The 111,158-nt window shown below is 28.3% G+C and carries 147 protein-coding genes, 9 tRNA genes and 9 pseudogenes (1 of these 165 only partly in view); 111 read left to right on the plus strand and 54 right to left on the minus strand.

Annotated elements, in window-relative coordinates:
• Positions 1–971: the 5' portion of a hypothetical protein gene (locus DJ007_RS01470; RefSeq protein ID WP_129408010.1), read on the minus strand. It extends 190 nt beyond the left edge of the window; only the first 971 of its 1,161 coding nucleotides appear in the window; it begins with the start codon at positions 969–971; the stop codon falls past the left edge of the window.
• A 49-nt stretch (positions 972–1,020) separates the two neighbouring features.
• Between DJ007_RS01470 and DJ007_RS01475 the strand changes: the two genes are divergently transcribed.
• The gene (locus DJ007_RS01475) at positions 1,021–1,380 is read left to right on the plus strand and encodes a chorismate mutase (protein WP_129408011.1); all 360 of its coding nucleotides are present in this window, start codon (positions 1,021–1,023) and stop codon (positions 1,378–1,380) included.
• A 12-nt stretch (positions 1,381–1,392) separates the two neighbouring features.
• Here DJ007_RS01475 and DJ007_RS01480 read toward each other — a convergent pair whose 3' ends face one another.
• The 6 genes from DJ007_RS01480 to DJ007_RS01505 all read right to left on the minus strand — a co-directional run bounded on the left by DJ007_RS01480 (position 1,393) and on the right by DJ007_RS01505 (position 7,462).
• Complete coding sequence (locus DJ007_RS01480) at positions 1,393–2,376, minus strand: LacI family DNA-binding transcriptional regulator (protein WP_129408012.1); 984 nt, start codon at positions 2,374–2,376, stop codon at positions 1,393–1,395.
• A gap of 45 nt (positions 2,377–2,421) precedes the next feature.
• On the minus strand, positions 2,422–3,291 hold the full coding sequence (locus DJ007_RS01485) for a D-ribose ABC transporter substrate-binding protein (RefSeq protein WP_129408013.1): 870 nt from the start codon (positions 3,289–3,291) through the stop codon (positions 2,422–2,424).
• 14 nt (positions 3,292–3,305) lie between these two features.
• Positions 3,306–4,232 (minus strand): ABC transporter permease, encoded by a 927-nt coding sequence (locus DJ007_RS01490; RefSeq protein ID WP_129408248.1) that lies wholly within the window; start codon positions 4,230–4,232, stop codon positions 3,306–3,308.
• Positions 4,232–5,710 carry a sugar ABC transporter ATP-binding protein gene (locus DJ007_RS01495; RefSeq protein ID WP_129408014.1) on the minus strand — a complete coding sequence of 493 codons (1,479 nt, stop codon included), beginning with the start codon at positions 5,708–5,710 and terminating at the stop codon, positions 4,232–4,234. Before DJ007_RS01495 ends, DJ007_RS01490 begins: the two co-directional genes overlap by 1 nt.
• The gene (gene rbsD / locus DJ007_RS01500; RefSeq protein WP_129408015.1) at positions 5,710–6,090 is read right to left on the minus strand and encodes a D-ribose pyranase; all 381 of its coding nucleotides are present in this window, start codon (positions 6,088–6,090) and stop codon (positions 5,710–5,712) included. The genes DJ007_RS01495 and rbsD overlap by 1 nt, the downstream gene beginning before the upstream one ends.
• Before the next feature lie 433 nt (positions 6,091–6,523).
• Entirely contained in the window at positions 6,524–7,462 is a 939-nt protein-coding gene (locus DJ007_RS01505) for a PD-(D/E)XK nuclease family protein (RefSeq protein WP_129408016.1), read from the minus strand.
• Between the two features lie 121 nt (positions 7,463–7,583).
• Here DJ007_RS01505 and DJ007_RS15205 point away from each other — a divergent pair, with 121 nt between their 5' ends.
• The 16 genes from DJ007_RS15205 (at position 7,584) to DJ007_RS01560 (ending at position 16,408) form a co-directional block, all read left to right on the plus strand.
• The gene (locus DJ007_RS15205) at positions 7,584–7,754 is read left to right on the plus strand and encodes a hypothetical protein (RefSeq protein ID WP_206076006.1); all 171 of its coding nucleotides are present in this window, start codon (positions 7,584–7,586) and stop codon (positions 7,752–7,754) included.
• A 221-nt stretch (positions 7,755–7,975) separates the two neighbouring features.
• On the plus strand, positions 7,976–8,245 hold the full coding sequence (locus DJ007_RS19805; protein WP_206076007.1) for an AAA domain-containing protein: 270 nt from the start codon (positions 7,976–7,978) through the stop codon (positions 8,243–8,245).
• A complete protein-coding gene (locus DJ007_RS19810; RefSeq protein WP_368359323.1) occupies positions 8,212–8,562 on the plus strand; it encodes an AAA domain-containing protein in 351 nt (116 codons plus the stop codon). Before DJ007_RS19805 ends, DJ007_RS19810 begins: the two co-directional genes overlap by 34 nt.
• Before the next feature lie 5 nt (positions 8,563–8,567).
• Positions 8,568–8,846, plus strand: a complete 279-nt coding sequence (locus DJ007_RS18660) for an AAA domain-containing protein (RefSeq protein ID WP_206076008.1) — start codon at positions 8,568–8,570, stop codon at positions 8,844–8,846.
• Entirely contained in the window at positions 8,807–9,529 is a 723-nt protein-coding gene (locus DJ007_RS15225) for an AAA domain-containing protein (protein WP_206076009.1), read from the plus strand. Before DJ007_RS18660 ends, DJ007_RS15225 begins: the two co-directional genes overlap by 40 nt.
• Before the next feature lie 108 nt (positions 9,530–9,637).
• A complete protein-coding gene (queD, locus tag DJ007_RS01515; RefSeq protein WP_129408017.1) occupies positions 9,638–9,994 on the plus strand; it encodes a 6-carboxytetrahydropterin synthase QueD in 357 nt (118 codons plus the stop codon).
• A 1-nt stretch (position 9,995) separates the two neighbouring features.
• Positions 9,996–10,742: a GTP cyclohydrolase FolE2 gene (gene folE2 / locus DJ007_RS01520; protein WP_129408018.1), complete on the plus strand. Its 747-nt coding sequence runs from the start codon at positions 9,996–9,998 to the stop codon at positions 10,740–10,742.
• The gene (locus DJ007_RS01525) at positions 10,736–11,008 is read left to right on the plus strand and encodes a hypothetical protein (protein ID WP_129408019.1); all 273 of its coding nucleotides are present in this window, start codon (positions 10,736–10,738) and stop codon (positions 11,006–11,008) included. Before folE2 ends, DJ007_RS01525 begins: the two co-directional genes overlap by 7 nt.
• Positions 11,008–11,232 carry a hypothetical protein gene (locus tag DJ007_RS15230; RefSeq protein WP_206076010.1) on the plus strand — a complete coding sequence of 75 codons (225 nt, stop codon included), beginning with the start codon at positions 11,008–11,010 and terminating at the stop codon, positions 11,230–11,232. The genes DJ007_RS01525 and DJ007_RS15230 overlap by 1 nt, the downstream gene beginning before the upstream one ends.
• Positions 11,229–11,930: a dihydropteroate synthase gene (gene folP / locus DJ007_RS01530; protein ID WP_206076011.1), complete on the plus strand. Its 702-nt coding sequence runs from the start codon at positions 11,229–11,231 to the stop codon at positions 11,928–11,930. Before DJ007_RS15230 ends, folP begins: the two co-directional genes overlap by 4 nt.
• Positions 11,931–11,935: 5 nt before the next feature.
• On the plus strand, positions 11,936–12,196 hold the full coding sequence (gene folK, locus DJ007_RS01535; RefSeq protein WP_276318627.1) for a 2-amino-4-hydroxy-6-hydroxymethyldihydropteridine diphosphokinase: 261 nt from the start codon (positions 11,936–11,938) through the stop codon (positions 12,194–12,196).
• A gap of 325 nt (positions 12,197–12,521) precedes the next feature.
• Entirely contained in the window at positions 12,522–13,388 is an 867-nt protein-coding gene (locus tag DJ007_RS01540) for a metal ABC transporter substrate-binding protein (RefSeq protein ID WP_165973939.1), read from the plus strand.
• 4 nt (positions 13,389–13,392) lie between these two features.
• Positions 13,393–13,776: a Fur family transcriptional regulator gene (locus tag DJ007_RS01545; protein ID WP_129408022.1), complete on the plus strand. Its 384-nt coding sequence runs from the start codon at positions 13,393–13,395 to the stop codon at positions 13,774–13,776.
• Positions 13,742–14,509: a metal ABC transporter ATP-binding protein gene (locus tag DJ007_RS01550; RefSeq protein ID WP_240739156.1), complete on the plus strand. Its 768-nt coding sequence runs from the start codon at positions 13,742–13,744 to the stop codon at positions 14,507–14,509. The genes DJ007_RS01545 and DJ007_RS01550 overlap by 35 nt, the downstream gene beginning before the upstream one ends.
• Positions 14,502–15,329: a metal ABC transporter permease gene (locus tag DJ007_RS01555; RefSeq protein ID WP_129408023.1), complete on the plus strand. Its 828-nt coding sequence runs from the start codon at positions 14,502–14,504 to the stop codon at positions 15,327–15,329. Before DJ007_RS01550 ends, DJ007_RS01555 begins: the two co-directional genes overlap by 8 nt.
• A 152-nt stretch (positions 15,330–15,481) precedes the next feature.
• Positions 15,482–16,408: a magnesium transporter CorA family protein gene (locus tag DJ007_RS01560; RefSeq protein WP_129408024.1), complete on the plus strand. Its 927-nt coding sequence runs from the start codon at positions 15,482–15,484 to the stop codon at positions 16,406–16,408.
• 25 nt (positions 16,409–16,433) lie between these two features.
• Here the strand turns inward: DJ007_RS01560 and DJ007_RS01565 are convergent, their stop codons facing one another.
• The 4 genes from DJ007_RS01565 to DJ007_RS01580 form a co-directional block, all read right to left on the minus strand.
• The gene (locus DJ007_RS01565; protein ID WP_165973940.1) at positions 16,434–16,916 is read right to left on the minus strand and encodes a GGDEF domain-containing protein; all 483 of its coding nucleotides are present in this window, start codon (positions 16,914–16,916) and stop codon (positions 16,434–16,436) included.
• Complete coding sequence (locus tag DJ007_RS01570; RefSeq protein ID WP_129408026.1) at positions 16,880–17,962, minus strand: sensor histidine kinase; 1,083 nt, start codon at positions 17,960–17,962, stop codon at positions 16,880–16,882. Before DJ007_RS01570 ends, DJ007_RS01565 begins: the two co-directional genes overlap by 37 nt.
• A gap of 31 nt (positions 17,963–17,993) precedes the next feature.
• Positions 17,994–18,371 carry a hypothetical protein gene (locus tag DJ007_RS01575; protein WP_129408027.1) on the minus strand — a complete coding sequence of 126 codons (378 nt, stop codon included), beginning with the start codon at positions 18,369–18,371 and terminating at the stop codon, positions 17,994–17,996.
• Between the two features lie 61 nt (positions 18,372–18,432).
• On the minus strand, positions 18,433–18,900 hold the full coding sequence (locus tag DJ007_RS01580; protein ID WP_129408028.1) for a transglycosylase SLT domain-containing protein: 468 nt from the start codon (positions 18,898–18,900) through the stop codon (positions 18,433–18,435).
• A gap of 300 nt (positions 18,901–19,200) precedes the next feature.
• Between DJ007_RS01580 and DJ007_RS01585 the strand changes: the two genes are divergently transcribed.
• From DJ007_RS01585 to DJ007_RS01620, 8 genes are all read left to right on the plus strand, one after another.
• Entirely contained in the window at positions 19,201–20,196 is a 996-nt protein-coding gene (locus DJ007_RS01585) for a LacI family DNA-binding transcriptional regulator (protein WP_129408029.1), read from the plus strand.
• Positions 20,197–20,224: 28 nt separating this feature from the next.
• Positions 20,225–21,475: an ABC transporter substrate-binding protein gene (locus DJ007_RS01590; protein WP_129408030.1), complete on the plus strand. Its 1,251-nt coding sequence runs from the start codon at positions 20,225–20,227 to the stop codon at positions 21,473–21,475.
• Positions 21,476–21,781: 306 nt separating this feature from the next.
• Positions 21,782–22,711, plus strand: a complete 930-nt coding sequence (locus DJ007_RS01595) for a carbohydrate ABC transporter permease (RefSeq protein ID WP_129408031.1) — start codon at positions 21,782–21,784, stop codon at positions 22,709–22,711.
• Positions 22,708–23,526, plus strand: a complete 819-nt coding sequence (locus DJ007_RS01600) for a carbohydrate ABC transporter permease (protein ID WP_129408032.1) — start codon at positions 22,708–22,710, stop codon at positions 23,524–23,526. The genes DJ007_RS01595 and DJ007_RS01600 overlap by 4 nt, the downstream gene beginning before the upstream one ends.
• Positions 23,527–23,557: 31 nt before the next feature.
• On the plus strand, positions 23,558–25,210 hold the full coding sequence (locus DJ007_RS01605; RefSeq protein WP_240739157.1) for a glycoside hydrolase family 36 protein: 1,653 nt from the start codon (positions 23,558–23,560) through the stop codon (positions 25,208–25,210).
• Positions 25,203–26,159 (plus strand): galactose-1-phosphate uridylyltransferase, encoded by a 957-nt coding sequence (gene galT, locus DJ007_RS01610; RefSeq protein ID WP_129408033.1) that lies wholly within the window; start codon positions 25,203–25,205, stop codon positions 26,157–26,159. The genes DJ007_RS01605 and galT overlap by 8 nt, the downstream gene beginning before the upstream one ends.
• Complete coding sequence (locus DJ007_RS01615; protein ID WP_165973941.1) at positions 26,156–27,208, plus strand: galactokinase; 1,053 nt, start codon at positions 26,156–26,158, stop codon at positions 27,206–27,208. Before galT ends, DJ007_RS01615 begins: the two co-directional genes overlap by 4 nt.
• A gap of 15 nt (positions 27,209–27,223) precedes the next feature.
• Positions 27,224–28,138 (plus strand): aldose epimerase family protein, encoded by a 915-nt coding sequence (locus tag DJ007_RS01620; RefSeq protein ID WP_129408034.1) that lies wholly within the window; start codon positions 27,224–27,226, stop codon positions 28,136–28,138.
• 176 nt (positions 28,139–28,314) lie between these two features.
• Here DJ007_RS01620 and DJ007_RS01625 read toward each other — a convergent pair whose 3' ends face one another.
• Positions 28,315–28,614: a hypothetical protein gene (locus DJ007_RS01625; protein WP_129408035.1), complete on the minus strand. Its 300-nt coding sequence runs from the start codon at positions 28,612–28,614 to the stop codon at positions 28,315–28,317.
• A 282-nt stretch (positions 28,615–28,896) separates the two neighbouring features.
• Here DJ007_RS01625 and DJ007_RS20710 point away from each other — a divergent pair.
• Positions 28,897–30,502, plus strand: a pseudogene (locus DJ007_RS20710) (IS1634 family transposase).
• 141 nt (positions 30,503–30,643) lie between these two features.
• Here DJ007_RS20710 and DJ007_RS01640 read toward each other — a convergent pair.
• From DJ007_RS01640 to DJ007_RS01695, 13 genes and pseudogenes are all read right to left on the minus strand, one after another.
• Complete coding sequence (locus DJ007_RS01640; protein ID WP_129408035.1) at positions 30,644–30,943, minus strand: hypothetical protein; 300 nt, start codon at positions 30,941–30,943, stop codon at positions 30,644–30,646.
• A 133-nt stretch (positions 30,944–31,076) separates the two neighbouring features.
• Positions 31,077–32,587 (minus strand): annotated as a pseudogene (locus DJ007_RS20715) (IS1634 family transposase).
• Positions 32,579–32,710: pseudogene (locus DJ007_RS20990) on the minus strand (IS1634 family transposase N-terminal domain-related protein); the annotation flags it as partial. The pseudogenes DJ007_RS20990 and DJ007_RS20715, both read right to left, overlap by 9 nt.
• A 133-nt stretch (positions 32,711–32,843) precedes the next feature.
• The gene (locus DJ007_RS01655; RefSeq protein WP_129408038.1) at positions 32,844–34,214 is read right to left on the minus strand and encodes a recombinase family protein; all 1,371 of its coding nucleotides are present in this window, start codon (positions 34,212–34,214) and stop codon (positions 32,844–32,846) included.
• Positions 34,211–34,375: a hypothetical protein gene (locus DJ007_RS14465; RefSeq protein ID WP_165973942.1), complete on the minus strand. Its 165-nt coding sequence runs from the start codon at positions 34,373–34,375 to the stop codon at positions 34,211–34,213. The genes DJ007_RS01655 and DJ007_RS14465 overlap by 4 nt, the downstream gene beginning before the upstream one ends.
• 161 nt (positions 34,376–34,536) lie before the next feature.
• Positions 34,537–34,983, minus strand: a complete 447-nt coding sequence (locus DJ007_RS01660) for a protein-export chaperone SecB (RefSeq protein WP_129408039.1) — start codon at positions 34,981–34,983, stop codon at positions 34,537–34,539.
• A gap of 11 nt (positions 34,984–34,994) precedes the next feature.
• Complete coding sequence (locus tag DJ007_RS01665) at positions 34,995–35,507, minus strand: helix-turn-helix domain-containing protein (RefSeq protein WP_129408040.1); 513 nt, start codon at positions 35,505–35,507, stop codon at positions 34,995–34,997.
• A gap of 12 nt (positions 35,508–35,519) precedes the next feature.
• Positions 35,520–35,954 (minus strand): hypothetical protein, encoded by a 435-nt coding sequence (locus DJ007_RS01670; RefSeq protein WP_129408041.1) that lies wholly within the window; start codon positions 35,952–35,954, stop codon positions 35,520–35,522.
• Between the two features lie 140 nt (positions 35,955–36,094).
• A complete protein-coding gene (locus DJ007_RS01675; protein ID WP_129408042.1) occupies positions 36,095–36,283 on the minus strand; it encodes a hypothetical protein in 189 nt (62 codons plus the stop codon).
• Between the two features lie 409 nt (positions 36,284–36,692).
• Positions 36,693–36,935 (minus strand): hypothetical protein, encoded by a 243-nt coding sequence (locus DJ007_RS01680; RefSeq protein ID WP_129408043.1) that lies wholly within the window; start codon positions 36,933–36,935, stop codon positions 36,693–36,695.
• A 10-nt stretch (positions 36,936–36,945) separates the two neighbouring features.
• Complete coding sequence (locus DJ007_RS01685; protein WP_129408044.1) at positions 36,946–37,197, minus strand: hypothetical protein; 252 nt, start codon at positions 37,195–37,197, stop codon at positions 36,946–36,948.
• 129 nt (positions 37,198–37,326) lie between these two features.
• Entirely contained in the window at positions 37,327–37,632 is a 306-nt protein-coding gene (locus tag DJ007_RS01690) for a hypothetical protein (RefSeq protein ID WP_129408045.1), read from the minus strand.
• Positions 37,625–37,861 carry a hypothetical protein gene (locus tag DJ007_RS01695; RefSeq protein WP_129408046.1) on the minus strand — a complete coding sequence of 79 codons (237 nt, stop codon included), beginning with the start codon at positions 37,859–37,861 and terminating at the stop codon, positions 37,625–37,627. The genes DJ007_RS01690 and DJ007_RS01695 overlap by 8 nt, the downstream gene beginning before the upstream one ends.
• 520 nt (positions 37,862–38,381) lie before the next feature.
• On the opposite strand from DJ007_RS01695, the gene DJ007_RS14475 reads away from it, so the two are divergent.
• Positions 38,382–38,525, plus strand: coding sequence for a hypothetical protein (locus DJ007_RS14475; protein ID WP_165973944.1), 144 nt, complete (start codon positions 38,382–38,384; stop codon positions 38,523–38,525).
• Positions 38,526–39,000: 475 nt separating this feature from the next.
• Here DJ007_RS14475 and DJ007_RS01700 read toward each other — a convergent pair whose 3' ends face one another.
• Positions 39,001–39,612, minus strand: a complete 612-nt coding sequence (locus DJ007_RS01700; RefSeq protein WP_129408047.1) for a LexA family protein — start codon at positions 39,610–39,612, stop codon at positions 39,001–39,003.
• Positions 39,613–39,822: 210 nt separating this feature from the next.
• Here DJ007_RS01700 and DJ007_RS01705 point away from each other — a divergent pair, with 210 nt between their 5' ends.
• The 3 genes and pseudogenes from DJ007_RS01705 to DJ007_RS15240 all read left to right on the plus strand — a co-directional run bounded on the left by DJ007_RS01705 (position 39,823) and on the right by DJ007_RS15240 (position 40,740).
• The gene (locus tag DJ007_RS01705) at positions 39,823–40,038 is read left to right on the plus strand and encodes a helix-turn-helix transcriptional regulator (protein ID WP_129408048.1); all 216 of its coding nucleotides are present in this window, start codon (positions 39,823–39,825) and stop codon (positions 40,036–40,038) included.
• A gap of 4 nt (positions 40,039–40,042) precedes the next feature.
• Positions 40,043–40,245: pseudogene (locus DJ007_RS15235) on the plus strand (antA/AntB antirepressor family protein); the annotation flags it as partial.
• Between the two features lie 27 nt (positions 40,246–40,272).
• Positions 40,273–40,740: a phage antirepressor KilAC domain-containing protein gene (locus DJ007_RS15240; RefSeq protein WP_206076014.1), complete on the plus strand. Its 468-nt coding sequence runs from the start codon at positions 40,273–40,275 to the stop codon at positions 40,738–40,740.
• Between the two features lie 265 nt (positions 40,741–41,005).
• On the opposite strand, the gene DJ007_RS01715 is transcribed toward DJ007_RS15240, so the two are convergent.
• Genes DJ007_RS01715 through DJ007_RS01725 form a run of 3 tightly spaced genes read right to left on the minus strand, consistent with a single transcriptional unit; the run spans position 41,006 to position 42,073 of the window.
• Positions 41,006–41,440, minus strand: coding sequence for a hypothetical protein (locus DJ007_RS01715; RefSeq protein WP_129408049.1), 435 nt, complete (start codon positions 41,438–41,440; stop codon positions 41,006–41,008).
• The gene (locus DJ007_RS01720; RefSeq protein WP_129408050.1) at positions 41,418–41,729 is read right to left on the minus strand and encodes a hypothetical protein; all 312 of its coding nucleotides are present in this window, start codon (positions 41,727–41,729) and stop codon (positions 41,418–41,420) included. The genes DJ007_RS01715 and DJ007_RS01720 overlap by 23 nt, the downstream gene beginning before the upstream one ends.
• 2 nt (positions 41,730–41,731) lie before the next feature.
• Entirely contained in the window at positions 41,732–42,073 is a 342-nt protein-coding gene (locus DJ007_RS01725) for a helix-turn-helix domain-containing protein (RefSeq protein WP_165973945.1), read from the minus strand.
• Positions 42,074–42,231: 158 nt separating this feature from the next.
• On the opposite strand from DJ007_RS01725, the gene DJ007_RS01730 reads away from it, so the two are divergent.
• Positions 42,232–42,438 carry a helix-turn-helix transcriptional regulator gene (locus tag DJ007_RS01730; protein ID WP_129408052.1) on the plus strand — a complete coding sequence of 69 codons (207 nt, stop codon included), beginning with the start codon at positions 42,232–42,234 and terminating at the stop codon, positions 42,436–42,438.
• Positions 42,439–42,599: 161 nt separating this feature from the next.
• Here the strand turns inward: DJ007_RS01730 and DJ007_RS01735 are convergent, their stop codons facing one another.
• Complete coding sequence (locus DJ007_RS01735; protein WP_129408053.1) at positions 42,600–43,016, minus strand: hypothetical protein; 417 nt, start codon at positions 43,014–43,016, stop codon at positions 42,600–42,602.
• A gap of 23 nt (positions 43,017–43,039) precedes the next feature.
• Here DJ007_RS01735 and DJ007_RS01740 point away from each other — a divergent pair, with 23 nt between their 5' ends.
• Positions 43,040–43,306 (plus strand): hypothetical protein, encoded by a 267-nt coding sequence (locus tag DJ007_RS01740; RefSeq protein ID WP_129408054.1) that lies wholly within the window; start codon positions 43,040–43,042, stop codon positions 43,304–43,306.
• On the opposite strand, the gene DJ007_RS01745 is transcribed toward DJ007_RS01740, so the two are convergent.
• The 3 genes from DJ007_RS01745 to DJ007_RS01755 are packed head-to-tail and all read right to left on the minus strand — an operon-like array spanning position 43,265 to position 44,238.
• On the minus strand, positions 43,265–43,543 hold the full coding sequence (locus DJ007_RS01745) for a zinc ribbon domain-containing protein (RefSeq protein ID WP_129408055.1): 279 nt from the start codon (positions 43,541–43,543) through the stop codon (positions 43,265–43,267). The two genes, DJ007_RS01740 and DJ007_RS01745, sit on opposite strands and share 42 nt — an antisense overlap.
• A gap of 22 nt (positions 43,544–43,565) precedes the next feature.
• A complete protein-coding gene (locus tag DJ007_RS01750) occupies positions 43,566–43,874 on the minus strand; it encodes a helix-turn-helix domain-containing protein (protein ID WP_165973946.1) in 309 nt (102 codons plus the stop codon).
• 22 nt (positions 43,875–43,896) lie between these two features.
• The gene (locus DJ007_RS01755) at positions 43,897–44,238 is read right to left on the minus strand and encodes a helix-turn-helix domain-containing protein (protein ID WP_129408057.1); all 342 of its coding nucleotides are present in this window, start codon (positions 44,236–44,238) and stop codon (positions 43,897–43,899) included.
• A gap of 178 nt (positions 44,239–44,416) precedes the next feature.
• On the opposite strand from DJ007_RS01755, the gene DJ007_RS01760 reads away from it, so the two are divergent.
• Both DJ007_RS01760 and DJ007_RS01765 read left to right on the plus strand, forming a co-directional pair.
• Positions 44,417–44,626: a helix-turn-helix transcriptional regulator gene (locus tag DJ007_RS01760; protein ID WP_129408058.1), complete on the plus strand. Its 210-nt coding sequence runs from the start codon at positions 44,417–44,419 to the stop codon at positions 44,624–44,626.
• 43 nt (positions 44,627–44,669) lie between these two features.
• Positions 44,670–44,864, plus strand: coding sequence for a hypothetical protein (locus DJ007_RS01765; RefSeq protein WP_129408059.1), 195 nt, complete (start codon positions 44,670–44,672; stop codon positions 44,862–44,864).
• On the opposite strand, the gene DJ007_RS01770 is transcribed toward DJ007_RS01765, so the two are convergent.
• Positions 44,861–45,244 carry a hypothetical protein gene (locus DJ007_RS01770; protein ID WP_129408060.1) on the minus strand — a complete coding sequence of 128 codons (384 nt, stop codon included), beginning with the start codon at positions 45,242–45,244 and terminating at the stop codon, positions 44,861–44,863. The genes DJ007_RS01765 and DJ007_RS01770 overlap by 4 nt on opposite strands.
• A 75-nt stretch (positions 45,245–45,319) precedes the next feature.
• On the opposite strand from DJ007_RS01770, the gene DJ007_RS14480 reads away from it, so the two are divergent.
• The 47 genes and pseudogenes from DJ007_RS14480 (at position 45,320) to DJ007_RS01990 (ending at position 77,740) form a co-directional block, all read left to right on the plus strand.
• The gene (locus DJ007_RS14480) at positions 45,320–45,493 is read left to right on the plus strand and encodes a hypothetical protein (protein ID WP_165973947.1); all 174 of its coding nucleotides are present in this window, start codon (positions 45,320–45,322) and stop codon (positions 45,491–45,493) included.
• 129 nt (positions 45,494–45,622) lie between these two features.
• Positions 45,623–46,081: a hypothetical protein gene (locus tag DJ007_RS01775; RefSeq protein WP_129408061.1), complete on the plus strand. Its 459-nt coding sequence runs from the start codon at positions 45,623–45,625 to the stop codon at positions 46,079–46,081.
• Positions 46,082–46,164: 83 nt separating this feature from the next.
• Positions 46,165–46,719, plus strand: coding sequence for a PD-(D/E)XK nuclease family protein (locus DJ007_RS01780; RefSeq protein ID WP_129408062.1), 555 nt, complete (start codon positions 46,165–46,167; stop codon positions 46,717–46,719).
• Positions 46,720–46,821: 102 nt separating this feature from the next.
• Entirely contained in the window at positions 46,822–47,229 is a 408-nt protein-coding gene (locus tag DJ007_RS01785; RefSeq protein WP_129408063.1) for a hypothetical protein, read from the plus strand.
• Complete coding sequence (locus DJ007_RS01790; RefSeq protein ID WP_129408064.1) at positions 47,230–48,045, plus strand: hypothetical protein; 816 nt, start codon at positions 47,230–47,232, stop codon at positions 48,043–48,045.
• 61 nt (positions 48,046–48,106) lie between these two features.
• A complete protein-coding gene (locus tag DJ007_RS01795) occupies positions 48,107–48,943 on the plus strand; it encodes a hypothetical protein (RefSeq protein WP_129408065.1) in 837 nt (278 codons plus the stop codon).
• A gap of 4 nt (positions 48,944–48,947) precedes the next feature.
• Positions 48,948–49,916, plus strand: a complete 969-nt coding sequence (locus DJ007_RS01800; RefSeq protein WP_129408066.1) for a single-stranded DNA-binding protein — start codon at positions 48,948–48,950, stop codon at positions 49,914–49,916.
• Between the two features lie 315 nt (positions 49,917–50,231).
• Positions 50,232–50,480, plus strand: a complete 249-nt coding sequence (locus tag DJ007_RS01805) for a hypothetical protein (RefSeq protein ID WP_129408067.1) — start codon at positions 50,232–50,234, stop codon at positions 50,478–50,480.
• The gene (locus tag DJ007_RS01810) at positions 50,464–50,829 is read left to right on the plus strand and encodes a RusA family crossover junction endodeoxyribonuclease (protein WP_165973948.1); all 366 of its coding nucleotides are present in this window, start codon (positions 50,464–50,466) and stop codon (positions 50,827–50,829) included. Before DJ007_RS01805 ends, DJ007_RS01810 begins: the two co-directional genes overlap by 17 nt.
• A gap of 274 nt (positions 50,830–51,103) precedes the next feature.
• On the plus strand, positions 51,104–51,334 hold the full coding sequence (locus tag DJ007_RS01815; RefSeq protein WP_129408069.1) for a hypothetical protein: 231 nt from the start codon (positions 51,104–51,106) through the stop codon (positions 51,332–51,334).
• Positions 51,335–51,350: 16 nt separating this feature from the next.
• Positions 51,351–51,545 carry a hypothetical protein gene (locus tag DJ007_RS01820; protein WP_129408070.1) on the plus strand — a complete coding sequence of 65 codons (195 nt, stop codon included), beginning with the start codon at positions 51,351–51,353 and terminating at the stop codon, positions 51,543–51,545.
• A gap of 49 nt (positions 51,546–51,594) precedes the next feature.
• The gene (locus tag DJ007_RS01825; protein WP_129408071.1) at positions 51,595–51,825 is read left to right on the plus strand and encodes a sigma factor-like helix-turn-helix DNA-binding protein; all 231 of its coding nucleotides are present in this window, start codon (positions 51,595–51,597) and stop codon (positions 51,823–51,825) included.
• Positions 51,826–51,896: 71 nt separating this feature from the next.
• Positions 51,897–53,050, plus strand: a pseudogene (locus DJ007_RS19815) (Eco57I restriction-modification methylase domain-containing protein).
• 81 nt (positions 53,051–53,131) lie between these two features.
• Positions 53,132–53,791, plus strand: coding sequence for a hypothetical protein (locus DJ007_RS01835; protein WP_129408072.1), 660 nt, complete (start codon positions 53,132–53,134; stop codon positions 53,789–53,791).
• Between the two features lie 112 nt (positions 53,792–53,903).
• A tRNA-Pro gene (locus tag DJ007_RS01840) sits at positions 53,904–53,978 on the plus strand.
• A 349-nt stretch (positions 53,979–54,327) separates the two neighbouring features.
• The gene (locus DJ007_RS01845; RefSeq protein ID WP_129408073.1) at positions 54,328–54,744 is read left to right on the plus strand and encodes a phBC6A51 family helix-turn-helix protein; all 417 of its coding nucleotides are present in this window, start codon (positions 54,328–54,330) and stop codon (positions 54,742–54,744) included.
• Entirely contained in the window at positions 54,722–56,095 is a 1,374-nt protein-coding gene (terL, locus tag DJ007_RS01850) for a phage terminase large subunit (RefSeq protein ID WP_129408074.1), read from the plus strand. The genes DJ007_RS01845 and terL overlap by 23 nt, the downstream gene beginning before the upstream one ends.
• A 2-nt stretch (positions 56,096–56,097) precedes the next feature.
• Complete coding sequence (locus DJ007_RS01855; protein WP_129408075.1) at positions 56,098–56,376, plus strand: hypothetical protein; 279 nt, start codon at positions 56,098–56,100, stop codon at positions 56,374–56,376.
• Positions 56,355–57,002 carry a hypothetical protein gene (locus DJ007_RS01860; RefSeq protein ID WP_129408076.1) on the plus strand — a complete coding sequence of 216 codons (648 nt, stop codon included), beginning with the start codon at positions 56,355–56,357 and terminating at the stop codon, positions 57,000–57,002. The genes DJ007_RS01855 and DJ007_RS01860 overlap by 22 nt, the downstream gene beginning before the upstream one ends.
• A gap of 62 nt (positions 57,003–57,064) precedes the next feature.
• Positions 57,065–57,310 (plus strand): hypothetical protein, encoded by a 246-nt coding sequence (locus DJ007_RS01865; protein ID WP_129408077.1) that lies wholly within the window; start codon positions 57,065–57,067, stop codon positions 57,308–57,310.
• Positions 57,311–57,405: 95 nt separating this feature from the next.
• Complete coding sequence (locus DJ007_RS01870) at positions 57,406–59,010, plus strand: hypothetical protein (RefSeq protein ID WP_129408078.1); 1,605 nt, start codon at positions 57,406–57,408, stop codon at positions 59,008–59,010.
• Positions 59,007–59,174 carry a hypothetical protein gene (locus DJ007_RS14485; RefSeq protein ID WP_165973949.1) on the plus strand — a complete coding sequence of 56 codons (168 nt, stop codon included), beginning with the start codon at positions 59,007–59,009 and terminating at the stop codon, positions 59,172–59,174. The genes DJ007_RS01870 and DJ007_RS14485 overlap by 4 nt, the downstream gene beginning before the upstream one ends.
• Positions 59,175–59,239: 65 nt before the next feature.
• The gene (locus tag DJ007_RS01875; RefSeq protein ID WP_165973950.1) at positions 59,240–59,839 is read left to right on the plus strand and encodes a capsid assembly scaffolding protein Gp46 family protein; all 600 of its coding nucleotides are present in this window, start codon (positions 59,240–59,242) and stop codon (positions 59,837–59,839) included.
• A gap of 18 nt (positions 59,840–59,857) precedes the next feature.
• Positions 59,858–60,211: a head decoration protein gene (locus tag DJ007_RS01880; protein WP_129408080.1), complete on the plus strand. Its 354-nt coding sequence runs from the start codon at positions 59,858–59,860 to the stop codon at positions 60,209–60,211.
• A 15-nt stretch (positions 60,212–60,226) separates the two neighbouring features.
• The gene (locus tag DJ007_RS01885; protein WP_129408081.1) at positions 60,227–61,249 is read left to right on the plus strand and encodes a major capsid protein; all 1,023 of its coding nucleotides are present in this window, start codon (positions 60,227–60,229) and stop codon (positions 61,247–61,249) included.
• Between the two features lie 59 nt (positions 61,250–61,308).
• Positions 61,309–61,782, plus strand: coding sequence for a hypothetical protein (locus tag DJ007_RS01890; protein ID WP_129408082.1), 474 nt, complete (start codon positions 61,309–61,311; stop codon positions 61,780–61,782).
• On the plus strand, positions 61,772–62,245 hold the full coding sequence (locus DJ007_RS01895; protein ID WP_129408083.1) for a hypothetical protein: 474 nt from the start codon (positions 61,772–61,774) through the stop codon (positions 62,243–62,245). The genes DJ007_RS01890 and DJ007_RS01895 overlap by 11 nt, the downstream gene beginning before the upstream one ends.
• Complete coding sequence (locus tag DJ007_RS01900; RefSeq protein WP_129408084.1) at positions 62,238–62,624, plus strand: hypothetical protein; 387 nt, start codon at positions 62,238–62,240, stop codon at positions 62,622–62,624. The genes DJ007_RS01895 and DJ007_RS01900 overlap by 8 nt, the downstream gene beginning before the upstream one ends.
• Positions 62,621–63,586 carry a phage tail tube protein gene (locus DJ007_RS01905; protein ID WP_129408085.1) on the plus strand — a complete coding sequence of 322 codons (966 nt, stop codon included), beginning with the start codon at positions 62,621–62,623 and terminating at the stop codon, positions 63,584–63,586. The genes DJ007_RS01900 and DJ007_RS01905 overlap by 4 nt, the downstream gene beginning before the upstream one ends.
• 23 nt (positions 63,587–63,609) lie before the next feature.
• Positions 63,610–63,987, plus strand: coding sequence for a hypothetical protein (locus DJ007_RS01910; RefSeq protein WP_129408086.1), 378 nt, complete (start codon positions 63,610–63,612; stop codon positions 63,985–63,987).
• Positions 63,971–64,459 (plus strand): hypothetical protein, encoded by a 489-nt coding sequence (locus DJ007_RS01915; protein WP_129408087.1) that lies wholly within the window; start codon positions 63,971–63,973, stop codon positions 64,457–64,459. Before DJ007_RS01910 ends, DJ007_RS01915 begins: the two co-directional genes overlap by 17 nt.
• A 5-nt stretch (positions 64,460–64,464) precedes the next feature.
• Positions 64,465–68,259, plus strand: a complete 3,795-nt coding sequence (locus DJ007_RS01920) for a phage tail tape measure protein (protein WP_129408088.1) — start codon at positions 64,465–64,467, stop codon at positions 68,257–68,259.
• 45 nt (positions 68,260–68,304) lie between these two features.
• The gene (locus DJ007_RS14490; protein WP_165973951.1) at positions 68,305–68,616 is read left to right on the plus strand and encodes a hypothetical protein; all 312 of its coding nucleotides are present in this window, start codon (positions 68,305–68,307) and stop codon (positions 68,614–68,616) included.
• Positions 68,499–69,155, plus strand: coding sequence for a DUF8453 domain-containing protein (locus DJ007_RS01925; RefSeq protein WP_129408089.1), 657 nt, complete (start codon positions 68,499–68,501; stop codon positions 69,153–69,155). The genes DJ007_RS14490 and DJ007_RS01925 overlap by 118 nt, the downstream gene beginning before the upstream one ends.
• A 56-nt stretch (positions 69,156–69,211) precedes the next feature.
• Positions 69,212–69,553 carry a hypothetical protein gene (locus tag DJ007_RS01930; RefSeq protein WP_129408090.1) on the plus strand — a complete coding sequence of 114 codons (342 nt, stop codon included), beginning with the start codon at positions 69,212–69,214 and terminating at the stop codon, positions 69,551–69,553.
• A 3-nt stretch (positions 69,554–69,556) separates the two neighbouring features.
• The gene (locus tag DJ007_RS01935) at positions 69,557–70,195 is read left to right on the plus strand and encodes a hypothetical protein (RefSeq protein ID WP_129408091.1); all 639 of its coding nucleotides are present in this window, start codon (positions 69,557–69,559) and stop codon (positions 70,193–70,195) included.
• Entirely contained in the window at positions 70,171–70,698 is a 528-nt protein-coding gene (locus tag DJ007_RS01940; protein ID WP_206076018.1) for a LamG-like jellyroll fold domain-containing protein, read from the plus strand. Before DJ007_RS01935 ends, DJ007_RS01940 begins: the two co-directional genes overlap by 25 nt.
• Positions 70,699–70,795: 97 nt before the next feature.
• Complete coding sequence (locus tag DJ007_RS01945; protein ID WP_129408093.1) at positions 70,796–70,987, plus strand: hypothetical protein; 192 nt, start codon at positions 70,796–70,798, stop codon at positions 70,985–70,987.
• Positions 70,988–71,001: 14 nt separating this feature from the next.
• Entirely contained in the window at positions 71,002–72,033 is a 1,032-nt protein-coding gene (locus tag DJ007_RS01950) for a hypothetical protein (protein ID WP_129408094.1), read from the plus strand.
• Positions 72,034–72,065: 32 nt separating this feature from the next.
• Positions 72,066–72,293: a hypothetical protein gene (locus DJ007_RS01955; RefSeq protein WP_129408095.1), complete on the plus strand. Its 228-nt coding sequence runs from the start codon at positions 72,066–72,068 to the stop codon at positions 72,291–72,293.
• A 2-nt stretch (positions 72,294–72,295) separates the two neighbouring features.
• Entirely contained in the window at positions 72,296–74,911 is a 2,616-nt protein-coding gene (locus DJ007_RS01960; RefSeq protein WP_129408096.1) for a phage tail protein, read from the plus strand.
• A complete protein-coding gene (locus DJ007_RS01965) occupies positions 74,911–75,456 on the plus strand; it encodes a hypothetical protein (protein WP_129408097.1) in 546 nt (181 codons plus the stop codon). Before DJ007_RS01960 ends, DJ007_RS01965 begins: the two co-directional genes overlap by 1 nt.
• An 11-nt stretch (positions 75,457–75,467) precedes the next feature.
• A complete protein-coding gene (locus tag DJ007_RS01970; RefSeq protein ID WP_129408098.1) occupies positions 75,468–75,845 on the plus strand; it encodes a hypothetical protein in 378 nt (125 codons plus the stop codon).
• Positions 75,846–75,980: 135 nt separating this feature from the next.
• Positions 75,981–76,514, plus strand: coding sequence for a Panacea domain-containing protein (locus tag DJ007_RS01975; RefSeq protein ID WP_129408099.1), 534 nt, complete (start codon positions 75,981–75,983; stop codon positions 76,512–76,514).
• 161 nt (positions 76,515–76,675) lie between these two features.
• The gene (locus DJ007_RS01980) at positions 76,676–76,999 is read left to right on the plus strand and encodes a type II toxin-antitoxin system PemK/MazF family toxin (protein ID WP_129408100.1); all 324 of its coding nucleotides are present in this window, start codon (positions 76,676–76,678) and stop codon (positions 76,997–76,999) included.
• Between the two features lie 56 nt (positions 77,000–77,055).
• Complete coding sequence (locus tag DJ007_RS01985; RefSeq protein ID WP_129408101.1) at positions 77,056–77,343, plus strand: hypothetical protein; 288 nt, start codon at positions 77,056–77,058, stop codon at positions 77,341–77,343.
• A gap of 4 nt (positions 77,344–77,347) precedes the next feature.
• Positions 77,348–77,740: a hypothetical protein gene (locus tag DJ007_RS01990; protein ID WP_129408102.1), complete on the plus strand. Its 393-nt coding sequence runs from the start codon at positions 77,348–77,350 to the stop codon at positions 77,738–77,740.
• Between the two features lie 190 nt (positions 77,741–77,930).
• Here the strand turns inward: DJ007_RS01990 and DJ007_RS01995 are convergent, their stop codons facing one another.
• Positions 77,931–78,152: a helix-turn-helix domain-containing protein gene (locus DJ007_RS01995; RefSeq protein ID WP_129408103.1), complete on the minus strand. Its 222-nt coding sequence runs from the start codon at positions 78,150–78,152 to the stop codon at positions 77,931–77,933.
• A gap of 210 nt (positions 78,153–78,362) precedes the next feature.
• On the opposite strand from DJ007_RS01995, the gene DJ007_RS02000 reads away from it, so the two are divergent.
• The 4 genes from DJ007_RS02000 to DJ007_RS02015 are packed head-to-tail and all read left to right on the plus strand — an operon-like array spanning position 78,363 to position 80,404.
• Positions 78,363–79,226 carry a BRO family protein gene (locus tag DJ007_RS02000; protein ID WP_129408104.1) on the plus strand — a complete coding sequence of 288 codons (864 nt, stop codon included), beginning with the start codon at positions 78,363–78,365 and terminating at the stop codon, positions 79,224–79,226.
• Between the two features lie 43 nt (positions 79,227–79,269).
• Positions 79,270–79,569 (plus strand): phage holin, LLH family, encoded by a 300-nt coding sequence (locus DJ007_RS02005; RefSeq protein ID WP_129408105.1) that lies wholly within the window; start codon positions 79,270–79,272, stop codon positions 79,567–79,569.
• Positions 79,569–79,856: a hypothetical protein gene (locus tag DJ007_RS02010; protein WP_129408106.1), complete on the plus strand. Its 288-nt coding sequence runs from the start codon at positions 79,569–79,571 to the stop codon at positions 79,854–79,856. Before DJ007_RS02005 ends, DJ007_RS02010 begins: the two co-directional genes overlap by 1 nt.
• A complete protein-coding gene (locus tag DJ007_RS02015) occupies positions 79,853–80,404 on the plus strand; it encodes a hypothetical protein (RefSeq protein WP_129408107.1) in 552 nt (183 codons plus the stop codon). The genes DJ007_RS02010 and DJ007_RS02015 overlap by 4 nt, the downstream gene beginning before the upstream one ends.
• A gap of 108 nt (positions 80,405–80,512) precedes the next feature.
• Here the strand turns inward: DJ007_RS02015 and DJ007_RS02020 are convergent.
• From DJ007_RS02020 to fabG, 4 genes are all read right to left on the minus strand, one after another.
• Positions 80,513–80,589 (minus strand) — tRNA-Cys (locus DJ007_RS02020).
• Between the two features lie 68 nt (positions 80,590–80,657).
• Complete coding sequence (gene fliJ, locus DJ007_RS02025) at positions 80,658–81,104, minus strand: flagellar export protein FliJ (RefSeq protein ID WP_129408108.1); 447 nt, start codon at positions 81,102–81,104, stop codon at positions 80,658–80,660.
• Positions 81,105–81,116: 12 nt separating this feature from the next.
• Positions 81,117–83,699 carry a sigma 54-interacting transcriptional regulator gene (locus DJ007_RS16790; RefSeq protein WP_165973953.1) on the minus strand — a complete coding sequence of 861 codons (2,583 nt, stop codon included), beginning with the start codon at positions 83,697–83,699 and terminating at the stop codon, positions 81,117–81,119.
• Positions 83,699–84,448 carry a 3-oxoacyl-[acyl-carrier-protein] reductase gene (gene fabG / locus DJ007_RS02040; RefSeq protein WP_129408109.1) on the minus strand — a complete coding sequence of 250 codons (750 nt, stop codon included), beginning with the start codon at positions 84,446–84,448 and terminating at the stop codon, positions 83,699–83,701. Before fabG ends, DJ007_RS16790 begins: the two co-directional genes overlap by 1 nt.
• A 138-nt stretch (positions 84,449–84,586) precedes the next feature.
• Here fabG and DJ007_RS02045 point away from each other — a divergent pair, with 138 nt between their 5' ends.
• The 11 genes and pseudogenes from DJ007_RS02045 (at position 84,587) to DJ007_RS02065 (ending at position 90,779) form a co-directional block, all read left to right on the plus strand.
• Positions 84,587–86,323, plus strand: coding sequence for a RelA/SpoT family protein (locus DJ007_RS02045; protein ID WP_240739158.1), 1,737 nt, complete (start codon positions 84,587–84,589; stop codon positions 86,321–86,323).
• Between the two features lie 17 nt (positions 86,324–86,340).
• A pseudogene (locus DJ007_RS20995) lies at positions 86,341–86,427 on the plus strand (hypothetical protein); the annotation flags it as partial.
• A 12-nt stretch (positions 86,428–86,439) separates the two neighbouring features.
• Positions 86,440–86,580, plus strand: coding sequence for a hypothetical protein (locus DJ007_RS16795; protein ID WP_240739159.1), 141 nt, complete (start codon positions 86,440–86,442; stop codon positions 86,578–86,580).
• Positions 86,581–86,582: 2 nt separating this feature from the next.
• On the plus strand, positions 86,583–86,738 hold the full coding sequence (locus DJ007_RS16800; protein WP_240739160.1) for an ACT domain-containing protein: 156 nt from the start codon (positions 86,583–86,585) through the stop codon (positions 86,736–86,738).
• Between the two features lies 1 nt (position 86,739).
• Entirely contained in the window at positions 86,740–87,192 is a 453-nt protein-coding gene (gene dtd, locus DJ007_RS02050; protein ID WP_129408110.1) for a D-aminoacyl-tRNA deacylase, read from the plus strand.
• Positions 87,193–87,211: 19 nt separating this feature from the next.
• Positions 87,212–87,418: a hypothetical protein gene (locus tag DJ007_RS02055; RefSeq protein ID WP_129408111.1), complete on the plus strand. Its 207-nt coding sequence runs from the start codon at positions 87,212–87,214 to the stop codon at positions 87,416–87,418.
• A pseudogene (locus tag DJ007_RS16805) lies at positions 87,415–87,872 on the plus strand (PIN domain-containing protein); the annotation flags it as partial. The gene DJ007_RS02055 and the pseudogene DJ007_RS16805, both read left to right, overlap by 4 nt.
• Positions 87,861–88,109 (plus strand): 5'-3' exonuclease H3TH domain-containing protein, encoded by a 249-nt coding sequence (locus DJ007_RS16810; protein WP_240739214.1) that lies wholly within the window; start codon positions 87,861–87,863, stop codon positions 88,107–88,109. The pseudogene DJ007_RS16805 and the gene DJ007_RS16810, both read left to right, overlap by 12 nt.
• Positions 88,110–88,170: 61 nt before the next feature.
• Positions 88,171–88,392: a hypothetical protein gene (locus DJ007_RS15280; RefSeq protein ID WP_206076021.1), complete on the plus strand. Its 222-nt coding sequence runs from the start codon at positions 88,171–88,173 to the stop codon at positions 88,390–88,392.
• A gap of 40 nt (positions 88,393–88,432) precedes the next feature.
• Positions 88,433–90,091 carry a DNA polymerase I gene (gene polA, locus DJ007_RS15285; protein ID WP_240739215.1) on the plus strand — a complete coding sequence of 553 codons (1,659 nt, stop codon included), beginning with the start codon at positions 88,433–88,435 and terminating at the stop codon, positions 90,089–90,091.
• Positions 90,092–90,101: 10 nt separating this feature from the next.
• Entirely contained in the window at positions 90,102–90,779 is a 678-nt protein-coding gene (locus DJ007_RS02065; protein ID WP_129408112.1) for a hypothetical protein, read from the plus strand.
• A 36-nt stretch (positions 90,780–90,815) separates the two neighbouring features.
• On the opposite strand, the gene rbsK is transcribed toward DJ007_RS02065, so the two are convergent.
• Positions 90,816–91,733 (minus strand): ribokinase, encoded by a 918-nt coding sequence (gene rbsK / locus DJ007_RS02070; RefSeq protein WP_129408113.1) that lies wholly within the window; start codon positions 91,731–91,733, stop codon positions 90,816–90,818.
• Positions 91,734–91,744: 11 nt separating this feature from the next.
• Positions 91,745–92,806: a hypothetical protein gene (locus tag DJ007_RS02075; protein ID WP_129408114.1), complete on the minus strand. Its 1,062-nt coding sequence runs from the start codon at positions 92,804–92,806 to the stop codon at positions 91,745–91,747.
• Positions 92,807–93,014: 208 nt separating this feature from the next.
• On the opposite strand from DJ007_RS02075, the gene argF reads away from it, so the two are divergent.
• From argF to DJ007_RS02090, 3 genes are all read left to right on the plus strand, one after another.
• Complete coding sequence (gene argF / locus DJ007_RS02080) at positions 93,015–93,995, plus strand: ornithine carbamoyltransferase (protein WP_129408115.1); 981 nt, start codon at positions 93,015–93,017, stop codon at positions 93,993–93,995.
• Positions 93,996–94,015: 20 nt separating this feature from the next.
• Positions 94,016–94,957, plus strand: coding sequence for a carbamate kinase (gene arcC, locus DJ007_RS02085; RefSeq protein WP_129408116.1), 942 nt, complete (start codon positions 94,016–94,018; stop codon positions 94,955–94,957).
• A gap of 89 nt (positions 94,958–95,046) precedes the next feature.
• Complete coding sequence (locus tag DJ007_RS02090; protein ID WP_276318628.1) at positions 95,047–95,661, plus strand: HAD family hydrolase; 615 nt, start codon at positions 95,047–95,049, stop codon at positions 95,659–95,661.
• A gap of 40 nt (positions 95,662–95,701) precedes the next feature.
• On the opposite strand, the gene DJ007_RS02095 is transcribed toward DJ007_RS02090, so the two are convergent.
• The 3 genes from DJ007_RS02095 to DJ007_RS02105 form a co-directional block, all read right to left on the minus strand.
• Positions 95,702–95,778: transfer RNA gene (locus DJ007_RS02095), tRNA-Met, on the minus strand.
• A gap of 10 nt (positions 95,779–95,788) precedes the next feature.
• Positions 95,789–95,865 (minus strand) — tRNA-Met (locus tag DJ007_RS02100).
• A 23-nt stretch (positions 95,866–95,888) separates the two neighbouring features.
• Positions 95,889–95,977 (minus strand) — tRNA-Leu (locus DJ007_RS02105).
• Positions 95,978–96,185: 208 nt separating this feature from the next.
• Between DJ007_RS02105 and DJ007_RS02110 the strand changes: the two genes are divergently transcribed.
• Together DJ007_RS02110 and DJ007_RS02115 are read left to right on the plus strand one after the other, a co-directional pair.
• Positions 96,186–96,395 (plus strand): hypothetical protein, encoded by a 210-nt coding sequence (locus tag DJ007_RS02110; RefSeq protein ID WP_129408118.1) that lies wholly within the window; start codon positions 96,186–96,188, stop codon positions 96,393–96,395.
• 700 nt (positions 96,396–97,095) lie between these two features.
• Positions 97,096–97,698, plus strand: coding sequence for a GGDEF domain-containing protein (locus tag DJ007_RS02115; RefSeq protein ID WP_165973954.1), 603 nt, complete (start codon positions 97,096–97,098; stop codon positions 97,696–97,698).
• A gap of 30 nt (positions 97,699–97,728) precedes the next feature.
• On the opposite strand, the gene DJ007_RS02120 is transcribed toward DJ007_RS02115, so the two are convergent.
• The 5 genes from DJ007_RS02120 to DJ007_RS14500 all read right to left on the minus strand — a co-directional run bounded on the left by DJ007_RS02120 (position 97,729) and on the right by DJ007_RS14500 (position 99,006).
• Positions 97,729–97,805 (minus strand) — tRNA-Met (locus DJ007_RS02120).
• Between the two features lie 10 nt (positions 97,806–97,815).
• Positions 97,816–97,891, minus strand: a tRNA-Met gene (locus tag DJ007_RS02125).
• Positions 97,892–97,914: 23 nt separating this feature from the next.
• Positions 97,915–98,003 (minus strand) — tRNA-Leu (locus DJ007_RS02130).
• Positions 98,004–98,071: 68 nt separating this feature from the next.
• Positions 98,072–98,827 carry an ATP-binding cassette domain-containing protein gene (locus DJ007_RS02135; protein ID WP_129408120.1) on the minus strand — a complete coding sequence of 252 codons (756 nt, stop codon included), beginning with the start codon at positions 98,825–98,827 and terminating at the stop codon, positions 98,072–98,074.
• Between the two features lie 5 nt (positions 98,828–98,832).
• Positions 98,833–99,006 carry a hypothetical protein gene (locus tag DJ007_RS14500; protein ID WP_165973955.1) on the minus strand — a complete coding sequence of 58 codons (174 nt, stop codon included), beginning with the start codon at positions 99,004–99,006 and terminating at the stop codon, positions 98,833–98,835.
• A 260-nt stretch (positions 99,007–99,266) separates the two neighbouring features.
• On the opposite strand from DJ007_RS14500, the gene DJ007_RS02140 reads away from it, so the two are divergent.
• Positions 99,267–99,354: transfer RNA gene (locus DJ007_RS02140), tRNA-Leu, on the plus strand.
• 43 nt (positions 99,355–99,397) lie between these two features.
• Here the strand turns inward: DJ007_RS02140 and DJ007_RS02145 are convergent.
• From DJ007_RS02145 to surE, 5 genes and pseudogenes are all read right to left on the minus strand, one after another.
• A complete protein-coding gene (locus DJ007_RS02145; protein ID WP_129408121.1) occupies positions 99,398–100,381 on the minus strand; it encodes a lysylphosphatidylglycerol synthase transmembrane domain-containing protein in 984 nt (327 codons plus the stop codon).
• A gap of 1 nt (position 100,382) precedes the next feature.
• The gene (locus DJ007_RS02150; protein WP_129408122.1) at positions 100,383–100,598 is read right to left on the minus strand and encodes a heavy-metal-associated domain-containing protein; all 216 of its coding nucleotides are present in this window, start codon (positions 100,596–100,598) and stop codon (positions 100,383–100,385) included.
• A gap of 1 nt (position 100,599) precedes the next feature.
• A pseudogene (gene fmt, locus DJ007_RS19820) lies at positions 100,600–101,543 on the minus strand (methionyl-tRNA formyltransferase).
• A complete protein-coding gene (gene def / locus DJ007_RS02160; RefSeq protein ID WP_129408123.1) occupies positions 101,540–102,070 on the minus strand; it encodes a peptide deformylase in 531 nt (176 codons plus the stop codon). The pseudogene fmt and the gene def overlap by 4 nt, the downstream one beginning before the upstream one ends.
• Complete coding sequence (gene surE / locus DJ007_RS02165) at positions 102,054–102,830, minus strand: 5'/3'-nucleotidase SurE (RefSeq protein ID WP_129408124.1); 777 nt, start codon at positions 102,828–102,830, stop codon at positions 102,054–102,056. Before surE ends, def begins: the two co-directional genes overlap by 17 nt.
• A gap of 269 nt (positions 102,831–103,099) precedes the next feature.
• Between surE and DJ007_RS02170 the strand changes: the two genes are divergently transcribed.
• The 9 genes and pseudogenes from DJ007_RS02170 (at position 103,100) to DJ007_RS02205 (ending at position 111,108) form a co-directional block, all read left to right on the plus strand.
• Entirely contained in the window at positions 103,100–105,037 is a 1,938-nt protein-coding gene (locus tag DJ007_RS02170; protein WP_129408125.1) for a hypothetical protein, read from the plus strand.
• A gap of 4 nt (positions 105,038–105,041) precedes the next feature.
• The gene (locus DJ007_RS02175; RefSeq protein WP_129408126.1) at positions 105,042–106,133 is read left to right on the plus strand and encodes a BMP family lipoprotein; all 1,092 of its coding nucleotides are present in this window, start codon (positions 105,042–105,044) and stop codon (positions 106,131–106,133) included.
• Positions 106,134–106,300: 167 nt separating this feature from the next.
• Positions 106,301–107,844, plus strand: a pseudogene (locus tag DJ007_RS19825) (ABC transporter ATP-binding protein).
• The gene (locus DJ007_RS02185; protein ID WP_129408127.1) at positions 107,819–108,895 is read left to right on the plus strand and encodes an ABC transporter permease; all 1,077 of its coding nucleotides are present in this window, start codon (positions 107,819–107,821) and stop codon (positions 108,893–108,895) included. Before DJ007_RS19825 ends, DJ007_RS02185 begins: the two are co-directional and overlap by 26 nt.
• Positions 108,892–109,842 (plus strand): ABC transporter permease, encoded by a 951-nt coding sequence (locus DJ007_RS02190; RefSeq protein WP_129408128.1) that lies wholly within the window; start codon positions 108,892–108,894, stop codon positions 109,840–109,842. The genes DJ007_RS02185 and DJ007_RS02190 overlap by 4 nt, the downstream gene beginning before the upstream one ends.
• A gap of 161 nt (positions 109,843–110,003) precedes the next feature.
• Entirely contained in the window at positions 110,004–110,261 is a 258-nt protein-coding gene (locus DJ007_RS02195; RefSeq protein WP_129408129.1) for a hypothetical protein, read from the plus strand.
• Between the two features lie 14 nt (positions 110,262–110,275).
• Complete coding sequence (locus tag DJ007_RS18675; protein WP_276318605.1) at positions 110,276–110,410, plus strand: hypothetical protein; 135 nt, start codon at positions 110,276–110,278, stop codon at positions 110,408–110,410.
• 183 nt (positions 110,411–110,593) lie between these two features.
• Positions 110,594–110,827 carry a hypothetical protein gene (locus DJ007_RS02200; RefSeq protein WP_129408130.1) on the plus strand — a complete coding sequence of 78 codons (234 nt, stop codon included), beginning with the start codon at positions 110,594–110,596 and terminating at the stop codon, positions 110,825–110,827.
• Positions 110,815–111,108, plus strand: a complete 294-nt coding sequence (locus tag DJ007_RS02205; protein ID WP_129408131.1) for a hypothetical protein — start codon at positions 110,815–110,817, stop codon at positions 111,106–111,108. Before DJ007_RS02200 ends, DJ007_RS02205 begins: the two co-directional genes overlap by 13 nt.
• The last annotated feature ends 50 nt before the right edge of the window (positions 111,109–111,158 follow it).

Below are 111,158 nucleotides of genomic sequence, written 5' to 3' on the forward strand. Positions count from 1 at the left end.
TCATACAAATACAATGAGTATTTCTTTAAATCTTTAAAGGTAAATATATTTTGACCTTTTATCATTAACCATTCTAAAATAAATCTTTTTAAATTTTTTTCCACATAAAATAGAAAATCTTCACTTGGTACATATGGGGGTTCATGAATAATGGTAATTTCTTTTTCTGGAGAATAATAGGTTTTAAACATATTGTTTTTCGGCGTAATTCCTGCGTATTCATTACCATTTTCATATATTAATCTCGAAGCTAATAACAATGCAAAATCCTCTCCTCTTGGTATATTAAGAGGATAATACATCTTTTCAGCATATTCTCTTTTAATTATCATATTCCCTCCAAAACCAAAAATACATTCTTTTAATGAGTTATCCTGAGATAATCTTACAATATCATCATCCATGGATTTGGTTTTTCTCCATGAGTTAAGAACATCTTCTCCTAAAATCCTAATTGTTCCATTCTTTTCATAAGGTGCGGTTATTAAATATTTATCAGGATTATTAATTAATATCTCCTTTGCTTTGATTAAATAATTTTCTCTTAATAATTCATCATCATCAATTTGAATTATAATATCTTCTTTATTCATAATAGGAAATAAAAATCCCTGATTTCTTATTTCTGAATAACCTTTTGTTGAAAAAAATTCTGAGTTATATTTTCTTTTATATTTTTGAATATCTGTATTTGTATATATATAATATTTAAACTTTAAATTCTTTAAAATATTTTTTGTCTTTTCTCTAATTTCATCATCTCTTGATGTATCTTCATGTGCTGCAATTGAAAAAACATATATACTTAATTCATCTTCTGAATCAATATTTAAATTATTTATACTTTCAATTGTTTTATATAGCGTATTTTGTTCTTCAAATTTTTCTAATAATGTTGGATGATCAAAATAATCCACCAGTTTTTCATTTATTCTTACATAAGTGTTTATTACAATAGCAAATTTCATCATTCTTTCCTCCTGTGATATAATATAAAAAAACAAATTTTTGAGGTGAGCCATGATAGGAATCAGAGGAGCAACTTCCATAGAAAAAAATGAAAAAGATCATATAATAGAACGCTCTATAGAATTATATAACAAAATCATTGAAAATAACAACATAAAAAACATAATTGCTATATTATGTTCTGTTACTCCTGATATTACAGCATTTAACCCTATTACAGCAATAAGAAAAGAATTTAAATTATCAACTGTTCCTTTAATGACGTTTCAGGAAGCTATGTTTGAAGGTTCAAAAGAAGGAATTATAAGATTTTTAATTTTATGTGAAAGTGACACACAAAACTTTATATTTCTCCATAAAGCAAAGGAATTACGTAAAGATTTATTGGAATCATTTACTGATTCCATATAAATTATTAGTTTCTTATTTTGTCGAATTTCTAATTATCAATTGTGGTTTTAACACTATTCCTTTAATTTGTTTTTGTTTACCATCTATTATTTTTAATATTAATTCTGCTGCTTTATATCCCATCTCATAAATCGGTTGTCTTACTGTTGTTAATGATGGTTTGTAATGTTTACTAAAGAGTATATCATCAAATCCTGTTACGCTAACATTTTCTGGTATTTTTATTCCTCTCTCCTGGAGAGAATCAATTATACCATAAGCTATTAAATCGTTACCTCCTATAATAACGTCTGGTAGTTTTTTTATTTTTTTTCCAAAACTATAACCTGCTTCATATGAAAATTCTTTGTATAGATGATTATAATTTTTTATGTTTTTTTCTTTCATAAATTTTACAAATGCTTCATATCTTATTTTAGCACTAAATGTATTTTTACCTCCATTTACAAAATAATAACTTCTATTTCCTCTATTATATAAATAACTTAACAATTCATAAATTCCTATTTGATTATCACATATTACATAAGAAGCATTAACTCCTTCTAAAATTCGATCGAGAAATACTATCTTTATTCCCTTTTCTATTAATTTCTCCAATGCAGGATTATACAAACCTGTACCTGTAAAAATAATACCATCAATATGTTTGGAGATAAATGTATTTATTATCTTAGTTTCCATATCTAAATCCTGATCCGAATTACTTAATAATAATGTATACCCTTCTTTTTTTAAATAATCTTCAACACCTTTCACAATATTCGGAAAAAAAGGATTTGTGATGTCTGGAATTACAAATCCTATTGTTTTTGTCTTACCTCTTCTTAAACTTTGAGCTATAGTACTTGGATTATAGTTTAATTTCTTTATTGCTTTCTCTACTCTTATCCTTAACTCTTCTTTAACATAAGCACTATTATTAATAACCCTTGAAACTGTCGATATAGAAACACCTGCTTCTTTAGCAACATCTTTAATACTTATTCTATTCATAACTTTTCTCCTCCAATAAAAATGGGGGAATTACCCCATTATTTATTATTTTACCACAAGTTTCAAGTCTACTGGTATATAAATTGTATGCGTTTCTAAATATTCTACTGCTTTCTTAACTGCTAATTCACCCATTAAAGATGGTTGTTGAGCCACTGTTGCTGCCATTTCTCCATTTTTTACTGCATTTAATGCATCAGGGATTGCATCAAATCCAACAACCACTATTTTACCTAATTTTCCTTCAGATTTTATTGCTTCTATTGCGCCTAAAGCCATTTCGTCATTTTGTGCAAACACTGCATCGATATCTGGATATGCTTGTAAAAGATTTTCCATAACCGATAATCCTTCTGCCCTATTAAAATTAGCTGTTTGTTTTGCTATTAATTTAAGACCAGGATACTTTTTTAATTCTGTTTCAAACCCTTTACCTCTGTCTCTTGCGGCTGATGTACCTGGTATTCCAACTAATTCTACTACATTTCCTTTTCCATTTAATAATTGAGCAATATACTTTGCAGCCATTGCTCCACCAGCTACATTGTCAGAAGCAATATGCAAAATTACTTTTCCACCATTTGCAGCTCTATCCACTGTAATAACTGGAATTCCTGCATCATTTGCTTCTTCAACAGCTGTAACAATTGCATCACTGTCTGTAGGATTAATGATAATAAAATCTACCTTTTGTTGAATCAAGTCTTCAATATCATTTAATTGCTTATATGGCTTATCCTGTGCATCAACAACGACAATGTCTACTCCTTCATTAATTGCTTCCTGCAAGGCTCCATTTCTTAATTCAACAAAAAACGGGTTGTTTAACGTCGAAAGAGAGAGTCCAATTTTAATACTAAATGCAGATAATGATAAAATCATAATAAACACAACAAACAATACTACTTTTTTCATAAATACACCCCCTATTAGTCTTCCCTTTCCAGCAATACTGCTATAAGGATAACTGCTCCTTTCACAGCTTGCTGGTAAAAGGGAGATACGTTTAATAAATTCAAACCATTATTAATAACTCCCATAATTAAAGCACCAAAAATAGTTCCTATAACACTTCCTCTTCCACCAGATAAACTTGCTCCACCTAAAACAACAGCTGCTATTGCATCTAATTCATATCCACTACCAAAAGTTGGTTGAGCGCTATTAAGCCTTGCTGTCAAAAGCATAGCACTTAATGCCGATAAAACGCCACTTATTATATAAATAATAATTTTATATTTTATGACTTTAACCCCACTAAGTTTTGCCGCTGTTTCATTTCCACCAATCGCATAAGTATATAATCCTAATTTTGTATTAGATAATATAAACCATATTAAAATAAACGTTCCTAACATTATAATTATTGGATAAGGAATTCCTAGCAAATTTCCTCTCCCAATAACTCTAAATGATGATGGCAATCCAGTAATTGGCATTCCCTGAGTATATACTAATGTTAAACTCCTCCCAATAGCCATTGTAGCTAAAGTAACTATAAATGGTTGAATTCTTCCCTTAGCTATAATAAAACCATTAGCAAAACCCATTAATGCCCCAACTACAAGAGCAACCAAAATACCCAGAAAAACAGAACCACCTTTTAATACAGAAGCCATAATAACAGCTGATAAAGCAAAAGTAGAGCCAACTGATAAATCAATACCACCTGAAATTATAACCATAGTCATACCAAATGCCATTATAGCCTGTATAGAAACCTGTCGAAAAACATTTATGATATTAGACAAGGTAAAAAAACGATCACTCAAAATAGCAAAAAATATTGAAATACCTATAAAACCAACGACTGCCGGATATTCTTTCATCTTTTTTAATATTTTATTTTTATCCATCATATATCAACTCCAGTAGCCAATTTTAGAATATTTTCTTGAGTTATTTTCTCACCTTCTAAAATTCCCATATTCTTACCTCTATGCATAACCAATACTCTATCACATAAACTAACAATTTCTGGTAATTCTGAAGATATAAATACTATGCCATTTCCATCATTTGCTAATCTATTTATAATATTATAAACTTCAACTTTTGCTCCAACATCTATACCCCTTGTGGGTTCAACTAAAAAAACTACTTTAGGATTTTTTTTCAAAACTTTTGAGATTACAACTTTTTGTTGATTTCCACCAGAAAGATTTTCTGCCTTTTGATTAATTGAAGTTGCTTTGATTGAATATTTTTTTATTTCAGCTTTAGCAATTTTTTTTGCTTTAGACCAGAATAATACACCTGCTTTTTCTATTAAATCCGTATTTTGAATAATAATATTTTTCATAATATCTAACTCTAATATTAGCCCCATACTTTTTCTATCTTCTGGAACTAATGCTATCCCATAATTTAATGCTTCATTAGGTCTTCTTATTTTTTTTATTTCTTCATTTTCTATAATCATTCTATCCCATTTTGCAGGCATATAACCATAAATTCCCAAAGGAATTTCAGATTTACCAGACCCAACTAATCCAGCTATTCCAAATATCTCTCCTTTTTTTACTTCAAAAGATACATTTTTCACCATTTTTCCTATTTTTAAATTTTCTATAGAAAATATTGTTTCATTTTCTATAGAATTGTATTTTGGAAACATATCATCTATTTTTCTTCCAACCATCATATTAATCAATTCATTCTGATCAAAATCTTTTACATAACCGCTTCCAATATATTTCCCATCTCTCAAAACAGTTACTTTATCAGCTATATCAAATACTTCTTCCATCCTGTGAGAAATAAATATTATACCTATTCCTTTATTTTTTAGCTCTTTTACAATCTTAAAAAGAGTTTGTGTTTCATGTTCAGTTATCGAAGCTGTCGGTTCATCCATAATAATTATTTTTGACTTTAATGATAATGCTTTCGCAATCGCTACCAGCTGTTTTTCCGAAATATTTAATTCTTTTACTAAACTTTCAGCCTTTATATTAAATTCATTTTTTGATAATAGATTTTGGGCTTCTTTTATCATTTGTTTTTTATTAATAAAAGCTTTTTTTATATTTCCTATATATATATTTTCTGCTACTGTTAATTCTTCAAATAAATTTAATTCCTGATGTATTGTAGCTATTCCGTTATTTATTGCTTCAGACGGATTAGAAAAAGAAACTATTTTTCCTTCATAATATATCTTTCCTTCATCAGCTTTATGAACTCCACCAATAATTTTAATTAAAGTACTTTTTCCTGCTCCATTTTCTCCAAGCAAAGCATGTACTTCTCCATTATTAAGTTCAAAATTCACATGATCTAATGCCAACACTCCAGGAAATTTTTTAGTTATATTTTCCAGTTTTAAAAGCATTAAAATATCACTCCTGAAATAAAAATTGCATTGTAATATGGTTTTATTTCACCTGTTCTGATTATAGCTTTGCTTTCTTTTGAAAGTTTTTTCAACTCTTCATGAGAAACATATTCAATATTTTCACATATTTTTTTTATTAAATCGATGAATTCTTCACTGGATTCTTCCGCAATAATAATTTTCTCTATATATAACTCTTTTAATACTGTTTTTGAAACATCATTAAATGTTGGAATATTTTTATCCACTACTAAATCTATTTTTTTATTATTTTCTGGAATAGGAAACCCCATATCAACAATAGCAATTTTGTCCATATGCCCCATAGATGCAACTATTGCAGAAATTTCAGAATTAAAAATTCCTGTTTTTTTCATAATCTCACTCCTTTTCAGAAAACGTTTTCGAAAACGTTTTCTGAAATAAGAATAACATATTTAACATTTTATCCAAAATTTAATTACATTAATTTAAAACTAATTAAATCTATTTACAACAAAATATTTATCATTATCTCTTTATATTAAAAAACAACCTTTTGATAAAGGTTGTCAGTTTGTAGACAAAGTACAAAATAAAATACTTAAATAATATTCGCTCATTCGGTGAAAATTCTTATTCCTCAAAAATGTTCATTCCCACCGGTCGCTCAAACTCACATCCTTGTTCGGTTTCGCTCAATTTTGCATCCGTGCAAAATTGACCAGCTCCATTCACATTTTTTCGGGAATTTTCAAGGATTCGCTCATATTATTTTTCTTATTTTATTTTGTCGATAGTCTGAAACAACCTTTTGATAAAGGTTGTTTTTTAATTTTTCAATATAAAATTTTCTTTATATTCAGGACAAATTTCCTTGAAATTACACCATTTACAATTATACTTTGATGGTCTTGCAGGAAAAAACATTTCATCCTGTGGAATATTTTTTTCCTTATCCTTTAAATAATGTTCCATTATTTCTATTCTTTCTTTTATATAATTTTCTACCTCAAGTAATTCATCTTTTGAATATTTTCTTTCTTCAAAATCCCCTTCATACAAATATTCATTAATTAAATAAACATTATTTAAGTCGATATTATAATTTTTATATGCATAAAGTGCATAAAGTTTTAACTGAAATTCATCATCTACTGATCTTTTTCCAGTTTTCCAATCCACAATATATATATTTCCATTTTTTTCATACATAAAATCAACTATTGAATAAATTTTATAATTATCAACAAAAAAAGAGGTGAAATTATTTTCCCTATCTATTTCTATTATTCTTATTCCATCTTGTATATCTTTCAACGTTTTAGAATTATAATAATTTTGAAGTAAGGTTTTTGCCTTTCTTTTTATTTCCATTCCAAGATTTCCTTCAAATAAATTTCTGTTTTTATAATACACAGAATAAAACATTATATAATTCTTTGGGTTTCTTTCCCATTCTTCTCTTAACTTATATGATGCTATTACGGCTCTATTAAATTCTTTTCCAACATACTCAAGAGCTGTTTTTATATCCTCCGATTTTAAAGCAGTTATATTATTAGCAATATATCCATGTATTAAAGTTCCTAAATATTGTTCAATTGTTGTTAATTTTGTTAGCCTATAAGCTTTTCTTTTCCGTTCTGGTGCATCTAATTCCCAGCCACCCCACATTAAAAATTTTGAATAGAAATATGCTCTTGGACACCTGTTTAACAATTTATCTTTTGAAAAAGACCAGGATTTTTCTGGATATTGTGAAATCATATAAAATCTCCTTTCTTTTATCCTAATTTTCTATTAACAATTTGATTATATACTAAAATTACTGTAAAATAAAAAAGGAATGAAATTTATCGTATGAAATAATGGATTTGGGGTGATGTATATGAATTTTTTAGAAAGTTTGTATGAAGCTATAGAATTAGAAAAAGAAGCAGAAATAAAAGCTATGATAAGTGAAATAAAGCAATATGGAAAAGATAGAGAAAAAATTGGTCATGCCATAAATAACTTAAATGGTAAATATATTGGCAGGGAAATGGAGGATTATATTTAATAAAATTCGGAAGAAAAGAATCTTTCAAAACCGATATTAGTGTTGGTGATGTTGTTTTAATTAGCAAAGGAAATCCTTTAAGAAGTGATTTAATTGGTTCTGTTACTGAAGTTGGAAATAAATATATCATTGTTGCCTTTTCAAATAAACCACCCATCTGGGTTCAAAGATCTAAAAAGGTAAGAATAGACTTATATTTAAATGAAGTTACCTTTAAACGGATGCAAAAATCAATATTAAAATTACATTATGGCGAAGGAAAACTCAATATATTAAAATCTATTATTTTAGGCAATAAAAAACCCAAGATCCCCAAAAAAGTTACATTATCTTTTTTTGATAAAGATCTTAATGCTTCACAAAAAGAAGCTGTTTCAAAAGCAGTTGGAAGTGATGATGTCTTTTTAATTCATGGTCCTCCTGGTACTGGAAAAACAAGAACATTAACAGAAGTGATATTACAGGAAGTAAAGATTGGAAAAAAGTTTTAGCAACTGCAGATTCAAATACGGCTACAGATAATCTACTCTCAAATCTTATAAAATATGAAAATATAAAGGTATGTCGATTGGGACACCCAACAAGAATAGATGAAAATTTAATACAGCACTCTTTGTATTATATTGTTGAAAATCATCCTGATTATAAAAAAATTGATGAATTACGAGATAAAGCGATTAAACTATCGGAGGAAAGAGATAAATATATAAAACCAACTCCCCAATTCAGGCGTGGTTTAACCGATGAACAAATAGAAAAATACGCTTTAAAAGAGCGTGGCACAAGAGGTATTTTCCCAGAGACATGAGATCCATGTATAACTGGATTAAATTAAATAAAGAAGTTCAAACTTTATTTGATAAAGCCAGAGAAATGGAGAATAATTTAATATTAAAAATAATAAAAGAAAGCGATGTTGTTATTAGCACCAATAGTTCTGCTGGTATTGAAGAATTGGAAAACATAAGATTTGATACTGTAGTTATAGATGAAGGTTCTCAAGCTACTGAACCTTCATGTTATATCCCATTGTTCATGGAGAAAAAATTATTATGGGAGGAGATCATAAGCAATTACCACCAACAATATTAAATCCTAAAGCAGAAAAAATTCTGTCTAAAACATTATTTGAAAAATTAATTAATAAATATCCAGAAAATTCTTCAATGTTAACTATTCAATATAGAATGAATGATAAAATAATGCAATTTTCAAATAAAAAATTTTATAGAGGTATTTTAAAAAGCGATAAAAGCGTTAAAAATAGAACTTTAAAAATAAACACAAAAAATATTGAATATCCATATAACGAAATATTAAATGAAATTCCAATAGTATTTGTCGATACTTCTTTAATTCCTGAAAGATTTGAGGTAATAAAAGAGGGTTCATCATCAAAATATAATCCATTGGAGGCAAAAATTGTAATTGAAATCTCAAAAATTTTATTAGAAGAAAATATCGATTTTGGTATTATTTCACCATATAAAGATCAGGTAAAGTTCCTGAAAGAACAAATTGAAGGCACTATTAGTACTGTAGATGGTTTTCAGGGAAAGGAAAAAGATGTAATTATTTTTTCTTTGACAAGAAGTAATGAAGATGGGTTAATTGGATTTTTAACAGATGAAAGGCGATTAAATGTAGCAATAACAAGAGCAAAAAGAAAGTTAATAGTAATTGGTGATATTAAAACTGTAACTAAATATGCTTTATTTGATGAGTTTGTTGATTATATAAAAACTAATGGAAAAATTATCAGTATCGATATATAGATTTTTAATCTGGATAATTAATGTTCTAATTTTTGAAATATAATTGAAAAAGAGATATTGTGCTATTGTGATATAATAGCTTTGAAAATTATATGAAAGAGGTGCTATATGTTAGTTAAAAGGATCTTTAACTTCGCTGCAGCACATAATCTAGTGAGATATTATGGTAAATGTGAAGCTTTACATGGCCATAATTATAGACTTGAGGTTACTGTTGAAGGAACACCTGATGAAGAAGGGATGGTTATCGATTTTCTTGAATTAAAAAAGATTGTAAAAGAAGAAGTCTTAAATATTTTAGATCATTCATATATTAATAATATTATTGAACAGCCTACTGCAGAAAATATAGCCATTTGGATATGGGAAAAATTAGAAGATAAAGTAAAAAGAGAAAACTGTAAATTATATGAAATTGCATTATATGAAACAGAAAATAATGTAGTGTATTATAGGGGTGAATGAATTGAAAGATGTTCAATCTGAATTGGATAGCAGAGGTATATATATTCACGGTGTTGGGATTTCCGATCTGGAATATCCAATAATATTTGATGGAAATCATACTATAGGCAATTTCACAATGCTTGTGGATTTAGATGAAAATGTGAGAGGCACCCATATGAGCAGATTTGTTGAGGTATTAAATAAATATCACAACAACCTATCAGAAGCAAAATTATTGGAAATGAGTAAAGAGCTTAAAAAAGCTTTAGAAGCAAAAAAATCATATATAAAAGTGTCTTTTCCTTATTTTTCCTTAAGAAAAGCACCTATAACAAAGTTGAAAAGCTATACCAAATGTGATATTACTTATGAAATTATAGATGAAGAAATGAGATTATATTTAGCTATTCCTATTATTACTCTTTGCCCATGTTCAAAGGCTATCTCTAATTATGGTGCTCATAATCAAAGAGCATTAGTTGAAATTGGGCTTAAATTAAATGAAGATGTAAAAATCACAGAAATTGCAAAATATGTAGAAAAATCATCAAGTGGTATGGTTTTTTCACTGTTAAAAAGAGAAGACGAGAAATATGTAACTGAACATATGTATGATAATCCACATTTTGTAGAAGATGTTGTTAGAGATTTGAGTTTGTTTTTAGAAAAAGATAAAAGAATTGATGGTTATAAAATAAAAGTTATTAGTTATGAAAGCATTCATAATCACAATGCTTTTTCTGAAAGAGAGGGAAAGGCATGGTAAGATTGAGAATGTTAGAAGATATTGATTTAAAAAATGAGATAAATGTTGATCCTGCAAGTTTACCTATATTTCAATCAAAAATGAATCATTATTATATTTTAATTGAAGATATAGATGTTACCAGTGCAAATATTATTAAACAGGAAATGCTATCCCGTGGTGGAGATGTTGCCATTCACAAATATGCTATTAATCATAAAGTAGATAAAACAAATATATTATTAATAGGAACCAAAAAACAATATGATTTATTAATAAAAAATTAATGTCTATGAATTATTGGGATATTCCTAAGGTTAGAGAATCTTTAGAAAAAATATTTAAAAATATAAAAATCAGGAAATGGGAATATAAGATTAATAAAAACAGAAAAATCACTTTAGGTGAAGAATCAAAAATAATGGGAATTTTAAACGTAACCCCTGATTCCTTTCATGCACCAAGCAGGATCAAAAGTGTTGATCAGGCTATAGAAAATGCAAAAAAATGATTGAAGAAGGAGCAGAAATCCTTGATATTGGAGCTGAATCCACAAGACCAGGTTCTGAAAGTGTAGAATTAAAAGAAGAGATTGAAAGGGTTATACCTGTTATAAAAGCTTTGAGAGAAGAATTTCCTGATGTTGTTTTAAGTATTGATACTTATAAATCTGAGGTTGCTAAACAGGCAATTGAAAATGGTGTTGATATAATAAACGATATCTCTGGAATGCAATTTGACAAAAATATGGTTTATGTTGTTGCAGAATCAAAATTACCAGTTGTTATTATGCATATAAAAGGAACACCAAAAAATATGCAAAAAAATCCGTATTATGAAAATTGTATAAGTGAATTATTGGAATATTTTGAAGAAAGAATTGAATATGCTCACAAGCATGGAGTTGAACAAATAATTATCGATCCCGGGTTTGGTTTTGGAAAAAGAGTTCAGGATAATTTGAATTTAAGTTATAATATAGAAGAATTTAGAGTATTAGGATATCCTATATTAATGGGCCATTCAAGAAAAAGTACAATAGGTAATGTTTTGAACCTGCCAGATACAAAAGATAGATTAGAAGGAACATTAGCTTTAACATCATATTACGCTTTAAAAGGTGTAGAAATTATAAGAGTTCATGATGTAAAAGAAAACTTCAGAACAGTAAAAATGATAGAAGCATTAAGGGGGTATAAAAAATATTAAGTGCAATAGCCTTAGGATCAAATGTTGGCGATAGATTGAATAATATTAATAATGCAATAAATTTATTATCTAAACATGTTGAAATAATAAAAGTTTCCAATATATACGAAACAGAACCATGGGGATATACTAAACAGGATACTTTTCTAAATGCCTGTGTTTTAATTGATACGAATTTGGAACCAGAAGAACTCTTAAAAGTATGCAAAGATATTGAAAAAGAATTAAAAAGAAAGTATAGGTTTAAATGGGGCCACGCGAAATAGATCTTGATATTTTATATTATGGCGATATTGTTTTAGAAAAAGAAGAATTGCATATACCCATAAATATATGTTTGAAAGAGATTTTGTTATTGTTCCCTTAATGACATCTCACCAGATTGGAAACATCCAATTTTCAAAAAGACTGTACAGGAAAGGTATAATGAAATAAATAAAGGTAACATAAAACAATATGAAAAGGAGTCTTAAGGCTCCTTTTTTATTTTATTCACCCTAAATTAATATAAATATTTTATAATTGCAAATGATTTGCATTTGCAAATCATTTGTATTTATAAATATAATAGTGTTTGGAGGTGGTGGTATTATGAAAAAACTTTTAGTATTATTACTATTAATTATTGGAATTTTAGGATATTCTATAAATATCTCTGTTTCTATTCATCCATATTATTTAATCTTAAAAGATATTGTAGATAAGAATGATACTATAAATGTTATTGTTCCTGCAGGAAAAAGCCCTCATACATATTCTGTTTCTTCAAAAGATTTAATAAAAATCTATAAAAGCGATTTTGTTGTTTTTAACGGATTAAATTCCGAAGTTTTTATAAGCAAAATTATAAATAATCTAAAAAATAAAAATATATCTTTCCTTTATGCATCTGACCTTATACCTGAGGAGGAATTAATAAAATCTTTAAAGGATGATGATAAAGATCATGAACATGGAAATTATAACCCGCATATCTGGTTAAACCCTTATTTAATATATAATTATGTAATTCCGGGAATAGTAAAAGAATTGATTAAAATAAACCCAGAAAAAAAAGATGTATATGAATCAAATGCCGAGATTTTAATTGAAAAGTTAAAATTTTTAGATGCTTACTTATTATTGAAATCACGAGAAATTAAAGGAAGTATAATTACATTTCATAATTCATTCCCTTACTTTGCTAAAAGATATAACATAAATATTGCAGGAGTAATAGAAAGTTCTCCAGGTGTTGAACCTTTAATATCAGAAATGAAAAGATTATCGGATTTAGCAAAAGAAAACAAAGTAAAGGCCTTATTTTCCGAACCACAACTAAATCAAAAATTAGCTGCTAAATTAGCAAAAACATTAAAAATAAATTTAGGTGAATTAGATCCATTAGGTAGCAATTATAAAACAATTGATGAAATGTATTTAATGAATTTCTTTAGTATCTTGAATTCAACAAGGTGATATTATGAAATTAACGAAAACCAGAAGAGATATATTAAAACTATATGATGAAATTGATTATCCTTTAAATGCTGAAGAAATCTATAATCTTTTAAATAGAGAATATGACTTATCAACAATATACAGAAATTTAAACTTTTTTGAAAAGGAAAATATCCTCAAATCCATTGTTTTCTCAGACAAAATTACATACTATTATAAACCCAAAGGTCACTCACATTTTATTTATTGTATTAGATGTAAAAAATTTGAAAGTCTCAATCTTTGTTTTGAAAAACAATACAGAGATTATATAGAAAACAATATGCATTTTAAAATAACAGATCATATACTTTATTTTGAAGGTATTTGTAGTGAATGCCAGAAAGAAGGCGATAAGAATGCGTGAAAAGATGATTTCTGTAAAAGATTTAAATTATAAAGTGGAAGATAATGATATATTAAAATTTATCAATTTTGATATATATAAAAATGATTTTGTGGGAATTATAGGTCCAAATGGAGCCGGCAAATCTACATTGATAAAAATATTAATCGGCGAAATAGAAAATTACAGTGGAGAAATTGAAATAAATGGAAAAATAGGATATGTTCCTCAAAAGGATGAGTTTGATAAATCATTTCCAATAAGAGCTTTTGAAGTTGTTTTAATGGGGATGTATAAAGATGTTGGTTTATTCAAAAAATATAAAAAAAAGCATTATAACAAAGTTAAAAGCACAATGAAAATGTTAGGGATTGATTATTTGTATAATAGAAATGTTGGGAAACTTTCTGGTGGCGAGTACCAAAGATTAAGTCTTGCAAGAGCATTGGTAAGTGATCCAGATATTTTAATTCTTGATGAACCAGAAGCAGGGGTGGATAGCAAAGCGCAGATAAAAATATATAATATATTGGAGGAATTAAGTAAAAAAGGTATGACTATAATCCTGGTAAGTCATGATATATCAATGGTTGTGAAAAAAGCAAATACTGTTATGTGTTTAAATAAAACACTTCATTGCCATAAAAATGCTGTTGATATGACTGCAGAGGACTTGAAAAAAATATATTCAGAAGAATTAGAACTTCTTGTTCATATAAACAAACCATTGAAAGTGGTGAGCAAAAATGATTGAATTGTTTTCATATGATTTTATGATATATGCCATATTAGCATCGATTTTGGCAAGTTTTAGTGCTTCATTACTTTCTAATTATATTGTATTAAAAAAGATGGAATTTATAGGGGAAGGTGCTGCACATACTGCATTTGGCGGTATTGCTTTAGCCATTTTATTTGATTTAAATGTGGATTTTATAAGCATTATTACCGCAATATTGTTTGGAATATCTATTTATTTTATCAGTAAAAAAGAAAAGGTAAATGAAAATAGCGTCATCGGTATGTTATTATCTTTTTCCATGGCATTAGGAGTTATTTTTCTTTATTTAAAACCCGGATATACTCCTGAGCTATCCAGTTATTTATTTGGAGATATATTAATGGTTAATATTGAAGATGTGAAAATTTTGAGTTTAGTAGCATTGATAATATTATCGTTTATAATACTTTTCAATAAAGAGCTTAAATATTACGCATATAATTCAAAAATGGCAAAAAACTTTGGTGTTCCTACTAACTTAATTAATTTTATTTTTTTAATAATAGTATCTATTGTTGTGGTTACATCTGTAAAAATCATCGGAATTATTTTGGTTACTTCATTACTTATCACACCTGGAGTTATTGGGAAATTGTTTGCAAAATCATTAAATCAAATGATTCTCATTTCAAGCATTTCAGGAGTTTTTGCTGGATTTTTTGGTATTATTATAGCTTATTTTATCAACATTCCACCCGGACCTTCAATTGTTGTTACATTATTTTCTATATTTTTAATTTCGTATCTTATTAATTATATAAGAGCAAAAGCATTTGTTAAAAAACATGGTTAAAATAATTATAATTATGAAAAAAGCTTACATATTATGATATAATTACATAGAACCATATTTAAAGAGAGGTGAAATTTATGGATTATTTTAGTTGTAGCGAAGATCCGTTGTCTAGACCGCCATAGCATTTCATATAAAAAGGAGGAGATAATATGGTAAAATTTTATAGCAGAATAGAACACAAATTAGTGGAGGCAAAAAGCTTTTCTCAAGATGCACTTATAAAGGTAGTAAACCCATCAGCAGATGAAATTCATATGCTCTCAAGTTTATTAAATTTTGATCCAGATTTTATAAATGATTCTTTAGATGAAGACGAAAGAGCACGTATAGAAATTGATGAAGATACCACTTTATTAATTTTAAAGGTTCCAATGAGAAATGAAGAAGATGAAAAAATTCCTTATAAAACAGTTTCGTTGGGAATTATTATTGGAAAAAATTATATACTATTATCTATGAAACAGGAAATTGACTTTATAGAAAAAATGATAGAAACAAGTTTATTAAATCCACATAAAAAAAGTAAAATGATATTTCAAATTTTCTTTAAAAATGCTAAGTTATTCCTCGATTATCTAAAAGAAATTAATAAAACTATTGATTTAGTAGAGGAAGAATTGCACAAATCTATGAAAAACAATGAACTTGAAACATTAATGTATCTTGAGAAAAGTTTAGTGTACTTCACTACATCATTAAGATCAAATGAAATCATGATGGAAAAACTTTTAAAAGGAAAAGTATTGGAACTTTATGAAGACGATGAAGAATTATTAGAAGACACTCTGATTGAAAATAGGCAGGCAATTGAAGTTACAAATATATATAGCAATATTTTATCGGGTATGATGGATGCTTATGCTTCTGTTATCTCAAATAATTTAAATATTGTCATGAAAATATTAACAGTTGTTACTATTTTGCTTCAGGTGCCTACAATATTAACAAGTTTTTACGGAATGAATGTAAAACTTCCGTTCCAACAAAATCCTTTAATATATGTTAATATTATTATATCTTCTATAGTTATTATGATAATGACATATTTATGGTTTAAAGGAAAAAAGTGGTTATAAACAATAAAAAGAAACTTCCGAATTTTCAGGAAGTTTCTTTTTTATTTATAACTACTTTATTTCTTCCTGTTTCTTTTGCTTTATATAAGTTATTATCTGCAATTTTTATAAATTTAATATAATCTATATCTTCTGGTATTTTACTTATAGCTCCAATACTTATAGTAAACTTGACTATCTTATTTTCATAGAAAATTTCTGTCTCTTCCACGTCTTTTCTTAACTCCTCTAATTTCTCTTTAAATTTTTCCGTTTTTTTAGAAAGGTAATAAATAACAAATTCTTCACCACCGTATCTGTATATTTTATCGGTTACCCTATGAAAATGCTTTCTAAAAATTTTGCTTAATTCTTCCAAACAATAATCTCCTGCAATATGACCATATTTATCATTTATTCTTTTAAAATGATCTATGTCAATAAGAGCAAAATTTACATATAATTTTTCTCTATATGCAAATTTAAAATCTTCTAAAAATTTCTCATTAAAATATCTTCTATTATACAATCCGTTAAACCATCTGTTATGGATATTTCTTTTAATTTATTATTTAATTTTTCCAGTTCCTTATTTTGCTCGTTAATTTTTTCTGTTCGAGCAGCTACTATTTTTTCCATATCATGAATGTATTTATTTAATTCCTTTACCATATCATTGAATTTTTGAGAGAGAGTTTTTATTTCTTCTTCATAAGAATCTTTAATTTGTATTAATTCAAAATGTCCAGATTTTGAGTTTTCAATAATTTTGGTAATTTCGTTTATAGAAGTTGTTGTTTGAGCAGCTAAATATTTAGAGATTAACCAGGATATTACTACAGCTACTATAATAGCGATAAAATAAATCAATATTATTCTACGTATAGTCGAAAAAATCACATCATATGATTTTAAAATTTGAAGTCTTAATCCTTCAAAATCTATGTGATTATTATAGTCATTACTTATAAAAAAATTTTTTAAATAATCGTCATTTATTTTTTGTATTAAGTTCTCATTTTCTATTAATACTAACTCATTATTGAAGCTTGCTAATAATTTATATGTTGTATTAAAACGCAAACTTTTAGTATATTCTTCATAAATCTTATTCAAATTTACAAGAAAAGTTAAATATCTCTCTTTTTTAGAATCAATCCTTTTGTTAAAAATTATATAAAAATTATTATTTAAAATTTGAAAATCTATTCCATCACTTATAGGAAAAGAATAAGATTTACCACTATATAAAAATTTATTATTATTTTCGTCTGTAATATATATACCATCAATATAACTTTTTCCTTTTATTTTAGTATCAAACTCTCTTTTTAAAGCTTTTTTAGAAAAATTCGAAATTAATGAGTTCTTATCAAATATAAAAATCACATCATTACTGGAAGAAATTTCTAATATATAATTATTTACTTCAGAAAAAACATCATTTAATTTATTTTCAAAATTTTTAGTCAATAAAACTAATTTTTCAGATTCATACTTCATTATCTGATCAATTCGAAAATAAAAAGATAAAACTAAAGAAGTTAAAATAATAATAATGTTAGTTATTATCATGTATTTAAAGATTTTATGCTTCAGCTTCATACTATTTTTCCTTCCCTAACAATTTAAGATATTCTTCGTAGTTTACACCTAAATACTTTCTTATCATATAGTCAAATTTTTCAGTTGTTTTAAACTCTAAAATAAATTCTTTCAAAGATTTATTCAACTCAGGCGTTTCATAAGATGTACAAAAGGATAAATATCCAACCTTTTTACTTAACATAAAAAGAGGCTTTAGAAACTCTCTAAATGTATATGTTTTTAATATTTTGGCAAAAAATGAAAAGGAATCTAACGTACTTATATCAGCATTCCCCAAAATTACTTGATAAAAAAAACTATTTCTAATATATTCCTCATTTTTAGGCAATAATAAAATTTCTATTTCATCACTTTTTGGAGGAACATATTTCTCCAAAAAAATTATTTTTTCACCGACAACTTTTATTTTATTAATGACATACTTTATATTTTTCTCCTTAATTTTTTATTAAAGAATAATAAAAATTAAATGCTTCTCCTGTTATAATTTTCTTACCTTTTAAATCATTAAAATCTTGAGCTTCTATATCTTTTCTTGCATATAAGATTTCCGCATTTTCAATAAATGGAATCATATTTACAATCTTTTTCCTTTCTGGTGTAACTGTAATTATATCCGCTACAACATCCACTTTGCCATAAATATCTGGTGTTTCTGCGTGTTCTTTTTTAAGCACAATTTCCCCATTTTTGGTCCAATAATCAACAAATGAATCAACAATATGAATTTTTAATTCTACATTTAAATAATCAGCATAAATTTTTGCTAATTCATAACAAAAACCTGGTCTCCCAACGCTATCAGGTAAATATATAGTTTCTGATGGAATATTCCTTATTCCAATTATTAAATATCCAGAATCCAAAATTTCTTTTAAATCTCTTCCCGAAATAAATGAAAACATAACCAATACTATTAAAAAATAAGAAAAAATTTTTTCATACCAATCACCTCAATAAAAAATCAATAAATTACAATACAAATAATATTTGATTAATATCATTATATCATAAATATTAAAACAAAAAAACTTTCAAATTACAATTTTTTTATCTAACCAGGCTTAATCATTAATAATTTATATTAATAATATTAAATAATGATTTACTAAATTTTGTATTTATTATCAAATGTGTTTTAATATAATCGGTAACGTTACCGATAACGTTATCGATAAAAATTTTTGTATAAGGTGATGGTAAAGATGCGCAAAAGATATATAACTATAAAAGATATTGCAAAAGCAGCAAATGTTTCCATAAATACTGTTTCAAGAGCTTTAAATGATAAACCTGACATAAATTATAAAACTAAAGAAAAAATATTAAAAATAGCAGAAGAACTTGGTTATGTAAAAAATATTACTGCTAGTTCATTAAGAAATAGAAAAACAAAAACAATAGGTGTTTTGTTTAAAGATATTACTAATCCTTTTTTTGTAGAGGTTTTAAAAGGAATTGAAAAAGCTACGAAAGAAAATAATTATAGTTTAATTTTAATGGATATTGAAAAAGATTATGAGCTTGAAAAAAAAGCGCTAAATATTATGGCAGAAAAAAGAGTGGATGGGATTTTAATTAGTCCTGTTAGGAAAGGAAATAATAAATTTAATAAAATTATGAATTTAAATATTCCATATGTTATTATAGGGGATCATTTTGAAGATATGGATGCTGATGAAATCTATGCGGACGATTTAAAAGGTGGGTATTTAGCAACAAAACATCTTATTGAAAAAGGAAAAAAAGATATTGTTTTTTTAAATGTTAAAAATCATAATTTTGTTTCACAATCCAGATTACTTGGGTATAAAAAGGCATTAAATGAAGCAAAAATTAGAGTTAATAATAAAATGATATTTAATATAAATGAAGATGTTAATGATGCTTATGAAAAAGTTTTAGAAATAATAAAAAGTAAATTAAAATTTGATTCTATCTTTTGTTTTAATGATATTTTAGCTTATGGTGCAATAAAGGCTTTAAGAGAAGAAAAAATGGATATACCTGAAGAAATTATGGTTGTTGGATATGATGATATCATATATTCTTCTATTATAGATTTAACGACTATTAGAATACCAAAATTTGAATTAGGATACAAAGCTTTTTATATTCTGCTCGATAAGATAAATCATAAAGAAAATGAAAGGATTAAGATTATATTGGATGTTAAATTAATAGAGAGAAAAACAACATGAGGATAATTCTAAAACGGGAGGTGTAGGTATGAAAAGGTTTGTTTTTGGGTTAATTGCTATTTTGTTAGTAGTTTCCAGTGTTTTTGCAGCTTCAAATGATCTGGAAATTTTTAGTTGGTGGACCGGCGGAGGAGAAGAAGAAGGATTGCTAGCTTTATTCGCAAAATTTAATCAATACTATCCCAATATTAACATCATCAATGCTGCAGTTGCAGGTGGAGCAGGAACTAATGCAAAAGCAGTATTAAAGACAAGGATGCTTGGAGGAAATCCACCAGATTCATTCCAGGTTCATGCAGGTATGGAATTAACAGATACATATGTTATTCCTGGTTTAATGGAACCATTAACGAATTATTTAAAAGAATGGGGTGTATATGATAAATTCCCTAAAGATGTTATGAAGATTGTTAGTTATCAAGGTGAAGTATATTCAATACCAGTAAATGTTCATAGAGGAAATGTTGTATTTTATAACAAAAAAATATTTAAAAAATTAGGGTTAACAAAAGAACCAACAACATGGGCAGAATTTTTTGCTGCAATGAAAAAAGCTCAAGAAGCAGGATATATTCCTCTTGCTTTAGGTGATAAAAATAAATGGACATTAACCCATTTGTTTGAAAACATTATGCTTTCAATGTTTGGTCCTGAAGATTACAAAGGATTATTTGATGGAAAAGTATCTTTTAATTCACCAGAAATGGAATTATCTTTAGTATTATTAGAAAGATTAATACCATACTTCAATAGAGATCATTCAGCTTTAACATGGCAAGATGCTGGAAGATTGGTATTTGAAGGAAAAGCATTATTCAACGTAATGGGCGACTGGGAAGAAGGATATTTTAAAACCTTAGGTTGGAAACCAGGAGAAGATTTTGGTTGGTTTGCAGTTCCTGGAACATCAGACGCATTTATGTTTATTTCTGACACATTTGGATTACCAAAAAATGCACCACATAGAGAAAATGCTTTGAAATGGCTAAAGTTTATAGCAACAAAAGAAGCTCAAGATATCTTTAACCCAATAAAAGGTTCAATTCCTGCAAGAATTGATGCAGATAAATCAAAATATGATGTATATCTAACATGGTCAATGAATGACTTTGCTACAGTTGCAGTAGTTCCATCTATTATTCATGGCTCAGCAGCTCCAGAAGGATTTGTAACTTCTTTAAATGATACATTAAATAGATTCCTTGTTAAAAAGAATATATCAAATGCTTTAAGAGATATTATGTGGGCAGCAGAAGACCAGGGATATTTAACTGAGTAATATAAACCCCGGTTCATAGAACCGGGCAGTTTGTAGACAAAGTACAAAATAAAATACTCAAATAATATTCGCTCATCCGGTGAAAATTCATATTCCTCAAAAATGTTCATTCCCACCGGTCGCTCAAACTCACATCCTTGTTCGGTTTTGCTCAATTTTGCATCCGTGCAAAATTGACCGGTTCCATTCACATTTTTTTGGGAATTTTCAAGGATTCGCTCATATTATTTTTTCTTATTTTATTCTGTCAACAGTCTGTCCCGGTTCATAGAACCGGGTTTTATAAGATTAGGGTGGTGAAAAAATATGAGTGTTCAAAAAAATAAGTCTAGAATGGGTTTTATTATTATTCTACCATCATTAATATTAATAGGTATATTTGTATATTATTTTATATTTTGGACAATACGAACTTCATTTTCCAATTGGAATAGTTTTAGTAGTTTATTAAGAGGTGTTTATAAATACGTTGGATTCAGAAATTATGAAAGAATATTTATGGATCCAAGATTTCAAACTGATTTGTGGAATACTCTTTTCTTCACATTGTTTTTTATTTTAGGTTCTGTTGGATTAGGATTATTTTTGGCAAATTTAATAGATAAAGGTATTAAAGGGTCAAGGTTCTTCCAAAATTTGTTTCTTTTTCCAATGGCAATATCATTCGTTGTAACAGGTACAGTATGGAGTTGGATATTTGCACCTGGTAATTTCCCAAATGATCCTCAAGGATTAAACTTATTATTTAAAAAACTAGGTTTAGAAAAATTGCAGTGGATGTGGTATACAAGTTCTGAAAGCATAGGTCATTTTAACTTAGCTCTAATAGCGGTAATAATTGCTGCAGTATGGCAAATGTCAGGATATATTATGGCAATGTATTTAGCTGGATTAAAAGCAATACCCGAAGAGATATTAGAGGCTGCAAGAGTAGATGGCGCAAATGAAAGGTATATATTTTGGAAAATAAAAATGCCATTATTAAAGCCCATAACTTTAAGTGCAATGATTGTCTTAGGTCATGTATCTTTAAAAATATTTGATTTAATATATGCAATGACTGGAAGTGGGCCAAATAATGTTACTGATGTTCCAGCAATATATATGTTTGAATTAACATTTAGATCGAATAAATATGCGATGGGATCAGCAATATCTGTTATTATGTTATTAATGGTTGCAGTAATAATTATCCCTTACTTATATTCGTCCCTTAGAAGGGGTGTGAGTTCATGACAAAAACAAAATTGATTATTTCTTATATTATTTTGATAATAATTTCATTATTTTTTATAACTCCTTTTTATGTCACATTAATAACCAGCTTTAAGTCATTAAATGAAGTATCTATAGCTACTATGTGGAACTTTCCTAAACATTTTTCTTTAGAGGGTTTTATAGGAGCATATAAAAAATTAGCTCCAAATATGAAAAATAGTTTTTATTTAACTATACCAGCTACAATAATTTCTGCAGTTTTAGGTTCGATTAATGGTTTTGCATTATCTAAACTTAAATTTAAATATTCTAATCTGATTTTTGCTTTAATATTATTTGGTATGTTTATACCTTATCAAAGTGTTTTATTTCCATTAATTCGATTCTTTCAGAAAATCGGATTATATGGAACAATACATGCATTGATCATTATTCATGTGATTTATGGTATTCCTATAACTACTTTAATGTTTAAAAATTATTATGAAGAAATACCAGATGAATTAATCGAAGCTGCTTCAATTGATGGAGCAAATTTATATGATGTATATACAAAAGTATTATTACCAATATCTATTCCTGGATTTGTTGTTGTTGCAATCTGGCAATTTACGAATATATGGAATGAATTTTTATTTGCTGTAACAGTTACAAATAATCCGGCAAAACAGCCTATAACTGTAGCATTAGTAAATCTTGCAGGTAGTCAGGTAGTAGAATGGAATATCCAAATGGCAGGAGCATTAATAGCTGCATTACCTACTTTAATAGTATATATAGCATTAGGTAAATATTTCATTAGAGGCCTTTTAGCTGGATCTGTAAAAGGTTAATTGGGAGGAATATAAATTGCAAATTTTTTCCATGAAATATGATAAAAATTTCTTTGAGATAAAAGAAAACAATTATATGTTGAAATTCAATATTCAACGGATTCCTGAAGGGTTTATTTTAAGAGGGAAAATAAAAGGGAATCCCAAACGTGTAGAATTATTTAGAGATGATGTTGATAAAGTTATGTTTATTAATAATTGGCAAAGCTGGGGAGTTTCTAAAAGTATTGATATAGAAGATTATACTTTAAAAATATCAGAAGACAAAAAAAGTAGATTAAAATATAGTATTCATATAATGCCTGAATTATTTGAAAAAAATATAATATCAGACTATTTTATAGGTAAAAAGGATAAAATATATGGTTTTTTAACTTCGAAAATAGCTCATCCTTTTTTCGAAATTAAAGATAATGAATTAATAGCTTATCTTGATTTTTTTGATAGAAAGTTTGAAGATTATGTTGATATAGAGCCTTTTATATATTTGGAAGGTAAGAATATTGAAAGCCTTTTAGAAATATATGCCGATTATGTAAAGTTTGAAAATAAGCCTAAATTTTCAAAATGGAATCCTATTGGTTGGTCATCATGGTATCAATATTATGAAAAACTTACATGGGAAGAAATTTTAAAAAATTTAGAATTATCTAAAGGATACAATTACGAGGTTTTTCAAATAGATGATTCATGGCAAAAGGATATTGGTGATTGGGTGCCAAAAGATGGATATCCTTCATTAAAAGAAATTGCAAACAAGATAAGAGAGTACAATTATATTCCAGGAATATGGTTAGCTCCATTTAGTGTATCGGAAACTTCTGATGTTTATAAAAATCATAAAGATTGGTTAGTTAAAGATGATGCCGGAAATCTAAAGGTTGCCTATATAAATTGGAAAAAGAAAATATATGCTTTAGACACTACACATCCTGAAGTACAAAATTATCTAAGAAAGATTTTCTTATATATGAGAAAAAATGGAATTCATTATTTTAAAATTGATTTCTTATTTGCAGGTGCAATTCCAGGAAATAGATATGAAAAAATAACTCCAATAGAAGCATATAATTTGGGTATGCAAATAATTAGGAAAGCTACAAAAGGTGATTTTTTATTGGGTTGTGGAGCTCCGTTATTGCCTTCAATTGGTTATGTTGATGGTATGAGAATAAGTGAAGATACTGCTCCTTATTATAATGCTGATGATATTAATATTCCTTATCAAAATGCTTATTATGCATTAAGAAACGTAATAACAAGATATTTTATGAATGGAAAATGGTGGTGGAATGACCCAGATTGTTTATCATTAAGAATTGAAGATACTAAACCAAATGAAAAGATTATTGAAATGTATGCATATGTATCTGGAATCTTAAATAATATAATATTTCAAAGTGATGATTTATCAAAAAGTATAAGAAAAGATGTCTTTTTTAATACTTTGGAATTAAGAGGCGGAAATTCTCATGTAAAAGGGTTAATGAATTTCAATAACTTTTTTGAAATCGAAGCCTTAAATACAAAAATAGGTAATATAAAAATGAAAGTTGATTTAGAAAAAGTAGAATATTCTATTGAAAAAGATATTGAATATCCTCAAATAAATAAAAGAACTATTGTAAGAGAAGATGATAAAAGATTATTTCATTATTATGAAGAGAGTGATTTAAATGCTTGAAAGAAGATATAATCCAATAACTGGAGAATGGGTAATGATTTCATCATCAAGACAAAAAAGACCTAATTTGCCAAAAGATAGTTGCCCAATTTGCCCAGGTATTTTGGAATTGCCTGAAGAGTATGATTTGGTAAGTTTTGAGAATAGATTTCCTGCTTTAAGAAAGAACGCTCCAGAGGTTGAGAATGATAATGATGTGTTAATAAGAGAACGATCTCAGGGAATTTGTGAGGTGGTAGTATATACAAAAAATCATAATTCTGAATTATCTCAAATGTCAATAAAACAAATAGAAAAATTAATTAATATGTGGTCTGATAGAACTAAAGAATTATCATCATATGACTTTATAAAATATATTTTTATTTTTGAAAATAAAGGTAAAGAGGTGGGTGCAACCTTACCTCACCCACATGGGCAATTGTATGCATTTCCTTTTTTACCTCCAAGGATTAAATTAAAAATGGAATCTTTAGAAAAATGGTATACTGAAAAAAATACATGTGCAATTTGTGATATTATAAAAGAAGAAAATAAAAAGAATAAAAGGATAATATGTGAAACTGAAAATATGATAGCTCTTGTTCCTTTTTATGCTAGATATCCATATGAAGTACATATTTATCCTAAAAGACATGTAGAAAGTATATATGAGTTATCCAATAAAGAAAAAAAAGAATTTGCTTATGTATTAAAGATTGTAACTAATAAATATAATGGATTGTTTAATATGCCATTTCCATATATGATGATGTTTTTTCAAAAACCATTTAATATCGATAAAAGTACACATTTTTTCCATTTTCATGTGGAGTTTATTTCTCCTATGAGAGGACCAAATTTAATAAAATGGATTGCCAGTGTAGAAAGTGGTACATGGGCGTTTATAAATCCCATAGAGCCAGAACAAGCTGCTAAACAATTAAGGGAGGTTGAGGTGGATATTTGATGTATAGGGCCCCTGGAAGAATTAATATAATTGGCGAACACACAGATTATAATGATGGTTTCGTTTTGCCTTTTGCAATTAATAAATACATAGATTTAGAAATAGAAAAGTCAGATAAATATCTATTTCATTCAAAAAACTCCAATCAGGAAATATCCCTAAATACATTAAAAAAAACTGATACATGGGCTGATTATATCATAGGTGTTATACTTGAAATTGAAAAAAAAGTTGGAAAAATCTCTCCTTTTAATTTTAGATTTAGTTCTGATTTACCAATAGGTGCTGGATTATCAAGTTCTGCAGCTTTGGAAGTGGTTACTGCATATGCTATTAATGATATCTTAAAACTTAATTTTTCTTTAGAAAAAATAGCATTAATCGGATGGAATGCTGAAAATAATTTTGTTGGACTAAATTGTGGAATTATGGATCAATTTGCCAGTGCTCTTTCAAAAGAAAATCATGCATTGTTCATTGATGCATATACAAAAAAGCATGAATTAATACCATTAAATTTAAAGGAATATAATTTTTATATAATAAATTCTGGTGTAAAACATGAGTTAGGTAATTCAGAATATAATATCAGAAGGAATCAATGTGAAAAAGCTTTAAAAATAATAGGGAAAGAATCATTTAGAGAAGTTACAAATGACGATTTATCGAAATTAGATGGAATTTATTATAAAAGAACAAAGCATATAATTGAAGAAAATGAGAGGGTATTAAAAACCATAGATGCTTTAAAAAATGATAATATTGAAGCGATAGGTAACTATTTATTTGAATCACATTATAGTTTAAAAAATCTGTATGAAGTCTCGTGTGAAGAAATTGATTTTATAGTAAAAAAATTGGAAAATAAGGTTGCAGGTGCCCGGATTGTTGGTGGTGGTTTTGGAGGTTCTGTATTGGTTTTATCTAAAGAAGATGAATTTAAAAATGTGATAAATAATTTAAAATATGAATATAATAAGAAATATTCAATAGAATTAGAATATTTTGAAGTTAAAAGTTCTAATGGAGTAGAGAAATATGAAATATAACAATAAGGTGAGTCGATGAAGTATTTAAATATGGAAGGAATAACTATAGAAAATGATTATATTAAATTAGTGGTTTTACCGAATTTAGGGGCAAAAATTGCTTCGATATATTATAAGCCTCAGAATTTTGAAGTATTGTTTCAGCCTACATTAAAAAAATATAACTTACCAAAATATGGAGATTCTTTTGCTCAATATGATACTTCTGGTTCTGATGAAATGTTTCCAAATATTGATAAAGGAATATATCCTTTTGAAGAGTATTATGGAGAAATTTTACCAGATCATGGAGAACTTTGGAGTATACCGTGGAACTGTAAAATAATAGGTAATAACATAATTGAATCCATTGTAGATAGTCCTAAATTTAATTATACTTTCAAAAGAATTATTGAATTAAAAAATAATAAGATTATATTGACTTATTCAGTGAAAAATAATGGAATAAAAAAATTTAAAGGTTTTTGGACATTTCATGGATTAGTTGCTATTGATAAAAATAGCAAAATAATTTTAAACGGAATAAATAGAGTATTAAACGTTAAAAAGAATAGCCATTATTTAGGTAATAGCGAAAATGAATGTTCTTATCCTGTATATAATAATTATCAATTAAATAAATTTTTACCTCCAGAAGTAAAAAATACTGAAAAATTTTATTTATTAGACAAAATAGACTATGCAGGAATTACCTTAAATAATAATAATTTACTATATTTAGTGAATTTTAAAGAATTACCTTATTTAGGTATATGGAAAAATGAAGGTGGTTTTAAAAACGAATATAATGCAGCAATTGAACCTACAAATGGTTTTTATGATTCTTTAGAAATCACAAAAAAACATAATAAATATCTTACTTTTGAATCAGGTGAAGAAAAATCATGGCTAATTTCTATTGAATTAAATGAAGAAAATTTTTTAGCTTAACAATGGTCTAAAAGTATGAATATAAAACAAAATCCCCGTTAATTCGGGGATTTTCAAACCGGTCTATACCTTCGACATACAATCTCATGTTGCAGGGTATAAAATGGAGGCAACGGACAGACTCCAATATAACAATAAAAGAGTATTTTGCAGTTCGGCGTTTCATAAATCAAATATCACAAATCATGTAGTTTGCTAATGTAGTTACTTATACCTTTAAGTTTAATTGCTATATAATTTCTTTTTGAGCGCTCCGACTGTTTAACCTCAATTCTATCAATAATTTGCGTTAAAAAATCTGCTATTTTTTCATGATCGTCGCTTTTTAAAATTTCAACTGATGCTTTTATCATATTTTCTACAACCTCTTCATTAATATTAATTACTTCTTCTTCGTGTTTCTTTAAACTATATTGCAAAAGTTTTATATCGTTACTTATATCTTTTATTCTATTCTTTATTTTTTCAGTATTCAAACCCTGAGTTTGACACTATTATTATCAACAAAATTCTAAAAAGTAGAATTATTCAAAAAAATAGCTATTGTTAACTTTTTCCTGAGTTTGACAGCGATTTCATGATTTTTGAAAAATCGAAACGGTAGAATGCGGGTTTGCGACGATGAAAAGGGTGAAAATTGGGGTTGAAAAATTTTTGTAGTGACACAAATATTTTTAACAATAGCGTTATATTCTTGATTTCATAATATTTTTGTGGTATAATAAGTAATGGTATTATGAAATCAAGAGGTGATTTTTGTGTTTTTGAGAGTAGTTAAAAATAACAAAGGTGTTGAATATTTAAGAATTGTTGAAAGTTATAGGGAAAATGGTAAGATAAAGCAAAGAACTGTTGCAAACTTAGGAAGGATTGACTCTTTTAGCGAAAATGAAGCGAAAAATATAGTAAATAAACTCATACAAATATTTGATTTAAAAAATTATATTGATACAGAAGATATAAAAAAGGCACCGGATAAAAAGAATTACGGAGCCAAAGTAATAGTAAATAAGATATTCGAAAGATATGAGATGAAAAGATATTTTGAAAGACTGGATAAAGAAATAAAATACAATGCAGAAGAGATGCTAAAAATAATGGTGATGAATAGAATAGTAGAACCGAAAAGTAAATTGGGAATATTTAATAATTTAGAGTATTTTGGATATAACAAAGTGGAAGTTAAAAAAGAAAAAGACCTGGAAGAAAAAGATGTAATGCTGCACTGGTTATACAGAACATTGGATATATTGGCAGATAATAAAGAGTCGATAGAAAAACATATGTATAATCAAAGGATAAGTTTGTTTAATACAACGGTAGATTTAGTATTTTACGATGTAACGACATTAGCGTTTGAAACACAACAAACAAATGAAATATTACAAATGGGATATTCAAAAGATAAGAAATTTAATGAATCACAAATAGTATTAGGGATGTCAATAGATCAGGATAGAATGCCAGTTAGTTTTGATATATATGCAGGAAATACATTTGAAGGGCATACATTTAAAGATTCAATAGAAAAAATGAAAAAAGAATATCAATTAGGAAAAGTAATAGTAGTAGCAGATAGAGGAATGATGAGTAAAAAAATATAGAAGTAGTAGAAAATTCTAATTATGAATTCATAGTAGGAAAATCAATAAAACAAATAAAAAAAGTAAATATATTTGAAGGAGAATTCATAGAACTAGCAAAAGGAATAAAATATAGAGAAGTAGAATATGAAAATAAAAGATTACTCATAATATATTCAGAAGAAAGAGCCAAAAAAGACAGAGCAGATAGACTACGATTAATAGAAAAAGCGAAAAAATGTTAGAAGAAGGAAATATAGATTCAAAAAGTAAAAGAGGAGCGAAAAAATATTTAAAAGAACAGAATAAACAAAATTATATACTGGACATAGAAAAAATAGAAAATGATGAAAAATACGATGGATACTATGGAATAATAACAAACACAAAACTATCTCCAAAAGAAATATTAGAACAATATCATACATTATGGAAAGTAGAAGAAACATTTAGAACATTAAAAAATTATCTTGAAACAAGACCGGTATTTCATTGGACACCAAAAAGAATAAAAGGACATATTGTAATGAGTTTCATATCTTACATAATTCAAAGAACACTAGAATTAGAACTGGAAAAAAATAATGTTGAATACTCTCATGAAAAAATAAGAGAAGCTATTAAAAATATGGAATACATTGAATTTAAAACACAAAAGCAACATCTTGTAGCGAGAATGAATTTAAATAAATTAGGACAAAGAATATTAAATACATTAAATATTCCTGTACCAAAAATAATTTCACCCTATACAGAATTCAAAGAAAAATATAAAATTTAGGGGGTGTAATGACACTTTTGTATTTAATAAAAAATTAACAATTGTTGTTTTTTAGAATAATTCTGCTTTTTAGAATTTTATTGAAAAAAATACTGTCAAACTCAGGAGTATTTTGCAGTTCGGCGTTTCATAAATCAAATATCACAAATCATGTAGTTTGCTAATGTAGTTACTTATACCTTTAAGTTTAATTGCTATATAATTTCTTTTTGAGCGCTCCGACTGTTTAACCTCAATTCTATCAATAATTTGCGTTAAAAAATCTGCTATTTTTTCATGATCGTCGCTTTTTAAAATTTCAACTGATGCTTTTATCATATTTTCTACAACCTCTTCATTAATATTAATTACTTCTTCTTCGTGTTTCTTTAAACTATATTGCAAAAGTTTTATATCGTTACTTATATCTTTTATTCTATTCTTTATTTTTTCAGTATTCAAACCCTGAGTTTGACACTATTATTATCAACAAAATTCTAAAAAGTAGAATTATTCAAAAAATAGCTATTGTTAACTTTTTATAAAAAGAGAAATTAGCCACACACATCCTCCTTTTTGGCTTTTCATGCGTGTTTTAGGAGATTATTTTTTTAAATTCATCTAATTCCATCATTTTTTTCGGTTTTTCTATTTTTAATGTTTTTAATATGGCTTTTTGAAAATCGTTTAAATTGGCTCTTAATGCAAATAATTTGTCTTTTAATCTTATTTCAGAGTATTCCATTTTTTTTATAGCTTCTCTTATTTTTTCATGAGAGTATTCAATATTATTTTTTTCCAGTTCTAATTCTAATGTTCTTTGAATTATGTAAGATATGAAACTCATTACAATATGTCCTTTTATTCTTTTCGGTGTCCAATGAAATACCGGTCTTGTTTCAAGATAATTTTTTAATGTTCTGAATGTTTCTTCTACTTTCCATAATGTATGATATTGTTCTAATATTTCTTTTGGAGATAGTTTTGTGTTTGTTATTATTCCATAGTATCCATCGTATTTTTCATCATTTTCTATTTTTTCTATGTCCAATATATAATTTTGTTTGTTCTGTTCTTTTAAATATTTTTTCGCTCCTCTTTTACTTTTTGAATCTATATTTCCTTCTTCTAACATTTTTTTCGCTTTTTCTATTAATCGTAGTCTATCTGCTCTGTCTTTTTTGGCTCTTTCTTCTGAATATATTATGAGTAATCTTTTATTTTCATATTCTACTTCTCTATATTTTATTCCTTTTGCTATTTCTATGAATTCTCCTTCAAATATATTTACTTTTTTTAACTGTTTTATTGATTTTCCTACTATGAATTCATAATTAGAATTTTCTACTACTTCTATATTTTTTTACTCATCATTCCTCTATCTGCTACTACTATTACTTTTCCTAATTGATATTCTTTTTTCATTTTTTCTATTGAATCTTTAAATGTATGCCCTTCAAATGTATTTCCTGCATATATATCAAAACTAACTGGCATTCTATCCTGATCTATTGACATCCCTAATACTACTTGCGACTCATTAAATTTCTTATCCTTTGAATATCCCATTTGTAATATTTCATTTGTTTGTTGTGTTTCAAACGCTAATGTTGTTACATCGTAAAATACTAAATCTACCGTTGTATTAAACAAACTTATCCTTTGATTATACATATGTTTTTCTATCGACTCTTTATTATCTGCTAATATATCCAATGTTCTGTATAACCAGTGCAACATTACATCTTTTTCTTCCAGGTCTTTTTCTTTTTTAACTTCCACTTTGTTATATCCAAAATACTCTAAATTATTAAATATTCCCAATTTACTCTTCGGTTCTACTATTCTATTCATCACCATTATTTTTAACATTTCTTCTGCATTGTATTTTATTTCTTTATCCAGTCTTTCAAAATATCTTTTCATCTCATATCTTTCAAATATCTTATTTACTATTACTTTGGCTCCGTAATTTCTTCTTGCTATTTCTTCCATTAAATCATCTTCTATTTTTTCATATTCATCTATTTCAAATATTTTAAAAAGACTATCTACAAGTTTTGTTATATCTTTTTTACTATACTTATCTATATTTCCAAAATTTATTACTGTATGCTGTTTCACTTTTCCATTTTCTCTTTTGCTTTCCATTATCCTTAAATATCTTTTTCCTTTCACTTTTGATATTTTAGGATACATTTTAAAACATCTCCTTTCAGTGGTTGTCATATATATTATACCACCAAAAGGACTAATATATTACTAATTATAGTTAATTCTCTGTAACAAAAGTTAGCCACACAATTTTTCGACTTCCTGAAAAATACACGCCTCAAACCCGCATTCTACCGTTCCATTTCCCTTAAAATCGCCAAATTGCTGTCAAAGGCAGGATATTAATTACTTCTTCTTCGTGTTTCTTTAAACTATATTGCAAAAGTTTTATATCGTTACTTATATCTTTTATTCTATTCTTTATTTTTTCAGTATTCAAACCAGCTTCTATTGCATCCATAAAACTTTCTTCTAATCTTTCTTTTCTCTTTTTCAACTTCGAAATTTCGTTTTTTATTTCATTAATTTTGGTTTTATTATTTTTATACTTAATAGAATTTATAGAATTGATTTTTTTTATTAAATCAGAAATTTCAATTTTTTCAAATACATCATTTAATAAAAAATCAATTACGAAACTTTCCACTTTTTCACGAGAAATAGAAATAAAATGATCATGTTTTTCATGATTTGTTATTTTCTTCTTCCAACTTGAACATACATATCTTGGGTACCTTCCACCAAATGCTATCATCTTTTCTCCACAAACTCCACAATATAATAAATTTTTTAATAAATATTTATGTTTTTTCTTTTTAACCCTGTTCCTCTTTTTCATTTTTTCTTGTACTTTATCCCATAATTCTTTTGATACTATTGCAGGAATAGCATTTTCTACTATTACAGCATCATCTCTTTTTATATGAGAAGTTCTATGATTACCCCTTGCCCAAACATATGTACCTTTATATTTTGGATTGTGTAAAATATCATAGATTGTGCTATAAGACCATTTTCCACCTTTTCTAGTTACAAAACCATGATTATTTAAATATTCTTCTATTTTTAAAGTTGAATAATCTTTTTCCGCTAATTCAAACATTAGTTTAACTACTTCAGCTTCTTTTTCATTTATAACATATTGTTTTCTAGGTATTTTCTTTACTCTTTCACCAAAGGAAATTTCTTCATATGTTTCTTCCACATCATAGCCATATGGTGGAATACCTCCAAGAAAATAAGCTTTCTCTGCAGTAATTCTCACTTTAGTATTTATTTCATTTTTAAGATTCTTCAAATACCAATCAGCCACACTGGCCATAATATTAAAAATAAGATCACCAGATGCACCTGTTAAATCTTCTGATACAGAAAGCAAATCTACACCATATTGATTCAATTCTGCTTTATACCAAGCAGCATCTTTTATATTTCTTGCAAATCTATCAATCTTATGGATAATAACAGCATCAAATTTTTTAGATTTAGCATCTCTAATCATCCTTTGAAATTCCGGTCTATCATCCGATTTTGCTGATCTTGCTCTATCAATATATTTTTCTACAATTTCATATCCGTTTTTTTCAGCATATTCTATTATAGCCCTTAATTGTGCTTCAATAGAATCATCCGTTTGATTTTCACTTGAAAACCTTGCATATGCAGCAGCCTTTTTCATGTTTCTTCCTCCTCTTTTCCTATCTTTTGAATTGCTAGCAAGAACTTATAAAATTCAAATAACTCTCCTTGAGAAAGTTTCCTTTCGTCCCAAAAAATAAATCCAAAGTCTTTTAAAAGATCCAAATCTTCTTCAGATACTAAAACCTTTATAATAATCATTTGCATCACCTCAAACTGATTTTAATATTTTTATATTGAAGTGATGCAAAACATCAATATCTTAATAATTTAACATAAATTGTCTATTTGCTACATATATTATACTACATTTTTGTGATTATACAAAATAAAAAAATCCCGGAAATATCCGGGAATTGCCATTATTTTATGATGTTTTTTAAAGCTTTTTTTCTTTCTGCTTCTATTAAATCTGTTATATTTAACAAAGGTAAATAAATTGGTTGAACAAATCCAAATTGTGATGTAATAGACACCATTTTTGCTCTTGCAATTTGAAAAAGATTAATTATTCCTGAACTAACAACTAAACTTCTAAAATCTTCTTCTTTCATTTTTGAATGACCAGTAAATTCACCCTCAATGAACATTTCAACCTTTAATAAATGTTTTCTTCCTTTTTTATAAATTAGCTTAATATTTAATCCCAAAATACAATTATAAGGATTATCATCAATTTTTTCTTTAAAGTTTTGAAAGGCCTCAATTTTCAATTCTGGAGATAATGGTTCATTAATAACACTATCATCAAATTCAAATGAAAATTTCTTAATTCTTTCAGAGATTAATTGTATATATGATTTTTTCATAATTTCACCTCTTAAGCTGCTGAACCTAGATTTTTTTGCAAATTAAATATTTTATATTCGTCTTCTTCTTTATTTTTTATTTTGATGTTATTTTTTTCAACTGAAAATTTCTTAATTTCTGTTGAAATTAACTCACTTATTTTTTCTTGAAATGTTTTATTTTCATTCTTGACGATTTTCTTTAGAGGATCTCTATATTCTTCAGGAATTATATAGGTATATTCACCATGTGGAGTAATTTTCATTTCTCCACCTAAAGCTTTAGTTACTTTTAATAAAAATTTTAGAGATGGATTTATACTTGCATTTTCTAATCTTGAAATTGCAGTTTGTTTGGTATTTATTTTTTTAGCTAATTCTTTTTGCGAAATTCTTTTTTTCATTCTCATTAAGGTTAATTCGCTTACTAAATCTATAAGTATATTTTCTAATTCTTCTTCTAACGATTCTGCTTTTAATTCAAATTTCTCAAACTTTCCTTCTTTAACCTTTTTTATTATTTCTTTATCAATATTTTTGCTCATAAATATCACTCCTTATTTTAAAGCATCAACTAAAATTTTCAAATTATTAAATGCTGAATCAATTTTTTTTGCTTCCTTGTCAGTTTTGAATTCTGCTTCTAAGATAATTACATTATTATTATTAGGATAATCTTTAACAGGATAAAAAGTAAAATAAATTCTGAACACACCATTTTTGCTTTGCTGAGGGATCCTTAATTCATACAAAACAAAATCGTTATATTTGTCTATACGTGCGATTTTTTTATTATTATGTTTTTTTGAGTTTTCTTCATAAAGCGAAAATAAAATATATTCTCTTCCGCCTTTGTTTATATCTATTAGATTTTGCTTTAATTTTTTATAAGTTTTACTTCCTTTCCTTTTAAAATCCTTTTCTATCAATTCTTTTATTCTGTTTTTATTTCCATTATCTTCAATAGGAAAATAATATAAATATTCAGCCATAATAACCCCCTACTGCATTTTTATTATATAACATATATGTTATATAACATAATTGATTTATAATAAATTATTTTTGATTAAAGCATAAAATTTCTTTTTTTCTTCTTTATTCTCTCTTTTTCGCATCATGTAACAAGTTGCTATAAAAAACATGAAAAAATTATACTTTTTATATTTTTATTTCTCAACGAATTTCTCTTTAATGCCTTTTTTGATAAATATCTATTCAAAATAACAAATATGAACGAAGTAAAGGTGCTTATTAAGGCACCTAAAATAACACCTGATAATGGTGAATAAAAAATAACTTTTATAATTTCTTCATTCATTAACTCACCCCGCCGATTAATTTGATTGTAATAGTTTTTCTAATCTCTTAATTTCCCTTTTTAGATATTCTATTTTAGCTTTTATATTTTCATTATTATTGGCAGGGCTTCGATTGCCACATTCTTCGGAAACTCGAAATTAATTCTTATCGTTGATTCAGCTAATTCTTTTGGAATTAAAAGAAAAATTGATAATTTAATTTTTCAGGAACATTAAGAAAATAATAAGCTCCATTTGATTTAGAAAGCTCTTTATATTTTTCATTAAAACCAAATAATTTGTTTCCTTGTAAACTAAATCCTTCACCAGAAATAGTTGATATTGCAAAAGTATCAGTATATTCACTTTCATATTTTTCCGCATATACAGAAATAATTATAGGAGTAAAACTATTTTCAAATATTTTTTTTAGTTCATCCCTTTTATATACTTTTGTTGTTGCTTTAAAACTTCTTGTTGTTTTATTATAAAATCATATGGTTCATCCCAAAAATCAGAATAACCTTCAAACTGATATTCTTTATTCAAATCTAAAACATCCCAACCTTTAAAAACAGCCATTCTAAAATTGCCATCATCATAAATATTAGAATATGAATATATATTAACAATAAAACTTAACATAAAAAAGAAAAATATTATTTTTTTCATAATAACCCTCCTAATCATATTTTTTAGCTTTTGCTTCCAACTGCTTTGCTTTATCTTCTAATCCTTTTAATCGTAATTTTTCAGCTTTATATCTTAATTTACTAGCTTTTTTCTTTCTCGATATTACAGATAATTTAGAACCTAAAAATATTAATAAGGCTCCAGCAACCATACCTATAATAGGCATTCCTGCAAATATAAAAGGCGTAAATAATAGCATAATAAAGGAACCTATTAAAAGAATCCATCCTAATAGTCTCACAACATCCCTCCTTCACATAAAATTAATATATCAAGCGTTTGATTAATTAAAAAAACGAGACCCGAAAGGTCTCGTTCAATTTTCACTATTATTAAATTTAAAGGTGTTATTTTTATTAAACATAAATAATCAACTCCGTATATCAGAAAATAAAAATAACCAAAATTTACGTTTCTTTTTACCTATTTTCTTTGCTCCGGTTTTTGTTCGTGAATAAAATTCATCTCTTGTAATTCCCAAATTCTTAATTGTATTTTTTATAATAAGCAACGGCACCGGATCTATATGAGTTTGATATACTATACCAACTTCTTTTTCTTTGATTTTTATTGTTAATATATTGTGACCACCACGTGTTCTCTTTTCAACAACTTCAAAAGTATTCAAAATTTCTTCAAATTCTCGAAGAGACAATTGAGGATACTTTTTAGGCATGTAAAACACCCATATGATTTCCAATATTATTTATTTTATTACTACTTTGTTTTGAAATCTTATTAGCCATGTGAGAAACTAACAACCCGTAAATAAACTGAATTCTTTCCAACAAAGTATCTTTTCTTATAAAAGAATTTATTTTATTTCCATCATCTAAATCAAAAATTTCAGTTAAAGTTTTATCTAATTCATCAACTGCTTCATCAAGAGTTTTTCCGTATACCATAATAGTAGTATTTGTAATTCTAATATAATATAGTCCATCTTTTTATATACAATTACACCATCTTTTGAATTTTTGAATTTTAGTGCAAAATATACCATATCATCACCCCTTCGGGTTGTTTGGTAGTAATTTAGACTGGCAATTATAACAAATTGTTTTATATTTTATGTTAAATTATTCCCATCTTTCATATTTCCCTACAATAAAAAATTTTAGTTGCTAATAATAATAGCGCAAACCCATATAATGGCTCATGAACTGGCTCAGTATCTGGTTCAACATCTGGTTCACTATCAGGCTCAATTTTTGAACCAGTTATATTTTTTATCTAACCGGTATCGCGGTTGCTATCGCGGGTGGTGTTGCGGGTGGTGTCGCAATATCAGACAGCGGAATGTAATATTTTGCTACTCTCCGTTTACTGTCCCACCTACTCTCCCGTTTACTGTTTCATTTAGTGTTTGTCTGTGAAACGCTAGAACGGAATACGTAGCTAAATTGTTTTGATTTTCCCTTTGCCATGCTAATTGGTGTGTTAGGTGCTGTGCCAGTTGGTGTGTCAATTATTGACACGGCATTTAAGTTTTTGCCTCGTCTTTTTGATATGGTTAAGAAAGAAAAGAAAAGAACCAAAAGAAAAGAAAGAATATATATAATAATATAATATAATATATAAATATATAATATATATTTTTTTCTTTTTTCTTTTTGCTTCTTTTTCTTTTTTCTTTTTTAAGTATACTGTGTAAAGTTTTTTCGATATTTTGCACTTTGGAATTCTTACGAAAAAAAACAAACGCTTCCAATAAAAAAACATTAAAAATCCGGCTAAAATCAGGCGATTTTAGGGCAGCTAAATGTATTTTTTGTATGATTTTATATCAAGGAAATTTTCAACGGTCTATAGGCTCAAATTTTAAATTTGAAAGTTTTTAATTTTTTTAAAAAAGTGTCTCATATAGATACGGTTTCTGAGACGGTTAGCAAAGTGTCTCAATATGAGACGGTAACTGAGACACTATCCGAGACACTTTCTGAGACGGTTAGCTAAGTATCCAATTACCTGTTCATAATCCTGTTCGTGTTCCTGCTCATTTACCTGCTCATAATCCTGTTCATACATGAACACGTTACCTAGTTTATTCCCATACAACTTTACCAATAACTTTCCCTACGATAATTAATTCTTCCCATTTTTCTTTAGGAATTACAATTGGTTCATATTTTGGATTTAAACTTATCAAATTAATGCTATTTTCGAATTGATAGAATTTTTTTATAATTCCATCATCTCCATTTATTATAAATACTCCAATATCTCCATTTTCCAAGACATTTTGTTTCCTTACCAGAGCATAATCTCCATTATTATATGCAGGTTCCATTGAATCTCCAACCACAATTAAACCAAAATCAACGTCTTTGTTTTGAGGTACAGGTAAATAATTTATTATGTTTTCATCAGCAAATATGCCATTTCCAGCGCTTACACTACCAACAATTGGAATAAATTTTGCAGGTATTACATTAGGCGGTAAATTGTCTTTACTTTTTCCTTCTTTTATTCCTAAAAGGTAATCGGTAGTTACATTAAAAAATTCAGCTATTACTTTAAGCATCTCAGGAGAAGGAGTAGCTCTACCGGTTTCATATGCAGAAATACTTTTTCTAGTTATATTTAATTTTTTTGCTAATTCTTCCTGTGTTAAACCTAATTCCTGCCTTAACCTTTTTAATCTATCTTTAAGCATAATAATACCTCCACTATTGTCTAATGCTATTATAATTAGATTTTTATTTCAAGTCAACTCAAGCCAAAACTAATAGCTATTAATTATTTTTTAATCAAAACTTAATTAGTTTTTAAATAAAAGCTATTGACATTGGCTAAAATATTTGCTATTATTATTAGCGTAAGAGAAAATAAAAGCTATTTTAAATACCTAAAAGGAGGTGGAAAAATGTCTTTAAAGAAAATTCAAGAACTACGATTAAAAAAGGGATTAAAACAAGAACAACTTGCTAATTTAGTTGGTATTTCAAGAAAATCTTTAAGTCATTACGAAACTGGTAGAGTTATACCACCATTACCTGTAGCAATCAAAATAGCAAAAGCATTAGGAACAACGGTTGAAGAACTCTTTGATGACTATCATACACCATTAGCAAGGAGGTGATGCAATGAAAGAGTTAATTTCGATTAGTGAAAGTTTTTTTAGTGGAGAAAGAATTCAAACAGTAAATGCGCGAGAGTTACATGAGAAATTGAAAGTTGGAAGAGATTTTAGCACTTGGATTAAACAAAGAATAGAGAAGTACGGATTTGTTGAAGGAATTGATTATATTTCAACGCTCACCAAAACGGGGAACGTCAAAATGTATTAAAAAAAGAATACTACATTTCATTAGATATGGCAAAAGAATTATGCATGGTTGAAAATAACGAATTAGGTAGAATGTTTAGAAAATATTTTATTGAGGTTGAAAAAAGATATAGAAAAATACAAACTCCAAAATTACCAAGGAATTATCTTGAAGCTCTAAAAGAATTAGTAAGAGTAGAAGAAGAAAGGCAAGCACTTGAAGCAGAAAATAAAAAGATAAGGCCCAAAGCAGAAGCATTTGATGAATTAATATCAACAGAGGGAAATTACACAATGTCTGAAGTAGCAAAAATATTAAAAAAGGGTAGAAATAGAATATTTAAGTTTTTAAGAATACAGGGAATACTCAGAAAAAACAATGAACCATATCAGGAATACGTAGATAGAGGATATTTTAAACTAAGAACATATACAATAAAACATTCAAATTATGAAGAAGTTAAAGTTCAAACATTGGTTACCCGAAAGGTCTTGAGTGGATCAGAAAAATACTGAAAAGAGAGATTGAGTTTATATGAGAATAAAAGCTCTTTGGAAAGTGAATAAAAAAAATCCTGCTTCGCAGGAAGGAAAAAAGAAGAAGTTTTTTGTTTCAATAAAGATTAAGAAAGATATTATTTGCTCATGTGGAAATTCAGAATTTATATATTACGGAAAAATTCTGGATCCTAAAGTTAAACTACCTGTTGAAAAAAATATTATACCTTATTTAAATAAATTTGCGTTAAAAGCTTTAAAGCTCTTCATTAAAGAAAATTCTTTAAACGTTTTGGTTTGCACTAAGTGCGGTAGTGTTCTCACTGTCGATAAGAATTTTTTTGGGTTCATATTGCCAAATACTTTTGCCAAGAGAATCAGATTTAAGTTTTATATGTGAAAGTTTATTTTTGGAAAGTATATGGATTACTATTTTATAAACAATTAAAGCAAGTGCCAAAACAAAATCCCAATTATTTTTAAACAAAGAAAAAGTTTTATTAATATTAAAAGTTAATAAAGAAAAAGCAAATCCTAGTGCTATATCAGAAGTCACAGCTAAAATATTAGGCTTTGAAACCTCTTCAATTAAATTGTGGAGATCATTATAATCATCAACAATTCTTAATAAATCTTTATTTTTGGGTTTCAAATTAGTAGCATCATCCCTATCAATACTAAAAGTAAGATGATTTTTATTTTTTTTCTTTTTGCCCATTTTTATCACTACCTATAACATTTCCAGTTTTTGGATCAACTAATCCTAAAGTTATCGCATTAAAAGGAACCATTGCTCCACACTTTTGACATGTAGCAATAATAGCAGGTATTAAAGAAGCTCCTTTTCCAATAACCAGATTACCTGAATTATATTCTCTTATTTCAAATAAAGTGCTGTTCCAAATTAATGAATTATTATGACATATAGGACATTTAGTTAAATCAATATTATTTTTTTTAGAAATTTCATTAAGTTTATTTAATAAAATTTTCTCATCAATTTTCATAGTTACATCTCCTCAGCAATTTGTTTAAGTTTTTCGGAAATATCAAGTAATTGTTGTTTAAGGTTTTTACTTTCAAGTGTTTCTAATTTTGACAATCGTTCTTTGACAAAGTCTGGTATTTCATTATCAAATGATTTAGGTATATCAGTTAATCCAAGAAGATAGTCAGTTGAGACATTTAACGCTTTTGCTATTTTTACTAAAATATCTGTTCTAATACCAATTCTTTTGCCGGATTCTATTTCAGAAAAAGTTGATTGACCAATACCAGCAAGTTTAGCTAATTCCTTTTGTTCTAAACCTTTAGAAATACGTATTTCCTTTATTCTTTGTCCTAACAACATATTATTTCCCCTTTCACAATAAAAAATTATATCGAATAACCGATAAAAAGTCAACATAAATCGTAATAAAGAATTAACTATTTTTTTAATTGATTTTATATCGTAAGTACGATATAATAATATCGTAAAAACGAAACAAGAAAGGAGGTATCTTATTTATGAATAGAATAAAAGAACTTAGAATTGAAAAGAATTTAACTCAAAAAGAACTTTCAGATTTATTAGGAATTGGACAATCCACATTAAGTGAAATTGAAAATGGAAAATATTTACCAAGAATTGATTTAGCAAAAAAAATAGCAAAAATTCTTAATCACGATTTAGAGAAAGTTTTCCCAGAGGAATATGAACACGAGAAAGTATAGCAGAAAGAAGGTAGTGTGATGCAGGCTCTTTGGAAAGTGAATAAAAAAAGGCTGCACAAGGCAACCGTAGAAATACTATTTTTTTGAATCGGTATTTAATAAAAAATTTTTCCCTATTTCCTTTGCAATGATTTTTTTATAATTTTCAAGGTCTTTTGGAGTTATCCCCTATCGCTAGATAATTCTGCTTGAGCATTTTTAAGATAATATTCCATATCTTTAGCCAATAAATCAATATATCCAAGCATACGTGAGTTTTCGTTTGTAATTTTGTTAACCAAGTTAGGATGTGAATTATAAATGCCTATAAATAAATTAACTAAGAAAAGAGCGATATATACGATCCATATAGAAATCCATTTTGGTTCAGAAGACACATATTGAATTACAATTGTTGGTACTCCACTTAATGCAGAAAATACAATTATTTTTACCCAAGGAACAACAGGTTTATTTAGTAACTTCTTTATTTCATTACTAGATTCTTTAAGTTTTTCAAATTTTGTATTTAAATCATTTAATTTTTCTACAGGCACAGAAAATGCTTTTACTTCAATTTTATGAACATTTGGTTTCATAATATACCTCCGGAGGTGATTATATGGATGGAGATCCAATGGGTTTCATAATTTTTCTAGTGGTAATGTTAGCTATTTTACTTGCAAATTTTATAGATTTAATAATGAGACTCAAAAAAGTAGAATCAGATATTAAAGAAGCAGAATTAAAATCAGGAAAAAGTATTTATAGTAAATATAGTTTCCAAGAATTATATCAAAGTATATTTATAGCCATCGGAGTAATATTTACATTTTTCGTAGTAGCTTTATTTGTTTTTCTTCAACTCACCGGTTACGGGGTCAATTAATCCTAAAACTAAAGCGTCATAAAATTCTGTATAACCACAATTTTGGCATGTTTTTATCAAAAAAACTCTTTGACTACTTAACAAATCTATTGTTTTTCCAGTGTATTCTTGTATTCTAAAAATTTTAGGATCAAATTTTATATCATCACTATTACAGTTTTTACATTTTGGATTAATTTTACCTTCTATAATCAGATTATTTAGAATAGGCAATAATTCATCTTTTGTAAATTCCATATTATTCGCTCCTTTGGATTTATTAAAGCTCATCAGCTAAATCATTTAATTTTTTAGCAATTTCTTTTAATTGAGATTTTATGTCTTTACTTTCAAGTGTTTCTAATTTTGATAATCGTTCTTTGACAAAGTCTGGGAGTTCGTTATCTTTATCAGTTAAACCAATTAAATAATCTAATGAAACATTAAAGTATTTAGCCAGTTTTTCTAAAGCAGTTAAAGTTGGTTCTCTTTGTCCGGATTCATATAAAGAAACAGCGGCAGAAGAGAAATTAAGATCACGTGCTAACTGTCTTTGAGAAATCCCTTTTTCTTCTCTAAGCTGTTTCAAACGTTCAGGAAAATTCATATTTTCACCTATCTAACAACTCAGCTAATTCTATAATTTTCTTAGCAATGTTTTTTAATTGTTTTGAAATATCTTCTTCTTTGATTATATTGAGTTTTTGTAATTCTTTTGAAAGGTATTCAGGAATTTCATTATTTAAAGTTGGTATGTCAGATAGTCCAAGCAAATAATCAGCAGAAACATCTAAAACAATAGCAATTTTCTTTATCATCTCTGCTGTTGGTTGCTTAAGATTTTTTTCATATTCAGAAATTAAAGACTGTGAAGTTTCACATTTTGTAGCTAATTCTTTTTGTGTAATTTTTTTTAATTTTCTTAATTCTTTTAATCTTTCGCCAAAAGTCATATTTAACCCCTTTCTGATTATATTATACACGTTATAGCGATAATTTTCAAGTTTATTTTAATAATATCGCAATAATTATTTTACTTTTTCTTAATTGTATAAATATCGCTTATGCGTTATAATAATTATAGCGATATAAAAAAATAAAATATAAAAAAGCGATATAGGAGGTGATGTAATGAAAAATAGAATTAGAGAACTTAGAAAATCAAAAAGATTAACAACTGTTGAATTAGCAAATATAGCAGAAATTTCTCAATCATATTTAAGCGAACTTGAGCAAGGTTTGAAAACACCAACAATACCAATAGCAAGAAGAATAGCCAAAGCTTTAGGTTGTGAATTAAATGATGTTTTCCCAGAGGAATATGAACATTCGAAAGTATAGCAGAAAGGGGTGGTGGTGATGCAGGATGGGAGGAGGTGTAAATATGAAAACACAAAAATGGACAATCCCTATAGAGAAATTGCCCGAATTTACGAAGGTTCTTAAAGCATACACAGAATTAACAAATACAAAAGAATTAGAAATTGATATTGAATTTGAAAACGAAGAAGAGAAAATAAAAAATTTTGGTGATCTTATACATGCAATATCTACAAGAGGTATAAAAATAAAAGATTAAAGAATTTTCATATTATTTTTATCAGTAAAAATAACAACAAAATTTGTTCCTGGAAATTTTTCTTTTAAAAGTTCAATATACAAATCTACTTTATCCTTATCATCAAGTTTTTTAATTAAATCAAAGATTAAGTTTTCATGTTTTGGATTTACCAATTTATTAATTAGAATGACATCAATCATATTCAATAAAATAGAAAATACATTTTCATTTTTAGCTATAAATTCTATTACTGGAAACCTTACTTCTTCATATGAAGTAACTGGATCTGAAACTTTTGAAACAATTCCTTGATGTAATCCAAATTTTTTTAATTCATTTATTAACGCTTGATCAACATTTTTACTAGGAATTACTAAAATGTATTTTTCACTACTCATAATATCATCCCCCTTATCAAAATATCATTAATATTTTAATACAAAATTTTAAAATTTCAAAACGGAGGTGATGCAATGGAATTAAAAGTAAGCGAAAAAGAAGCAGCGGTAATTAACGGGATATTTTGGCTTATGGAACATCCAGAAATTATTGAGAAGTATAACTCAAAATCTAGAAAGAATGTGGAAAAAGATGAATCAAAAAGAAAAGATATTCAAACCAAAGAAAAAGTTTCTAGTTCTAGCTAATATTTGGTTCATTTTGGAAGAAGGGAGTGAAAAAAATGGAAAAACTTCATCCGATAGGAGTAGCGTTATTTCAAAATCCAAAAACAAGAGAATATCTTATTAATCTTGTAAAGCAGAGGAGGGAAGGAAATGGGGGCAACAAGAACAGTGATGATATCAGGAGTACCGATTCAGAAACTAATAGCGGAAAACTCAAACAGCATAGCGAACGCATTTTTCATAAAACAATTACTTGAAAGGTTTGAGATGTATGAAGATATTGAAGATGAACTCAAAGAAAAGATTAAAAGTTGGATACATGATTCTCCTGAACCGTATCGCAGTAGATTCAAAGAAATATTACAAACTATCCAGAAAATTGATAAACCACAAGATGAAATAACAATGCTAATACTTTTTAGAGCAGTTCAGATAGAAACAGAAAATCGTAAAAGTAATGGAATACTAAAGTTCTTTGACATCAAAGGTCCATATCAAAAATGGAGGATTAGAGAAGGTAGAAAAAGATACAGAGAAGAGCAGCAAAGGCTAATTGGATTACCTTTTATTAAAAAGGAAACCCGCACCAAAAAGGTGCAGGTGGGGTAGATGGGGTTTCTACCATTCCTTATTTTTGCAGTGTAATTATACCATAAAAATTTGAAATTTGAAAACAATAGGAGGGAGAAAAGATGAATAAATTAGCACCTTATTCCATGAGTAGATTAACCGAATACGAAAGATGTCCAAAGAGGTTTCGATTTAAGTATATAGATAAATTACCGGAATTAGTTGGAGATGAAGGATTTAAAGGAATAAAAATACATGAAGCTATAGCTAATGCGTTAAAAGGAAAAGATTATAAAAACATTTTAGCTGAAATTGCTTTTGATGATATTAGAGATGCAGAATATATGGTTAAAAGTGCAGTGAAACACAGTAAAAATCTTGGAAAAATATTAGGAATTGAAACAAAATTTGGAATAACTCAAAAAGGTGAATTAACAGATTTCTTTTCTAAAGATGTTTGGCTAAGAGGGGTTGCAGATTTAATTACTACTCAAGATGGAAAAACTTTAGAAGTTTGGGATTGGAAAACTGGTCATAGTACTCCTACTAAATTTCAAGTTTTCTTGTATGCATGGGCAATAAGTATAGCTTTACAAAGACCAGTAACTAGAGTTGGATATATAATGCTTAATTCTAATGATATTTTAATTTTTGATGTAACTTCTGAAGATTTATAAATTACTGTTAATAAACTATATAAATTAGTAAATTCCATAGAAACAGATACCAAATTCACTCCTAAACCTGGCAGACATTGTGCGTTTTGTTCATATGTAAGTATGTGTCCATTAGTAAATCAGATTGAATCAAAAGATATTCCAACTATTTTAAATGATGAAGATGCTGTGAAAATTTATAAAGAAGTAATTGTATTAAAAGAGTTGGTAAAGAATAGAGAGAAAGCTTTAAAAGAGTATGTAAAATCAAAGCCTGAAGGTGCTGTGAAAATTGATGAAAATAAAGTATATAAACTTACTTATTCAGAAACTATAACTAAAAAACGCGGAATAAATAAAGATGAATTAAAGAAATTTATATGGGAATTTGCAGAAAAAAATAATTTGGATCCTTTAATTTATTTTGATTTAGACAATAAAAAACTAGAACCATTAATAATTGAAGGTGTCTTGAAAGATTATTTCACTATATCAAAAAGAAAGAGTTTTGTATTAGAGGAGGTGGAGTAAATGCCAGCTATTGAAAAAAAGAACCTATGGGAAATTGAATCAATTGAAGAATTTAGTAAAAATACTGGTTATAACATAGATTTTAAAGCATTAGAAGAGGCAAAAAGAAAAATGAAGAAACAAACCGAATACGGTGAAGTTGAATTAAATGTTTATGAAGGATTGGTAATACAAAAGCTTTTCGAATATTTTAGATTTGGTATTTTTGAAAACATTTCCAGAATGATGAAACAACAAGATGCACATACATCATTAAATGAAGTAAAAATGATTTTATTAGAGATGGCACGCTATGAGATAGAATATGGCCTTAAACCACTCTTACATACACTTCCAATAGCTAAAAAGATTTATATAACTGCTGAAGGTTTTTTATACTATGCTCAAACCAAAGGAAATATAAAAACTATTGATTATGAAACATCAGAAATAAAACCGGGATTATATAAAACTATATGTACTGTTACAACAAATGATGGAAAAACTCAAAAAGGATATGCAACTGTAAAAGCTACAGGAAATAAAATGGATGATCCAGAAGAAAGAAGCCGCACTAAAGCATTAAGACGAGCATTAAGGAGACTTTATCCAATAGGTGCTATGTATGAAGAAGCATATATTGAAAATCCAGAGTCCATTACGATACCTGAAATACCATCAATACCTGCAGTTCCTGAGGTTCAAAATGTACAAAATGATAAAGAAGAGCAGATTAAAGATTCCAAGAAAGAAGAAAAAGAGGAAAACAACAAAGAAGAACCAGCAGATACATTATTTGATCTCCAAAATAATTTGGTAAATAAAGTATTTGATTGATTTTAGGGGTGCCCCCTGCCCCCTTTTTTAAAAATGTCGTAATTTTAAAGAGGTGAAATACATGCAAATTGCCACAGTTTTTAGCCGGTTTTGGCGAGATCGTCTGGATTGGGAACTTAGCGATTCTGAGATTGCTTTATTCTTTGCTATTTTGGCCGAAATTAACAGGACAAGGGGAGAGAATAACAATCTCTTGGAATCCAGGATCTCAATCGGGACTCCCAAGCTGGAATTGTTAGCTGGCATATCTAGAGCAGAAGTATATAGAGCAAGAAATAGACTAAAGCAGTATGGATTAATTGATTTTATTAGTGGGAAAGGGAAAAAGAATTATGCAACTTATTCTTTGGGTAAAGTATTTAAAGTGTCTCATATAGATACAGTTTCTGAGACGGTTAGCAAAGTGTCCCAATATGAGACGGTAACTGAGACACTATCCGAGACACTTTCTGAGACGGTTTCTGCAACACTTCCTGAGACACGTTATAAGAATATAGAATATAGAGAAGAGAATATAGAAAAAAATAAAAAGAGTATAGTCCCTCAACAAGTTGAAGGACCACCGCACACTCCGTATAAAAAAATTATTGAATTATATCATACATATTGTCCTTCACTTCCTAGAGTAAAGGTTTTAAATGAAACTAGGAAAAAATATATTAAAGCACGATGGAAAGAATACCCAGATTTGAAATTTTGGGAACAGTATTTCCAAAGTGTTGAAGAATCAGACTTTTTAACAGGAAGAGCAGATTATGGTAATAGAAACCCTTTTATTGCTGATCTCGAATGGTTAATGAGACCAAATAATTTTGCAAAAGTTATTGAGGGGAAATATAACAACAGGGGAATTGTAGGAACTATTGATGAGGAAATAAAAAGCCTTCTGAGGAGATGATTATATGGCTGTTACTTATGCGACTTTTATTGATGAAATAATAGCAAAAGTAAAAAAGCTTGAAGAATACATACAGCAATTTCCAAGGCATGAAGCGGAAAAATACTTACAACAAGAGGTTGAAGATAATAGAATTTTCGGATATGTAAATAATCTGGTTAATAAAAAACTAAAAAGACTAACCTACATGGATATGCTGCAAGTAAAGGATTATTTATTAAAAGAGAAAAAATGCAAAAGTTGTCATGTTATATCGTTAAATTGTAAAGATTACGCGAAATATTATCTAGACACTTATAACGGACAATTAATAACAAGAAAGTTAATTTGCAATAAGTACATGCATAGATACTATACCGCAGAATTGGAATATATCTTAAAACACAGTAAAGATGAAAATAAATTAGTGAGAAGTCTAACTAAAAAGTTTAATCTGAAAGTTGATACATCTACAACTGAAAAATTTCTTGAGAGCTTTTTACATAATGTGAATTTATATGAAAAAGAGGAAGTTTTGGACTATTTGAAGGGTGAAATCATGGCTTATTCATATAATAGAGTGACTCTATTAGGACGTTTGACAAAAGATCCAGAAATAAGATTAGCTGCAAATGGAAATGGATATGCGGTATCTACTATGGCTGTTGATAGTGGAAAAAAGAATGAAAATGGTGAATATGAAGCAGATTTTTTTAGAATAAAAGTTTTTGGCCAAAAAGCTAATATATTTGAAAAATATCTTAAAAAAGGTGATTTAGTTTTAATAGAAGGTAAGTTAAGTTCGAATTCATGGCAGGATGAAAAAAACGAATGGCATAACATAACTGAGGTAATTGTTTTAAATTTTGTGTTTATGCCTAACAAGAAGAATGAAACATCTAGCAATGGAGATGTATTAGAGGATCCGGAAAATTTAGATATTGCAAATGATGATTTTCCTCAATTTTTCCCTCTTGACGAAACAACAAAATAGGGAGGGATAGTATGGATTCTGAATTAAAATCAGATAGTGAAATAAAAAAATTTTCAAAGTTTTTAATGGCATTTATTACGTATAATCAAGATTTAAAAAATTCGAATTTTAATAAGCAATATGAATTGATAATAAAAGCTTTGTTCGAGATATATGAAAGCGTCGAAATTTGTAAAACACAAAGAGGATTTAAAGTAATACTTAAGAAAGGTAAAAGGTCATATAGTCTTTCAGAAAAAAGTTTAGATGCTTTGTTCTTTAATTTACTTAGGTATATTCCGTACAAAATAGGTAAAAAATACTGGGGGTGTGATAATGTTATTAGCATTTTTTTTGACTTTTTCTGTTGGAGTTTTTACTGGCTTTTTTATATTAGCTTTACTTACAATTTCTGCTAGAAATGAATTAGAAGATGATATCTTGAGACTAAATTATAAGTATGCTGAAGAGTTAGAAAGGAACGAAAAATTAAAGAAAAGATTAAAAGAATTAGAAACTAAGAACGCGAAACTCTTTACAGAAAATATGAGATTAAGAAGGGATAAATTTGAAATTAGAAATTGAAATAGAAGGAATTCCGCCGAGTGTTAATCATGCATATAGAAAAAGAGGCAGGGGACACGGACTGTATAAAACGCCACAAGCAAAAGAGTTTCAAAAACGTGTTTATTATATAGCTAGAGAAGCTATGCGTAAAGCAAGATGGACTATGATACCAAAAGATAGAAATTTTTATTTAATGGAAATGCATTTTCACTTTAAAAATTGGAGACATCCAGATCCTAATAATCTTCTTAAAATTCTCATAGACAGCTTTCAAGGAGTTGTATTTGAAGATGATAAAAACATAGATACTAAAACAAAATCATTTGTTGATGGGAAAGATAAAACGATTGTTATTTTTTACAAATAGGGAGGGAATAAAGTGATTAATGAAGATTTACATCTTGAATTATTACTTAATCAAGAAGCACTAGAAAATGTACAAAGAAAAAAGAAAAGTGCATAAATACAATAAGAAACTATGAAGATGCACTTAAAAATGTTAGGAATGAAAAAGCCAAAAAAATGTTCAAGAACAGTTGAAAATATTACATTCTGATTTATATCGATTGATTAAAATAGAAAATCAAGCAAAACAAATTTAACGAATATAAATTTTGAATTAAATAAGGAGATGAGAACTTATGAAGAAATATAGTTTTTTTAATTCCAGACACTTAAAACAAGTATATGTTGAAAATTTATCTGATGCAATATCTTTATTAACTGTTTTAAATTCAAAAAATCCAGTTTTAACTGATGAGTTAGATAATGTAATTCAATTATCCAATATTCACGATGTAATTATACACGTGGAATTCAAAGCTGATGCAAAAGTTTTGAAAGAGGGTAAAAAGAAACCTGCGATAATATAAAGGTGTGTGATATTGAATGAATATCGTTTCTATTTTTGAAGAAATTCAAATTACAGAAGAAGATATAATTTTGATACTTCAAAAGTATAAACTCGCATTGCAAAAAATTATGGGAAACAGGTTAATCTTGATTTTTATGATGACGAAATACATGTTCAAGAAAAATTCAAAAGTGAAGAATTTGGAAAAATTAAAAGTTTTGGTGCTTTAAAAATAAAGGATTTTAACGCAATGATAAAGGATGGAATCCAAAAGAATATGTGGATGCATTGGTAATAATAAAAGTTGTAGAAGAATGGTTAGAGCTTTTAACTTCTCATGAGAAAGAAGTGATTTTTTGGAGATATATAAATCACGATTTTGAAAGAACATTAAATAAAAAAATGAAATACAAAACATTGTCTTATGCAGAAATAGCAAAAAAGATGAATTTAGATAGAAAATGTATTTGGAGAATTGAGAAAAAGGCTTTTAAAAAGATATTAGCATAAAAATTTAATAAAAAATATGGTAGAATATGTTTTGAATAGGAGGGATAAATTTGAAAGATAAAGTTGAAAAAATGGGGCAAGTATTTACTCCTAATAACATTGTAAAAAAAATGGTTGATTTAATTAAATATGGTAAAAATATTTTAGAGCCATCTGCTGGGAAGGTGCATTTTTAAAAGAACTTAAAAATAGATTTCAAAAAGATAATATTGTTTCGATAGAATTAGATGAAAAATTGCATTAAAAAATAATTATAAAACAATAATTATGGATTTTTTTGATTATCCTATTTATAACAAGTTTGATACTATTATAGGTAACCCACCATATGTAAAATATAAAAATATTTTGCCTAGCACCCAATTAAAACTGAAAAAATATAATTATTTATTTGATAACAGAACAAATCTATTTTTATACTTTATTTATAAATCTTTTTTGCATTTAAAAGAAAAAGGCGAGATAATATTTATAGTACCTAGAGAACTATTTGATTTAACATCTGCTTTAAAGTTAAATAGTTATCTTCATGAGAATGGTACTTTTACCCATATTTATACTTTTGGGATAAAAAAATATTCGGTAATGATTTTTCTCCAAATGTAATAGTATTTAGATATGAAAAAAATAATATGTCTCATAAAACTTTATTTAATAATGAAGAAAGGTATCAATATTGTTCTAAAGGTTTCATTTATTTCGTTAAAGAAAAAAAATATACTATGCATTTAAGTGATATAGCTTATGTGAAAGTTGGAGGAGTAAGCGGGAATGACAAAATATTTGAACATGAAACTGGAAATATAGATGTTGTATGTTCTTATACCCAAAAAACCGGAAAAACAAAAAAAATGATATACAATATTATTAATGATCATTTGTTGAAACATAAAAATCAATTATTGAATAGAAGGATAAAAAAATTTGATGATAGTAATTGGTGGAAATGGGGAGAGATTTTTATGTTTCAAATGATCCTAGAATATATGTAAATGCAAAAACTAGAAATCATCAACCTTTTTTTATCCATAAATCGATATATTATGATGGTAGTATTTTGGGAATCTTCCCAAAAAATAAAAATATAGATATATATGAATTAAAAGATATGTTAAACAAATTAGATTGGGAAGAGTTAGGGTTTGTATGTGATGGCAGATACATATTTACACAAAAAAAATTAGAAAATGTTATATTACCGGAATATTTTAAAAAATTTATATAAATGAAATATATATTTAAATTATTTTGTTTATTTTTTTTAGAAATAATTGGTAGTTGAAGAATTATATATAAGGAGGGAAGTATGGAAATTCTTGATAATGTAGTTGAATTTTTAAAGGTTGAATTTTTAAAGAATGAAAAACTAAAGTCTTTAGTTAGTAGTGGACGTGACGGTAGGTTTCGCTCTGAGGAAGTTATTGAAGAAAGTGTAAAATTGTTAAAAAATAAATTGACACATTTTCCTAATTGTGAGAATTATTCTGTGGAATATCCCACAAAAAAAGATGATGGAAGTTTTAACCCTAGAGAATGGTATTCTGTTAAAATAAATGACTTATATATTAGTATTAAGACTTCATTTTTAAAATCAGCAGATAATGTAAATTCGAAAAAAGGATTTTATTATGCATTAACTGGTCAAATTCCCGAATCTGATAAATGGAATGAATTTCACAAATCATTATTTGAAAATCTTGGTAAAGATAAAGAAAAAGATTTTTATTTTATTATTATCGATAAATCTGATGCAAATAATATTTTTTGGACATCGTTCAAAAGGTTAAGAAAAGTTCATCCAAATGGGAACAATCTACCCTTTCAAGTTAACTGGAGAGAAAATTTAAAATTAATAGAAAGAACACATGAAGAAGCAGTAGACTTTTTATTATATTATTACGAAAAATCATTGATAAAATCAACAGTTCCATTTGCATCTTTTGTTACTTATAAAGAAAAAAGTTGACAATTGCCACAAAATGTGGTATAATTAAATAGAATGGAATACTATACTTAGTGGAGCCGAAAGGCTCTTTTTTTTATTTCGACAAACATCGACAAGTTTCGACAATGTTCGACAGGATATGGTGTTAATGGTAGCATACCACACTTGGGATGTGGTGGTACAGGTTCGAATCCTGCTATCCTGACCAGTTTCTTCCCTCCTTTGAAATAAATGCCGGAAAAGTGCCGGAAACTGCCGGATTAATGCCGGATAGTGCCGGAAAGATGCCGGAATTATCCTACCTCTTGCTGACTCGTACGAGCGGTGTTAATGAGGTAGGATTTTTTTATACTTATTATAATAATTTTGATTAGTATAATACTGGTTAGTATAAATTATGATAACGTACTACAGATAAGGATACAGTACGTGTGGAGGTTGTGAGGGTGGGTATAGATAAACTCCATATTAGAGAGGAGGTCGTCTATCTAACGCAGGGGTTTGACGGGCGCCCCTGCTTTTATTTTAAAAAGAGGAGATGAGAGAGGTGAGGTAAGATGAAGAAGAAACTGAGAAAAACTGAAAGAAAAGGACTTTCAAGAAAACAATTAAAAGCAATTGAAATGTTGATCGATATTGAAAATAATTATACTCACAAAGAAATATATACTCAGTTAGAAATTTCTCATGATACGTTTTATAAATGGCTAAAAAATCCGTTGTTTATTGAAGAATTGAATAAAAGATCAGAAGAATTTTTTAAACGAAGTTTATATAAGGTCAATGCAGCTTTATTGAAAAAAATTGAAAAAGGTGATGTATCAGCTATGAGGCTTTATTTTGAGAAACTAAATGAATTCAAAGAAAAAATAGAACTATCTGGAAGTGTAGAAAATAAAATAGATTCAAAACTTGAAGAACTAACCGTTGAAGAATTGAGGGCGATAGCCTATGGTAATCCAATTAAAAAATAGAGCATTAAAAATCTTACTTAAAAAGAGTTATATCGATTACTGTGAATATACAAATCATGGTTATAAAAGATCCAGAGTTCATGAGTATTTAGCAAGTGTTCTGGAGAAAGTTGAAAGAGGGGAAATAAAAAGATTAATGGTGTTTATGCCACCGCAACATGGGAAATCAACTACGATATCGGACACTTTTCCTTCATGGTATTTGGGAAAGCATCCAGAAGAATCTGTTATAGCTGTTGCATATGGAGATGATTTAGCATATCGTTTTGGAAAAAATAATAGACAAAAGATTAAAGAATTTGGAAAAGAAATATTCAATATAGAAGTTTCTAAAGAAAAAAGTTCAATGACAGATTGGTTGATATCAAAACATAATGGCGGAATGCGTTCTGTTGGTATTGGTGGATCTATTACAGGACATGGTGCAGATTTGCTTATTATAGATGACCCTTTTAAAAATAGAGAACAGGCAGATTCGGAGACTTATAGAGAGAAAGTCTGGAATGAATGGCAAAACACATTATTAACTCGTGTTCATCCTAATGGAAAAATAATAATTATTATGACGAGATGGCATGAAGATGATTTGGCTGGAAGATTATTAAAAACAGAAAAAGAAAATTGGTATATTGTAAGTTTGCCAGTTGTTTGTGATTCTGAAGAAGATCCGTTAAACAGAAAATTAGGTGAAACATTATGGCCAGAAGGTGGATATGATAAAAAGTGGGCCGAAGAAAAGAAAAAGTCAGTTGGAAGTAGGACATGGGAAGCATTATATATGCAAAGACCGTCACCTTCAGAAGGTGGAATACTTAAACGTAATTGGTGGAAATGGTATAAACAATTACCTTCGGATATTGATGAGATGATTCAGTCGTGGGATATGGCTTTTAAAGATAAAAAAGAATCTGACTATGTTGTTGGTCAAGTTTGGGCAAGGAAAGGTGCAAATAAATATTTAGTGGATCAAGTAAGAGCAAGAATGAATTTCCCCGCTACGATAAGAGCGGTAAAAACATTAAGTTTAAAATGGCCACAAGCAAGATTGAAATTAGTTGAAGATAAAGCTAATGGCCCTGCAGTAATTGCAACATTAAAAGATGAAATTCCCGGTTTAGTACCGGTAGAACCCAGAGGCTCAAAAATCGCAAGAGCTGAAGCTGTTAGCCCTGACATTGAAGCTGGAAATGTGTATCTGCCAGAAAATGCACCATGGATTCATGATTTTATAGAAGAATGTGCAGCATTTCCAAATGGTGCTCATGATGACCAAGTTGATGCTATGACTCAAGCTTTGGATAGATTAAAGCATAATACTCAAACCTATATAGAAGAAGAAATGGAGTGGTGAGAATGAGATTTCACGACAAAATAGATTTTAAATTGTTAGATTTGATGTTTAAAGATGAATTTGAATATGAACAAGATGATGTTGATTTTTTATATAATTTCATTCCAAAATTTATTATTATATCAATTGCTCTTACAATGCAAAAAAAACTTTCTCTTGTTGGTGATGGAAGTGAAAAAGATAAAGTAGATCAAATTTGGGACGTTTGGGAAAATAATAATATGCAAACTTTGAAATATGAAATTGCAAAACATTTTTCTTGTATAATCAGGTCAATTTAGAAGCTGTTCTTGAAGATACAACTGATAAGATTTCAGGGACAAAAATAATACTTCATCACCCAAGCGCAGTTTCAATTGAAAAAGTGGCAAATGAAATAGTAAAAGTTGAGATTCAAAGTGAGATTTTTATTGATGGTAAAAAAGTACAAACAAAAAAGATTCTTACCGAAGATGAAATAATAACCAAAATAGATGATAAAGAAGAGAGAAAACCGAATTTATATGACGGAATTCCTTTTATAAGAATTGATAATGAAAATTATAGGATTATAGGATTAATCAGATTACAAGATAGATTGAATTTATACGAATCATATCTTGATGTTCTTTTTGATTTACATGCAGATCCAATTCTTTACGATGATTTAGGCGAATCTTTTATGGCAAAACAACAAGCAAATAAAGAAACTAAAATAATTATTAGCAAAGATAAAAGAAAAATAAGGAAGTTTTTGCATTATCCAAGAGATTCTAAAGGATTAAACATTCTTGAATCAAATGGTGCAATGGCTGAAAGAATACAAGTACAACAAGATAAAATAAATAAGACAATCGAAAAACTTTTCCCTGAAATTGTTTTAATGGATATTTTAAAAGCAGGGGACAAATTACTGGGCCAGGTTTAGAAAAGAAATTAATAGAAATAAGCTCACATATTAATTTAGCTCGTGGTTCTTTAAAAAATGGATTGGAAGAATTAAACGAATTAATAAGTTGGTTAATATTTGATCAAAAAATAAAAACACAAGTAGGTTTTGAACCAATAACTCCACGTGATTTTGATGATGTAATAAATGAAGTTACTAAAGCTTCTGGTATCTTAAGCAAAAAATGGCAATTGGAAAAATTAGAGAAAGAAGGAGTGATTGATAACGCTGAAGAAGAAATGAAAAATCTTGAGAAAGAAAATCAAGTTAATCCATTAGGTTGGTGAAAAATAAAAGCCTGAAAAGGGCTTAATTTTTATTAGAAAGGAGAGATTAAATATAAAGTTTTGATATTTTTGCAAATTTAGTAGGAGGATTTAAAATGACAAAACAAGACTTTGAATCTAAAATTTTGGAATTAAGAAAAAATTATTTAAATACAGCAATAAATGATCTTGAATATAAATACAGATCAGAATATGTAAAATTATTTAAAGAACTTTATTATGATTTAAACAATAGAATAAAAAAATATAAAGATGATATGGGAAATATTAGAGCAATTTATTTAAATCAAATAAAAGAAGATTTGAAGAAAGAAATAAATAAGTTCTATAAAAGATACAAAACTACAACATTAAATCTTTTAGAAGAATCAAGTTTCAGAGCTTTTGAAAACATGAAAGAAATTTATTTTAAAGTAGGAATGGAAAATTTAGTTGAACATATAAAATGGAACAAAAATATTATGGATTATTTGATTTCTTACAAAGCACAAGACGGATTAACTATTTCTGAAAGATTATGGGGTCATTCAAAACAAATAAGAGATAAGATATTTGATTCATTAAAAAAGAATATTCTTGCAGGCGAATCTGTTTGGGATACAATGATGGAATTACAAGAGATAAAATCGCCTAAAATAAAAATTCCAGAGTATTTAAAAAAAGAGTTTGAGAAAATGTCCTATAAAAAGATAGAAGAAGTAATTAATTTATACACAGTAAAAAAAACAAATTATCTAACAAGACGACTTGTAGAAGCGGAAATTGAAAGAGCATATAGAACAACCACATTGAAACTTGCTGAAAATAAAGAATGGATTAAGGGAATGAAATGGAATCTTTCACACAAACATAAATATGGAGTGTATGATTGTAACTGTGAAAAGAATGCGACACAAAATGCTTTTGGGCTTGGAAGAGGTGTATATCCAATAAAATATTATCCACCAGCTCCAGATCATCCATGGTGCAATTGTTTTGAAACTGAAGTTTTTGATGAAAAAGTTCTGGAAGATTATGGTATAATTGATAAAAAAGATAAAAATGTGAAAAATAAAGAGTTTGAAAAAATACCTCCAAAAGAATATATCAGTAAAAAATATAACATAAAAACAAAATTTGGCAAAACAGATGAAGAGACAATAAAAACAATAAATAGTGCGTTTGATAAAATGCATAATGAATTTGGAGATTCGATGGATAATATTCTTGATGAAATTTCTTTTGGTAATTTTTCATCAGCTTATGCAAAATACGAATTAAAATATCAAGATGATGAAGTCTATAGAACTTTGAAAATTTCAAAAATATTTAAAAACAAAGATTCTATTTTAAGAGCATTAGAAAGAGATATAAAAGCAAACTTTCATCCTGAAGGCGCAAATTCTGAATTTATAATTGCTCATGAAATTGGGCATGCCCTTGAAATGAAAATAACAAGAAAAGAAAAAAACTTTTTTAATGTTTGGAAGTCTAATAAATTAGCAAACAAAATTAGGGATGAAGCATTAAAAAATTTAGGAATTGATCCAACGGATTATAATAAAGTTTATAAATATATAAAAAATGAATTGGGGAAATATGCAACAGAGGATTCTCATGAACTTATAGCGCAAGCAATAGCAAATGGAGTAACATCTAAGAATCCTTCTAAACTTTCCTTGGAAATTTTGAAGATTATTAAAAGGGAGTTGAAAAAATGAAAAAAATACCAGAATGGGTTACTGAAGAACAATACAATGAATTTGAAAAATGGATAGATTACGATGAAAATGGTTGGGTTTTAAAACCAAATGCCCCTCAATGGGTGAAGAAACTTTTTAAAGAGTTGACTGAGCCGGATGTAATATTAGAAGATTCTGAATAAAATTTTGAATATAGGAGCCTTTAAGGCTCCTTTTTTTATTACCAAAATTAAATGGAGGTGAAATAGTGAAAGGTAAAGATTTAGATTTTAACTTTGATTTACAGTTGTTTGCAGAAAGTGGTGAAGGAGGTGAAAATGGAACAGAATCACAAAATAATCCCACAAATGAGAATGCACCAAATAATGAACCTACAAAGGATCCAGAAAAAAACACAGAAATTGAAGCATTGAAAACACAGATTTCAGAGCTAACTAAGATTATTGAGGAATTAAAATCAAACAAGAAAACTGAAACTGAACCCAACAAAAACAATGAAAGTGAAGAAACTGATCCTATGAGTGAAATTGAAAAGTTGAAAGCCGAATTGGCAAAAAAAGATTTAATCTATCAAACTGAAAAGCTATTAGTGAAGGAAGGATTTGCTGATTATGCAGACTCACTAATGCCAATAGTTATGAAAGATGATGTGAAAACCACAGAAAAGAATATAAAAACACTTAAAACTGTAATTGAAAAATTGACTCAAGCTAAAATTGAAGATTTAAAGAAAGGAACTTCTATAAAAGGGACAGCTTCAGATGATTTAACTCATATTGATAAAGAGCTGGAAAGTATTTTAAACTCTGATAATCACGGAGTAAAAATTGAAGATTTTTGGAAATAAGAAAGGAGAGTGATTTAAATGCTTAATCAAAAAGATTATGCTGGTAGTGTAGCATTTTTGGTAAGTGATCATTTTGTAATGTTAGGTTGTGTAATTGATTCTTCAACAGTAACTGCAGATTCAGATGGAGATAAAATTTTAAAAGCTGGAACAGTTTTAGGAAAAATAACTGCAAGTGGAAAATTTGGGCCATATGATTCTGCTGCAGCTGATGGAAGACAAACAGCAGTTGGTATTTTAGTGCATGATGTAGATGTGACTAAAGAAGATGAAATGGCTAATTACGTAATTCACGGTGTTGTGCAAGAATCAAAACTTACCGGTATTGATGCCACAGCAAAAACACAATTATCACATATTATCTTTATATAAGGAGAGTGATATAACATGAAAACTATTTCTAATCTTTTAGAATCAAAAACCTTTTTAAATTACATGTTAAATAGACCAGGAAGGAAATTTTTAGGTGATGCAATTTTTCCAAGAAAAACAATTGATACATTGTCTTTTGAATGGGTTAAAGGTGCAAATAATCTTCCGGTAATGGCTAGAGTTCAACCATTTGGTGCTGAAGCAGCAATTATGGGGAGAGATGGAGTATCAACAGTATCTGGTAAAATACCTGTTATAAAAATTAAAAGAAGCTTAGATGAAGAAGAGTATATTAAATTAAAGAAATTCCAGAATAGAGGATATGATATTCCAGAAAGTGTAATAAGAAAGATTTTTGATGATGTAACTGCAGTATTTGATAGTGTTGAGAACAAAATAGAATATTTAAGAATGCAAGCATTATGTAAAGGGCAACTTGATTTTACAAATGATGGATTTGTATATTCAATTGATTATTTAATGCCATCTGAAAACAAACCAACTGTTGCGACTCTTTGGAGCGATACCACAAATTCAGATCCAGAAAATGACATTTACACATGGGTATCAATGGTTATTGAAAAAGGTGGCCCTCAGCCAACAAAAGCTGTAACATCTTTAAAAGTTGTAAATTACTTATTGAGAAATGTTAATCTTAGAAAAGCTATTTTTGGAGTTAATTCTGATAGATTACTTGATTTAGGAACTTTAAACAACTATTTTAAATCAAAAGGGTTACCTTCCATAACTCATTATGATTTGCAGGCAAGAGATTTAGCTGGAAATACAGTAAGATTCTTTGATGAAAACAAATTTGTATTACTTCCTGGAAATGGAGTAGCAGGAGATACACTTGTTGGTCCAACCGCTGAAGCATTATTAGAAGATGCAGGTAAGAAAAAGAAAGAACTTAAAGGTATAACAGTTGTACAATGGGAATCAACAGAACCTGTTTCATTATGGACGAAAGCTGCAGCTGCTCAAATTCCATCTATGCCATATGCTGATTATACAGTAAGTGCTACAGTTATAGCTTAATATAATCCGCTCTGATGGGCGGATTTTTATTTTTAAATAATGGATAGGAGGTTGGAAAAATGAAATATAAGGTATTAATTCCATTGACGTTAGATGGGAAAATTGCAAAAAAAGGAGAAATTATAGAGTTAGATAAAAAGTATCCAGTTAATGATTTGATTAAAAGAAAAGTTATTGAGGTAGTAAAAGTTTCAAAAAAGAAGATGATAATAATGACAAATCTGGAAAGAATGAGAATTGAGTTAAGAGATAACAACAGTAAAGTTTTTTCTGATTCTGAATTAGAAGCTTGGCTTGGTGATCATGGATTAAATAAAGATGATTTATACGTTGCAGAAAATAAAACCTATTTAATGCTTGCTGTTAGAGATGCTTTAAGACAACTGCTTAGAGATTGGGATTCGGCAAAAACAACAACGAGAGGTGATTATCAAGAGAGTTATTCAAAAACTTCATTGATACGTGAAATTGAAAGAATAACAAGAGAATATGAATGGGATATAGTTGCAGGAGAGATGAGTTATGAAGATTGAAATTGTTGGTGATAAGAAATTAAATAAAAAATTAAAACAATTAGGGAAAAATCTAGGGCCTTCTGGAAGAAGGAAGGCCTTCGGTATTGCAACCTCTTTATTGGTTAATTATTTAAAGTTCTTGTATGATAAAGAGTTAAATTCATCAAAAATTAAAAATAAAGTTTTTACAGAAGTTTCTACAGAACATGGAAAGATTTATACTGACCAAATACATGCAATATTTTTAGAATATGGAACTAAAGCACACGATATTTTCCCAAAAAGGAAAAAAGCTTTAAGTTGGTATATTGGACCCAACCCTAAACCACAAGGATATATGGGAGATAAAAAATACTGGGCAGTAGCTAAACATGTAAGACATCCAGGAACAAGAGGAAAATATTTTTTTGCAAGAACATTGAAAGATAATAAAGAGAAGATTTTGACAATCTTTAAAAAAGGAATGATGGAAGATGTATAATGATTTATTAAATTCAATAAAATCAGATTTAGAAGGAATGACGTATAATAACAAAAATATTTTTCAGAACGTAGGTATTGGAGCTTTGAAGGCCGATGATTATTTATCTTCAGCTTCAATTTTTTTAGATTCATCTAATCATCAGCAAATGACTTCATTGAGATATGAAATTAATGTAAATATTGATATAGTGTGTGTGTTTTCAATGAGTAGAGGCGAAAATTCGGAATTGTTTTTTCAAGAAAAATATGATATTGTAGAAGTTCTGGAAAAATATTTTAAGCAGAATTATCAGTTGATGAATACAGAATTTACTTCTGATGATGAACATCTTTTTGTTATGTTCAGAATAAAAACAAGCGAGGTGAATAATATATGAGTTATACAGGTGCAAAATCAAGCGTATTGTTAGGAATAGAGAGTTCGTTCGCGACTGAAGCAACGTTGAAATATAAGTTGCCTTTTAAGAGTGAAAGTTTAAACCATAAAATAGAAACAGCAAAATCAGAGGCATTATTAGGGGTTAGAGGAACAAAAGCATTAGCACCAACTAAAGAAGGTGCTGAAGGAAATCTTGAATTAGAAGCATATCCAACCTCAGCAGGTTTAGCTTTTTACCTTGCATTAGGAAACGCTTCATTACAAGATCCAGATTCAACACCAAGTTCAGGCGATGAATATACAAAAATTGTTCCGGTGGATTTAAGCTCAGACATACCCTCTGCAACAATTCAAGTGGATCATTCAGGACAAAAAATGAAATACCTTGGTATGAAAGTAAATTCATTGAAATTCAGTGGTGCAGTAGGTTCAATACCTTCTATTAGTCTTGATTTTGTTGGAAAAGAGGAAGTAGTAGGTGCTGCAACGGAAGGAACAATAGTTGATGTAGATGCACAACCATTTTTCTTCAAAGAATTAACCTTATATACAGATGATTTTCAAACAACAACTGACCTTTATTCAAGTATTGAATTGAATATTGCAAATAACTTAGATACTGATGATTACAGACTTGACGGAACAGGAAAAAGAAAAACACTTGAAGCTGGAAACTTAGAAATAACAGGATCCTTAGATATTATTTTTGATGCTTCTGTTGTTAGTGGTGAATATAGTAAATTTAAAAACTTCCAGGACGGAGCTATAGGAATTAAGTTAGAAAAAGCAACAGGAGAAAAATTGACTATATACTTACCAAGAATTAATTTCTCTGAGATGACACACGATGTATCAGGACCTGAAAAAATAATGTTTAAGGCAAACTTTACAGCATTAATACCAGCAACAGGAGATATTATTGAAGTTTCAGATTATCAAAATACCAACGGAACATACTAATAATTAATAGAAAGGGTGAAAGTATGGGATTTTTTATTGATGAACAAAAGACTGTAAAAATATATTTTGATGACAAAATGAATATTGCAAAAAAAGAAACTGATAATTGGATAGAAGTGAAAGCTGAACCTAATTTCTATTTGTTAGAAGAAATAAAGAAAGCTATAAAACCAAAGACAGTTAAAATGAATGCAAAAACAAATGAAATAGAACTTGATACTGAAAAAATGGGTGAGGTTCCAGTAGATTTATTAGCAAAATTAATTTTGAATTGGAGTGAAAGTGAAAAACCAACACCACAGATTTTAAAAACGAAGGTAAATCCAAAAATCTTGCAGAATCTTTGGAACAAGTTATTGGAAATGTATGAAATTGGTGGTTCTGATGTTATTGGAATATGATAATGAGTTGTTTATTTTTCGTGAAGATACAATTAGAACATTAGAATTGAGAAGGCAAGGCAGGGTAATAGAAGCCTTGCCTTATTTATTACAAAGTTGGACGTTAAAAGATGAATTGAATTTTAGAAATATAATACGTTTAAAACCCGAATTAATCGAAAATATTTTAAATAAAGCAATCGAAGGTTATTTGATTATAACAAATATAGACAGATTAAAATTAGAAATGTTTATTAAAAGCACTTTTATTAGCAGTGAAATAAACTTTTATGGTTTTGAGGAGAACGAAATAGAACACATAAAACAGTGTCTATTAATAAAAAACAATTTATTTGATCATAGAGGAAATATGATTAACTTTCCAGAGGGTGGCAGCTTTTTAGATCAAAATGCAAAATATATGTATTTTTTGAATATATATAGAAAAATTTTGATAGAAAAAATTAACGAAGAAAACAATAAAAGGCGGTGATATAGATGGCTAATACCGCAACTTTGAGTATATTAATTCAAGCTAAAGATTATGCTTCTCAAGCTTTAAAAACAATTACAAAATCTGTAAATACATTAGAAACTGCGGTTGATAAAACAAACAAAAAATTTAATCAATTCAAACAAAATTTTGATGATATAGCAAGATATGTAAAATATGCATTAGGTGCAATAACAGCAACAGGAACAGCTATTGTAGCTTTTTCAAAAGATACAGAAAAAGCGATGGCAAATGCTTCAACGATGTTTGGAGTAACAGCAAAAGAATTTGAAAAACAACTTGGAAATAAAATTACTACAATAGCTCAAAAGTATGGATTTTCTTTAAAATCAATGTGGGAAGCAACATATGCATTAGGTAGTGCAGGAATAGAATTAAAAGATGTTCCTGCAGTTTTAGAACAGGTTGCAAAAGCAAGTGTAGCGGGGGCAACTGATGTAGAAACAGCATTCACAGGTGCAATAAAGCAAATTAAAGGTTTCGGTTTGAATATGCAAGATTTAACAAAGGTTTATGCAGTACAATTTCAGGCTGTAAAATATGGTTTGTTGAATTACGAGCAATTAGCTCAATATATCCCTGAAATTTCCGCATCTGCAAGAAGTTTAGGAGAAAACTGGATTTCTGCAACAGCAACATTTGCAACCTTGACAAAATATATGCCTGATGCTTCTCAAGCAGCTAATGCACTTCAAAACGCATATGATGAATTAACTCAAAAATCAGAGCAATTAACAAAAGCAGGGATTAAATTATATGAAAATGGTAAATTTATAGGATTTGTAAATGTATTAAAACAGTTAAGGAATCAGCTGAAAGGCAAAACAAATGAAGAGGTAGCTAACTTTATTAATCAATTACAATTATCAGATACAGCAAGGCAAGCAATTGTAAATTTGATAAATAATTTTGATGATCTTGAAAATATAACGAACTTAGTTACAGATGATGTTTCAGCTTTAAATGAAATGTTTATTAAACAAACTTCTACCTTAGAATTCCAAATTAGAAAATTGCTTGTGGTTTTGGATAATTTGAAACAAACAATATATAATGCATTTAAAGGTGTCTTAGGTGTATGGATCGAAAAAGCTATAAGGTGGTTTCAAGGATTAGCAAAATGGATAGATGAGAACAAAGATAAATTTGTAGCACTAATAACAGCAGTAACAAAATTATTAATAGCAATAGTAATCTTTAATATGATGCTTAATGTTTTAAGTAAGCTTGGTAGTGTAGTAAGTGCATTAGTAAATCCATTTACATGGCTATTTGGAATATTAGTTGCATGGTTTGCATCTTTGGATAAAGCAAAAAGAATAGAAGTTATTCAAGCGATTATAAATGGAATAGGTAATGCAATAAAATGGTTAGGTAAACAATTTAAATTAATTCAAGAGCAAGGATTTTTCAAATGGCTTATAGGATTATTAGGTGGAGCTTTAAAAGCAGTATTAAATTTTGCTATAAATGCAACTGTAACGAGTTTTGAATGGTTAGCTGGAAAAACAGTTGAAGGATTTATGGCTCTTATTGAATTTTTTGCGTGGTTAGCAAGAACAACAATTTCAGGATTTGCTGCTATAATCGAATTTTTTAATCCTATATTCAAGAAAGTAATAGAAGGATTTACAGCTGTAATTCAATTCTTTAATTGGATAGCTAAAAAAATGATAAATGGATTTACTGCAACAATTGAATTCTTTGTTTGGATAGCTGATAAAGTGATTGATGGCTTTTTGGTAGTAGCTAATTTTGTAGAATATGCATTTGAGAAAAGTTTTGAAGCAGTAGTTTATTTTTTAGAAAATTTAGACAAAATATCAGCATGGATATTAAATGGAGCAATAACAGTAACAATTGATTTTTTAGAAAATTTGAGCAAAATCTCAAGTTGGATCCTTAATAATCTAATTGAAATTGCAGCTAAAATTACATTTACATATATCGCATTATACGATTGGATCGTATCAGGAGTTAGAGACTTAGTTGTAAATGTAGCTTTTAATATTGCAGAAGGAGCAAAGAAAATTTGGAATTTCTTCTCTGACTTGATAGTTAATGCATGGAAAAAGACAATACAATTCACAATTGATTTGATAAAAGGGAAAAATGAATTTGAAGAAACAAAACCAGTTAATCCTGAAGCACCAAAAGAAATTGGTAGTAATCCTTATATAATAACAGGAGAAACAACTACAAGCTTAACAGGAAGTGCTATTTCTACAACTACATTAGCAACAGACAAAGCTTTGAGTTTTGGACAATATGCATTGAGAATGGGAGCTATATTTGGTGGTATAGGAGCTGGTGTTTTAACCAGTAGTGCATTATCAGCAACATTCATGGAACAAGCTTTAAAATATGCTTTATTAGGAGCAGGGTTTGCAGAAGGTGGATACACAGGAAACGGCGGAAAATATGATGTTGCAGGAATAGTGCATAAAGGGGAATATGTAATTCCTGCTTGGTTAGTAGAAAAATATCCGCAATTGATAAGTATTTTAGAACAAAAAAGAATAAAAGGTTACGCAGATGGTGGAAGTGTAGCAACAACAATATCAAGTTTTTTAGGTGGAGATGTATTGGGAGAAATTGGAACTAATGTAAAAACTGTTGCAGATATAATACCAGAAATAATTAATTATATTTCTAATTACATACCAGAAGTTAAAGAAAATCAAGATTTAATAACAGAAACTTTAAATAAAATGCTTGGAATCCAAGAAGGAAATGATAAAACACAAAAATCAATGTTGCAACAATTAACAGAAGATCTCAAATTAGCTCAAACATTATACCCAGAAACCAAAGCTTATTATGACTTCGAAAAAGGTCAAGCTGGATTTTTAACTCAGATATTTAAAGGCGGTTTCGATGTTCTAACCGGAAGCATTGGAAATGTTGGCGGTATAATAGGTGAAGGTATAGCAAAAACAAGTTTTGGACAAGCAGTAATTAATGGAGTTAAGAAAACTGAAAACTGGGTTGCGAATAAAGCATCAGGTTTTGCAAGTGGTGCAGGTAATGTTCTTGGTGAATTAGGTAATCAAATCAGTGGAGATGCAATATTTGGACCAATATTAAATGGACTAAGCAATATGTTTAGTGGTTTATTTGGTATGTTAGGAAGTTTATTTGGACCTATAATTCAAGCAGTAATGAGTTTAAGTAATGTTGTAGCTTTATTAAATCCAATTAATACAATTGTAGAAAGTTTAATGGCTGTAATTGGGCCTCTAATTAATGGAGCATTACAACCTTTCGTAAATATATTAAAAGCACTTGGGCAAATGTTAGGAACATTATTAGTTCCTATTTTACAACCTTTATTTGCAGGATTACAAGCGTTTGGAGCAGTTTTAACTTGGATATATAATGCTGTATTAGTTCCAATCGGAAGAGGATTTTATATTGTTTTTGGAATGATCGCAAGTGCTTTTAATTGGTTGTATAATATAGTTTCAGATGTAATTAAGGGATTAACTTTTGGTGTTGTTGATATAGGAAAAAGAACAGTAAAAAGCATGGGGCAAATCATTAAAGAAGCAAATGAAAAAATTGCAAAAGTTGATTTGAATGTAGAGCAAAATGTAGAGAATTCCTATCAGAGTCAATATACTTCTACAGTGCAACGTTCTGCACCAGAAGTTGTGAATCAAACAATTATTGTTAATGCAAATGACAGTTTTATCTTTGATAGCGAAAGCAGTTTTAAAGAGTGGTTAGCCAAAGCAGCCCAAGAATTATTCGACAATGGAACATTGAAATTTGCATAAAAAAATCCCCTCTTTTGAGGTATAATTATCTCAAGGGGGATTAAATTGAATTCTAAAGAAAGGATTATATTTTGGGTTGTAGTATTTATTACTGTGGTTTTTAATTTATTAGGATTAATATATTTTCTTAGTTTTTATGGTGGAACAAATGGTTTCCTGCTGTTCATAATTGCAAAATTTAAAGATAATTATGATTGGATACTCCCTTCTTTAACATTAATATCCTCTTTAATTATTTTATGTGGAGCGAATTTAAAGAGCATAAAAGAAACAAAAAAGCTTCAAAGCCTCAAATTTGGATTAAACTTTCACCTAAAAATGCAAATGTTAGTTTTTGGAAAGAAGTTGAAATTATAAACTTATCAGATAAAGCAGCTTTTAATGTAAAAGTTTCAATTGACAAAAAGAATGATTTTTGGGAAATGTGCGAAAATTCTGGCTACAAAGAATTAAATATAATAGAAGAATATCTTGTAGAAAGTACTATAGATTATGAGAAATATGATTATAATTATTATTTTGATTTTATATCTAAAAATGACAAAAAAAGTTTTATTATTTCTCCACTTTTGACTTTTGTGCTTTTAAAAGCGTTTCTTTATGATTTGATAAAAGAAGAAGATTTATATTATAAAATTAATATAAAGTATAATAATGAAGAATATTATGAATACGAAGAAGACTTTAAAATATTTTTTAGATTGGAATCTATAACTATTTATAATGAAATGTATTATAAACTTTTTAATGAAGAACCTTTAATTCAAAATTACACAATTGAAGAATATTTCAATCATGATGAAATCATTAAAAACAAAAAAGAGATATTAAATAAAATAGGAAATATAGATCCCAATTTAGTGAATTTTGAATTTAAGATTCTTGAAGTAAAATAATAATAAATTTAAAGAGCCTTAATTGGCTCTTTTTTATTTTATACGGAGGTGAAATTATGGTTAGAAGTTCAGTAAAACCTTCTGAAATTCAAATTATAAGTGTTACTGATGATATTAGAAAATCAAAAACAAGAGTAAAATATGCTTTCAATTACAATATTCAAGAAATTCAGGAAGAAGTTCCAATAATTGATGAACAAGGAAATGAAGTAATGCAAACTCAAACAATGTACGAATACGAGCAATTTATTTTTGAATCTGAATTTGATTTGTTCATGAAAAATATTATTCCAGAAGTTTTAAAAACGATGTATGCAGCAAAAAAAGATGAAATAATGCAAAACCTCGCCTTAGCTAATACTGAATTACCAAAAGAAATAAGTGTTGAGGAGGTATAAATCATGGCTTTGATAAAAACACCATATAATCTTATCTATAATGATGATGGCAGTCTTTGTGTAACTTTGCGTGATGACGATATACCATTCGAAGGTGTCAAGAGTTTTGCAGTTGAAGAAGGGACGACGAATTATTTTATTTATCCTCTTACTCAAGAATATTATGGAGGTTCTTTACGTTCTGCTAGAAGTTATTATACTACTAATGGTTATAAAATAATAGCAACTGACCAACCACTTTCTGGACCTTTGCCCGGTTGTCAAGTTACTGCCACAAATACAGAAAAAATAAGTATTTCAGGCTGGACTGACCTTTCTCTTGTAAGAATATATATAGCAGGTTATGATTCTACTGGTTCAAATATATGGCCACAATTTCTTACAAATGTAGCACCTGATACAAAAGGGTATTTCTCTATAACAATTGATTTAAGCAGTGCTCCAAGTTCTTTGGCTTATATTAATGTAGGAATAGGTTCTACATCAACACCTTCTTATTGGATAGAAAAAATTCAAGTAGAGAAAAAATCATTTTCAACAAGTTTTGTTGATGGGACGAGAGCAGAAGGTAAAACTATTTTACCTTTTGGAATAAATAAAAACTTTGTTATAAGTTTTTGGGGAAATTGGAGTATGCAATGATAAAAACAAATCATTGGCAACATTTAGTAGATACAGGAGAAGTTTCTACTTCCACTTCAAAAACTACATTTGAAATTTTATTTGGCGGGCCAGAATCATCAAGTGGCACAGGTAATGCTGGCAAATTAGGTATTAGCATACGTCCAACAGCAGGGACGCCAATTACAAGATATTGGAGCAACCCTGCCGTTTTTTCTACGGATATTGAAAAAGAATGGCATTATTACGTATGCATAGTAACTGATAATACAGTTAAACTATATTTTGATGCAAATGAAGTTTTAACTGGTGCATATGACCCTACAAATATGGTTATGAATGATTTAACTTTAAGTGGTTATGTAGGAAATTATGATTCAGGTACAGAACATGAAAGAAATGTTTTAATATCTGACCTCTACATTGGCGAATATAATCCTAATGTTTGGACTCCCGAATTCATTCAGGAACTTTACAACGCAAAGAAGCCATTTGCAGTTCCAGCTAAGATGCCCATTATTTAGAGAGGGATTCTAAATGTTAAAGCGGAATAATTAGAGTTTTATAGGAAATATCATGGAGGGTTTTAAAACCCTCCATTTTTTATACGGAGGTGAAACAATGTATTCTACTCACGATAGTTTAATTTTTAACAACCGCTATCAAACAACAACAGTATATATGGTATATGGGATGTATAATGATTTATTAGCTGTTTTTACAAACTTAAAAGACGCACAAGAATATAATAGAACGCATTTATATGGAACTGGAGAAATAAGAATAGCCAAAAATATAGTAGTTAAACTGTAAGGCGGTGATAACAAATGTTCGAGCCTTTGAGTATAGATCAAAGTTATTTGCAATATATTAGAGATGCAACAAGATACAAAAAAATACTTTTTTATGCGAAGATAGACGGAACTAATTGGTATGATTTAAGCGATTACGTGCAACAAGTTAAAACAACAAATCGTATTCAATTACTTTCAAAACCTGTATTCGATGAAGCTAAAATAATAGTCGCTAACCTCAATAATGAATTTACTCCCACGCAATATAATGATGTTTTTGATGTTTCCGTTGGAAAAATAAACGGAACAGTAAGCGATGATTATTTGAATAAGATATGGGAAGTAAAAATATTAGTTCAAGTTACTAATGGAGTTACAACAACAGATATACCTATTTTTTACGGTTGGAAACCAGCACACGGTATCAAAGAAAAACACAAAAAAGCAGAAATACAGATAAAAGATTTGCTTTGGATTACATCGCAAAAAACACTTGAAAATCCTCTTTTATATACTGCAATGACTCCAGATGCAATAATTGCTGATTTATTAAATAGAGCTGGAATTAGCAGTAGTTACCACGATTTACAAGCACTAACAACTGCGTTTGATGTATTTTTAGCGAAAGAAGATAGGACAATTTGGAGTGTAATACAAGAAATTGTAAATGCGACACAAGGAAGAATTTCGGTAAGTCCTGAGGGAAAAATAAAATATAGAACAAGAATAGAAAACTTTGTAGAACCAGCAACAGCATTAAGCATTGACGAAAATAATTTTGCTAATTATGAGATAACAAAAGAGAAAAAATATAATCGTTTTGTTGTAGAAAGTGAAGGTTATGAGATAGGAACCGCAAATACAGAATTATTAATTGATACTGAATTGCAAGGAGATAATGCGATAATTAAAGCAAGTGAACAAGGAACATTTGAATTAGAATACACAAGTGACTATGGAAAAGATTTTGATACATATGTAACCTTAACAGTGAAAAATGGTGATGTAATCGTTGATGACAAAGGAAGTTTTGCACAAGGGACAGCGACGGATATATTAGAGTAGATGAATTAACAGCATATCCTGATAAATTAGTTTTGAAAATTACCAACTTAGCTACAACAGTGGATTACACAATTGCATATGTTGGGTTTAAAGGAAGACCTATAAAGAAAGTAAGTTTAGACAATGTTGTACTTCCAAATACAACTAATGAACCTGATTCAGAATTAAAAATCAAATCTTATTATTCAAATCAAAGTATGCTTTCAAATGTCGCTGATGTTGCATATTCTAACTCAGAAAAGAAATACACTTTAATCTAAAAATGAATGAATTTTATCCAGATGTTTATGCAGGAAACTTAATTGATTTATCTATTTCTAAAAAAGGTATTTCAAGTGGAACTTTCATTGTTAACTCTGTAAAGCAAAACCTTTCAGCAAATAAATTTGAAACTGTATTAGATATAACAGAATGGAAAAATATAACCTTTGATATAAACAATAAAACAATTACGAAAACAATTACAGATAATGCAATAACTAAACCTCCGGAACAGACGCAAATAGAACAAATACAAGGCGATGTGCAGACCTTGCAAGCTCAAGTTGATCAGGTTGATAATAGAACAAATTATATAGACGGAAATCCACCAGCAGATCCTACTGGATTAAGTTTAACAACAATAAACGAGAACGGATTAAGTTTTATAAAAGCATCATGGGATACAAATACAGAATCAGACCTTATCGGCTATGAATTAGCTTGGAGTTACGATGGAACAGACTGGAATTATATAAAAACATCAGAAGCATTAGTGAAGTTCGAAGTTGCAGGAAATAAAACAATATACGTAAAATTAAGAGCTTTAGATGCAGAAGGTAAGAAATCAAACTGGACAACAGTTTCTCAAATAACAAGTGCAAAAGACGAAACGCCTCCTGCGATTCCAACAGGATTAACAGCTACAGGATTATTTCAAAAAATACAGGTTTCATGGAATGCAAACTCAGAAGAAGATTTCAAAGAATATGAATTACAAGTAGCAACTGATAGCGGATTTACACAAAACGTAATAACAATAAAAGTTTCAGCAACACAATTCACATATGCGGGAAATACAAATACAACATATTATTTCAGAATCAGGGCTATCGATGAAAGTGGCAATATAAGTAATTGGAGCACAAGTGTTTCAGCAACAACCGCAAAAGTTTATGATGCAGATTTAGAAAGTCAGCGTTTAAATGATGCAGAAACTGCTATTGCTCAAAATCAGGCAGATATAAATACTCTAAATAATACAACAATTCCAAATTTGCAAACTGATATAAATAATAATAGAACAGATATTGATACTTTGAATAATACAACTATTCCAGATTTAAATGATAAATTGAGTTATAAAGCATTAGCTTTACCAGCAGGAGTTATAGCTTATTGGACTAATTCATTATTGGATGATATTCAAGGTATTAAACCTGTGGGATATGATTATGTTAATCTTGACAGCATAATACAGGTAGTAGAAGATAATATTCCAAATGGAACAATAACAGAAACCAAAATTGCAGATGATTCTATATCCACACCCAAATTAAAAGCTAATTCTATATCTTCAGACAAAATAATTGCAGGAGCAATTACTACAGAAAAGATAGCAGCAGGTGCAGTAACTGCAAATGAGATAGCCGCTAATTCAATATCAGCTATACATATTCAAGCAGACGCAGTAGAAGCAGAAAAAATAAAAGCAGGATCTATAACTGCAGATAAAATTGCAAGTAATGCAATAACAACTGATAAATTAGATGCAAATGCAGTTACAACTGATAAGATAGCAGCAAATGCCATTACTGCTAATGAAATAGCAACGGGAGCAATAACAGCTGATAAAGTTGCAGCAGGAGCAATTACAACGGAAAAATTGAGTGCCTCTGCAGTTACCGCAGAAAAAATAGGAGCTGGTGAAATAACGGCAACACATATTGGAACAAATGAAATAATAACTAATAGTGCAAATATTGCAACAGGTGTAATTAAAGAAGCGCATATAGCAGATGCGTCTATTGCAGAAGCTAAAATAAAAGACGCAGCAATAACAAATGCAAAAATAGCAGACCTTGCAGTCGATGACGCTAAAATTGCAAATATAGATGCAAGTAAAATTACAACAGGGTATCTTGATGCGGATAGAATTGAAGCTGGTTCGATTACAGCAGATAAATTAATATTAGGAGTAGAAACATCACTTCCAAAAGGAGCAATTGCTTATTGGGTTGATAGTTTAGTTGATGTAATCAATTATACAGTTCCAGTTGAATATACGGAAGTTGAAGAGAGAAGTTATGCAAGCGAATTACCTTCTGGAACAGCTATAATAAAAAGGCTACATACAAATGAAAAAATTACAGTTGGTGATGAAAATGAAGGATATGGTATTGATGGACAAGATGGGTTTTTAAAATATTATCAAGGACAGTCTTTACCCTTTGTAAACATATATGATGTTGGAACCCTTTCAATAAAGAATGGAGCAACAGAAGCAACAAGAACATTTCCTACTCCATGGAAAAGTGCGAATTATGAGGTTTTATTGTTCCCGTTACAACATAAAATTTATGATAATGACTGGGTAGGAACAGAAAGAGTTTTAAAATACGGAATTAAAGATAAAACAACCAGTGGATTTACAGTTTATTGTTATGAAGAATTTAGTAATGATGTTTATGATACAGAAACAACTATTGGAGTTACAAGTGTATATAATGCCACTCCATTAAGTGAAAGAAGTGGTGTACAGAATGTAACTCCATTAGAAAAAAGTGATGGGAGTTTATTATACTTCGATAAAACAACTGTTACTGCAGAGCGACAAGATATTTGTTATTTCCCAATTGCAGAGCAGACATTTTCTCTAACATGGCCAAAAATAAATTAGTGGTAGATACAAGCTTAATTCAATTACATACTGAAGGATTATTTACAAAATTAAATGGAACACCTTCTCCACCAGCAGTTAATTTTGATAGTACTGCTATTAGTAGAGTAAAAAGTTTTACAGGTGATTATTTTATATTATCAAATAGAACTCTTACAATTACAGATATTCCTAATGGAAATTATAAAATTAGGAGAAAAGTAAAATTTAATGCAATAACAGGACCATTTAATTCTTCTGCGGAAGATTTTGAATATGCATCACTTGAAATAATTAGTGAAATAATTGAATTGATAAATACTGACACAAACACTGTGGTTTATAGTCAAGAATATCCATTTTCTCAATCTTCATCAGACAGGATAATTAGTTGGAGCTTAAGTGGAGGATATATGGCAGGAGAAAGCTGGGCTGCATGGTTATTCTCAAGAGAAACTGGTACATGGGAAAATCCTTCAAGTACAAATAAAATAACGATATACAAACAACCAGTTCCAGCCTCTTTAGAGGCAGATATACAATATATTGTATTTGTAAATGATTAGGAGGTGGAATTTTGAAAAGAATATTTATATTACTGATGTTTATTTTGTTAGTTATTAACTCTTTTTCTTGGAAAGTTGGATTAAGTTATTTAATGTTTGAAAGTCCTAAAATCACTACTCCAGCATATTATCTCAGCAATGATTTTAATTTTGATATTTTTAATAGTGAAATTGAATTGATCTATTTTATGCAGCCTAAAACAGATGATTTTGCTGAATATTTATTTTCACCTTTAGGATATTTCAATATCAAAATAGATAACTCTGTAAATATAGGTAATTTCAATCTGAAGTATATTTATAAAAAATCCTTTGGATTAGAATTTTCACAATATCCTTATTGGAATAATTTACAAATACATGAGTTTAGGATTGAATATGAATTTTAATATATAGCTAACAAGAACCCTTCGGGTTCTTTTTCATTCCCTCGATTTGTAAGAAAAAATGCTTCACATTTTTATAAAAAAATAGTATAATAATAATACAATTAATACCGATAAATGTATTGAGGGGTGAAAAAAATGAATAAAAAAGAAAAACAGATAAATGCTATTATATATATCTTAGAAAAATATCCTAATATTGGGCGAACCAAATTAATGAAAGCAATATTTTTTATGGATTTAATATGGTATAACAAATATAAAGAAACTATTTTTGAGGATAATTATATCAGAATGCCTAATGGTCCAGTTCCATTAACCGCTTATAAATTAACAGATATTAAAAAGGCTAATCCATATATAAAAATTAAATTACAAAAAACAACTTCTAAACATAAAAAATATGATTTTTTCCCATTGATTAAAGCTAATATGGAAGATTTCTCTCAAGAAATGATTGATATTTTGGAAAAAATTATTTCTTTTTTGCAGAAATATGCTGCTACAAGCATATCTGAATTTACGCATAATTTTCGTTTATGGTCCTCTTTAGAAGATGGGGAAAAAATTCCTAAAGAACTTTTTAATCTTGACGAATATGAAATAAATCTTTTAAATGCTAAAAATGCATTAAAAAAGCAAAAAAATTTTCAATTCAAGCACATGAAATAAAAGGGAGTTACCAAACGAAAAAATTTCCAATGAAATTGCGAATACGCAATCTTATTTGTTAAATAATTGAGGTTGATTATGAAAAAGAGTAATGGATCATATGGATTTGGACAAGTATATTTTATGAATTTAACTCCCATACAAGTCCATCTAAAACTACTATGAAAAATGATCACAGAGTAATTATTGTTCAAGATGATAAAATATTCTCTGCCTCATACTCCAATATAATAGTAATTCCAACGACATCTTTTGAGCCTAAGAAACATTGGGATTCTCAAAATAATAGATTAAAATATGTAACTCATCATTTATTGCATAAAAGTCAATATTCTGAATTAAAAAGAGATACAATAGTAAAATGTGAACAACTTTTTACTATTGAAAAAAGATTTTTAGATAGATACTTATTTACTTTAAATAACGATGATATGGAAGAAATATTAAAGCGAATAGCTTTAGTGTTAGGTTTTAATAGAATATAACCTTAAAATTCAAAGAACCCTTCGGGTTCTTTTTTTATTGCTTGGAGGTGGAACTTTTGAATTACAAAGATTGCCCTTATTCTGATGAAATAAAAGAATTAGAAAGAAAAATGGAAGAGAGGATGATTGAAGATGTAGAACACAATTTAACACTTTTACAATTAAAAGAAATGATTGAAAAATTGACAAAAAAATTTGATGAATTTGAGAAAGAAATGAAAAATGGATATATACCCAAAAGAGCTCAAGAATGGTTTTATAGTAGTGTTGGCAAATGGTTAATAGGTCTTTTAGCAGGTAATTTTTTACTTTTATTAACTTATTTAATAAAAATTTTGAGGTGAGAAAATGATATACGATAATGAATTTGATTATGAGGCTAAATTAATATTAGCTGTATTTGGGGAATGTGAAAACTGTTCATATTTTGAAAAAATTCTTGTTGCGTGTGTAGGTTGGAATAGGTTTCGAAAAAGAAAATTCTTTAATGGCATTGAAAAAGATTTTCTTGGATATAAAAGGAATATAAAAATAGATAATCCTTTGTCCAGAGAATCATTTATAGATACAGTCAAAGCAGTAAAAGATGCAAGAATATTAACTCATGAAATGAAACCTAAGTTTTCTGAAATTTATTTTTTTAATCTACATGGACAATTACCTAAAACAAGACTTGAAGTTAAAGAAATTTTCTTTAAAAAAGAAACAAAACACCATTTTTTTACTATAACAAATTTCTAAAACAAATGAAAAGAATTCTTAAAAAGATATAGCACCTATAAGTGTGTTATTTTTTTATTTATATGTAATTAATCATAAAAAGCTGTAAAACACCTGCAATACTCTAATTTTAGTGAAGAAGTTAAATTTATGGAAGATATTATGAAAAAAAGGGATTATTCCCTTTGTTATTAAATAGCCTTATTAAAAACTATCCAGTTTTTCTTTCATCATGAACAAATTCTAATATTTCATTAAAATCAGTTATTTCTAAAGCTTTCATTATTTTATCTAAAGTATCAAAATTTATAGAATGAGTATCGTTTTTTATTAGTTTATGTAAGTTTGGATAACTTAAACCAGTTTTTTGAGATAACCAATATAATGATTTATCCCGTTCTTTTAGAAGTTTCTTAACCTTGTGTTTTATCATACAAAAACCTCCAATATACTATCCTAATTATATATTATACTAAAAATATATTTTTTATTCAATATAAATCAAAGGTTATATAGTCTTGACAATATATAAAAAAGAGAGTATAATAAAAATGTCGGTTCACCGGTCACACTGGAAACCGGTGGCAGAGAGTGGACCTCTGCAAAACCGACAAATATATTATATCACACTGGAGGGATATTTATGGCAGATTTAGTTAAATTTAATTTTAAAAGTAATGAAGTGAGAGTATTATTAAAAAATGGTGAGCCGTGGTGGGTAGGAAAAGATGTGGCAGAAGTCTTGGAATATGAAAAGCCAAGTAAAATGTACGCAAGACTTGATGAAGATGAGAAAGAAACCACGAAGCTCCAATTTGGAGCCTCGTACCAAAAAGCAATTATAATCAATGAATCAGGACTTTATAATGCTATTTTAGGGAGCAGAAAACCACAAGCAAAAGAATTCAGGCGATGGATTACTCATGAAGTATTACCTTCGATAAGAAAATATGGAAAATATGAAATCGGAAGTAAAAAGAATGAATTTGAAAAATTATCAAGAATGAAAGAAATAATTTCATTAAGAAAGCAAAGAGAAAATAGGTTAAGGGCATTACAACTTCAAAAGTTTTTAAAAGAAAATGAAAATCTTGACGAATTATCCAAAAAAACAATTGAATCTGAAATTTTAAAACTATTGACAAATAAAAGAATAATACCGCTTCCACCATATAATCATAGAAATGATAGTAATAAATTTTTAGTTGAAAATGATTTAATGGAACCAACATATAAAAAAGGAGATATTGTCTATTATGAAAAGAAAGAATATGAACCTGGGAATGATGTTATTATATATTACAACAGAAAAAAGTATTTAAAAAGGTGTGCAAGAAATAGATATGATGGAAAAATCTTCTTTTATAATCTTCAGCCAACAATTAACGGAGTAGAAGTTGTCTGGGAAAATGAATGTACAGTTTTAGGTGTAGTCACAAGCGTTCAAAGGGAAATATTCACTGAATTTAAAAATTATAATGAATATATTTATACAAAAGAGCCTTAATTGGCTCTTTTTTTATATAAAACATTGAAAGGAGAGTGAAAGTATGGAAACTATTGTGTATGTATTGGTAGGTATTGCATTTGTTTTAGCAAATTTATTTCTTCATTCAAAGAAGATGGAAAGTAAAATCAAAATCGTAAGAAAAATTGTAACCCATGTTGTTGAATATGTAGAGCAAATTGGAAAACTGAAAAACTTACATGGTGAAGCTAAAAAAAACATGGCAATGGTTATGGCCAAAAAAGCTTTAAGTCAAATGCATATTAAAATCTCAGATGAATTATTGGATACCATTATTGAAAGTATAGTATTTTATCTCAATCTTCAGAAAGGAGTGAAATAATGGATATGAAAGACTGGAAACTTTGGATCATATTAGCTGCAACTTTAGCAGCAGTAATTCTTGGATTTGTATATCCGTATCAACCACAGAGACAGGAAGTTTTACAACAATATCAAAACATGCAAGATAATGAAATAATTGATGTTGTAGTTCAAATAGAAGATAAAAATCGAGCACTTCAATATCTTGCAATGAAATATGATGGATATACAGTAATTGAAGAATATTATTTAGACAATAAGAAATCTTGGTTTTTTAGATTGGAAAAAGAAGGTGACAATAAATGAATAGTGTTGAATTAAAAGTTGGAGATGTTCTACTATTAAAAAAAGAAGATGCTCCTGGAATATACACCTTTCTTAAACAATTCCTTGGAAAAAATATAGCTGATATAATTGCAAAAATTGAAGGACATGAATATATACACTCTGAATTATATGTGGGTAATGGCTATGTTCTTGCTGCATGGTTTAATGGCGTGCATCTGATAAAATACCCTCTTAGGATTTTAGGCAATTTTGATATATACAGACATGAAAAAATGGATAATGAAAAAAGAAGTGTAATAAAAAGAAATGTAGCAAAATATTTCAATATGAGATACGATTTCGCTTCACTCATTCTGAATGGGCTTCCAGAAATTCTTAGTTTGGGGTTTGAACCTTTAGAAAGATACTTAGAAAAACAACTCCCATATTCAGATCCTAATAAAATGATTTGTTCTGAACTCGTGGCGAGGATGTATAAAGATGCAGGAATAATAATAGAACCTGATCCAGAATTCGTTACTCCTGATGATATTGCACAAGATGGAGAAATGAAAAAAATTTTTTAGCTTAACAATGGTCTAAAAGTATGAATATAAAACAAAATCCCCGAATTAACGGGGATTTGCAGACCGATATTCATTTCGAATATGGCAACACATTATAGTGCTCAGTAATGGAGGCAACGGTGGGATTTGAACCCACGAATAGCGATTTTGCAGACCGCCGCCTTAGGCCCCTTGGCTACGTTGCCTTAACCGTGATTATTATACCATAATTATTATTAAGGTATATAGAAGAAAATATAAAATTTGTTTAAATTTATTCCTTTTTTCTATAAAACATTTGTATTCCTATTTCATCCAAATTTCTGTTTTCTTCTCTTTGAAATTCTATTTTATATTCTTCAAATTTTCTTTCTTTTAATTTTTCTAATATGATTCTTTCCTTACGTGCTTCTAAATATTTTTTTCTTTTTTCCTCCTCAATAGCCATCTTTTCTCTATAAATCTCACCTAATCTTATTTTTTCCTTTTCTAAAGATTCCAAATAAGATCTCCACTGTTGTATTTCTTGAATAGATACCAGATTATTAGAAATCTGATATATAAAATTCTTATTTTCTGTTTTTATTTTATTATTAATATCAACAAGATTCTGCTCCGCTCTTATCCTTTCAGCAGTAGCTTCTAAAAATATTCTTTTTGCATCTTCTTCCAGACGTTCCTTCAAATTTTTTAATCTTTCGAGATTAAAATGAAATCTCATATAATCACCATTTTATTTTAATCCTAATTTTTCAAGCTTATAATATAAATTTCTTACTGTTAACCCCAATTTTCTTGCTGCTGCCGTTTTATTCCCCTGACATGTTTTTAATGTTTCTATTATAATATATTTTTCATATTCATCCAATAATTCTTTAAGCGTTCCATTTAATTCATTTTTTCCCTTATCCATAGCTTTTAAATCTGGTAAATGCATTGATGTAATAATAGTATCAGATTGACTCATATTCATTAAAGCTCTATCTAATACATTTTCCAGTTCTCTTATATTTCCCGGCCAATCATAATCTTCCAATATTTTTATAGCATCTTCTGAAAAATCATATACTACCTTTTCATGTTTTTGATTCAATATATGTAATACCTGTTTTGCCATCTTTGGTATATCTTCTTTTCTTTCACGCAAAGCTGGAACTTCTATTGTTACAACCGACATTTTATAGTACAAATTTCTTGAAAATTTACCTATAGACATTAATTCTTTTAAATTTTCTGGCGTAGCAAAAATTATTTTTCCAGATAATGTTATTTTTTTATTTTTATAATATACTTTTCCTTCATTTAAAAGCTCTAACATCAATTCCTGAATCTTTGGACTCATTAAATGAGCATTATCTATAAACAATGTTCCATTCTCTATCATAGATAATAAATTTTCCTTGTTTTCAAATAAATTCTCTAGTTGCTTCTTTTCATCTTGAAGCAATAAATTAGTTGAAATAAATGGATAATTTCTTCTTTTACTATAATTATGAATAGCCTGAGCCAATATTTCTTTTCCAACACCAGGTTCTCCATATAATAAAATATTTACATTTGTATTAGCTGCTTTTTTGGCTTGAAATATAACATTTTTCATTATTTCAGATTCAGCTACAATATCTTCAAATGTATATTTAGCTTCATCCTTTTTCAAAAGCCTTTTTGTTGCTTCAAGCTCCCTGAGCAATCTCTCAATTTCAGAAATATCGTGAATAACACCTACACTACCTTTAAATTCACCTTTAACAAATATTGGATTTACATTAATTAATACCTCTTTTTTATTTGTAGATAATTTTGTTTTTACATTTAATATTGGTTTTTTCTCTCTTGCACATCTAATATGCATACTTTCATGACCTTCTGCAATATCATATGTTGCTAATTTACCTATTACTTCCTTAGGTGTAAGACCTGTTACTTTGGTATACGCCTTGTTCACCATAACGATTCTTCCTTCTTCATCAGCCACAGATATTGCATCATATGTTGAATCAATTATCGCCCTTAAAAGAGAATCTAATTCTCTTAAATTAGTTACTTCTTCCGCTAACTTTTGTATACTTGTCACATCTCTAAAAATAGCTGCTGCTCCAATTATTTCATCATTTTCATCCCTTATAGGAAATCTTGAAGTAACAATTATTTTCTTCCCCAGATTTTGAATTCTATCTAATTCTGGTATTCCGGTTTTTAAAACAATATGCAATCTAGTATCTGTTACTGTATCTGTAACTTTAGTATATAACGCTTTCTCTTTTGGAATATTTAGTATTTTAGATGCTGAATTATTTAAAAATATAATATCTTCATTTGAATCAATTAACATAACAGCTTCCTGAATATCATCAAGAATCCTCATAATCATTTCTTCATTACTCACTTTAATCCCCTCTAATAATTTATGTTCTTGGACCCAGCCATTTAAATCTAATTCTAACATAGTTTCAATAACTCTTTCATATTCACTTTTCTTTAAAATCCTATTTATTTCAGGATATTCTTTTGTTTTATACACTGGAACATATTGATCCATAAGACTTATAAGAATGTTTTTATCAAGTTTTGAAATAAACTTCAAAGCATCTTTTGCCTCGTCAATATTATTAGGTAATACTAAAATTCTTATAATTAACCCTCTTTTCATTACATTATTCTCAAAAATATATTCCCCACCCATTTGCTTATACATCTCTTTAACTGCTTTTTGAGCATATTTCCAATAATCTGGAGTTTTAGAATATCTACTTGCCGCATATTCTGTTGTATATCTTATATCAGCTAAATATATATCAACCACTCCATCTAATAGTTTTAATATTTCGATGTTTTCATATGAGGATGTATTCCATACAATAGGTATTTTTAATCCCTTTTCAACAGCTAAAATCAAAGCATCAAAAATAAATGGTAAATAAGGTGTTGCTGTTACTAAATCTATATTTTGCACTTTCTTTTCATTTTGCAACCACAAAAATTTATTTGCTAATTCTTCAACTGAAAATTCTTTGCCAAAACCCTTTTGAGAAAAATTAAAATTTTGACAATAAACACACTTCATTACACAATTGCTAAAAAATACCCCACCAGCTCCCGTATTTCCTACTAATGGCGGTTCTTCTCCTTTGTACAAAACAAATTCCGAAATTCTAATTTCATCTCCAACTCTACAAACTCCTAATTTTTCATGTCTATTTACCTTACATTTTTTCGGACATAAATCACACGAATTTAGTTTTTCATATAACAAATCACGCCTTTTATGTAATTCACCAGTTTCGTATAGCTTTATATATGCTGGAATATATGACATTACAACGAAAGACCTCCATCTATTCTTATTACCTGGCCTGTAACATAAGATGAATCATCAGAAGCCAAAAATAATACTACTTTAGCAACTTCTTCTGCAGAACCTAAACGTTTTAAAAGTATTCTTTGTAATGCCGCTTCTTTAAATTCTTCGCTTAAATTTTTTGTCATATCTGTTTCTATAAATCCTGGTGCTACAGCATTAACTCTTATTTGTTCACCTTTCATCGTTAATTCCTTAGCCCATGTTTTTGTCATTCCTATAACTCCAGCTTTACTTGCTGAATAATTTGTCTGCCCAATATTTCCGTCCAGACCAACTACACTTGAAATATTAATAATCGAACCCTGTTTCTGTTTCCTCATAATTTTCGCTACAGCTTTTGTAACCAAAAATACGCCTTTTAGGTTCACATTTATAACAAAATCAAACTCTTCTTCTTTCATCAGCAATAACAGCGTATCTTTTGTAACTCCTGCATTATTAACAAGCACATCTATCCTTTTAAATTCCTTAAATATTTCCTTTACTGTATTGTTTATCTCTTCACTTCTTGAAACATCCACTTTATAACCTTTAAACTTACCTTTATTTAAAACATTTAATTCATTCTCGACTTCTTTTAATGCTTCAATATTTCTTGCAAAACCTAAAACTATTGCTCCTTCTTCAACAAATTTTTTACTAATTTCTTTCCCAATACCTCTATTTGCGCCAGTAACTATACATATTTTATCTTTTAATTTCATACCTTTCCCTCCCAACAATTTTTGTATAATTATATCATTCAATTCTTATAATTGAGCTTATAATACAAGTATATTATATCATAAATTTTTATTAGTATCATCTTTTGTGATATAATTGAAATGAAGGGAAGTGACCAAATGGAGTTAGAATTTATAGAATATGCTAATGAAATAGAAAATATTTTAGAAAGAAAATTGGAAGACTCCGAAAAAGAATTATTAAAAAAGGCATACTTTCTAGCAAAAGAGGCACATAATGGTCAAATGCGTGCGTCTGGAGAACCTTTTTTTGAACACCCAAAAGCTGTTTCAAAAATATTAGCCAAATTAAAAATGGATATTGAAAGTATTGTATCAGCTTTATTACATGATGTTGTTGAAGACTGCGATGTCCCCATAGAAAAAATCACCAGGGAATTCGGACCTGAAATTTCACGTATAGTTGATGGCGTTACTAAAATTAGCAACTTAAAACTTAATGAAAAGCTAAACAAAGTTGATATGAAATCTTTAGAAAAAATAGAAACAATACGTAAAATGCTACTTGCAATGTCAAATGATATCAGAGTTATTATAGTTAAACTCTCTGATAGATTACATAATATGCGAACATTGCAATATGTTCCCCATAAAAAGCAAATAATAAAGTCCCAGGAAACGCTTAAAATATATGCTCCAATTGCACATAGATTGGGTATTCATAAAATGAAAGCAGAATTAGAAGACTTATCCTTTAAATACTTATACCCAGAAGCATATGAAGATTTAAAAAGGAAATTAGAGGAAAGAGTCTTAAATGTTCACAATAGGATGGAAGAATACAAAAAAATAATTTCAGAACAATTAGAAAAACATAATATAAAAGCTACTCTTCAAGGCAGAACAAAACATTTATATAGCATATGGGAAAAAATGCTAAGAAAAAATAAAAGTTTTGATGAAATTTACGATTTCATTGCGCTTAGAGTTATAACAGAATCTCCAACTGCCTGTTATGCTGCAATGGGTGTTGTTCATTCTGTTTGGAGGCCTGTTCCGGGAAGAATCAAAGATTACATTGCTGTTCCTAAATCAAATGGTTATAGATCTATTCATACTACTGTAATTACTAATAAAGGTGAAACATTAGAAATACAGATTAGAGATTGGGAAATGCATGAAGAAAGCGAATATGGTTTAGCTGCACATTGGGCTTACAAACAGGGAGTCGATGCAAAAAAATTATATTTTGTAAAGAGATTAATGGACTTACATAAAGAAATTGCACAATCAGCTTTTAATTTAAATGATATAGAAGAGGAGCTAAAAGCGCATGAAGTTTTCGTTTTCACGCCAAAGGGAGAAATAATTCATTTATCTTATGGAGCTACTCCTATTGATTTTGCGTATGCAATACATACAAATGTTGGTAATCATTTTGCAGGAGCTAAAGTAAACGGAAAAATAGTTCCTATAAGTTATGAGCTCCAGAATGGTGATGTTGTTGAAATAATTGTTAATAGAAATACCTCTGGCCCAAGTATAGATTGGCTAAAATATGCTAAATCCTCCAGAACAAAACATAAAATAAAAAGATATTACAGATTAAAAAATGAGAAAAATCTTGAAGAAAAAGGTAGAGACAAATTAAGAGAAGTTGCAAAAGAATTAAATATGTCTATAGATAATCTAATACATGAAATAAAAGATAATCAAACTTTCTGTGAAAAAAACAAGATAAAAAATGAGGAAGAATTATATATAAGGCTGGGTTTTGGTGATGTCAATCCAAAAGAAATTTACAAACTTTTCGAAAAAAAGAAGAACCTAAAGGTTTTGAAGAAAAATTCCAATCTCAAAAAATTACCTATAAAAGAAAAGGAATTGGGGTTATAGTAGATGGGCAGGAAGGTATCGATGTTTATTTCGCAAAATGTTGTAATCCTGTTTTAGGTGATGACATCGTTGGTATTGTTAGCAGAAGAGGAATTGGAATACACAGAAAAAATTGTATGAATATTAAAGAAGTTCCTATATCAAGAATCGTCAAAGTATCCTGGGTAACTGAAGATATTGAAAATTCTAAGTTTGTCACACATTTACTTATTGAAATGGAAAATAAAACTATTTTAAATGAAATAAGAAAAAAATAAAAATGGAAAAAGCCAATATTGAAATGTATGAAACTTCACGGAAAATTGATAGGATTGATTTAAAAATGCGATTATCTGTTAGAGATGTTCAACATTTAATGAGAGTGTTATCTTCAATAAAAAACATAAAAGGAGTTTATAGTGTAAGGAGGAGTTAAGTTGAGAGCAGTTGTTCAAAGAGTATTAGAAGCTCATGTCGATGTAGAAAAGAATACCGTTGGAAAAATTGGTAAAGGAATTTTAGTATTATTGGGTGTAGGTCATAATGACACAGAAAAAGATATTGAATGGTTGGCAGATAAAATCCTTAATTTAAGAATTTTTGAAGATGAAAATGACAAAATGAATTTATCTTTATTAGATATTAAAGGTGAAATATTGGTTGTTTCTCAATTTACATTGTATGGTGATTGTAGAAAAGGAAGAAGGCCTTCATATTCAAATGCTGCTAAACCTGAAAAAGGAAATGAATATTATGAAAAATTTGTCAATTATATAAAAGAAAAGTATAATATTAACGTTGAAACTGGTGTTTTTCAGGCAGATATGAAAGTTCATCTTATTAATGATGGTCCAGTAACTTTATTATTAGATTCAGAAAAAACTTTTTAAAAAATTTGGAGGTGTTAATATGAAAGAAGTAGAAGTAACAGTATTTGTATATTCCGAACATCCATTTGATGCTCATATCAGTGCAGAAGGAACAAAATATGGAATTACTCCACAAAATATACATAAATTATATAGAGGTGAGGAAAAACCCGCAAAAGGTGTAGTTATAAAATTTAAAATGCCTGATGGCACAAAAATATATGTAAGAGCTGAGGGTAATATATGAGAAATTTGTATCTAATTGATGGTAGTGGAGTTGCTTACAGAGCTTTTTTTGCTCTCGATCAAAATCTTAAAACTACATCAGGTATTCCTACAAACGCCATTTACGGTGTTACTAAAATGATTTTAAAAATATTAGAAAAGTATGTTTTAAAAGATGAAGATGCAATAATTTTTGTAATGGATAAAAAAACAGTTACTTATAGACATAAATTATTAGAGAGTTATAAGGCCAATAGACCTGAAACCCAAAAATATTCAAGGATCAAATACCATATATTTTGGAGATAGTGAATGCATTGGGAATAAAAACAATTGCAGAAGAAGGTTATGAAGCAGATGATGTTATTGCCACACTATCTTTAAAAGGCCAGGAAAATTTCAATCAGATTTATATTTTATCTTCTGATAAGGATTTAATGCAATTAGTAAATGATAAAATAAAAATGTTAAGAATAGGACGTGGAATCACCGATATCAGAGAATATGATATAAAAAAAGTCTATGAAAAATATGGTTTTGGTCCAGAAAAAATTCAGGATTTTCTTGCATTAACTGGAGATGCTGTTGATAATATTCCTGGAGTAAAAGGAATTGGCGAAAAAACTGCCACTAAATTGATAAAAGAATTCGGTTCTTTAGAGGAAATATACAAAAATGTACGAAATACCACAAAATCCATACAAAAAAATTAATCGAAGGAAAAGAAATGGCATTTTTAAGCAAAAAACTGGTTCAACTTGTTACTGATGTTCCTTGGATATAAATTGGGAAGAATATATATATAGAGGATTTGACGAATCACTCGAAGAATTGCTTAATGAATTTGAGTTTAAATCAATAATAAGAGAATTGGGTTTCAAAGAACAAAAAAAGGTATTAAAAATTAATACGTTACCAGATATAGATGATTTATCTTCAAAAGGAACATATGAATTATTAAAACCAAAAGATTTAGAAAAATTTTCGATATTTTAAAAAACAGGATATTATTTCTTTTGATTTAGAAACAACTTCTATAGATCCTTATCAAGCTGAAATACTGGGTATCGCCTTATCATTTGAACCTAAAACGGGATATTATATAGATATTTCCAAAGAACCTCAAGAAAATAAAATTAAGATGTTAAGAGAATTATGGGAAATTTTAAAAGACAAAAATTTGGTAGGCCAAAACTTAAAATATGACCTTTCTGTAATGAAAGTAAACGGTTTTGAATTAAAGGTTCCATATTTTGATACAATGATTGCAGCATATCTTATTTCTCCTGATTCAAGGCGTTTTAATATGGATGATCTGGCAAAAAAATATTTAAACTATGAAACCATAAAATATAATGATGTAGTTAATGAAACTTTATTTGCTAATACACTTAAAGATGTTGATTCTGAAAAAGTTGCTGAATATTCCGGTGAAGATGCTGATATCACTTTGAGGTTATATCATGTTTTGCGTCCAAAAATATATGAATTTGAATTAGAAAAAGTAATGTTTGAAGTCGAAAATCCTTTAATACCGGTTTTGGTTAAAATGGAATTAAACGGAGTCTACTTTGATATTCCATATTTAAAAGAATTAGAAAAAGAATACACTCAAATCACCAATAACATATTAGAAGAAATTAAAAATATTGCTGGATACGAAATAAATCCAAATTCTCCAAAGCAAATCAGGGAATTATTATTTGAAAAACTCGGATTAAAACCTAAGAAAAAAACAAAAGGTGGGCAATATTCGACGAATGCTCAGGTTCTTGAAGAAATGAAAAATGATCATCCTATTATACAAAAAATATTGGATTATAGAAAATACCAGAAATTATTATCCACCTATATACAGTCAATACCAAAATTAGTTAACAAAAAAACTAGAAGGGTTCATACCTCTTTCAATCAAACTGGAGCAGCAACTGGAAGGTTAAGCAGTAGTGAACCAAACCTTCAAAATTTACCTATCAGAGAAGCCGAAGGTGAAAAGATACGTAAAGCTGTTAAAGCTGAAAAAAATGGGTATGTTCTTTTAAGTGCTGATTACTCACAAATAGAATTAAGGGTATTAGCTCATATGAGTAAAGACCCTGTATTAATAGAATCTTTTAAAAATGATTTAGATATCCATACGATAACTGCTTCGAAACTTTTTGATGTCCCGGAAAATCAGGTAGACCATAAAATGAGACAAATTGGAAAAATGATTAATTTTTCTATTATCTATGGTGTTTCTTCATACGGACTATCAGAAAGAACAGGGGTTTCCATTAATGATGCAGGCATATTTATAAAAAAATATTTTGAACTTTATAAAAATGTTGAAAAATATCAACAACAAATATTATTAGATTTAGAAAAAAATGGATATGTTGAAACATTATTTGGGCGAAAAAGATTTTTAAATAATCTAAGATTAAATAAAAATGATTTAAAGAGGATGGCCATAAATACTCCTATTCAAGGAACAGCATCTGATATCATGAAAATAGCAATGATAAAATTAAATGAAAAATTACCAGATTATGCTAAAATGATTCTTCAAGTTCATGACGAAATTGTATTAGAATTACCCCAAGATAAAGTTAATGAAATTTCTCAAATCGTAAAAGAAACTATGGAAAATGCTGTTGCCCTGGATGTTCCACTTAAAGTTGATATTAACGTATCTGAAAGGTGGACAAAGTGAGGCGATTTTTATGAAAAAAGTTTTTTTAAGTTTATTTTTATTATTATATGTTGCTTATTTTGGATATACGAGTTTTAACTTTAGTTTTATTTTCACTTTTGGTAGTACTCAAACTACTTATAGTCAGTACGTTAAAATACATTATATTGATGACTCTCAGATATCAACAATAACATTTAATTTTAAAAAATATCCACAAACCATAATTATAGGTAACGAAGAATATACTGTCTTTTCAAAAGAACAAAAATTTATTACTGGATCTGGAAAACTCAATATAATTTATAACAACAAAAAATACGAATTTTTATTGGAAAATGAAAAATTAGAACTTGGATTAGATCATGAGATTTTTCCCTATGTAAAAATTTTATATTACACAAAAAATATTTCTCCAAATAATGATTGGTATAATGATAATCTAAAAATTACATTATATTCAAATACATATGGATTCATTGAATTATTTGATAAGAAAAAAACTATTTCTCCAGGAAAAAACGAAATATATTATCCTGTTGATTTATCTGATGGTCCTTATACAAAAAAACTAATTATATATAATAGCGCAGGAAAATATGAAAAGGATTTAACCTTTAAAGTGGATAGAAGCAAAAAAACAATTACAAAATATGTTGTCTTATCTATTTTAGGATTATTTTTAGGATTCATACTATTCAATTTGTGAAGGGGTTGCGGAATACTAAAATAGGGCCACATGGCCCTATTTGTTTTTGGTTAAAAATTTCTCAACTTCTTCTCGAGTGGGAATGGAAGATTGTGCTCCTTTTTTTGTTACAGAAATACCTGCGGCGGCTGATGCAAATTGTATAGCTTCTTTTATATTTTTATTTTCTTCCAAAGCAACAGCTAAAGCACCATTAAAGACATCTCCAGCTGCAGTAGTATCAATAACATTTTGGATTTTAAATACCGGTATTTTTAAAATCAAATTCCTGTTATATAGTATAATATCTTTTTCTCCTTGCTTTAATATAATATTTTTTATTCCTAAATTGAAGAAGTTTCTTAATATTTTTTTCAGATCTTTCTGTGGGTCTAAATCAAAAAACTTCTTTGATAAATATTTAAATTCTTCCTCATTGGGCGTAAAGTAATCGACATATTCAAAAATTTCTTTTTCGATATTTTGAGCAGGAGCAGGATCAAAAATTATCACTTTCTTCTTTGACTTTAAAGCTTTTGCAATATGTAAGGATGTCTCAAAAGGAATTTCATTTTGTAATAAAAAATACTTATATTCCTTTAATATATCAAGTTTACTCTCTACTATTTCAGGTGTAATAAATCCATTTGCTCCTTCATAAATTATTATTCTATTACATCCATTTTTCGTTACTTCAATATATGCTCTTCCTGTAGGTAAGTCCGTATAAATATAACCTTTAATATTTAACCTATCAAAATTACTTGCTAATTTCTTTCCAAAATCATCATTTCCCAACGCTGTAAAAAAATACACATCGTCTTTTGACAACTTTGCCGCTGTTACTGCTTGATTCGCTCCCTTCCCTCCAGGAAAATATTCAAGAGATATAGCTTTTTGTGTTTCACCAGGATTTGTAAATTTTTCCACTGTTAAAACGATATCAATATTTGAACTGCCTACTACTCCTATCATTTTTTAACCCCCTAATTATTTATATACTTAATCAATTTCTGATATAACATATCTAAATATATAACCGAATATAGTATTGAGCCTCTTATTGTGACCAAATCCCAATCTGAAAAATACGTTTCTTCATTTCTGTTATTCCCCAAATAAAAATAAGAAATAAGATCAAAATTTCTTTCTCCTTTATCACCATCACCAATATTATTATTTGTAGAAGATATATAAAGAAAGTCAGAATCTATTAATATATGCGTAAGTCCAAAAGATAATGCGTATATATTATCTCCATCTAATTCTGCTCTAAATGATCCTGGAAAAAATCTTGATTCTTGCATTATAATTGCTAAAACTAATTCAACTGGTATATGTTTAAGAATAACTTTTTCTGGATATAACTCTGAACCTGTATAATGCAATCTATTCAATTCGATATTTGAATGAGTATATGCATAAGCAACATCTACCAAAAATTCAGAATATTTTTTTATATCAATATCAGATAAACTCTTATCTGGATAATAATAATCAAACCATTTCCTAAAAGTCGAAGAAGAATTATAATATTCTTTTATTTTATTATATACCCTCTCTACCAAAAATTCTCTTTTTTCATAAGAATTTATTATATTAGGATTTAATTTTAAAAAATCTTCTGCTGATTGAGTTGGTATTTTTTTATCGTAATAATTAATCAAAAATACACTTGAAGAATTATCTTTAAAATTATTTTCTGTAATATTTTTAATATAATTTTTTATTATTGGATCATAATGAGGATCATCTGATAAACTTTTAGATTTTGTAGTGTTATATATTTCCCCAGTAAAATATTTATAAAAGAGCAAAACGTTATCATCATAGGTATAGGAAGATAAATTAGCAGTCGCTTCTAAACTTTCAAAAGAAGAGCCACCTCCCTTATTATATCCAGTAGCAATTAATCTTATTAATTCTTCTTTTTGCTCTTGAGTTAAATCTGAAAAATTTGTATCCTCAATATATTCTGGAGTTTTTATACATGCTGAAACAATCAAAATAATGCTTGTAAGCATAATATAAAAAAATAACTTTTTCATTTTTATCATCTCCTTTTTATTTATTATAACATAAATATGCATATCCAAGCATACTCAATTATACTTACGCATACTTATAATAAAAAGGAATAATCATGAAATTTTCTTCATACTCGCTATTTTTTCAAAAATTTTTCATTTTGAGAAATGACAAACAAAATGTATAATAAACATAGTTAGTTCAAATAATTCAAAGGAGGAGATTAATATGCCTGTTAATTTAAAAGGAAGAAGTTTATTATCTTTAAAAGACTATACTCCAGAAGAAATAAAATATTTATTAGATTTAGCTTTTGATTTAAAATCAAAGAAAAGAGCAGGTATTAGAACAGAAACATTAAAAGGTAAAAATATAGTTTTAATTTTCGATAAAACTTCCACAAGAACAAGAACTGCTTTTGAAGTCGCTGCTTTAGATGAAGGAGCACACGTTACTTTCTTAACCAACAGTCAAATGGGTAAAAAAGAATCCATTGAAGATACAGCTAAAGTTTTAGGAAGAATGTACGATGGAATTGAATACAGAGGTTTCAAACAAAAAGTTGTTGAAGATTTAGCAAAATATTCTGGTGTTCCTGTATGGAACGGCTTAACAGATGAAGCACATCCAACACAGGGATTGGCTGATGTTATGACAATGATGGAATTTATCCATAAACCATTAAATCAAATGAAAGTTGCATTTATAGGCGATACAAGAAACAACGTTGCTAATACTTTAATGAGAATCTCTGCTAAATTAGGAATGCATTATGTAGCAGTTGGTCCTGAGTCATTAAAACCATCAGATGAAATGATGAACGAGGCTTTAGAAACCGCTAAAGAAACAGGAGCTATAATTGAGTATACATCTAATTTAGATGGTGTTAAAGGAGCCGATGTTATTTATACAGATGTATGGGTATCAATGGGTGAAGAAGATAAAATGCCTGAAAGAGTAGAATTATTAACTCCATATAGAGTTGATATGGACTTGATTAAAAGAACTGAAAATCCAAATGTTATTTTCTTACATTGTCTCCCTTCATTCCATGACTTTGAAACAATTGTAGCAAAAGAGGCTAAAGAAAGAGGCTTAGACATTAGAGAAGTTACAGATGAAGTATTTAGAAGTAGACATTCGAAAGTATTTGATCAGGCAGAAAATAGAATGCATACGATAAAGGCTATTATGGTAGCTACACTATAAAATCTGACAGGGGGAAAAGAATGAAAAAGTTAGCAGTTGTTGCTATAGGCGGAAATGCTATGAATAGACCTGGTGAAAAGCCTACAGCAGAAAACATGTTTAAAAACATTAAGGTTACAGCATCATATCTTGCAGATATGATAGAAATGGATTATGACATTATTATCACACATGGAAATGGACCACAAGTTGGAAATCTATTATTACAGCAGGATATAGCTAAAGATACAATCCCACCATTTCCAATGGATGTTTTGGGAGCTATGACGCAGGGATATTTGGGATATATGATTGTTCAAGAATTAAAGAATGTATTGAAAGAAAGAAAGATTGAAAGGGATGTTGCTGCAGTAGTTACACAAATAGTTGTTGATAAAAATGATCCTGGATTTCAAAATCCAACAAAACCGGTAGGTCCTTTTTATAGCGAAGAAGAAGCAAAGAAAATGATGGAAGAAAAAGGTTGGATTTTTAAAGAAGATGCTGGTAGAGGTTGGAGAAGAGTTGTACCTTCACCAATACCTTTAGATGCAATAGAAAAAAATACAATAAAGGATTTAATTGAAAAAGATGTTATTGTTGTTGCAGGAGGTGGCGGTGGAATACCTGTTATTATAGAAGAAAATGGTGAAATAAAAGGTGTTGAAGCCGTTATCGATAAAGATAGAGCTTCCGCATTATTAGCAAAAATTTTAAATGCTGATGAATTTATTATTTTAACTGCAGTTGAAAAAGTTTATTTGAATTTCAACAAACCTGATCAAAAGGCTTTAGATACTATTACTATTACAGAAGCAGAAAAATATATTGAAGAGGGACATTTTGCAAAAGGTAGTATGTTACCCAAAATAGAGTCTTGTATTTCATTTGTAAAAGATTCAGGAAAACCAGCTTTAATTACTGATATGGAAAAGTTAAAAGATGCTTTAGAAGGTAAAACTGGAACAAAAATCATACCATAATAAAATTTAAAACAAACCATTGTCTGGATTGTGAATCTCTCCCTCTCCCCACAATCCAGACCTTTTTATTTGGAGGTGAAATTATTTATATTTTTTTAGATTATGATGGCACATTAATTAAAAATCCTGAAGAGGAATTTCAAAATTATTATTTCAAATCTTTTTTGGAATATTCAAAAATAAGCGATAAAAACGTCATTAATATTATCCTGGAATCAACTGTAGAATTAATAAAGAAAAATGATGATAAAGAAAATAATTTAGACTACTATTTATACTTAATGTCTAAAAAAAGTGGAAAAGATGGAAAATATTGGTATAATTTATTTTTTGATTTTTATGAAAATGAATTTCCAAAACTAAAAAAGATTATAAAACCACATGATGAATTACTATCTCATGTTAAAAAAACTTCTCATAAATTGATATTTGCTTCAAACCCTGTTTTTCCCAAAATAGCAGTTGAAAAAAGACTTTCTTTTATTAATATGGATTTTGACGATTTTGAATATGTATCTTATATGGAAAATTCACATTTTTGTAAACCTAATCCAAAATTCTTCAATGAGATACTTAAAAAATTAAACATCGATCCAAAAGATTGTATTATGATTGGTGATAGCGATTTCGACAGAGCAAGTTTAAAAGCTGGAATAGAATTTATTCATATTAATGAAGACTTAAAATGGAAAAATATATTATAATAAACAAAAAGAGCAGTCAATCGACTGCTCTTTTTGTTTATGGTGGCGGCGAAGAGACTCGAACTCTTGACACTGCGGGTATGAACCGCATGCTCTAGCCATCTGAGCTACGCCGCCATAAAAAAAATGGTAGCGGGGGCAGGATTTGAACCTACGACCTTCGGGTTATGAGCCCGACGAGCTACCAGACTGCTCCACCCCGCACCGCGTAGTAGAGAAAATAAAAATGGTGCCGAGGGTGGGACTTGAACCCACACGAGTGTCTCCACCCAACGGATTTTAAGTCCGCAGCGTCTGCCAATTCCGCCACCTCGGCAACCTTCTTCGGTTATTTCAACCGTGATTATTTTATCATTTTTTATCCCTTTTGTCAATACCTTTTAGTTACAAGTTTTTTAGGAATTTATTGGTATTTTCTAAATATTATAAATAATCTTTCAAAATAAAATTTTATTTCTTTATCTTGCTTTTATGTTTTAAAAATAGTATAATATCGTTGGTTATTTTTATTTTGGGGGAATTTTATGAAAAAGTATCTTCTTTCTCTGATAGGCTTAGCATTATTTTTATTAATATATTTTATTAGTTTTTATTCGAATAATATAGAAGGTTTTAAATTGAATACCTGGTATGATGAAAAAGGAAATATACTGCAAGTTCCTATAATAAAAGAATTAAAAGGCAAAGACATAATTTTGAAAACTACTTTTCAAAAGGTAACTATGATTATATAATATTCCCAGAAATTTCTGGAAATTACGCAGAAATATATTTAAACGGAAAAAAATAGGTATTTTAGGATTTAACAAAAATAATCTTTTTAATCTTTACCTTAAACCTTTTTTAATTCCTCTAAATGATTTAAAAGAAAAAAATGAATTAAAAATTTTAATTTATGATCTTTATAAAGGTGGAATAAAATAACTCCTGTATTAATTGATAAAAGCAAACTATACAAATTCAGAATATTGCATTTTGTTAATTATGAAATAATTTCTGCTATTGGTGGAATAATTTTCTTTTAATCATTTTAATTATAAGTTATATTTTTTATTTAGAAAAGGCTGAAAAAAGACATTTTTTCAATTATCTCATATCATTATCTTTTCTTCTTATAGGAACACGCGATTTTTATTATTTTCTTTAGGAGATGAGCTTTCTTATCTAATTATAAAGAAAATATTTTATATTTCAACGCTATTGAGTTTTATTACTTTTTTAAATAATATAGATTTTAAATCTAATAAAAGCAAATATATAAATATGTTTATCAAATCATTGGCATTTATTCCTATTATATTTTATCTAATTTCTAAAGATTATTATCAGTTAATGAATTATTATAACCTGTTCTCATGGATTCCGGCATTTTTATTGATATACATCATTTTTATTTATAACAAAAACAATAAATATACTATACTCTTTTCTTTTTTGGTCTTAACTATAATTAACGATTTAATTTTAGCCAATCATCCAATAAAAAATACTAAATTTTTATTATCATATGGTATATTTTCATATACTGTTTTTGTAGGACTATCTTTAATAGATGAAATTAGAAATGCACATATAAAAATTAAAGAAATCTCTCAAAAAGTATTTATAGATCCTTTAACAGGTGTCTATAATAGATATATATTAACAAATATAGAATTAAATGAAAATGATGTTATTGTTTTCTTCGATTTAAATGATTTAAAAAAAATAAACAATAAACACGGACATAAAACAGGTGATGAAGCTTTAATATTCCTTGCTAATACACTAAAAGGATTTTTAAGAAAAGATGATTATATCATAAGACTTGGCGGAGATGAATTTGTTGTTATTATGAGAAATTGTAATATTTCTAAATCAAAAGAAAAATTTGAAATTATTCAGAAACATTTAAAAGAATTTAGAATATCTTTATCTATTTCTTATGGTATAGTTCAATATAAAGATTCTATAGAAAAATCATTAAAAAGAGCCGATAAATATATGTATAGAATGAAATCATCAATGAAGAAATCAAAAAGTTATAAATATAAATAAAAATGGCTCCTTTTGGAGCCATTTTCGATATGGTGGCGGCGAAGAGACTCGAACTCTTGACACTGCGGGTATGAACCGCATGCTCTAGCCATCTGAGCTACGCCGCCATAAAAAAAATGGTAGCGGGGCAGGATTTGAACCTACGACCTTCGGGTTATGAGCCCGACGAGCTACCAGACTGCTCCACCCCGCACCGCGTAGTAGAGAAAATAAAAATGGTGCCGAGGGTGGGACTTGAACCCACACGAGTGTCTCCACCCAACGGATTTTAAGTCCGCAGCGTCTGCCAATTCCGCCACCTCGGCAACCTTCTTCGGTTATTTCAACCGTGATTATTTTATCATTTTTTATCCCTTTTGTCAATACCTTTTAGTTACAAATTTCTAAATTTATCCCCTTCAAAGTTAATAATAAATTCTTTTGGTGTTGAATCAAAGATGATTCTTCCTTCTTTTAATACAATAATTCTGTTACATATATCAAGATATCTAAATAGATTTCTTGTGGCAAATATTAATACTCTGTTTTGATTTATATCACTTATAACATCTTTTATCTTTTTTAATAATACATCATCAATGTGATCTAAAATAGAATCAAACATAAAGATATTAGGATTTCTTGCTAAAGATATGAAAATCAACAATGATAATTTATCTGCACTTGACCAATTAGATAAATCATTATAATATTTTAAGCTTTTCAAATCAACAAATTTATTCATTAAGTCTAACTTCTTTAACAACGATATATGCTCATAAGATAACGAATGAGGACTGACACCTAAAGACACTTTCAGCAATTCCTTTAACGATATATAGTTTAAATTTTGCAAATATTGTGGTTCTGTATAAGTAATATTGCTTCGTAAATATTTTTTTTCCTGTTCTCTAACATCTTTTCCTCTATATTTTATATCTCCTTTTCCATATACATTACTGAACAATTCTTCATTTAAATGCACAAATGCCCTTAAAAGGGCTGATTTACCGGAATTTCTTTCGCCATATATCAAAACCGATTCATTATTATATAATTTTAAATTAATGGATTTCAACACTTCTTTATTATTCATATATAATGAAAAATCTTTTATCTCGATTATTGGTTTATCTTCTTCATAAATCATATACTTCACCCATTATTTTTTAACTCTTCTTTTTTACTTTTAGCATTCACGTTTTGAATGGAATTGAAGAATCGTTTTTTAGTAAAATCCTTTAATTCTTCCTCATTCTCAATTTTTTTTATTTCCTTTAAAAAATCATACTGAGATAATGTATTTATTTTAGCATTTTTATATTCCATCAAAACACCTCCTTAATAAATAATAATACAAAAATATATACATGATTTTGAAAAAATATTTATTTTACCAACACACTTTGTAAATTTTTTATAATTTTCTCTCTTATTAAAATTTTTCACAGGAGAATTTTGAATATGATTTCGTCTATGTGAATAAAAAATAAATATTATATCAGATTTTTCATTTTTATCATTCTCTTATTAATACCCTAAAAAAGTAGTTGACAAAAATAAAAGTTATTGTATAATATGTAAGGCTTGCCGAGGTGGTGGAATCGGCAGACACGCATGGTTGAGGGCCATGTGGGAGTTTATCCCGTGCGGGTTCAAGTCCCGCCCTCGGCACCATAAAAAAAGGAACCATTACGGTTCCTTTTTTTGTTATATAAATTTATGATTTTTTGTATTTATGATTGAGTAACACTACTATCCCACCTATTAACAATACATAATAATAAGTGGTCAATCTCCATAATACGATTGTTGAGCTTACTCTTTCAGGAGTTAAAATATCTGAAAATAGCAAATAAAAAATACTTTCTGCTCCTCCTGAAGTACCTGGCGTTGGAATAATAGATGAAGTCACCTGAGTAATTAGCGATTTAAATACTATCTTCAACGTTAAATCTTTACCAAAACCCTTTAGAATTACTGGTAGCACTAAAAATGAGCACGAAAATTGAATCACACTTAAAATAAATATTAAAACAATTTTTAATACTTTTCTGGATTCCATTTTAAATACATCAATAAATGTTTTTACTTTAAAAATTATTTCATCTATATGTTTTTCGGGATTTTTTAATAATCCCACTTTTTTCAGAAATTTTACAAAAAACAATGTTGTATTTATAGCAGCTTTTTGATTAATAACATAAAATAATATTAAAAAAATAGCCAATGAATTTAGCAATATTCCTAATGTTATCCCCAAAGTTACACCATATGAAAAATGATAAATAGAATATATTACTGCTATCAAACCCAAAAATGCCATATTTATTTGAAAGATAAACGTTTTAAAAAGTATCATTGCTGTAGCCTGTCCTGGATCAATCCCATATTTAGAAATATACAAAATTTGAAATGGTTGCCCTCCAGTATAAAATGGAGTCAAATAACTATAAAATTGTCCAATAAGAGTAAATTTTAAAGAATGTTTAAATGACATTCTGTTTAATAAAAATTTTATTATTAAACTCTCAATAATCCATTTTATAGTTATTATAAATAAGCCTAAAAATAAAAACAAATAATTATATCCTAAAAAAGACTGGATACTACTTGTAAATCCTTTTATTCCTGAAATTAGAATAAAAACCGTAAGTGTTGCTACAAAAGCAAATAAAAAACCAAATATATACTTCTTTTTCATTTTAATATTTCAACTCAAAACCTTTTGTTTTTAATTTATTACTAATCTCTTCCCTTGAAACTTTCTCATCATCATAGGTTAATTCAACTGCACCAAATGCTCTTTCAATTTTAAATTTTATAATACCGTCAATTTCCTTTAAAACTTCTTCAATAACCTCAGCATCTTTCTCTGTTTTATAACCTTTTATCATATACATGTTAAAAGTTTCTGCCATATCACTCACCCCTTTTTATGTTTTTTAATATATCTCCAATATTTATTTTTCTTCCATTATATGCATCAAAAAAATTTATAGCTTTTTTTCCAGGAAATTGGATTTTTTTTACTTTAATAGTTCCATTTCCAGTTGCAATTACAGCACCATTTTTATCAATATTTAATACTTTCCCCGGAAGTTCGGTTTGCATGCTATCTAAAGATGCATGGAACAATTTAATTATTTGTCCATTAAGTTCGGTTTTAGCACCAGGAATTGGGTCATACGCTCTAATTTTATTAAAAACCTTGTCATTAGTATCATACCAGTTAATATATGTATCTTCAACACTAATTTTAGCCGCATAAGTTGCTTCATTATCATTTTGATAAATTAATCTTTCGGTGTATTTTTCAAAGTTACTTAAAAATTCTACCAAAGATTCGCTACCAATTTTTGCAAGTCTATTATATAAAGTCTCAAAGTTATCCTCTAAATAAATTGGCGTTTCTTTTATATAAGCAATTGGTCCTGCATCTAATTCTTCAACAATTTTAAAAATGGAAATACCTGTTTTGCTTTCTCCATTTTCAATAGCCCGCTGTATTGGAGCTGCACCCTATATTTTGGTAATAATGAAGCATGAACATTCCAACAACCGTATTTGGGTAAATTTATTACTTTTTCCTTTAATATTTTACCATAAGCTACAGTGATTATTATATCAGGTTTTAAATTTTGTAATTCTTCAAAACCAGATTTTAAATTTACACTTCTTGGTTGAAAAACAGGAATATTATGTTCTTGAGCTATAATTTTTACAGGTGTAGGAAGAACCTTTTTACCTCTTCCTTTAGGTTTATCTGGTTGTGAAAATACACCAATTATATTGAATTTGTTATCTATTAATTTTTTTAAATGTATAGCAGCAAAATCTGGTGTCCCCATAAACACTATTCTCATTTTATTTCAACTTCCCCTAATTCTTTAGCTATTTTTTTTCCTTCTTTCATTAATTCTTTAATTTTCCCTTTTACCCTGGCTTTAGAAGCAGTGCTTACTTTATCAATAAACAATATACCTTCAAGATGATCATATTCGTGTTGAAAAATTCTTGCGGTATATTCATGTAGTTCTTCTTCGATTATATCCCCATTTTCATTTGTATATTTTACTCTTACTCCTTCTGGCCTTTTTACATTTAAAAATATTCCCGGAATACTTAAACATCCTTCCTCAAAAGTAGTTTCTTCCCCTAAAAATTCTATTATCTCCGGGTTTATAACCTTCCTCAATTGTTTTCCATCATCCATTATAAAAAATCTTTTACTTATTCCAACTTGTGGAGCTGCCAATCCAACTCCATCTTCTCTATACATCATATCAGTCATAATTTCTAATAATTCTAAAAAGTCTTCATCTATTTTTTCAATTTCAGTAGCTTTTTTTCGTAAAACGGGGTCTCCAATTAATCTAACCTTTAAATCCATCTTTATCCTCCTTAAATTTTTTTAATTTTTTCATATATTCAAAATCTGTCAAAAATGACTTTATTGGTGTTATCGACACATAATTTTCTTTTAAAACAAAATAATCCGAATCTTCTTCATTATCATCCTCAATTATTTCACCTAACATCCAATAATATGTATTTCCATATGGATCTTTTCTTGGTTCAAAATAGTCACGATATCTTCTTTTGCTTTGCCTTGTTATTTTAGAGCCTTTTAATTCAGAATAGTCAACGTTAGGAACATTTATATTCAAGGCACTAAATTCTGGCATATCAATAATCTCATTGTTTTCTAAGAAGTTAAGAATAAATTTTGCTGCTGTTTCATAATTTGGGTTTTGATAATTTGCTGAAGAAACCGCTATTGCTGGATAACCATTCAAAGAACCTTCTAGTGCACCTGAAACTGTTCCAGAATACAATAAATCAGTTCCAAGATTGGGACCTTTATTTATACCGCTTATTACCATATCGAAATTTATATCTTTATATATAGCTTCTAACCCTAATTTTACACAGTCAGCAGGTGTTCCATTAACTGCATAACCTAAAAATTCATTATTCAAAAATATTTTTTTTGCCCACAGCGGATTTCTAATAGTAATAGCATGACCTGTAGCACTTCTTTCAATATCTGGTGCAACAACATAAACATTATGTTTTTTTTCCAATTCTTTCTTTAATATAAAAATTCCTGGTGCCATAATCCCATCATCATTTGTAACAAGAATATTCACAATATCACCCCAAGTTTACAATTTGTGAAAATTTTAATTGAATTTATCCTATTTTACTATATTATACCATTCAAAGTTTAAAAAAGGGGATTAGTTGCTTTAAACTTTGAAGAAATATGTTCAGATAAAATTAATGCCATAAATTTAATAGAAACTGTGATTTATCTGTCTTGAAATTTAAAAAAAAATATGATAATATCCTTGTGCATTTTTTTTTAAGTTTATGATATAATAATTATAGTAATTGAAATTTTTTAGGAGGTGCTTTTGTGAAAAAGATCGTAGTAATGACCGTATTCTTTCTTATTGCATTAAGTATATTTTCACTTAATATGGCTAATATAAAAGCTGATTATGCAAAGTATATTAACGAATATACGAGCCATTCGGAAAATTTCAAATGGTTTTTTAATGAATTAAAAAACATGGGATTATACAAATTTTATAAAACTCAAATGGTTGGAAGTGCTGAATATACTGATAGGCCATCTTACATTTCAAAACATCTTTCCTCAATAGCTGAAGAACATCGCTTTAATTCTCTAGAAGAAGAAATCGCATTTGCCGGATTTCTCGCTTATGTTCAAAGCGATCTAGCAGGAAAAAACTTAACTGAAGAAACTATCAGATCCTTGCCTGCTTTTTATTTAGCATTAGAAGAATATTCCTCTTATTTACAAGACACTGGATTTCTTTATATTAAAAACGCTATTGCATATTCTTTAGGCTTAGTAAAAGATTCTCCAAATAAAACATTAACAAAAACAAGAATGAAAAATAGGCGTGCTAAACTGGAATCTCCGGAATATTATATATATGAAGGAAATCCAGATGAGTTTTTTGATAATATTATTTCGAAAAACAAAGATACTTTGGAAGAAGGTATAAAAGAAATTTCTCAAATGAAAGTAACTGGTGAGGATTTAGAAATTGAAATAGACGATTTAGCATCTAAAGTTTTATCCTTTGTACCTGGAACTATAAAAAACGATACTCTACAAATAATAAATATCTTTTTAAACAATGCAGAAGTTAAAAAAAGCAAGGAATGGATTAGATTTGTTATATACTTTGCTCTGATATTAATAATTTTCTTTTTAAGGAAAAGAGAATTATATAAATGGTTATTTATGGGTATTGCGATTAGCGAATCTGTATATATATTAAATTATTATAATTTCTCAAAAGATATGATTACATCATTTATTTATGGTGCTTTTTTACTTTTAGCTTTTGCGCTTATATTAATAACTATGTTCTTTAAGGCATTTGGAAGAAATGTTCCTTTAACCAAAAGAATAATAAATATATCTTTAATCACAATAATACTAATATTAATGAACATACCTCTTTTCAATAATATTCAAGAAATAAAAATGGAAAACAATCCTGATTTCCATGATTCAATAATGCAAAAAACATTGCTTAATGATGTTTTATTGTATCCATATTCTTTTGTACATAAAGATGTTGCTTATATTGATTCACAATTATCAGCCGAATATTCTGATATTAAATACATTTATAACTCCGCTCTAAAAAAATTCTTAGTTGATTCTGGAAAAAATAAAATTTTAGACTATTTAAATTATGAAGATGGAAAAGTTAAAATTGACTTATTAAAAGAAGGCTTATATCTTGAAAATTATGAAGTATATAATAAGCTAACCGATAATCTAAGAAAAGTTTTAGAAGAATTTGAAAAGAACTCCCAAAAAAGAGTTAAATATATAGAAAAAGGATTAAAAACTTATAACGCACATACTGAAAATATTTTGAAATATTCTGATGATAAATTTAAAACATTATTCCAAACAAATTTAGAAACTAAATTAATAAAATCAAGCATTTTGGCTAATTATAAACCAAATTTACTATCAGTTTTTTCATCTAAAACAAATGAATCTATTAATATAAAACCTCTTATTTCAGATTGGGGAACAAAAATTTTATTATTATTGGTTTTAGGATTTTTATATTTTTATCTAAACGAAAAATTCCTATTTAAATTAACAGGATTAACAATAATGACAATAGCATCTTTATTAGCATTTGTAAAACCTCACACAATTCATATATTATCAGAATTCAAATATCCTGTTTTAAATGCTCAAACATTTAGTGTAAATATAATATTTGGGTTATTAATGTTATTATTTACCGCTTTAAGCGGATTACAAATTATCAAATTCTATAAAGGGAGGTAAGGTTATGAAGAAAGCTGTACTTTTAGTTTTATTGATGGCATTAGTTGTTTCTTCATTTGCATTCAAAGTTATCATGGTATCTGACGTAGGGGGTTTAGGTGACAAATCATTTAATGATGGAACATGGGCTGGTATTTTAAAGGCAAAAGATAAATACGGTATTGACGTTCAAGTTATTCAATCAAAAGAACAAAGTGACTATGTTGATAACTTATCAAATGCTGCAAAAGAAGCTGACGTTGTTGTTGCTGTTGGATTCATGATGAGTAATGCTTTATTTGATGTTGCACCTCAATATCCAGCAACAAAATTCATCGGTATTGATATCGCTCCTCCAGAAGGTGGAAAAGTTCCTAAAAACGTTCAATTATATTTATTTAAAGAACAGGAATCAGCATTTTTCGTAGGTTACTTAGCTGCAGCTATGACAAAAACAGGTAAAGTTGGTTTTATTGGTGGTATTGCTATTCCTCCAGTTGAAAGATTCAGATATGGTTATATGGCTGGTGTAAAGGCTTATAATGATATTTACGGAGATAATGTTGAAGTTGTAGTAGGATATACAGAATCATTCACAGATGCTGCAAAAGGTAAATCAATGGCATTAGCACAATATGCAGAAGGTGCAGATATTATTTTCGCAGCAGCAGGTGCTTGTGGAAATGGGGTTATTGATGCTGCAAAAGAAAAATCATTAAAATTGTATGGTATAGATGCAAATGCTGATTTAGCAACAGTTATCGATAAATACTTTGAAAAAGGCGAAGGTTATTTTGCTATTGGTGTTGACTCAGATCAAGATTACATGGCACCAGGATATGTATTAGCAAGTGCTTTAAAAAGAGTTGACAACGCATCATATTATGGTGTAAGAGACGCATATAGAAACAGATTTAAAGGTGGATTACAAGTATTAGGTGCATTAGAAGATGGTGTAAGTTTATCTCAAATGAAATATACAAAAGGTTTAGTTCCTGCAAGAATATTAGCAGAAATTGAATACTTAAATTATGCAATTAAATCTGGATTATTAGTTGTTCCTGATAACGAAAATGATTTAAACAACTTCTCAGCAGATATTGAATTTCCATTCTAATTTAATCTAAATTTAGGGCGGGGTAATCCCGCCTTATTTATAAATTTTAAACATTAATAGTTTGTAAATATTGAAGTCCTTCAATATTTATAAGCTATTAATGTTAGGAGGTGTAAAAGTTGAGTATAGATTTATCTTCCATAAATAAAAAGGAATATGCTGTTATAATGAAAGATATTGTAAAGCAGTTCCCAAAAGTTTTAGCTAACGATCACGTTAATTTTCTAGTTAAAAAGGGAGAAGTCCACTCAATTATAGGTGAAAATGGTGCAGGAAAATCTACTCTTATGAATCAATTATATGGACTATACACACCAACATCAGGAGATATTTTTATTTTTGGTGAAAAGAAGGTTTTTAGAGGACCTGGAGATGCTATTAGATCTGGTATAGGTATGGTTCATCAGCATTTTATGCTGGTCGATACATTAACAGTAGCCGAAAATATTGTTCTTGGCTCAGAACCAAAAAGTGGTATGGTTTTTGACCTTAAAAGAGCTCGAAAAGAAGTAAAGGAACTTTCAGAAAAATATGGTTTATTTGTAGATGTTGACGCAAAAATTGAAGACATACCTGTTGGAATGCAACAAAGAGTTGAAATCTTAAAAACCATATATAGAGGGCAGAAATTCTTATTTTAGATGAACCTACTGCTGTTTTAACTCCTCAAGAAACTGAAGAATTATTTGGAATTATCAGAAAATTAAGGGAAGATGGAAAAACAATTATATTCATTTCACACAAATTGCATGAAGTTATGGAAATAAGTGATAATATTACCGTTATGAGATTAGGTAAAGTTACCGGTAATGTTGCTGCTAAAAATACAAATGCAAGAGAATTAGCAAATATGATGGTTGGTAGAGAAGTTGTATTAAGAGTTGAAAAAAGTGCAAAAAAACCTGGAAAGGTTGCTGTGGAAGTTGATAATTTGTGGGTAAAAGACAATAGAAATCTGGATGCAGTAAGAGGTATTAGCTTTAAAATAAGAAAAGGTGAAGTTTTAGGTGTTGCCGGTGTTGCTGGTAATGGCCAAACTGAATTAGTAGAAGCTTTAACAGGATTAAGAAAAATAGAAAAAGGTAAATATATATATAATGGTGAAGATGTTACTAAAAAAACCGTTAGAGAATTGAGAGAAAGAAATATAGGACATATTCCAGAAGATAGATATAAATATGCTATGGTGAAAGAATATCCTAATTATTATAATTTAATTCTTGGAAAACATTATAAAGAACCTTTTGCAAAAAATGGATTTTTAAATCATAAAGTTATCAATAAAAACGCAGAAATATTGATAAAAAGATTTGATGTTAGACCACCAGATGGAACTATCCCAACTGGTAACTTATCAGGAGGTAATCAGCAAAAAGTTGTTATTGCTAGAGAAGTTAGCTTTAACCCTGAATTTATTGTTATTGCTCAACCTACACGTGGATTAGACGTTGGAGCAATTGAATATGTTCATAAAGAAATATTGAATTTAAGGGAAAAAGATGTCGCAGTGCTATTAGTATCAATGGAATTAGAAGAAGTATTATCTCTTTCAGATAGGATAATTGTAATGTATGAAGGAGAAATAATGGGTGAAGTAAAACCAGATGAAGTAACAATTGAAGAACTTGGTTTAATGATGGCAGGACATAGAATAGAAGATATCAAACTTGAAGAAAAGTTGGCACATGGAGGGGATCCAATTGAAAAATAAACTCTCAAAAAATGCAATGAATATCTTAGTACCTGTTACTTCGGTAATAATTGCTCTATTTATTGCAGGAATTGTTATACTTTTAATAGGTAAAAATCCTTTAAGTGCTTATTGGGTAATGTTAAAGGGTGCTTTTGGAAACAAGGCTGCATTAGCTGCTAATATTTCCAAAATGATGTCACTTGTTTTAACTGGTTTAGCTGTTGGATTTGGATTTAGAGCAGGTATATTTAATATAGGTGCTGAAGGTCAATTAATGATGGGAGCAATTTTTTCAACAATTGTGGGACTTAACTTAGGAGGAGTTTCACCTGTATTTGCTATCCCTATTACAATGTTAGCTGGTATTCTTGGTGGCGCTTTTTGGGCATCTATTGCAGGTTATTTAAAGGCTACAACAGGTGCTCATGAAGTTATTACAACAATAATGCTTAACTGGATAGCTGTTTATTTAACAAATTATTTTGTAGCTGGTCCATTAGCTGTTGGTCAGGGAGTTCCTAAATCGCCTGAAATTGCTCAAAGTGCTCAATTACCACCTTTAATGACTGTTCAGGCTACAACTTTACCTTCTGGTATTATTGTTTCAATTATAGCAGCAATATTAGTTTATATATTATTGGAAAAAACAACAACAGGTTATGAACTTAAAGCTGTTGGATTCAATCCTTATGCTGCTGAAGCTGGAGCAATATCTTTAAGCAAAAATATTGTTTTAACTATGGCTATTAGTGGCGCCTTAGCAGGATTAGCCGGTTCAATGGAAGTTATGGCAATCCATCATAGAATTTTTGGCGACTTTAGTGGCGGTAAAGGTTTTGACGGTATTTCCATCGCTTTAATAGGTCAAAATAATCCTATTGGTATTATATTTGCTGCATTTTTGATTTCTTCCTTGAGAACAGGATCAAACGCAATGCAATTTGCCAAAGTTCCAGATGATATTGTTACCATAATTCAAGGTATTATTATATTCCTTGTTGCTGCTGATAGAATAGTTAGAACCTTTATATTGAAATTTTCATCTCCTAAAGGTGGTGAATCTAAATGAATGTATTCCAGGCTGTTTTTTATAGTTTATCAACTCCTATTTTTTATAAATTAATGTTAATAAGTGCAACTCCTTTAATATTTGCTGCTCTTGGTGGAGTTTTCAGTGAAGTAACTGGTGTAACAAATATTGCTTTAGAAGGTATTATGAAAATAGGTGCTTTTACAGCTGTTGTTTTTACATTTTATACTGGTAATCCATGGTTAGGACTTCTAGGAGCTATTATTGCTGGTGTGATGTTAGCATGGTTACACGCTTACGTTTCTATTAGATGGAGTGCAGATCAAATTGTTAGTGCTACTGCTTTAATTCTTATTGCAAGTGGTTTATCTGCATTTTTGATGGAACCTATATTTGGTCATTCTGGACAGACAGATTTTGTTGCTAAAATTCCTAAAGTTAAAATACCAGCTATACAAAATGTTCCATTTTTCGGTCAAATTTTTGACGAAATGAGTATATTTGTTTACTTGGCATTTATAGCTGTGGCATTAAGCTGGTTTTTAATATATAAAACACCTTTAGGATTAAGAATGAGAGCTGTTGGTGAAAATCCAAAATCTGCAGATACTTTAGGTGTTAATGTCTTTAGAATTAGATATTTTGGTGTATTAATGAGTGGTGTTTTGGCTGCTTTTGCTGGTGCTTATTTAAGTATTGGAGAATTAGGTCAATTCCAGGAAAACATGCCAAGTGGTAAAGGTTTTATTGCATTAGCTGCCATGATTCTTGGTAACTGGAATCCAGTAGGTGCAATGTGGGCTGCTTTATTATTTGGTGCATCAGACGCCTTAAACATTCAATTACAATCTATTCTTGATATACCACCAGAAATGAAAGCTTTACTTAACTTATTACCATTCGTAATTACTATAATTGTTGTTAGTGGATTTGTTGGTAAAACAAGACCACCAGCAGCAGATGGTGTTCCTTATGAAAAAGAATGACCTTAAAAAGCCGAGGGAATCGGGCTTTTTAAAATATAAAATTAAAAATAAATTTTGAATTTTTATTTATCCGGTTGCTTATAGCAACCGGATTTTTTATTGTATTTTAATATTTTTTATGATATAATTTGTTCGTAATACTAACAATAAGGAGGCGTCTTATGACTTTAACTATCTCTTTGGCTCACTTTCTTGCAGATTTTTTTAATTCTTTTTTTAAACCATTAGGACCTTATTTTATAAATAAATTTAATATTGACAGTCGAACATTTACCACATTAATTACTTTAATTGGTGCATTTTCATCTATTCTTCAAGTATTCTTTGGTCTGTATTTTGATCGAAAAAAAAGAGATGGCGTTTTTGTTGTTATTTTATTATTTATAGAAATCTTATTAATTTCTTTACTGGATTTGTAAATAGCTTTTATATATTGCTAGTTTTAATCTTCTTTATAAGGCTGTTTAACTCTGCTTTTCATCCAGTTGGAGCCAGCTTTGCTGGTAGATTAAATAAAGGAACTCATGTAGCATGGTTCTCTGTTTTTGGAACCTTTGGGCAGCATTAGGCCTATATTTATTACAACATATATTAAATTTTTAGGCATTAAAAACTTATATATTGTGGGTATTATTAGTGGTTTATTATTAATATTTTTCTATAAAAAATTATGGAAATATGAAAACATGAAATATCAGAAAAAAGATTTCCTTCTTTAAAAGAAACAATAGTATTATTACCAGTATTTTTAATGGTAGCTTTAAGAGGATTTATAATGAATATTTTTCATACATTTGTTCCTATATATCTCAGTCAAAAAGGTTCTGGATTAATTATTGGTGGAGCTACATTAACTATAGGTATGATAATAGGTATGTTTACAAATTATTATGGAACATATTTAAGAGATAAACTTGGAATAAAATTTATTAATTTTATCGGTTTTTGGGTATGGGAATATCTGGTATATTTATGGTATCTATAAATTCAGAAATATTTAGAATTATTTCTTTTTCTGCATTTGATGCTTTTGGTTTCTTAACAATGTCAGCCAATTTGGTTGAAGCACAATTTTTAATGCCAAAAAATAAAAGTTTTGCATCTTCAGTTTCCATGGGTTTTGCATGGGCTATAGGTAATTTTGTCTCAAGTGGGTATTCAGCAGTTTTTGGAAATAAGGTAGGATTTGTACTATTCAGTGTAAGTGTATTTTCAATATTCCTTGGTATTATCTATCCTCTAATGTATAAAAGAAAAAGTATTTAATTATTTTGTAACAACGTTGAAATTTATTATTCCTTCAAATATTATATACT

The sequence above is a fragment of the Marinitoga lauensis genome (assembly GCF_004135675.1).
GTDB lineage: Bacteria > Thermotogota > Thermotogae > Petrotogales > Petrotogaceae > Marinitoga > Marinitoga lauensis.

What these genes read in the sequence shown, in the direction of transcription:
- DJ007_RS01770 (WP_129408060.1), bottom strand. Translation starts at nt 45,244, where the DNA reads ATGAGTAGTGAAAAATACATTTTAGTAATTCCTAGTAAAAATGTTGAT.
- DJ007_RS15205 (WP_206076006.1), top strand. Translation starts at nt 7,584, where the DNA reads ATGAATTTTTTAGAAAGTTTGTATGAAGCTATAGAATTAGAAAAAGAA.
- DJ007_RS16810 (WP_240739214.1), top strand. Translation starts at nt 87,861, where the DNA reads ATGTTAAGAATAGGACGTGGAATCACCGATATCAGAGAATATGATATA.
- DJ007_RS01600 (WP_129408032.1), top strand. Translation starts at nt 22,708, where the DNA reads ATGACAAAAACAAAATTGATTATTTCTTATATTATTTTGATAATAATT.
- DJ007_RS01475 (WP_129408011.1), top strand. Translation starts at nt 1,021, where the DNA reads ATGATAGGAATCAGAGGAGCAACTTCCATAGAAAAAAATGAAAAAGAT.
- DJ007_RS01680 (WP_129408043.1), bottom strand. Translation starts at nt 36,935, where the DNA reads ATGAAAAAAATAATATTTTTCTTTTTTATGTTAAGTTTTATTGTTAAT.
- DJ007_RS01960 (WP_129408096.1), top strand. Translation starts at nt 72,296, where the DNA reads ATGAATGAATTTTATCCAGATGTTTATGCAGGAAACTTAATTGATTTA.
- DJ007_RS01660 (WP_129408039.1), bottom strand. Translation starts at nt 34,983, where the DNA reads ATGAAAAAATCATATATACAATTAATCTCTGAAAGAATTAAGAAATTT.
- DJ007_RS01485 (WP_129408013.1), bottom strand. Translation starts at nt 3,291, where the DNA reads ATGAAAAAAGTAGTATTGTTTGTTGTGTTTATTATGATTTTATCATTA.
- DJ007_RS01780 (WP_129408062.1), top strand. Translation starts at nt 46,165, where the DNA reads ATGAATAAATTAGCACCTTATTCCATGAGTAGATTAACCGAATACGAA.
- DJ007_RS01775 (WP_129408061.1), top strand. Translation starts at nt 45,623, where the DNA reads ATGGGGGCAACAAGAACAGTGATGATATCAGGAGTACCGATTCAGAAA.
- DJ007_RS02190 (WP_129408128.1), top strand. Translation starts at nt 108,892, where the DNA reads ATGAATGTATTCCAGGCTGTTTTTTATAGTTTATCAACTCCTATTTTT.
- DJ007_RS01725 (WP_165973945.1), bottom strand. Translation starts at nt 42,073, where the DNA reads ATGTTGTTAGGACAAAGAATAAAGGAAATACGTATTTCTAAAGGTTTA.
- DJ007_RS02185 (WP_129408127.1), top strand. Translation starts at nt 107,819, where the DNA reads ATGGAGGGGATCCAATTGAAAAATAAACTCTCAAAAAATGCAATGAAT.
- DJ007_RS01540 (WP_165973939.1), top strand. Translation starts at nt 12,522, where the DNA reads ATGAAAAAACTTTTAGTATTATTACTATTAATTATTGGAATTTTAGGA.
- DJ007_RS01975 (WP_129408099.1), top strand. Translation starts at nt 75,981, where the DNA reads ATGAATAAAAAAGAAAAACAGATAAATGCTATTATATATATCTTAGAA.
- DJ007_RS01920 (WP_129408088.1), top strand. Translation starts at nt 64,465, where the DNA reads ATGGCTAATACCGCAACTTTGAGTATATTAATTCAAGCTAAAGATTAT.
- DJ007_RS02150 (WP_129408122.1), bottom strand. Translation starts at nt 100,598, where the DNA reads ATGGCAGAAACTTTTAACATGTATATGATAAAAGGTTATAAAACAGAG.
- DJ007_RS02045 (WP_240739158.1), top strand. Translation starts at nt 84,587, where the DNA reads ATGGAGTTAGAATTTATAGAATATGCTAATGAAATAGAAAATATTTTA.
- DJ007_RS01700 (WP_129408047.1), bottom strand. Translation starts at nt 39,612, where the DNA reads ATGCTTAAAGATAGATTAAAAAGGTTAAGGCAGGAATTAGGTTTAACA.
- DJ007_RS01735 (WP_129408053.1), bottom strand. Translation starts at nt 43,016, where the DNA reads ATGAAACCAAATGTTCATAAAATTGAAGTAAAAGCATTTTCTGTGCCT.
- DJ007_RS02135 (WP_129408120.1), bottom strand. Translation starts at nt 98,827, where the DNA reads ATGATTTATGAAGAAGATAAACCAATAATCGAGATAAAAGATTTTTCA.
- DJ007_RS01900 (WP_129408084.1), top strand. Translation starts at nt 62,238, where the DNA reads ATGTATAATGATTTATTAAATTCAATAAAATCAGATTTAGAAGGAATG.
- argF (WP_129408115.1), top strand. Translation starts at nt 93,015, where the DNA reads ATGCCTGTTAATTTAAAAGGAAGAAGTTTATTATCTTTAAAAGACTAT.
- fliJ (WP_129408108.1), bottom strand. Translation starts at nt 81,104, where the DNA reads ATGAGATTTCATTTTAATCTCGAAAGATTAAAAAATTTGAAGGAACGT.
- DJ007_RS01935 (WP_129408091.1), top strand. Translation starts at nt 69,557, where the DNA reads ATGGCTTTGATAAAAACACCATATAATCTTATCTATAATGATGATGGC.
- DJ007_RS01595 (WP_129408031.1), top strand. Translation starts at nt 21,782, where the DNA reads ATGAGTGTTCAAAAAAATAAGTCTAGAATGGGTTTTATTATTATTCTA.
- DJ007_RS01855 (WP_129408075.1), top strand. Translation starts at nt 56,098, where the DNA reads ATGAGATTTCACGACAAAATAGATTTTAAATTGTTAGATTTGATGTTT.
- DJ007_RS16800 (WP_240739160.1), top strand. Translation starts at nt 86,583, where the DNA reads ATGGAAAAAGCCAATATTGAAATGTATGAAACTTCACGGAAAATTGAT.
- DJ007_RS01490 (WP_129408248.1), bottom strand. Translation starts at nt 4,232, where the DNA reads ATGGATAAAAATAAAATATTAAAAAAGATGAAAGAATATCCGGCAGTC.
- DJ007_RS01555 (WP_129408023.1), top strand. Translation starts at nt 14,502, where the DNA reads ATGATTGAATTGTTTTCATATGATTTTATGATATATGCCATATTAGCA.
- DJ007_RS02005 (WP_129408105.1), top strand. Translation starts at nt 79,270, where the DNA reads ATGGAAACTATTGTGTATGTATTGGTAGGTATTGCATTTGTTTTAGCA.
- DJ007_RS01890 (WP_129408082.1), top strand. Translation starts at nt 61,309, where the DNA reads ATGAAATATAAGGTATTAATTCCATTGACGTTAGATGGGAAAATTGCA.
- DJ007_RS02065 (WP_129408112.1), top strand. Translation starts at nt 90,102, where the DNA reads ATGAAAAAAGTTTTTTTAAGTTTATTTTTATTATTATATGTTGCTTAT.
- arcC (WP_129408116.1), top strand. Translation starts at nt 94,016, where the DNA reads ATGAAAAAGTTAGCAGTTGTTGCTATAGGCGGAAATGCTATGAATAGA.
- DJ007_RS01740 (WP_129408054.1), top strand. Translation starts at nt 43,040, where the DNA reads ATGGATGGAGATCCAATGGGTTTCATAATTTTTCTAGTGGTAATGTTA.
- DJ007_RS01800 (WP_129408066.1), top strand. Translation starts at nt 48,948, where the DNA reads ATGGCTGTTACTTATGCGACTTTTATTGATGAAATAATAGCAAAAGTA.
- DJ007_RS01590 (WP_129408030.1), top strand. Translation starts at nt 20,225, where the DNA reads ATGAAAAGGTTTGTTTTTGGGTTAATTGCTATTTTGTTAGTAGTTTCC.
- DJ007_RS01905 (WP_129408085.1), top strand. Translation starts at nt 62,621, where the DNA reads ATGAGTTATACAGGTGCAAAATCAAGCGTATTGTTAGGAATAGAGAGT.
- DJ007_RS01950 (WP_129408094.1), top strand. Translation starts at nt 71,002, where the DNA reads ATGTTCGAGCCTTTGAGTATAGATCAAAGTTATTTGCAATATATTAGA.
- DJ007_RS02145 (WP_129408121.1), bottom strand. Translation starts at nt 100,381, where the DNA reads ATGAAAAAGAAGTATATATTTGGTTTTTTATTTGCTTTTGTAGCAACA.
- DJ007_RS01505 (WP_129408016.1), bottom strand. Translation starts at nt 7,462, where the DNA reads ATGATTTCACAATATCCAGAAAAATCCTGGTCTTTTTCAAAAGATAAA.
- def (WP_129408123.1), bottom strand. Translation starts at nt 102,070, where the DNA reads ATGGATTTAAAGGTTAGATTAATTGGAGACCCCGTTTTACGAAAAAAA.
- DJ007_RS01805 (WP_129408067.1), top strand. Translation starts at nt 50,232, where the DNA reads ATGTTATTAGCATTTTTTTTGACTTTTTCTGTTGGAGTTTTTACTGGC.
- DJ007_RS01760 (WP_129408058.1), top strand. Translation starts at nt 44,417, where the DNA reads ATGAAAAATAGAATTAGAGAACTTAGAAAATCAAAAAGATTAACAACT.
- DJ007_RS01945 (WP_129408093.1), top strand. Translation starts at nt 70,796, where the DNA reads ATGTATTCTACTCACGATAGTTTAATTTTTAACAACCGCTATCAAACA.
- DJ007_RS01695 (WP_129408046.1), bottom strand. Translation starts at nt 37,861, where the DNA reads ATGGTATACGGAAAAACTCTTGATGAAGCAGTTGATGAATTAGATAAA.
- DJ007_RS02075 (WP_129408114.1), bottom strand. Translation starts at nt 92,806, where the DNA reads ATGAAAAAGTTATTTTTTTATATTATGCTTACAAGCATTATTTTGATT.
- queD (WP_129408017.1), top strand. Translation starts at nt 9,638, where the DNA reads ATGTTAGTTAAAAGGATCTTTAACTTCGCTGCAGCACATAATCTAGTG.
- DJ007_RS14480 (WP_165973947.1), top strand. Translation starts at nt 45,320, where the DNA reads ATGGAATTAAAAGTAAGCGAAAAAGAAGCAGCGGTAATTAACGGGATA.
- DJ007_RS01915 (WP_129408087.1), top strand. Translation starts at nt 63,971, where the DNA reads ATGTTATTGGAATATGATAATGAGTTGTTTATTTTTCGTGAAGATACA.
- rbsK (WP_129408113.1), bottom strand. Translation starts at nt 91,733, where the DNA reads ATGATAGGAGTAGTAGGCAGTTCAAATATTGATATCGTTTTAACAGTG.
- DJ007_RS14500 (WP_165973955.1), bottom strand. Translation starts at nt 99,006, where the DNA reads ATGGAATATAAAAATGCTAAAATAAATACATTATCTCAGTATGATTTT.
- DJ007_RS01755 (WP_129408057.1), bottom strand. Translation starts at nt 44,238, where the DNA reads ATGACTTTTGGCGAAAGATTAAAAGAATTAAGAAAATTAAAAAAAATT.
- DJ007_RS01790 (WP_129408064.1), top strand. Translation starts at nt 47,230, where the DNA reads ATGCCAGCTATTGAAAAAAAGAACCTATGGGAAATTGAATCAATTGAA.
- DJ007_RS02010 (WP_129408106.1), top strand. Translation starts at nt 79,569, where the DNA reads ATGGATATGAAAGACTGGAAACTTTGGATCATATTAGCTGCAACTTTA.
- rbsD (WP_129408015.1), bottom strand. Translation starts at nt 6,090, where the DNA reads ATGAAAAAAACAGGAATTTTTAATTCTGAAATTTCTGCAATAGTTGCA.
- DJ007_RS01885 (WP_129408081.1), top strand. Translation starts at nt 60,227, where the DNA reads ATGAAAACTATTTCTAATCTTTTAGAATCAAAAACCTTTTTAAATTAC.
- DJ007_RS01870 (WP_129408078.1), top strand. Translation starts at nt 57,406, where the DNA reads ATGACAAAACAAGACTTTGAATCTAAAATTTTGGAATTAAGAAAAAAT.
- DJ007_RS02205 (WP_129408131.1), top strand. Translation starts at nt 110,815, where the DNA reads ATGGTATCTATAAATTCAGAAATATTTAGAATTATTTCTTTTTCTGCA.
- DJ007_RS01690 (WP_129408045.1), bottom strand. Translation starts at nt 37,632, where the DNA reads ATGCCTAAAAAGTATCCTCAATTGTCTCTTCGAGAATTTGAAGAAATT.
- galT (WP_129408033.1), top strand. Translation starts at nt 25,203, where the DNA reads ATGCTTGAAAGAAGATATAATCCAATAACTGGAGAATGGGTAATGATT.
- DJ007_RS02055 (WP_129408111.1), top strand. Translation starts at nt 87,212, where the DNA reads ATGAAAGAAGTAGAAGTAACAGTATTTGTATATTCCGAACATCCATTT.
- DJ007_RS01570 (WP_129408026.1), bottom strand. Translation starts at nt 17,962, where the DNA reads ATGATAATAACTAACATTATTATTATTTTAACTTCTTTAGTTTTATCT.
- DJ007_RS01990 (WP_129408102.1), top strand. Translation starts at nt 77,348, where the DNA reads ATGATATACGATAATGAATTTGATTATGAGGCTAAATTAATATTAGCT.
- DJ007_RS01785 (WP_129408063.1), top strand. Translation starts at nt 46,822, where the DNA reads ATGTGTCCATTAGTAAATCAGATTGAATCAAAAGATATTCCAACTATT.
- DJ007_RS01745 (WP_129408055.1), bottom strand. Translation starts at nt 43,543, where the DNA reads ATGGAATTTACAAAAGATGAATTATTGCCTATTCTAAATAATCTGATT.
- DJ007_RS01560 (WP_129408024.1), top strand. Translation starts at nt 15,482, where the DNA reads ATGGTAAAATTTTATAGCAGAATAGAACACAAATTAGTGGAGGCAAAA.
- DJ007_RS14485 (WP_165973949.1), top strand. Translation starts at nt 59,007, where the DNA reads ATGAAAAAAATACCAGAATGGGTTACTGAAGAACAATACAATGAATTT.
- DJ007_RS19805 (WP_206076007.1), top strand. Translation starts at nt 7,976, where the DNA reads ATGCAAAAATCAATATTAAAATTACATTATGGCGAAGGAAAACTCAAT.
- DJ007_RS01795 (WP_129408065.1), top strand. Translation starts at nt 48,107, where the DNA reads ATGCAAATTGCCACAGTTTTTAGCCGGTTTTGGCGAGATCGTCTGGAT.
- DJ007_RS02000 (WP_129408104.1), top strand. Translation starts at nt 78,363, where the DNA reads ATGGCAGATTTAGTTAAATTTAATTTTAAAAGTAATGAAGTGAGAGTA.
- DJ007_RS15240 (WP_206076014.1), top strand. Translation starts at nt 40,273, where the DNA reads ATGGCAAAAGAATTATGCATGGTTGAAAATAACGAATTAGGTAGAATG.
- DJ007_RS15225 (WP_206076009.1), top strand. Translation starts at nt 8,807, where the DNA reads ATGGGAGGAGATCATAAGCAATTACCACCAACAATATTAAATCCTAAA.
- DJ007_RS01925 (WP_129408089.1), top strand. Translation starts at nt 68,499, where the DNA reads ATGTGGAGCGAATTTAAAGAGCATAAAAGAAACAAAAAAGCTTCAAAG.
- DJ007_RS02015 (WP_129408107.1), top strand. Translation starts at nt 79,853, where the DNA reads ATGAATAGTGTTGAATTAAAAGTTGGAGATGTTCTACTATTAAAAAAA.
- DJ007_RS02175 (WP_129408126.1), top strand. Translation starts at nt 105,042, where the DNA reads ATGAAGAAAGCTGTACTTTTAGTTTTATTGATGGCATTAGTTGTTTCT.
- DJ007_RS01765 (WP_129408059.1), top strand. Translation starts at nt 44,670, where the DNA reads ATGAAAACACAAAAATGGACAATCCCTATAGAGAAATTGCCCGAATTT.
- DJ007_RS01845 (WP_129408073.1), top strand. Translation starts at nt 54,328, where the DNA reads ATGAAGAAGAAACTGAGAAAAACTGAAAGAAAAGGACTTTCAAGAAAA.
- DJ007_RS01980 (WP_129408100.1), top strand. Translation starts at nt 76,676, where the DNA reads ATGAAAAATGATCACAGAGTAATTATTGTTCAAGATGATAAAATATTC.
- DJ007_RS01730 (WP_129408052.1), top strand. Translation starts at nt 42,232, where the DNA reads ATGAATAGAATAAAAGAACTTAGAATTGAAAAGAATTTAACTCAAAAA.
- DJ007_RS01995 (WP_129408103.1), bottom strand. Translation starts at nt 78,152, where the DNA reads ATGATAAAACACAAGGTTAAGAAACTTCTAAAAGAACGGGATAAATCA.
- DJ007_RS01835 (WP_129408072.1), top strand. Translation starts at nt 53,132, where the DNA reads ATGGAAATTCTTGATAATGTAGTTGAATTTTTAAAGGTTGAATTTTTA.
- DJ007_RS16795 (WP_240739159.1), top strand. Translation starts at nt 86,440, where the DNA reads ATGAATATTAAAGAAGTTCCTATATCAAGAATCGTCAAAGTATCCTGG.
- DJ007_RS15230 (WP_206076010.1), top strand. Translation starts at nt 11,008, where the DNA reads ATGTCTATGAATTATTGGGATATTCCTAAGGTTAGAGAATCTTTAGAA.
- DJ007_RS01880 (WP_129408080.1), top strand. Translation starts at nt 59,858, where the DNA reads ATGCTTAATCAAAAAGATTATGCTGGTAGTGTAGCATTTTTGGTAAGT.
- DJ007_RS01545 (WP_129408022.1), top strand. Translation starts at nt 13,393, where the DNA reads ATGAAATTAACGAAAACCAGAAGAGATATATTAAAACTATATGATGAA.
- DJ007_RS01605 (WP_240739157.1), top strand. Translation starts at nt 23,558, where the DNA reads ATGAAATATGATAAAAATTTCTTTGAGATAAAAGAAAACAATTATATG.
- DJ007_RS01525 (WP_129408019.1), top strand. Translation starts at nt 10,736, where the DNA reads ATGGTAAGATTGAGAATGTTAGAAGATATTGATTTAAAAAATGAGATA.
- DJ007_RS18660 (WP_206076008.1), top strand. Translation starts at nt 8,568, where the DNA reads ATGTATAACTGGATTAAATTAAATAAAGAAGTTCAAACTTTATTTGAT.
- DJ007_RS01620 (WP_129408034.1), top strand. Translation starts at nt 27,224, where the DNA reads ATGAAGTATTTAAATATGGAAGGAATAACTATAGAAAATGATTATATT.
- DJ007_RS02110 (WP_129408118.1), top strand. Translation starts at nt 96,186, where the DNA reads ATGAAAAAGTATCTTCTTTCTCTGATAGGCTTAGCATTATTTTTATTA.
- DJ007_RS14475 (WP_165973944.1), top strand. Translation starts at nt 38,382, where the DNA reads ATGCTAATTGGTGTGTTAGGTGCTGTGCCAGTTGGTGTGTCAATTATT.
- fabG (WP_129408109.1), bottom strand. Translation starts at nt 84,448, where the DNA reads ATGAAATTAAAAGATAAAATATGTATAGTTACTGGCGCAAATAGAGGT.
- DJ007_RS01580 (WP_129408028.1), bottom strand. Translation starts at nt 18,900, where the DNA reads ATGTTTTCATTTATTTCGGGAAGAGATTTAAAAGAAATTTTGGATTCT.
- DJ007_RS14465 (WP_165973942.1), bottom strand. Translation starts at nt 34,375, where the DNA reads ATGATTATTATAAAGGTTTTAGTATCTGAAGAAGATTTGGATCTTTTA.
- DJ007_RS01670 (WP_129408041.1), bottom strand. Translation starts at nt 35,954, where the DNA reads ATGGCTGAATATTTATATTATTTTCCTATTGAAGATAATGGAAATAAA.
- DJ007_RS01675 (WP_129408042.1), bottom strand. Translation starts at nt 36,283, where the DNA reads ATGAATGAAGAAATTATAAAAGTTATTTTTTATTCACCATTATCAGGT.
- DJ007_RS01820 (WP_129408070.1), top strand. Translation starts at nt 51,351, where the DNA reads ATGAATATCGTTTCTATTTTTGAAGAAATTCAAATTACAGAAGAAGAT.
- DJ007_RS01930 (WP_129408090.1), top strand. Translation starts at nt 69,212, where the DNA reads ATGGTTAGAAGTTCAGTAAAACCTTCTGAAATTCAAATTATAAGTGTT.
- DJ007_RS01480 (WP_129408012.1), bottom strand. Translation starts at nt 2,376, where the DNA reads ATGAATAGAATAAGTATTAAAGATGTTGCTAAAGAAGCAGGTGTTTCT.
- DJ007_RS01665 (WP_129408040.1), bottom strand. Translation starts at nt 35,507, where the DNA reads ATGAGCAAAAATATTGATAAAGAAATAATAAAAAAGGTTAAAGAAGGA.
- folP (WP_206076011.1), top strand. Translation starts at nt 11,229, where the DNA reads ATGATTGAAGAAGGAGCAGAAATCCTTGATATTGGAGCTGAATCCACA.
- DJ007_RS16790 (WP_165973953.1), bottom strand. Translation starts at nt 83,699, where the DNA reads ATGTCATATATTCCAGCATATATAAAGCTATACGAAACTGGTGAATTA.
- terL (WP_129408074.1), top strand. Translation starts at nt 54,722, where the DNA reads ATGGTAATCCAATTAAAAAATAGAGCATTAAAAATCTTACTTAAAAAG.
- DJ007_RS01585 (WP_129408029.1), top strand. Translation starts at nt 19,201, where the DNA reads ATGCGCAAAAGATATATAACTATAAAAGATATTGCAAAAGCAGCAAAT.
- DJ007_RS02195 (WP_129408129.1), top strand. Translation starts at nt 110,004, where the DNA reads ATGACTTTAACTATCTCTTTGGCTCACTTTCTTGCAGATTTTTTTAAT.
- DJ007_RS01705 (WP_129408048.1), top strand. Translation starts at nt 39,823, where the DNA reads ATGTCTTTAAAGAAAATTCAAGAACTACGATTAAAAAAGGGATTAAAA.
- DJ007_RS01720 (WP_129408050.1), bottom strand. Translation starts at nt 41,729, where the DNA reads ATGAAAATTGATGAGAAAATTTTATTAAATAAACTTAATGAAATTTCT.
- DJ007_RS01655 (WP_129408038.1), bottom strand. Translation starts at nt 34,214, where the DNA reads ATGAAAAAGGCTGCTGCATATGCAAGGTTTTCAAGTGAAAATCAAACG.
- DJ007_RS01715 (WP_129408049.1), bottom strand. Translation starts at nt 41,440, where the DNA reads ATGGGCAAAAAGAAAAAAAATAAAAATCATCTTACTTTTAGTATTGAT.
- DJ007_RS01895 (WP_129408083.1), top strand. Translation starts at nt 61,772, where the DNA reads ATGAAGATTGAAATTGTTGGTGATAAGAAATTAAATAAAAAATTAAAA.
- DJ007_RS02200 (WP_129408130.1), top strand. Translation starts at nt 110,594, where the DNA reads ATGGTAGCTTTAAGAGGATTTATAATGAATATTTTTCATACATTTGTT.
- DJ007_RS01910 (WP_129408086.1), top strand. Translation starts at nt 63,610, where the DNA reads ATGGGATTTTTTATTGATGAACAAAAGACTGTAAAAATATATTTTGAT.
- DJ007_RS01815 (WP_129408069.1), top strand. Translation starts at nt 51,104, where the DNA reads ATGAAGAAATATAGTTTTTTTAATTCCAGACACTTAAAACAAGTATAT.
- DJ007_RS01495 (WP_129408014.1), bottom strand. Translation starts at nt 5,710, where the DNA reads ATGCTTTTAAAACTGGAAAATATAACTAAAAAATTTCCTGGAGTGTTG.